General features: G+C 72.9%; 104 protein-coding genes, 1 pseudogene and 1 CRISPR repeat array (1 of these 106 cut by a window edge). Of the genes and pseudogenes, 54 read left to right on the forward strand and 51 right to left on the reverse strand.

What is annotated here, in order from left to right:
• Positions 1-16: 16 nt before the first annotated feature.
• Together C892_RS0110980 and C892_RS0110985 are read right to left on the reverse strand one after the other, a co-directional pair.
• Complete coding sequence (locus C892_RS0110980; protein WP_017557224.1) at positions 17-343, reverse strand: putative quinol monooxygenase; 327 nt, start codon at positions 341-343, stop codon at positions 17-19.
• A gap of 215 nt (positions 344-558) precedes the next feature.
• Positions 559-1,302 carry an IclR family transcriptional regulator gene (locus C892_RS0110985; protein WP_017537086.1) on the reverse strand — a complete coding sequence of 248 codons (744 nt, stop codon included), beginning with the start codon at positions 1,300-1,302 and terminating at the stop codon, positions 559-561.
• Between the two features lie 541 nt (positions 1,303-1,843).
• Here C892_RS0110985 and C892_RS0110990 point away from each other — a divergent pair.
• From C892_RS0110990 to C892_RS0111005, 4 genes are all read left to right on the forward strand, one after another.
• A complete protein-coding gene (locus C892_RS0110990; RefSeq protein WP_017557225.1) occupies positions 1,844-2,539 on the forward strand; it encodes a type 1 glutamine amidotransferase domain-containing protein in 696 nt (231 codons plus the stop codon).
• A gap of 3 nt (positions 2,540-2,542) precedes the next feature.
• Positions 2,543-3,157: a TetR/AcrR family transcriptional regulator gene (locus C892_RS28755; protein ID WP_017557226.1), complete on the forward strand. Its 615-nt coding sequence runs from the start codon at positions 2,543-2,545 to the stop codon at positions 3,155-3,157.
• Between the two features lie 55 nt (positions 3,158-3,212).
• Complete coding sequence (locus tag C892_RS0111000; RefSeq protein WP_026124295.1) at positions 3,213-4,226, forward strand: NADP-dependent oxidoreductase; 1,014 nt, start codon at positions 3,213-3,215, stop codon at positions 4,224-4,226.
• 121 nt (positions 4,227-4,347) lie between these two features.
• On the forward strand, positions 4,348-5,175 hold the full coding sequence (locus C892_RS0111005) for an aldo/keto reductase (RefSeq protein WP_017537082.1): 828 nt from the start codon (positions 4,348-4,350) through the stop codon (positions 5,173-5,175).
• Positions 5,176-5,334: 159 nt separating this feature from the next.
• Here the strand turns inward: C892_RS0111005 and C892_RS0111010 are convergent, their stop codons facing one another.
• The 9 genes from C892_RS0111010 to C892_RS0111050 all read right to left on the reverse strand — a co-directional run bounded on the left by C892_RS0111010 (position 5,335) and on the right by C892_RS0111050 (position 13,864).
• Positions 5,335-5,946, reverse strand: coding sequence for a PadR family transcriptional regulator (locus tag C892_RS0111010; RefSeq protein ID WP_017537081.1), 612 nt, complete (start codon positions 5,944-5,946; stop codon positions 5,335-5,337).
• Positions 5,947-6,032: 86 nt separating this feature from the next.
• On the reverse strand, positions 6,033-8,054 hold the full coding sequence (locus tag C892_RS0111015; RefSeq protein ID WP_017557227.1) for an NADPH-dependent 2,4-dienoyl-CoA reductase: 2,022 nt from the start codon (positions 8,052-8,054) through the stop codon (positions 6,033-6,035).
• Between the two features lie 203 nt (positions 8,055-8,257).
• Positions 8,258-9,781 (reverse strand): phenylacetate--CoA ligase family protein, encoded by a 1,524-nt coding sequence (locus tag C892_RS0111020; RefSeq protein ID WP_017557228.1) that lies wholly within the window; start codon positions 9,779-9,781, stop codon positions 8,258-8,260.
• Positions 9,778-9,957: a hypothetical protein gene (locus tag C892_RS0111025; RefSeq protein ID WP_017537078.1), complete on the reverse strand. Its 180-nt coding sequence runs from the start codon at positions 9,955-9,957 to the stop codon at positions 9,778-9,780. Before C892_RS0111025 ends, C892_RS0111020 begins: the two co-directional genes overlap by 4 nt.
• Positions 9,958-10,051: 94 nt before the next feature.
• Positions 10,052-10,714, reverse strand: coding sequence for a histidine phosphatase family protein (locus tag C892_RS0111030; protein ID WP_040685375.1), 663 nt, complete (start codon positions 10,712-10,714; stop codon positions 10,052-10,054).
• Positions 10,711-11,562, reverse strand: a complete 852-nt coding sequence (locus tag C892_RS0111035; RefSeq protein ID WP_017557230.1) for a hypothetical protein — start codon at positions 11,560-11,562, stop codon at positions 10,711-10,713. The genes C892_RS0111030 and C892_RS0111035 overlap by 4 nt, the downstream gene beginning before the upstream one ends.
• Positions 11,559-12,335, reverse strand: coding sequence for a hypothetical protein (locus C892_RS0111040; RefSeq protein ID WP_239647347.1), 777 nt, complete (start codon positions 12,333-12,335; stop codon positions 11,559-11,561). The genes C892_RS0111035 and C892_RS0111040 overlap by 4 nt, the downstream gene beginning before the upstream one ends.
• A 183-nt stretch (positions 12,336-12,518) precedes the next feature.
• Entirely contained in the window at positions 12,519-12,887 is a 369-nt protein-coding gene (locus C892_RS0111045) for a GntR family transcriptional regulator (RefSeq protein WP_394296673.1), read from the reverse strand.
• The gene (locus C892_RS0111050; protein ID WP_026124296.1) at positions 12,884-13,864 is read right to left on the reverse strand and encodes a hypothetical protein; all 981 of its coding nucleotides are present in this window, start codon (positions 13,862-13,864) and stop codon (positions 12,884-12,886) included. The genes C892_RS0111045 and C892_RS0111050 overlap by 4 nt, the downstream gene beginning before the upstream one ends.
• 662 nt (positions 13,865-14,526) lie before the next feature.
• Between C892_RS0111050 and C892_RS0111055 the strand changes: the two genes are divergently transcribed.
• The gene (locus C892_RS0111055) at positions 14,527-15,075 is read left to right on the forward strand and encodes a hypothetical protein (protein ID WP_017557232.1); all 549 of its coding nucleotides are present in this window, start codon (positions 14,527-14,529) and stop codon (positions 15,073-15,075) included.
• A gap of 464 nt (positions 15,076-15,539) precedes the next feature.
• On the forward strand, positions 15,540-16,253 hold the full coding sequence (locus tag C892_RS0111060; protein WP_017557233.1) for a TetR/AcrR family transcriptional regulator: 714 nt from the start codon (positions 15,540-15,542) through the stop codon (positions 16,251-16,253).
• Between the two features lie 72 nt (positions 16,254-16,325).
• Here the strand turns inward: C892_RS0111060 and C892_RS28760 are convergent, their stop codons facing one another.
• The 3 genes and pseudogenes from C892_RS28760 to C892_RS32735 all read right to left on the reverse strand — a co-directional run.
• The gene (locus C892_RS28760) at positions 16,326-16,973 is read right to left on the reverse strand and encodes a TetR/AcrR family transcriptional regulator (RefSeq protein WP_040685376.1); all 648 of its coding nucleotides are present in this window, start codon (positions 16,971-16,973) and stop codon (positions 16,326-16,328) included.
• Positions 16,974-17,098: 125 nt separating this feature from the next.
• Positions 17,099-17,761: a PEP-utilizing enzyme gene (locus C892_RS32725; protein WP_338040846.1), complete on the reverse strand. Its 663-nt coding sequence runs from the start codon at positions 17,759-17,761 to the stop codon at positions 17,099-17,101.
• 127 nt (positions 17,762-17,888) lie between these two features.
• Positions 17,889-18,424 (reverse strand): annotated as a pseudogene (locus C892_RS32735) (MFS transporter); the annotation flags it as partial.
• Between the two features lie 324 nt (positions 18,425-18,748).
• Here C892_RS32735 and C892_RS0111075 point away from each other — a divergent pair.
• Both C892_RS0111075 and C892_RS0111080 read left to right on the forward strand, forming a co-directional pair.
• Positions 18,749-19,747, forward strand: coding sequence for an LCP family protein (locus C892_RS0111075; RefSeq protein WP_040685377.1), 999 nt, complete (start codon positions 18,749-18,751; stop codon positions 19,745-19,747).
• 179 nt (positions 19,748-19,926) lie between these two features.
• Entirely contained in the window at positions 19,927-20,952 is a 1,026-nt protein-coding gene (locus tag C892_RS0111080; RefSeq protein WP_017557237.1) for an NADP-dependent oxidoreductase, read from the forward strand.
• 88 nt (positions 20,953-21,040) lie between these two features.
• Here C892_RS0111080 and C892_RS0111085 read toward each other — a convergent pair whose 3' ends face one another.
• Positions 21,041-21,685, reverse strand: coding sequence for a TetR/AcrR family transcriptional regulator (locus C892_RS0111085; protein ID WP_040685378.1), 645 nt, complete (start codon positions 21,683-21,685; stop codon positions 21,041-21,043).
• A 114-nt stretch (positions 21,686-21,799) separates the two neighbouring features.
• On the opposite strand from C892_RS0111085, the gene C892_RS0111090 reads away from it, so the two are divergent.
• The gene (locus tag C892_RS0111090; RefSeq protein ID WP_017557239.1) at positions 21,800-22,981 is read left to right on the forward strand and encodes a DUF418 domain-containing protein; all 1,182 of its coding nucleotides are present in this window, start codon (positions 21,800-21,802) and stop codon (positions 22,979-22,981) included.
• Between the two features lie 35 nt (positions 22,982-23,016).
• On the opposite strand, the gene C892_RS0111095 is transcribed toward C892_RS0111090, so the two are convergent.
• Positions 23,017-23,493 carry a MarR family winged helix-turn-helix transcriptional regulator gene (locus tag C892_RS0111095; RefSeq protein WP_239647348.1) on the reverse strand — a complete coding sequence of 159 codons (477 nt, stop codon included), beginning with the start codon at positions 23,491-23,493 and terminating at the stop codon, positions 23,017-23,019.
• A 115-nt stretch (positions 23,494-23,608) separates the two neighbouring features.
• On the opposite strand from C892_RS0111095, the gene C892_RS0111100 reads away from it, so the two are divergent.
• On the forward strand, positions 23,609-24,508 hold the full coding sequence (locus tag C892_RS0111100) for an arylamine N-acetyltransferase family protein (protein WP_017557241.1): 900 nt from the start codon (positions 23,609-23,611) through the stop codon (positions 24,506-24,508).
• Between the two features lie 34 nt (positions 24,509-24,542).
• Here C892_RS0111100 and dhaL read toward each other — a convergent pair whose 3' ends face one another.
• Both dhaL and dhaK read right to left on the reverse strand, forming a co-directional pair.
• A complete protein-coding gene (gene dhaL / locus C892_RS0111105) occupies positions 24,543-25,166 on the reverse strand; it encodes a dihydroxyacetone kinase subunit DhaL (RefSeq protein ID WP_017537035.1) in 624 nt (207 codons plus the stop codon).
• 34 nt (positions 25,167-25,200) lie between these two features.
• Complete coding sequence (gene dhaK / locus C892_RS0111110) at positions 25,201-26,199, reverse strand: dihydroxyacetone kinase subunit DhaK (protein WP_017557242.1); 999 nt, start codon at positions 26,197-26,199, stop codon at positions 25,201-25,203.
• Between the two features lie 81 nt (positions 26,200-26,280).
• On the opposite strand from dhaK, the gene dhaM reads away from it, so the two are divergent.
• Positions 26,281-26,679, forward strand: a complete 399-nt coding sequence (gene dhaM, locus C892_RS0111115) for a dihydroxyacetone kinase phosphoryl donor subunit DhaM (RefSeq protein WP_017557243.1) — start codon at positions 26,281-26,283, stop codon at positions 26,677-26,679.
• Between the two features lie 130 nt (positions 26,680-26,809).
• Here the strand turns inward: dhaM and C892_RS0111120 are convergent, their stop codons facing one another.
• Complete coding sequence (locus tag C892_RS0111120) at positions 26,810-28,417, reverse strand: BCCT family transporter (protein WP_026124297.1); 1,608 nt, start codon at positions 28,415-28,417, stop codon at positions 26,810-26,812.
• A 714-nt stretch (positions 28,418-29,131) separates the two neighbouring features.
• Here C892_RS0111120 and hrpA point away from each other — a divergent pair.
• A complete protein-coding gene (gene hrpA / locus C892_RS0111125; RefSeq protein WP_017557245.1) occupies positions 29,132-33,100 on the forward strand; it encodes an ATP-dependent RNA helicase HrpA in 3,969 nt (1,322 codons plus the stop codon).
• 72 nt (positions 33,101-33,172) lie between these two features.
• On the opposite strand, the gene C892_RS0111130 is transcribed toward hrpA, so the two are convergent.
• Both C892_RS0111130 and C892_RS0111135 read right to left on the reverse strand, forming a co-directional pair.
• The gene (locus tag C892_RS0111130; protein WP_017557246.1) at positions 33,173-33,364 is read right to left on the reverse strand and encodes a DUF397 domain-containing protein; all 192 of its coding nucleotides are present in this window, start codon (positions 33,362-33,364) and stop codon (positions 33,173-33,175) included.
• A 13-nt stretch (positions 33,365-33,377) separates the two neighbouring features.
• Entirely contained in the window at positions 33,378-34,220 is an 843-nt protein-coding gene (locus C892_RS0111135) for a helix-turn-helix domain-containing protein (protein ID WP_017557247.1), read from the reverse strand.
• A gap of 194 nt (positions 34,221-34,414) precedes the next feature.
• Between C892_RS0111135 and C892_RS28770 the strand changes: the two genes are divergently transcribed.
• Together C892_RS28770 and C892_RS0111145 are read left to right on the forward strand one after the other, a co-directional pair.
• A complete protein-coding gene (locus C892_RS28770) occupies positions 34,415-35,011 on the forward strand; it encodes a hypothetical protein (protein WP_239647349.1) in 597 nt (198 codons plus the stop codon).
• A 399-nt stretch (positions 35,012-35,410) separates the two neighbouring features.
• Positions 35,411-35,875, forward strand: coding sequence for a hypothetical protein (locus C892_RS0111145; protein ID WP_017557248.1), 465 nt, complete (start codon positions 35,411-35,413; stop codon positions 35,873-35,875).
• Positions 35,876-35,909: 34 nt separating this feature from the next.
• Here the strand turns inward: C892_RS0111145 and C892_RS0111150 are convergent, their stop codons facing one another.
• Positions 35,910-36,344, reverse strand: coding sequence for a VOC family protein (locus C892_RS0111150; RefSeq protein WP_017537023.1), 435 nt, complete (start codon positions 36,342-36,344; stop codon positions 35,910-35,912).
• Between the two features lie 104 nt (positions 36,345-36,448).
• Here C892_RS0111150 and C892_RS0111155 point away from each other — a divergent pair, with 104 nt between their 5' ends.
• Positions 36,449-37,042, forward strand: a complete 594-nt coding sequence (locus C892_RS0111155) for a TetR/AcrR family transcriptional regulator (protein ID WP_017557249.1) — start codon at positions 36,449-36,451, stop codon at positions 37,040-37,042.
• 175 nt (positions 37,043-37,217) lie between these two features.
• Here the strand turns inward: C892_RS0111155 and C892_RS0111160 are convergent, their stop codons facing one another.
• The 3 genes from C892_RS0111160 to C892_RS0111170 all read right to left on the reverse strand — a co-directional run bounded on the left by C892_RS0111160 (position 37,218) and on the right by C892_RS0111170 (position 40,412).
• Positions 37,218-37,796, reverse strand: a complete 579-nt coding sequence (locus tag C892_RS0111160) for a dihydrofolate reductase family protein (protein WP_017557250.1) — start codon at positions 37,794-37,796, stop codon at positions 37,218-37,220.
• Positions 37,797-38,003: 207 nt separating this feature from the next.
• Entirely contained in the window at positions 38,004-38,897 is an 894-nt protein-coding gene (locus C892_RS0111165; protein WP_017557251.1) for an NAD(P)-dependent oxidoreductase, read from the reverse strand.
• Between the two features lie 195 nt (positions 38,898-39,092).
• Positions 39,093-40,412, reverse strand: a complete 1,320-nt coding sequence (locus tag C892_RS0111170) for an AraC family transcriptional regulator (RefSeq protein ID WP_338040841.1) — start codon at positions 40,410-40,412, stop codon at positions 39,093-39,095.
• On the opposite strand from C892_RS0111170, the gene C892_RS0111175 reads away from it, so the two are divergent.
• From C892_RS0111175 to C892_RS0111220, 10 genes are all read left to right on the forward strand, one after another.
• Positions 40,327-40,887, forward strand: coding sequence for a quercetin 2,3-dioxygenase (locus tag C892_RS0111175; protein WP_017557253.1), 561 nt, complete (start codon positions 40,327-40,329; stop codon positions 40,885-40,887). The genes C892_RS0111170 and C892_RS0111175 overlap by 86 nt on opposite strands.
• Positions 40,888-41,104: 217 nt before the next feature.
• Entirely contained in the window at positions 41,105-42,079 is a 975-nt protein-coding gene (locus C892_RS0111180; protein WP_017557254.1) for an alpha/beta hydrolase, read from the forward strand.
• 322 nt (positions 42,080-42,401) lie between these two features.
• Positions 42,402-42,605: a response regulator transcription factor gene (locus C892_RS0111185; RefSeq protein WP_017557255.1), complete on the forward strand. Its 204-nt coding sequence runs from the start codon at positions 42,402-42,404 to the stop codon at positions 42,603-42,605.
• Between the two features lie 109 nt (positions 42,606-42,714).
• On the forward strand, positions 42,715-42,984 hold the full coding sequence (locus C892_RS0111190) for a metal-sensitive transcriptional regulator (RefSeq protein ID WP_017557256.1): 270 nt from the start codon (positions 42,715-42,717) through the stop codon (positions 42,982-42,984).
• A 175-nt stretch (positions 42,985-43,159) separates the two neighbouring features.
• Entirely contained in the window at positions 43,160-44,554 is a 1,395-nt protein-coding gene (locus C892_RS0111195) for an MBL fold metallo-hydrolase (RefSeq protein WP_017557257.1), read from the forward strand.
• A gap of 356 nt (positions 44,555-44,910) precedes the next feature.
• Positions 44,911-45,516, forward strand: a complete 606-nt coding sequence (locus C892_RS0111200) for a rhodanese-like domain-containing protein (protein WP_017557258.1) — start codon at positions 44,911-44,913, stop codon at positions 45,514-45,516.
• A 52-nt stretch (positions 45,517-45,568) separates the two neighbouring features.
• A complete protein-coding gene (locus C892_RS0111205; protein ID WP_083934358.1) occupies positions 45,569-46,354 on the forward strand; it encodes a sulfite exporter TauE/SafE family protein in 786 nt (261 codons plus the stop codon).
• 360 nt (positions 46,355-46,714) lie between these two features.
• On the forward strand, positions 46,715-47,698 hold the full coding sequence (locus tag C892_RS0111210) for an alpha/beta hydrolase (protein ID WP_026124299.1): 984 nt from the start codon (positions 46,715-46,717) through the stop codon (positions 47,696-47,698).
• Between the two features lie 82 nt (positions 47,699-47,780).
• Positions 47,781-48,521, forward strand: a complete 741-nt coding sequence (locus C892_RS0111215; RefSeq protein ID WP_017557261.1) for a siderophore-interacting protein — start codon at positions 47,781-47,783, stop codon at positions 48,519-48,521.
• A 163-nt stretch (positions 48,522-48,684) separates the two neighbouring features.
• Entirely contained in the window at positions 48,685-48,894 is a 210-nt protein-coding gene (locus C892_RS0111220; RefSeq protein ID WP_017557262.1) for a hypothetical protein, read from the forward strand.
• Positions 48,895-49,047: 153 nt separating this feature from the next.
• Here C892_RS0111220 and C892_RS28780 read toward each other — a convergent pair whose 3' ends face one another.
• The 5 genes from C892_RS28780 to C892_RS30540 form a co-directional block, all read right to left on the reverse strand.
• Positions 49,048-50,271 (reverse strand): TIGR02679 family protein, encoded by a 1,224-nt coding sequence (locus tag C892_RS28780; RefSeq protein WP_017557263.1) that lies wholly within the window; start codon positions 50,269-50,271, stop codon positions 49,048-49,050.
• Between the two features lie 26 nt (positions 50,272-50,297).
• Entirely contained in the window at positions 50,298-54,479 is a 4,182-nt protein-coding gene (locus C892_RS0111230; RefSeq protein ID WP_017557264.1) for a TIGR02680 family protein, read from the reverse strand.
• Entirely contained in the window at positions 54,479-55,693 is a 1,215-nt protein-coding gene (locus C892_RS0111235; RefSeq protein WP_017557265.1) for a TIGR02678 family protein, read from the reverse strand. Before C892_RS0111235 ends, C892_RS0111230 begins: the two co-directional genes overlap by 1 nt.
• Entirely contained in the window at positions 55,690-57,243 is a 1,554-nt protein-coding gene (locus tag C892_RS0111240; protein ID WP_017557266.1) for a TIGR02677 family protein, read from the reverse strand. Before C892_RS0111240 ends, C892_RS0111235 begins: the two co-directional genes overlap by 4 nt.
• Before the next feature lie 214 nt (positions 57,244-57,457).
• Positions 57,458-57,622 (reverse strand): SDR family oxidoreductase, encoded by a 165-nt coding sequence (locus C892_RS30540; protein ID WP_017557268.1) that lies wholly within the window; start codon positions 57,620-57,622, stop codon positions 57,458-57,460.
• Positions 57,623-57,668: 46 nt separating this feature from the next.
• Between C892_RS30540 and C892_RS0111255 the strand changes: the two genes are divergently transcribed.
• The 3 genes from C892_RS0111255 to C892_RS0111265 all read left to right on the forward strand — a co-directional run bounded on the left by C892_RS0111255 (position 57,669) and on the right by C892_RS0111265 (position 60,284).
• A complete protein-coding gene (locus C892_RS0111255; protein ID WP_017537004.1) occupies positions 57,669-58,238 on the forward strand; it encodes a TetR/AcrR family transcriptional regulator in 570 nt (189 codons plus the stop codon).
• Positions 58,239-58,595: 357 nt separating this feature from the next.
• Positions 58,596-59,837 carry an MFS transporter gene (locus C892_RS0111260; RefSeq protein WP_017557269.1) on the forward strand — a complete coding sequence of 414 codons (1,242 nt, stop codon included), beginning with the start codon at positions 58,596-58,598 and terminating at the stop codon, positions 59,835-59,837.
• Positions 59,838-59,867: 30 nt separating this feature from the next.
• Entirely contained in the window at positions 59,868-60,284 is a 417-nt protein-coding gene (locus C892_RS0111265) for a Dabb family protein (RefSeq protein ID WP_017557270.1), read from the forward strand.
• 647 nt (positions 60,285-60,931) lie between these two features.
• Here the strand turns inward: C892_RS0111265 and C892_RS0111270 are convergent.
• Together C892_RS0111270 and C892_RS0111275 are read right to left on the reverse strand one after the other, a co-directional pair.
• Positions 60,932-62,089: a M20 family metallopeptidase gene (locus C892_RS0111270; protein ID WP_017557271.1), complete on the reverse strand. Its 1,158-nt coding sequence runs from the start codon at positions 62,087-62,089 to the stop codon at positions 60,932-60,934.
• Between the two features lie 114 nt (positions 62,090-62,203).
• Complete coding sequence (locus C892_RS0111275) at positions 62,204-63,748, reverse strand: AbgT family transporter (protein WP_017557272.1); 1,545 nt, start codon at positions 63,746-63,748, stop codon at positions 62,204-62,206.
• Between the two features lie 188 nt (positions 63,749-63,936).
• Here C892_RS0111275 and C892_RS0111280 point away from each other — a divergent pair, with 188 nt between their 5' ends.
• A complete protein-coding gene (locus tag C892_RS0111280; protein ID WP_017557273.1) occupies positions 63,937-64,959 on the forward strand; it encodes an Lrp/AsnC family transcriptional regulator in 1,023 nt (340 codons plus the stop codon).
• 93 nt (positions 64,960-65,052) lie between these two features.
• Here C892_RS0111280 and C892_RS0111285 read toward each other — a convergent pair whose 3' ends face one another.
• Positions 65,053-65,796 (reverse strand): tetratricopeptide repeat protein, encoded by a 744-nt coding sequence (locus C892_RS0111285; RefSeq protein ID WP_017557274.1) that lies wholly within the window; start codon positions 65,794-65,796, stop codon positions 65,053-65,055.
• Between the two features lie 135 nt (positions 65,797-65,931).
• Here C892_RS0111285 and C892_RS0111290 point away from each other — a divergent pair, with 135 nt between their 5' ends.
• On the forward strand, positions 65,932-66,453 hold the full coding sequence (locus C892_RS0111290; RefSeq protein WP_017557275.1) for a hypothetical protein: 522 nt from the start codon (positions 65,932-65,934) through the stop codon (positions 66,451-66,453).
• Positions 66,454-66,460: 7 nt separating this feature from the next.
• Here C892_RS0111290 and C892_RS0111295 read toward each other — a convergent pair whose 3' ends face one another.
• Positions 66,461-67,126: a TetR/AcrR family transcriptional regulator gene (locus tag C892_RS0111295; RefSeq protein WP_040685369.1), complete on the reverse strand. Its 666-nt coding sequence runs from the start codon at positions 67,124-67,126 to the stop codon at positions 66,461-66,463.
• A gap of 87 nt (positions 67,127-67,213) precedes the next feature.
• On the opposite strand from C892_RS0111295, the gene C892_RS0111300 reads away from it, so the two are divergent.
• Positions 67,214-68,440 carry an MFS transporter gene (locus C892_RS0111300; protein ID WP_017557277.1) on the forward strand — a complete coding sequence of 409 codons (1,227 nt, stop codon included), beginning with the start codon at positions 67,214-67,216 and terminating at the stop codon, positions 68,438-68,440.
• A 10-nt stretch (positions 68,441-68,450) separates the two neighbouring features.
• The gene (locus C892_RS0111305) at positions 68,451-68,645 is read left to right on the forward strand and encodes a hypothetical protein (protein ID WP_017557278.1); all 195 of its coding nucleotides are present in this window, start codon (positions 68,451-68,453) and stop codon (positions 68,643-68,645) included.
• Between the two features lie 57 nt (positions 68,646-68,702).
• On the opposite strand, the gene C892_RS0111310 is transcribed toward C892_RS0111305, so the two are convergent.
• Entirely contained in the window at positions 68,703-69,737 is a 1,035-nt protein-coding gene (locus C892_RS0111310; protein ID WP_017557279.1) for a BtrH N-terminal domain-containing protein, read from the reverse strand.
• Between the two features lie 263 nt (positions 69,738-70,000).
• On the opposite strand from C892_RS0111310, the gene C892_RS0111315 reads away from it, so the two are divergent.
• From C892_RS0111315 to C892_RS0111330, 4 genes are all read left to right on the forward strand, one after another.
• Positions 70,001-70,654, forward strand: a complete 654-nt coding sequence (locus C892_RS0111315; RefSeq protein ID WP_017557280.1) for a LysE family translocator — start codon at positions 70,001-70,003, stop codon at positions 70,652-70,654.
• Between the two features lie 169 nt (positions 70,655-70,823).
• On the forward strand, positions 70,824-71,615 hold the full coding sequence (locus C892_RS0111320; protein ID WP_239647350.1) for an ABC transporter ATP-binding protein: 792 nt from the start codon (positions 70,824-70,826) through the stop codon (positions 71,613-71,615).
• Entirely contained in the window at positions 71,615-74,065 is a 2,451-nt protein-coding gene (locus C892_RS0111325; RefSeq protein WP_017557281.1) for an FtsX-like permease family protein, read from the forward strand. The genes C892_RS0111320 and C892_RS0111325 overlap by 1 nt, the downstream gene beginning before the upstream one ends.
• A 104-nt stretch (positions 74,066-74,169) precedes the next feature.
• On the forward strand, positions 74,170-74,913 hold the full coding sequence (locus C892_RS0111330) for a maleylpyruvate isomerase family mycothiol-dependent enzyme (RefSeq protein WP_017557282.1): 744 nt from the start codon (positions 74,170-74,172) through the stop codon (positions 74,911-74,913).
• 31 nt (positions 74,914-74,944) lie between these two features.
• Here C892_RS0111330 and C892_RS0111335 read toward each other — a convergent pair whose 3' ends face one another.
• Entirely contained in the window at positions 74,945-75,406 is a 462-nt protein-coding gene (locus C892_RS0111335; RefSeq protein ID WP_017557283.1) for a nuclear transport factor 2 family protein, read from the reverse strand.
• A gap of 86 nt (positions 75,407-75,492) precedes the next feature.
• On the opposite strand from C892_RS0111335, the gene C892_RS0111340 reads away from it, so the two are divergent.
• Complete coding sequence (locus C892_RS0111340; protein ID WP_017557284.1) at positions 75,493-76,116, forward strand: TetR/AcrR family transcriptional regulator; 624 nt, start codon at positions 75,493-75,495, stop codon at positions 76,114-76,116.
• A gap of 87 nt (positions 76,117-76,203) precedes the next feature.
• A complete protein-coding gene (locus C892_RS0111345) occupies positions 76,204-76,506 on the forward strand; it encodes a LapA family protein (RefSeq protein ID WP_017557285.1) in 303 nt (100 codons plus the stop codon).
• A 115-nt stretch (positions 76,507-76,621) separates the two neighbouring features.
• Here C892_RS0111345 and C892_RS0111350 read toward each other — a convergent pair whose 3' ends face one another.
• The 3 genes from C892_RS0111350 to C892_RS0111360 all read right to left on the reverse strand — a co-directional run bounded on the left by C892_RS0111350 (position 76,622) and on the right by C892_RS0111360 (position 79,909).
• The gene (locus tag C892_RS0111350) at positions 76,622-77,260 is read right to left on the reverse strand and encodes a DUF4352 domain-containing protein (RefSeq protein ID WP_239647351.1); all 639 of its coding nucleotides are present in this window, start codon (positions 77,258-77,260) and stop codon (positions 76,622-76,624) included.
• A 444-nt stretch (positions 77,261-77,704) separates the two neighbouring features.
• A complete protein-coding gene (locus C892_RS0111355; protein ID WP_017557287.1) occupies positions 77,705-78,382 on the reverse strand; it encodes a response regulator in 678 nt (225 codons plus the stop codon).
• Between the two features lie 39 nt (positions 78,383-78,421).
• Positions 78,422-79,909 (reverse strand): sensor histidine kinase, encoded by a 1,488-nt coding sequence (locus C892_RS0111360; protein WP_017557288.1) that lies wholly within the window; start codon positions 79,907-79,909, stop codon positions 78,422-78,424.
• A gap of 163 nt (positions 79,910-80,072) precedes the next feature.
• Here C892_RS0111360 and C892_RS0111365 point away from each other — a divergent pair, with 163 nt between their 5' ends.
• Positions 80,073-81,122, forward strand: coding sequence for a lactonase family protein (locus tag C892_RS0111365; protein WP_017536981.1), 1,050 nt, complete (start codon positions 80,073-80,075; stop codon positions 81,120-81,122).
• 124 nt (positions 81,123-81,246) lie between these two features.
• Positions 81,247-81,763: direct repeats of the CRISPR family, unit length 29 nt; unit sequence GTGAGCCCCGCAGGCGCGGGGATGGACCG.
• Positions 81,764-81,770: 7 nt separating this feature from the next.
• Here C892_RS0111365 and C892_RS31275 read toward each other — a convergent pair.
• Entirely contained in the window at positions 81,771-82,157 is a 387-nt protein-coding gene (locus C892_RS31275) for a hypothetical protein (RefSeq protein ID WP_152513379.1), read from the reverse strand.
• Positions 82,158-82,572: 415 nt separating this feature from the next.
• On the opposite strand from C892_RS31275, the gene C892_RS0111370 reads away from it, so the two are divergent.
• From C892_RS0111370 to C892_RS0111390, 5 genes are all read left to right on the forward strand, one after another.
• Positions 82,573-83,106, forward strand: a complete 534-nt coding sequence (locus tag C892_RS0111370; protein WP_017557289.1) for a biotin transporter BioY — start codon at positions 82,573-82,575, stop codon at positions 83,104-83,106.
• Between the two features lie 20 nt (positions 83,107-83,126).
• Positions 83,127-83,849, forward strand: coding sequence for an energy-coupling factor ABC transporter ATP-binding protein (locus tag C892_RS0111375; protein WP_017557290.1), 723 nt, complete (start codon positions 83,127-83,129; stop codon positions 83,847-83,849).
• Positions 83,846-84,445 (forward strand): energy-coupling factor transporter transmembrane component T family protein, encoded by a 600-nt coding sequence (locus C892_RS0111380; protein WP_017557291.1) that lies wholly within the window; start codon positions 83,846-83,848, stop codon positions 84,443-84,445. The genes C892_RS0111375 and C892_RS0111380 overlap by 4 nt, the downstream gene beginning before the upstream one ends.
• A gap of 226 nt (positions 84,446-84,671) precedes the next feature.
• Complete coding sequence (locus tag C892_RS0111385; RefSeq protein WP_239647352.1) at positions 84,672-85,565, forward strand: serine hydrolase; 894 nt, start codon at positions 84,672-84,674, stop codon at positions 85,563-85,565.
• Between the two features lie 43 nt (positions 85,566-85,608).
• Positions 85,609-86,643, forward strand: a complete 1,035-nt coding sequence (locus tag C892_RS0111390; RefSeq protein WP_017557293.1) for a threonine aldolase family protein — start codon at positions 85,609-85,611, stop codon at positions 86,641-86,643.
• Positions 86,644-87,444: 801 nt separating this feature from the next.
• Here the strand turns inward: C892_RS0111390 and C892_RS0111395 are convergent.
• The 3 genes from C892_RS0111395 to fabG are packed head-to-tail and all read right to left on the reverse strand — an operon-like array spanning position 87,445 to position 90,639.
• The gene (locus C892_RS0111395; RefSeq protein WP_017557294.1) at positions 87,445-88,638 is read right to left on the reverse strand and encodes an acyl-CoA dehydrogenase family protein; all 1,194 of its coding nucleotides are present in this window, start codon (positions 88,636-88,638) and stop codon (positions 87,445-87,447) included.
• Positions 88,635-89,840 carry an acyl-CoA dehydrogenase family protein gene (locus C892_RS0111400; protein WP_017557295.1) on the reverse strand — a complete coding sequence of 402 codons (1,206 nt, stop codon included), beginning with the start codon at positions 89,838-89,840 and terminating at the stop codon, positions 88,635-88,637. Before C892_RS0111400 ends, C892_RS0111395 begins: the two co-directional genes overlap by 4 nt.
• A gap of 37 nt (positions 89,841-89,877) precedes the next feature.
• Positions 89,878-90,639: a 3-oxoacyl-ACP reductase FabG gene (fabG, locus tag C892_RS0111405; protein WP_017557296.1), complete on the reverse strand. Its 762-nt coding sequence runs from the start codon at positions 90,637-90,639 to the stop codon at positions 89,878-89,880.
• A 327-nt stretch (positions 90,640-90,966) separates the two neighbouring features.
• On the opposite strand from fabG, the gene C892_RS0111410 reads away from it, so the two are divergent.
• The 4 genes from C892_RS0111410 to C892_RS0111425 all read left to right on the forward strand — a co-directional run bounded on the left by C892_RS0111410 (position 90,967) and on the right by C892_RS0111425 (position 94,897).
• Entirely contained in the window at positions 90,967-91,731 is a 765-nt protein-coding gene (locus C892_RS0111410) for an amidohydrolase family protein (RefSeq protein ID WP_017557297.1), read from the forward strand.
• 534 nt (positions 91,732-92,265) lie between these two features.
• Entirely contained in the window at positions 92,266-93,027 is a 762-nt protein-coding gene (locus C892_RS0111415; protein ID WP_017557298.1) for a glycerophosphodiester phosphodiesterase, read from the forward strand.
• 247 nt (positions 93,028-93,274) lie between these two features.
• The gene (locus tag C892_RS0111420) at positions 93,275-93,820 is read left to right on the forward strand and encodes an ATP-binding protein (protein ID WP_040685384.1); all 546 of its coding nucleotides are present in this window, start codon (positions 93,275-93,277) and stop codon (positions 93,818-93,820) included.
• A gap of 207 nt (positions 93,821-94,027) precedes the next feature.
• Positions 94,028-94,897 carry a Sco1979 family transcriptional regulator gene (locus tag C892_RS0111425; protein ID WP_017536969.1) on the forward strand — a complete coding sequence of 290 codons (870 nt, stop codon included), beginning with the start codon at positions 94,028-94,030 and terminating at the stop codon, positions 94,895-94,897.
• A gap of 320 nt (positions 94,898-95,217) precedes the next feature.
• On the opposite strand, the gene C892_RS0111430 is transcribed toward C892_RS0111425, so the two are convergent.
• The 6 genes from C892_RS0111430 to C892_RS0111455 all read right to left on the reverse strand — a co-directional run bounded on the left by C892_RS0111430 (position 95,218) and on the right by C892_RS0111455 (position 101,590).
• Positions 95,218-95,451, reverse strand: a complete 234-nt coding sequence (locus C892_RS0111430) for a DUF397 domain-containing protein (RefSeq protein ID WP_017536968.1) — start codon at positions 95,449-95,451, stop codon at positions 95,218-95,220.
• Positions 95,452-95,687: 236 nt separating this feature from the next.
• A complete protein-coding gene (locus C892_RS0111435; RefSeq protein WP_017557300.1) occupies positions 95,688-96,716 on the reverse strand; it encodes a metal ABC transporter substrate-binding protein in 1,029 nt (342 codons plus the stop codon).
• A gap of 77 nt (positions 96,717-96,793) precedes the next feature.
• Positions 96,794-97,462 carry a potassium channel family protein gene (locus tag C892_RS0111440; protein ID WP_017536966.1) on the reverse strand — a complete coding sequence of 223 codons (669 nt, stop codon included), beginning with the start codon at positions 97,460-97,462 and terminating at the stop codon, positions 96,794-96,796.
• Between the two features lie 20 nt (positions 97,463-97,482).
• Positions 97,483-98,883 (reverse strand): TrkH family potassium uptake protein, encoded by a 1,401-nt coding sequence (locus tag C892_RS0111445; protein WP_394296674.1) that lies wholly within the window; start codon positions 98,881-98,883, stop codon positions 97,483-97,485.
• A 160-nt stretch (positions 98,884-99,043) separates the two neighbouring features.
• Positions 99,044-100,306, reverse strand: a complete 1,263-nt coding sequence (gene nhaA / locus C892_RS0111450; RefSeq protein ID WP_026124300.1) for a Na+/H+ antiporter NhaA — start codon at positions 100,304-100,306, stop codon at positions 99,044-99,046.
• Positions 100,307-100,666: 360 nt separating this feature from the next.
• On the reverse strand, positions 100,667-101,590 hold the full coding sequence (locus tag C892_RS0111455) for a cation diffusion facilitator family transporter (protein WP_017536963.1): 924 nt from the start codon (positions 101,588-101,590) through the stop codon (positions 100,667-100,669).
• Positions 101,591-101,686: 96 nt separating this feature from the next.
• On the opposite strand from C892_RS0111455, the gene cmtR reads away from it, so the two are divergent.
• The 3 genes from cmtR to C892_RS31770 all read left to right on the forward strand — a co-directional run bounded on the left by cmtR (position 101,687) and on the right by C892_RS31770 (position 106,143).
• Entirely contained in the window at positions 101,687-102,034 is a 348-nt protein-coding gene (gene cmtR / locus C892_RS0111460; RefSeq protein ID WP_026124301.1) for a Cd(II)/Pb(II)-sensing metalloregulatory transcriptional regulator CmtR, read from the forward strand.
• Positions 102,035-102,493: 459 nt separating this feature from the next.
• Positions 102,494-105,760 (forward strand): efflux RND transporter permease subunit, encoded by a 3,267-nt coding sequence (locus C892_RS0111465; protein WP_017557304.1) that lies wholly within the window; start codon positions 102,494-102,496, stop codon positions 105,758-105,760.
• A gap of 206 nt (positions 105,761-105,966) precedes the next feature.
• Complete coding sequence (locus C892_RS31770) at positions 105,967-106,143, forward strand: hypothetical protein (RefSeq protein ID WP_017536961.1); 177 nt, start codon at positions 105,967-105,969, stop codon at positions 106,141-106,143.
• 324 nt (positions 106,144-106,467) lie between these two features.
• Here C892_RS31770 and C892_RS0111475 read toward each other — a convergent pair whose 3' ends face one another.
• Positions 106,468-106,980, reverse strand: a complete 513-nt coding sequence (locus C892_RS0111475; RefSeq protein ID WP_017557305.1) for an ATP-binding protein — start codon at positions 106,978-106,980, stop codon at positions 106,468-106,470.
• A gap of 579 nt (positions 106,981-107,559) precedes the next feature.
• Here C892_RS0111475 and C892_RS0111480 point away from each other — a divergent pair.
• From C892_RS0111480 to C892_RS0111490, 3 genes are all read left to right on the forward strand, one after another.
• Positions 107,560-109,659, forward strand: a complete 2,100-nt coding sequence (locus C892_RS0111480; RefSeq protein WP_017557306.1) for a PhoX family protein — start codon at positions 107,560-107,562, stop codon at positions 109,657-109,659.
• Positions 109,660-109,788: 129 nt separating this feature from the next.
• Positions 109,789-110,871 (forward strand): L-glyceraldehyde 3-phosphate reductase, encoded by a 1,083-nt coding sequence (gene mgrA / locus C892_RS0111485; protein WP_017536958.1) that lies wholly within the window; start codon positions 109,789-109,791, stop codon positions 110,869-110,871.
• Positions 110,872-110,983: 112 nt separating this feature from the next.
• A complete protein-coding gene (locus C892_RS0111490; protein ID WP_017557307.1) occupies positions 110,984-111,517 on the forward strand; it encodes a GNAT family N-acetyltransferase in 534 nt (177 codons plus the stop codon).
• Between the two features lie 112 nt (positions 111,518-111,629).
• Here C892_RS0111490 and C892_RS0111495 read toward each other — a convergent pair whose 3' ends face one another.
• Positions 111,630-113,077, reverse strand: the 3' portion of a protein-coding gene (locus C892_RS0111495; RefSeq protein WP_017557308.1) for a sodium/proline symporter. Its footprint extends 67 nt past the window's final position; 1,448 of the gene's 1,515 nt are visible here — the last part of the coding sequence; its start codon lies beyond the right edge, outside the window — the gene reads right to left on this strand; the stop codon is at positions 111,630-111,632.

Consider the following 113,077-nt stretch of genomic DNA (forward strand, 5'->3'; position numbering starts at 1 on the left):
CCTCAGGGAAGCCCGGTCACTCCTTGGGGGAGAGCTCGGCCATCTCGCCCCAGCCGTCCACGGGGGCGTCGACGTTGATGATGCTCGGCGTCGCCGCGATCGCCCCGGACATCGCCTCGAGTCCGGCCTTGAAGTGGTCGGACTCCACGTGCGCCTTGCCCGCCTCGGCGTCGGCGAAGCCTTCGAGCAGGACGTAGGTGTTCGGCTCCTCCAGGCTCCGCGACCACTCGAAGAAGACGTTGCCCGGCTCGGCGCGGGTGGCCTGGGTGAACGCGGCGACGCGCTCGGGCCACTCCTCGACGAGCTCAGGGCGGACGGGGAACTTCACCGCGATGAAGATCATGGCTGGCCTGCCTTTCCGATGCGGATGCGGACGGGTCGTCCACGGCTCCGGCGGCGGGGCGGAAGGGCCGACGGGGCGCGACCGCTCCGCGGCCCGCGACGGCGGGGCCGTCCCCGGCCTGCACGTGCCGTTCGCCGCCATGCTGCCCGCCCGGCCCGGCCGACGCGACCGCCGCCGCGCGGGATTCCGGCGGTGCCGGAAACTCCGCTCCCCGCTCAGACGGCGAAGCGTGCCGCCGCCCGGTGCAGGACCTCTTCGATACGCGGGCGCCGGTCCCGGTACTCGTGGGTGGGCAGGGACACCGAGAGCGCACGGGCCTCGGCGCCCTCGGTCGGTCCGCCCAGCGGGACGGCCAGGCAGGAGTAGGCGTCGTCGGCCTCGCCCACCGAGACCGCGAGACCGGTCCGCCGCACCCGGGCCAGTTCGGCCTCGAACGCGTCCCGGGCCGTGATGGTGTGCGCGGTCAGGCGCGCCATCCCGTGCCGGTCCAGGTAGCGGGTGCGCGCCGACCGGGGCAGGGACGCCAGCAGGGCCTTGCCGTGGGCGGTGGCGTGCGCCCGGCGCTCGCGCGCGACGACGAACGGGTCGGCGCCCTCCTCGGGCGGGGCGGTGCTGTCGACGACGGTGATCTCCCCGCCCTGGAAGACGGTGAAGTAGGCCTCGGCCCCGGTGGCCTTGCGCACGGCCGGGAGCAGGTCGCGCATGGCGGAGGCGGTGCGCACCTGGCTGCCGTAGGCGCGGTGCAGGTGCGGGACGCGCGGCCCGAGCGCGTACCCGCGCGGCGTGCGGACCACGTGTCCGCGCTCGGTCAGTGGGCCCAGCAGGTGGTACACGGTCGACAGCGAACAGCCCACTCTGCGGGCCAGCGCCTTGGCCGACACGGGACCGGAGCCCTCGGCGACGGCGTCGAGGAGGTCCAGCGCCCGTTCCACCGAGCGCGGCCCGTCCGATGCGGTCATACCGGCCTACCTTCTCAAGTCTCCTCTGCGCGTTCTCGCTGTGCGGTTCGTCCGGGGCCCGCGCGCCCGGTCCCGGCGTGGCCCGGGGACGGTGCGGACCCGGTACGGGGCTCCGCCCGTGACGGCCCGGCGCCCAGCGGGGGCGGCGCCGCAGGGAGCCGTGATGCGGATCCGGCAGTGCGGGGCGGCGCGGTTCGGTTCGGCCCCGCGCGGTCCGGTACGGGCCGAAGCGTCGGTACAGGCCCGTACAGGCCTGTGCAGGCCTGTGCAGGGCCCCGTCGGACGCGTGGCGCCTCCTCTTAAGCGTACGTCCCGTCGGCGCGTGAGGGCGGACACGCCCGATCCGAAGGGGCGAGTCCAGGGCCCGCACCCCAAGAGGTATCGAAAATCCGATGTCGGATAGAGGGATTCCTATTGGTCGCCCGTGCATCCGCAGGACTACGGTCGTACCCGCAACGCACTGACACTGTGTGCGCAAGGCGTCAGGCCGACGAATGACCGACGAACGGCCGGCGCCGCCGAACAAGGGGGGACGAGACCGATGGCCCGCATTCTCTTCGTCATGACCGGATCCGACCACTGGACGCTCACCGACGGCACCCGGCACCCGACCGGGTTCTGGGCCGAGGAGTTCCTCGCGCCCTACAAGGCCTTCACCGCCGCCGGACACGAGGTCACCGTGGCGACGCCCGGCAGGGTGGTGCCGCCCGTCGACAAGGGCAGCCTGGCCCCGGAGGCCAACGGCGGGCAGGAGGGCGCCGACGCGGCCGCCGCCGCGATCGAGGCCGCCCCCGAGCTCCGCTCCCCGGCCGCTCTGGAGCAGGTCGCCGCCTCCGACTACGACGCCGTGTTCTACCCCGGCGGCCACGGCCCCATGGAGGACCTGGCGGTCAGCGGCGACTCGGCCCGCGTCCTGACCGACGCCCTCGCCTCCGGCCGTCCGCTGGCCGTCGTCTGCCACGCCCCGGCCGCGCTCCTGGCCACCGAGGGCGCCGAGGGCGGCTCCCCGTTCGCCGGCTACCGCCTCACCGGCTTCACCAACGCGGAGGAGACCCAGGCGGGCCTCGCGGACAAGGCCCCCTGGCTGCTCCAGGACCGCCTGGTCGCACTCGGCGCGCGCTTCGAGGAGGGCGAGCCCTGGCAGCCCAACGTGGTCACCGACCGCAACCTCGTGACCGGTCAGAACCCGGCCTCGTCCGAGCCCCTGGCCCGCGAGGTCCTGGCCCGGCTGGGCTGACCCGTGAGCGCCGACCGCCGCGGCTCCCAGGACCGCCGCGACCGCCCGGGGCGCGGGGAAGGGGCCGACCGCCTGACGGAGGTGCTGGACGCCGCGTTCGCCTGCCTGGCGCGCTACGGCGCCCGGCGCACCACCATGGACGACATCGCCGCCGAGGTGGGCGTCTCGCGGTCGGCGCTCTACCAGTACGTCCGGAACAAGGACGACGCCTTCAGGCAGCTGGCCGAGCGCCTGCACGGGCGCGCCTCTGAACGCGCCCGCCGGGCGGCACGCGCGCGCGGCGGGGCGGCCGACCGCGTGGCCGGGGTGCTCGATGCCAAGCTCGACCTGGCCCTGGAACTGCGCGGGCACTCCCCGCACACGGTCGAGCTCATGGACGAGCACGCACGCGTGTTCGGCGACGTCTGCGCCCGCTTCACCGGCGACATCCGGGAGCTGCTCGTCGCGATCTTCACCGAGGCGGGAACCGCCGGCGGCGTCACGCCGGAGGACGCCGCCGACTCCTGCCTGGCCCTGGCCGTCGGACTGGAGCGGCACTCCGCCGCGCAGCGCCTCATCGGCCCCGCGGCCCGTGTCCTCGCCGAGGGCCTGGCGGCCCAGGGCGGGCAGGGCCGCTGAACCCGTCCCATCCCCAGAGTGAACATCCCCGCAGTGAACAGATACGGAGGAACCCATGCCGACCAAAGGCCGTGAAGTCCACCTCGTGAAGCGCCCGGTCGGGGAGCCCGTCCCGGGGGACTTCTCCCTCGTGGAGACCGAGGTGCCCGACCCGGGCCCCGGCCAGGTCCTCGTCCGCAACGACTGGTTCTCCGTCGACCCCTACATGCGCGGGCGGATGAACGACGTCAAGTCCTACGTCCCCCCGTTCGCCCTGAACGCCCCGATGGACGGCGCCGCCGTCGGGACCGTCGTGGCCTCCAACGCCCCGGAGGTCCCCGAGGGCACCGTCGTCCGCCACGGCCTGGGCTGGAGGGAGTACGCGGTCCTGGACGCCTCGGCGGCCGATTCCGTGGACACCTCCATCGCGCCCGCCCAGGCCTACCTGGGGGCGCTCGGCATGACCGGCCTGACCGCCTACGCGGGGCTGACCGAGGTCGCCCCGGTGCGCGAGGGCGACGTGGTCTTCGTCTCCGGCGCCGCCGGGGCGGTGGGCTCGGTCGCCGCGCGCATCGCCCGCCACCACGGGGCCTCCCGGGTCATCGGCTCGGCCGGGGGACCGGAGAAGGCGCGCCGCCTGACCGAGGAGTTCGGCTACGACGCCGCCGTGGACTACAAGCGCGGCGCCCTCGAAGAGGACCTGAAGGAGGCCGCCCCCAAGGGGATCGACGTCTACTTCGACAACGTCGGCGGCGACCACCTGCGCGCCGCCATCGCGCAGCTGCGCGTGGGCGGCCGGGTCGCGATGTGCGGGGCGATCTCCCAGTACAACGCGACCGAGCCGGTCCCCGGCCCGGACAACCTGGTGCTGGCCGTCGGCAAGCGACTGACCCTGCGGGGGTTCATCGTGACCGACCACATGGACCTGGGCCGGGAATACGCCGGCCTGGCCGCGCGCTGGCTGTCGGAGGGCACCCTGCCCCATGAGGAGACGGTGGTCGAGGGCATCGACAACGCCGTGGACGCCTTCATCGGGATGCTCAAGGGTGCCAACACCGGCAAGATGCTCATCCGTCTCGCCTCGGCCTGACCCGGGGCGGGCCAAGCAGGACAAGCAGGAGCGGAACGGGGTGCGTCCGTCCGGCCGCACCCCGGCCGCGAGATCAGCCGCAGAGTCAGAACAGCCACAGAGTCAGAGAGCAGGTCAGCGAATGATCGACGTGACGCTCAATACCGGCGCGGCCATGCCGCAGCTGGGCTTCGGCGTCTGGCAGGTGCCCGACGACGACGCCTACACCGCGGTGAAGGCGGCCCTTGAGGCGGGTTACCGGAGTATCGACACCGCGCGGATCTACGAGAACGAGGCCGGGACCGGGCGCGCGCTGCGCGACTCGCAGATCCCGCGCGACGAGCTGTTCGTGACCACCAAGCTGTGGAACTCCGACCAGGGCTTCGACGAGACGCTGCGCGCCTTCGACGCCAGCCTGGAGCGTCTGGGCCTGGACCACGTGGACCTGTACCTGATCCACTGGCCGGTCCCCGAGCAGGACAAGTACGTCGACTCCTGGAAGGCGATGGAGCGCCTGCACGCCGAGGGGCGGGCCAAGGCCATCGGCCTGTCCAACTTCACCGAGAAGACCCTGGGCCGCCTCCTGGCCTCGGCCGACGTGGTGCCGGCGGTCAACCAGATCGAGCTGCACCCGCACCTGGCCCAGGACCGCATGCGGGAGCTGGGCGCCGAGCACGGCATCGCGACCGAGGCCTGGAGCCCGCTGGGCCAGGGCAAGGAGCTGCTGGGCGAGCCGGTCCTCACCGAGATCGGCGCGGCGCACGGCAAGTCCCCGGCACAGGTGGTCCTGCGCTGGCACCTCCAGCGCGGCACCATCGTCATCCCCAAGTCGGTGACGCCGTCGCGCATCAAGGAGAACATCGACGTCTTCGACTTCGAGCTCTCCGACGAGGAGATGGGCCGGATCGGGACCCTGGACTCGGGCAGCCGCCTGGGCCCGGACCCCGACGAGATGAACTGGCTGGGCTGAGGCCCGGTCCGCCGGACCCCGTGTCCGGCTTCGTTCCCGGCCCGGTCCGGCGCTGAGGGGGCGCCGGACCGGGCCGGGCCCCGTCCCGTCACAGAGGGGCCGGTCGGGCGCGGGTCCCTCCGGCGGAAGTGCCGTCCGGCATTCAGGGGGCCGTCGGACTCACTCCTGTGTGCCCCGCCGTCCGTCCCGGGCGCCGCGCTCCCCGGATCCTTCGCGCCGGGACGCGCGCGCGTCGAGGATGGACAGGACCTCCTCGCCCCAGCGCAGGTTCTCCTCCTCGAAGTACCGCCCGCGCAGCAGGGTCAGGAACGGCCCCACGTGGTCGGTCTCGGCCAGGTACTCCTCCTCGGAGCGGCCGGCCAGCAGGCGCTCACGGATCCGCTCGTAGCGGGCCAGCTTGGCGCGTGCGCGCTCCATGCGCTCCATCACCGAGGTGCGCACCGCGTCGGGGTCGCCGGCGTCCACGGCCTGGAGCTTGACCAGCATCTCGTCGCGGATCGCCGTGGGCTTGGCCGGGCGCCGGGTGAACGCGTGCAGCACCTGGCGCCCCTCCTCGGTCAGCGAGAACACGCGCTTGTTGGGGCGCCGCTCCTGCTCGACCACGCGCGCCCGGATGAGCCCCTCGCCCTCCATCCGCTCCAGCTCCCGGTAGAGCTGCTGGGGGGTGGAGGTCCAGAAGTCGGCGGTCGCGGTGTCGAAGCGTTTGGCCAGGTCGTAGCCTGATGCCTCCCCTTCCAGGAGCGCCGCCATCACCGCGTTTCGCAGAGCCATTCGGTCAACCTACCAGCGGTTCCGCGGGCGGATCCGGGGCCGGAGCGGGCCCGGGGACGGGCCCCGGGACCCGCCGCGCGCCGGGCTCACAGCTCGGCCGCCAGCCGGGTGCCCTGGTCGATCGCGCGCTTGGCGTCCAGCTCGGCCGCCACGTCCGCGCCCCCGAGCAGCAGCGCCTCGGTGCCGGCCGCGCGCAGCTCCTCGTACAGGCCCCGCTCCGGCTCCTGGCCGGTGCACAGCACCACGGTGTCCACCTCCAGCACCTCGTCCCGCCCGTCCACGGTGATGTGCAGGCCGGCGTCGTCGATGTGCCGGTAGGACACCCCCGGCACCATCGCCACGCCCCGGGCGCGCAGCTCGGTGCGGTGGATCCACCCGGTGGTCGTGCCCAGCCCCTTGCCGACCTTGCTGGTCTTGCGCTGGAGCAGGTGCACGCGGCGCGGCGGTGCGGGCCGCTCGGCCTCGCGCAGCGCCCCCGGCCCGGCGTAGCCGGGGTCCACGCCCCAGCGGTCGAAGAACGCCGCCGGGTCCTGGGCCGCCCCGTCGCCCTCGTCGGTGAGGAACTCGGCGACGTCGAAGCCGATGCCGCCGGCGCCCATGACCGCCACCCGCTCGCCGACGCGGGCGGTGCCGCGCAGCACGTCCAGGTAGCCCACCACGCTCGGGTGGTCGACGCCGGGCAGCTCCGGCACCCGCGGCCGGACGCCGGTGGCCACCGCGACCGCGTCGAAGCCCTCGGCGGCCAGCCCCTCCGCCGTGGCGGGCGCGCCCAGCCGGACCTCGACCCCCAGCTCCTCCAGGCGCACCCGGAAGTAGCGCAGCGTCTCCTCGAACTCCTCCTTGCCCGGCACCCGGCGGGCGACGTCGAGCTGGCCGCCGATGCGGTCGGAGGCCTCGAAGAGCACCACCCGGTGCCCGCGCTCGGCGGCCGCCGTGGCGAAGGCCAGCCCGGCCGGCCCGGCGCCGGCCACCGCGACCCGCTTGGGCCGCACCGCCGGGGCGAGCACCAGCTCGGTCTCGTGGCAGGCCCGGGGGTTCACCAGGCAGGAGGTGATCTTCAGGCTGAAGGTGTGGTCCAGGCAGGCCTGGTTGCAGCCGATGCAGGTGTTGATCGCCTCGGACCGCCCCTGCCGCGCCTTGGCCGCGAACTCGGGGTCGGCCAGCAGCGGGCGGGCCAGCGAGACCATGTCGGCCTCGCCGTCGGCGAGGATGCGCTCGGCGGTCTCGGGGGTGTTGATCCGGTTGGCGGTGGCCAGCGGCACCCCGACGGTGCCCATCAGCTCCTTGGTGACCCAGCTGAAGGCGCCGCGCGGCACCGAGGCGGCGATGGTGGGGATGCGCGCCTCGTGCCAGCCCACGCCGGTGTTGACCATGTCGGCCCCGGCCGCCTCGACCTCCTTGGCCAGCGCCGTGACCTCGGGCAGCGTGGCGCCGCCGGGGACCAGGTCGAGCATGGAGAGCCGGTAGACGATCGCGGTGCCCGGGCCGACCCGCTCGCGCACCCGCCGCACGATCTCCACGGGGAAGCGCATGCGGTTCTCCAGCGACCCGCCCCAGCGGTCCTCACGCCGGTTGGTGGCGGCGCAGGTGAACTCGTTGATGAGGTAGCCCTCCGAGCCCATGATCTCCACGCCGTCGTACCCGGCGAGCCGGGCGAGCTCGGCGGCGCGGGCGAAGTCGTCGATGGTGCGCTCGACCTCCTCGTCGGTGAGCGCGCGCGGGGTGTAGGGGCTGATGGGGGCCTTGAGGGCGCTGGGGGCGACCAGGTCGGGGTGGTAGGCGTACCGGCCGAAGTGCAGGATCTGCATGGCGATCCGCCCGCCCTCGGCGTGCACCGCGTCGGTGACGGTGCGGTGCCGCTCGGCGTCCTCCTCCGTGGTCATCGTCGCCCCGCCCTCGTAGGGGCGCGCCTCGGCGTTGGGGGCGATGCCGCCGGTGACGATCAGGCCGACCCCGCCGCGGGCGCGCTCGGCGTAGAAGGCGGCCATGCGCTCGAAGCCGTCGGGGGCCTCCTCGAGGCCGACGTGCATCGACCCCATGACGAGCCGGTTGGGCAGCCGCAGCGGGCCCAGCTCGATGGGGGAGAAGAGGTGGGGGTAGTCGGGCATCGGCCGCCTCCTCGGTCCGGCTCCCGCGCGGGAGCGCTACTCGCAATGTTGCTATTCAGAAAATTGAATATACAGCAACACGCATGGAGGAGGGACGGGGGAGCCCGGTGCCCGTCCACGGGCACGGCCGCCTCACGGACCCGGGCGGCCGCCCGTCGCCGGTGTTCCGTGCCCGAGGGGTGCGCGGCGCCCTGCAGGCGCGTTCAGAGCTTCAGCTCGGGTTCGGGCAGCGAGCCCGGGGGACGGCACACGACCCGCAGCCGCACCGCGCCCCCGGCCTCCAGCTCGGCCAGCGCCGTGCCCTCGGCGCCGCGGAGGGCGTCAGCGACCTGCGCCGCCACCTCCTCCGCGCGCGCGGGATGGAAGTGCGGGCCGTAGCGGAGCTCGACCTCCACGCGCAGCTCCGGCGGGGAGGACGACCGGTCCAGCACGGTGCGGGCGTAGGGCAGGCCGCCCAGCGTCCGGTCGTACACGCGCCGCACGCCGGAGGCCCACTCCACGGCGCGCACGTCGGGCAGCCCGGCCAGCACCGCGTTGAGCACGGCCGGGAACAGCAGCCACTTCCGCCGTCCCCTCAGCTCCAGGGCGATGGCGTTGCCACGCTTGCCCAGGAACTCGAATGCGGGTGTCGGCCTGCACCCGTTCTTGCGCCGCAGCACCAGGTCGCCGGCGTCGTACCGGATCATCGGCTGCATCTGGACGAACGGGTGGAAGGCGGTCAGCACCAGCCGACCGGGCCCCTCGGCGACCGGCGTGTCCGACCCGGGCTCCAGGACCTCGCCGAAGACGTGCGGGTCGAGGTGGAACAGGTCGCACGCCGCGCAGCGCGACGCACCGCCGACGACCTCGGTCAGCGTGAAGCGGTCGGTCACCGGGCACCCCCAGGCCGAGGCGAGGAACCGCCGCCAGTGCGGGGCCGCCGCACCCCCGGCGACCGACACGCCGCGCAGGCCGAGCGCCCGCGGGTCGATGCCCTGCTCCATCAGGTGGCCGGTCAGCAGGAGCACATGGTTGACCAGGCCGCTCAGGAACTCCACGCGGGTGCGGAAGCCGGGCAGGTCGTAGCGCGTCGTGAGGGCGCGGACGGTCTCGCCCAGCAGAAGGTCGTCGGTGACGCCCGAGGACAGCGACAAACCCGGCGCCGGCAGCCGGAGCGGCGTGCCGTGGTAGGCGTTGGGCAGGTTCAGCGAGATGGGGCGCGGGCCGTCGTGCGCCAGGGGCGCCGTCAAGCGCTCGAAGTAGGCCGCCAAGAAGTCGGACTCCTCGACCGAGCGGCGCACCGGCAGAGGGGTCCCCGTGCTGCCCGAGGTGTGTCCGAGCGCGCCGAGCAGGACGTCGTCGGCCACGAACCGCGCAGGCGAGGCGGCCACCACGGCCCGGTACAGGACCGGCAGACCCCTCAGCAGTTCGGAGGCCGACCCCAGGCGCCCTTGGGGCAGCGACCAGGAGGCGTACTCAGGGTGCTCCCGGTACCAGGGCACGTGTGCGCGGGCGTGCGCGATGGTCCGGTGGGCCAGCGCCGCGTGCAGGGCGTCCAGGAAGCGCGCGGGGACCTCGCCCTCCAGCGACGCCAGGGAGAACAGGCGTGCCAGTCCTCCCGGGTCGACGTCCTCCATGTGCGCCAGGCGGTCGCGCACGAGGAGCGGGGCGTCGGCGTTCTCGGTGTTCTCTGTGTCCGGGGAGGGGCGGGGGCCGCTCGGGCCCCCGCCCCGGCTCCGCTCCGTCACCGGCGCTGCAGCCCTTCCGCCAGGGCCTTGGCGGACGACTCCGCCGACACCTCGGCGACGACCTCAGCGGTCACCTGGGCGGCCAGGGCCCGGGTCTGGTCGCTGTCCAACTGGGCCTTGCTCTCGCCGATCGCCCGCTCAGCGACCGAGACCAGGTCGTTCATCTCGCTCAGCATGTCCGGCTCACCAGTCCTTTCCCTGTCTCGACGACTCCCGTGGGCGGGAGTCCCGTCGGTTCTTCATCCGCCCCTGCGCGGGGGCGTCGCGGGGTCACCTGGTGCGCAGTCCCGGCGGCAGGTGGTCCCACAGGTTGAGGTGGACGAGGTGCCAGCGGTCGCGCCGCCACTCAAGGCCGCACAGTCCGGTGTTGTAGATCCGGAAGCACACCGCGTCGGTCCCCGCCGCCAGACGCAGGAGCGTCTTGATCAGTCCGCCGTGGCTGACGGCCAGCACCGCGCCCCTGTCCTCGTCCCGCGCGCGCTCGGCCGATCGCGCCAGTCCGGTCAGGGCCGACCGGGCCTGCTCCTTGAACCCCTCATAGGCCTCCCTGCGCTCCTCCTCGCTCGCCGGGCCGCCGGGCGTCCGCACGCGGGCCAGCCCCGCGGGAACCGGCTCCGGCGCCGGGGGCAGGTGCGCGGCCACATGGAAGGCGGCCTCGCGCAGGTCCTCGCGCGTCTCCAGGCCGGCCCCCAGCAGCGCGGCCGGATAGGCGGCGGTCTGGCGCGCCCGCAGCAGCGGGCTGGTGTACACGGCGGCGAGGCGCAGCCGGCGCGTGCCGTCGACCCGGGGGCCCGCGGCGAGCCAGCGCCCCAGCAGCAGGGACTGGCGGTGGCCCAGGACCGTCAGGGCGCTGTCGTCGTCGCACCCGGGGGTGAGCTGCCAGAGCGACTGCCCGTGCCGGGCGATCAGGATCCGCGCACCGCCGCCGCTCATGTCCACGCCATGCCGAGCGTCCGGGCCGCCCTCCTGTACTTGGAGTCGGCGACGTAGTCGACGCCGAAGCGCTCTTGGAGCAGGCCGGACAGCACGCGGATCAGCCGGGGCACCCTGGGGTCGCGCGCCATATCGGCGTCCAGGCGCGGATAGACCGGGAACTCCACCTCGGAGAAGGAGGCCTCGGTGGCCTCCGGGTCCGGGGCGCGCAGGTCCACCACGCGGGCGCGGTCCATCGTGCAGCGCAGGGCGTCGCGGCCGTCCACCCACACGAAGAAGGGGTGCCGGAACTGGCGCAGGCGGATCGCCGGGAACAGGTCGTCGCCGGTCAGCCCGGTGGCCTTGCGCAGGTGCACGCCCGGCTGGTCGATGTCCTCGCGCGCCAGGAGCCGCTGGACCACGGCCGCGGCCTCGGGCGAGTCCGGCTGCAGCTGGACCGTCCGCTTGTCCTGGCCTTCGAACGAGTAGCGGTGGTCGCGTCGGACGCCGTGCTCGTCGGCCCCGAACTTGAAGGCGCAGAAGGCGTGCGTCTTGATGTTGCACGTGGTGCGCAGCACCATGTCGCCGCGGAGCAGCCGGTGGTCGGCGGTGTCGTAGTAGACGCCGGTGTTCATCCGGGGCTCGGTGCGCGCGTAGCTCTTCTCGGCGATCTCGGCCCCCTCGACCAGGGAGCCGATGGCGGCCTTGGTGTCGTCCAGCCAGGCGTAGTAGTCGGTGTCGGAGACCGACTCGGGGAAGTCGAGCTTGACGCCGAGCTGGTTGAACACGGCGAAGCCCCCCTCGCGGGAGTACACCGGCTCGCCGTCGGGGACGCGCAGCTCCGGGGCGCCGTCCCCGCGCGCGCTCACCGCTCCTCCTTCCGGGTCCGCATGATCGCCTCGCACAGGGCCTCCAGCTTCTCGTCCAGCACCTGCGGCGCGAACATCGCGTTGCCCGTCGGGTCGTAGGTCGCGGTGTTGCTGAAGACGCTCGCGAAGTTCTTCTGCCGGGGTCCGCGCAGCACCAGGGTGCAGGTCATCGCCTCGCGCGGCAGGACCACGCGGTGGATGCGGTGGTAGCTGAGGCGGTAGGCGCCGCCGGCCTCCTCCTCCGACGGCTCGGTCTCGCGCAGCGGGGTGCGCCCCAGGGCCCGGTAGAAGTTGCCGACCGTGGTGTCGCCGCGCTTCTCGGGGATGTACTGGTACTCGCCGTACTCGGTGCCCGAGGCGTCGCGCACGAAGTTCTGGGAGACGAGCCGGCCGGTCAGCACGGACGACCAGAAGCTGAACCGGTGGTCGTGGATCTGCTCGTCGAGGGCCTCGGTGGTGCTGTACGGCGGGCGCCACAGGTGCAGGGTCAGCCGGTAGGAGCGGCGGTCGCCGGTGTCGGCGAGGACGATCTTGTCGAAGTGGTTGGTGTGGTGGTAGGAGCGCCCGGCGATGCGGGCCAGGAGCGGAGGCGAGTCCTGGACCTCGCGCAGCAGGCGGAGCACGTTCCTGGGAGCGGCCAGGTGCCGGATCAGGTCGAGGTTGGACAGGCGCACCGGCCCGGAGTCCTGTACGGGGAGTGTGCCGATGGCCTGGAGCGCGCGCTCGTATACCGGGGTGTCCCGCGTCATCGGTTGTGTGGTCGGAGAAGCCATGCCCCCTCCAAGAGGATGGTGGCGTGGTCGTCCCCGGCCGGGGGAAGGGGAGAGGCGGACGTCGGCCCGCCGCGGCTGCGGGCGTCCTCTCCCCGTTCCCTGTCGGCCTGGGAGCGAAGTGGACTTGACCCTAGGTCCGTCCGGGGCGCCGTTCTAGGGGCCACGGGATGTTCGGGAACAAGGTCACCCGAGGTGGGGACGCTGGTCGTCCCATCGGGCCAGGAGCAGGCCGATGAGGTCGTCGCGGCTCAGCCCGGCCGCGCGGGCGCGCCTCACGAGGTCGTCGGCGGCCGAGCTCAGCGGATCGGCGGGGGCGGGCGGGGTGACGAAGGTCCCCCGGGTGCCCCGCCCGTCCAGGACCCCTTCCCGTTCCAGCTCGCGGTAGGCGCGCGCCACCGTGTTGGCGGCCAGGCCCAGATCGGCGGCCAGGCGCCGGACCGGCGGGAGGCGGTGCCCGGGGGGCAGGGCGCCGGCGGCGATGAGCCCGCGGATCTGCTCGCGCACCTGCTCGTAGGGAGGGACGTGGGAGCGGGGATCGACGGTGATCATCATCGCGCGCCGCCGCCCGTGCCGCCCGTGCCGCCGGTGCCGCCGCCCGTGCTTCCGCTCGTCCCCCCGTCCGCAGGGGACGGGGCGGGGCCGGCAGGGAAGCCCTGCGGCCACAGCCGGTCGCGGTACCGCCGCCCCGGGCCGGCCAGGTCGATCGCGACGGCGGCCGCGATGTAGGCGAGGGCGGCGGCGAAGGTCCCGCCCATCAGCAGCACGGCGGCGGGGTTCTGGATGACCATGGCCCCGCTGACCGTTTCGGTCGCCAACACGCCGACGATGGCCGCGGCGAGGGCGCACAGGGCGGTGGAGGCGGCCAGCAGGGCGCGCAGCCGGTAGGCGCGCACGGCGTCGTCGGCGGCGAACTCGTAGGGGGCGGCGGCGGGGCGGGGCGCGGCGATGAACCGCCCGGCCAGCAGGGCGGTCCCGGCGGCGATGACGGGGCCCGCCGCGGCGAGGAGGACGAGCACGGGCCAGTCGGCCTCCGCCGTGTCGACGCGCCCGGTTCCGGCGAAGGCCAGGAGCACCCCGAGCGCCGCGACGGGGAGGAGCCCTGCGGCCGCTGCGCCCCAGCCCGCGGCCGGAGGGACGTAGTCGTCCACTGAGGGCAGGAACGGCCGGGCGACGCGGGGAGAGCCGTCCTGGCGGGAGGCCGTCGCGCGGACCACGGGGATGACGGCCCCCGCCGCCCGCCCGAGCAGGTAGGCGGCGACGATGGTGGCCGCCCAGGCGTTCTCGTGGCGCAGCTCGGGCACCGCGAGTCCGGTGCCGAGGGCGGCCAGGATGAGCACGGCGCAGGTGGCCGCCGCGGCGGACTCGTCGCCGTACAGGCGCCGGGCGAGCCACGGTCCGGCGTAGGAGGGGGGCAGCCCGGCCCGCGCGACGAAGCGCCGCACCGGCTTGACGGCCGGGGGTTTCAGGCTGGACGAGACGGACTGCGACACGCTGAGGAAGACGACGGCGAGGGCGATCCAGGTGGCCATGGAGGGACTCCTTGTATTGCTCTTGTGTCAATGTAGCAGTACAAGAGCGAGGGTGCACTCGGGGGCGTCGGAACGGTCCAGCACCACCGGGGGCACAGAGGGCCTGCCGACCAGGCGCTGCCGCACCCTTCGACCGTGTCCGCAGGAGTGGTGGAACCCCGGCGCCCCGCCGTCGACCCACCGGTCCGACCCCGCGTTGATCGTGGAGGCATCGGCCCTGAAAAGCCCGGCGATACCTCCACGATCAACGGCAGAGCGGCGCAGGGGGCGCCGGGGAGTGACACCACTCCGGCGGACGCGACCCGCCCTTCAGGCACGCGCGTGCCCACACCGGCTTCTTCCGCACGCGCACCGGCTCGGGGAGGGTCGGTCGATGCGCGTCGCGTCGGCGAGGATCGGGCCGACCCGCCGCGAGCGGTGCGGGTGCTCTCCGGCCAGGTCCTCGCCGGCCATAGGGGTCCCCTCTTCATGAGCGGCCCGGTCACGGGGCGGCTCCGACGTCGGCGGCCGGGCCCGGTGCCGGGCCCGCGCCCGAAGCACCGCTCGTGCGGCGGCGCCGTCAGGGACTCCCCTGCGGCCGCCGGTTTCGATCCTCGTTTAAAAGCCTTGATGCCGCCGACGCGCCTTCAGGACCATTTGTCTGCACGAAGTACCCGCCCCAGGTGAGCGACTGGGCAGTGTTCGGGAGATTCATGAAGGCGATGCGATCACGTTTTACGGCCAAAGCGGTCAGGCTGGCTTTTCTGGGGGTGCTGGCGGCCTCTCTCGGTCTGGCGGCGCCCTTGGAGCCCGCCCCCGCCTACGCCGACAGCTGCACCTACAAGGACGTCAGTTACTACCCGGGGTCGACGACGGGGGCCAACGTCCGCTACGGCGAGGTCGAGGTGCGCCTCAAGATCTGCGGCAGCAACACGGACGACTGGTCCGCGACCGAGAGCCACTGGAGAAATTCCACTGGAGCGGTCCTCGGATTCAAGTTCGACAGCGTCCGCGTCGTCGAAACCGGGACCGGCTACAGCCCTCCCGAGAAGGAATGGGAGCTCCGAATCACCGCTAAGTCCTGCCCTCCCGCCACGGGCTACTTCTGCTCCAGAAGCATGGGGTTCACGGCGCCGATCAAGGTCACCATGGCCGGCAACGGCAACTACCGCTGGAATCACCACACCACGGAGGCGAGCGGCTCGGGGACAGCGCTCTACCGGACTCCCTAGCACGGCCCGATCCGCCGGGGCCGTGGTGTCCGCGTCGGGCCGGAAGGCCCGCAGGGAAGCCACGCCCCGGTGGGGCAGCATCCCGTCGAGGGCGCTGCCGCCCGGGGGCGTCTTCCCCGCACCGTCAGTGCGGGGAAGACGCCCCCGATCACCGGAACCGGACCGAGGCGACGAGCACCGGCCCGGTGCACGCGGCCCGGCTCGTATCGGTGGAGGCGCCGCCCCACGGGCCGTGGACGGTCGCGGCCAGGCGGACCGCCCGAGCGGACCCGCGCGAAGTCGTGGGCCGTGGTCTCCGTGCACGTCGGCGGCGCGCTCGATCGTGTGCGGTCGGCGGCACGGTCGGTCGCGGTGCCCGGAATCGTGCGTCCGCCGTCGCCGTGCCCGGGGGCCGGACGCCTGGGCTCCCCGCCGGATGCTCCGCTCCTCGCCGCCGCCGAGGCGATCCCGGGCACAATGGGGGCATGTCCCGCACCGACCGGCCCGCCTCCGCGCGCGGGCGCCCCGTGCCGAGCTGGACCGAGACCGCGCTGCGCCGCCGCCCGGCCCAGCGCCGCAGCAGGGAGCGGGTCGAACGGCTGCTGTGCGCCTGCGCCGAGGTGCTGGAGGAGACCGGGCCGGCCGGGGTGACCACCACCGAGGTGGCGCGCCGCGCCGAGATCCCCATCGGCACCGTCTACCAGTTCTTCACCGACAAGGACGGCCTCATCCGCGCGCTGGCCGCGCGGAACATGGAGCTGTTCACCGAACGCCTCGCCGAGTGCCTGGACGACGCGGGCCGCGCGGGCGCCGCCGACTGGGCCTCCGTCGCCCTGACCGCCGTCGACACCTACGTCGAGATGCGCCGCACGGTCCCCGGCTTCGGCGTCCTCGACGCCGACCCGGACCCCGGCTACGACCCCCGGGTGTGCCCCGCCCGCCCCACCACCGGGCGGACGGGTCCCGGCGCCCGCGACGACCGGGTCTCCGACACCCTGCTGGCGCTGGGCCTGGCGGTCACCGGGACCGAGCCCGCCCCGCAGGTGGAGCGCCGTGTGCGGGTCGCGGTGGAGGCGGCCGACGCCGTGCTCTCCCTGGCCTTCCGCGCCGACCCGTCCGGTGACGAGACGATGATCGGCGAGTGCCGGGCCCTGCTGCGCTCCTACCTGGCCGAAGCCGACTCCGACGCGCCCGCTTGAGAACGCCGCACCCCGCGGCCGAACGGCGCCGACCGCGGAGTCGGCCCCGGAGCCGGCCGGGGCCGGCCGGGCTCATCCCCCGGGCGGAGTGGTGAGCAGGGGCAGGACCACCTCGTCCACGATCTCTTCGCCCACGTGGTCGGGGATCGGTGTCCCGAGGAACAGGAAGTGGTGCCGCATGACGGCCTGGCCCGCCTCAAGGCGCCGGGGGGTGAGGGCCTTGGAGGAGATCTCGCCCCGGTCCACCGCGCGCTCTGCGACCTGCCGGATCTGGGCCACCCCCGTGCCCCGCGACGCCGACCGGATCTGCCGGGCGGTCTCGTCGTCGTGCAGGACCTCGCCGAGCACCCCGCGCATCGCCTCCCCGGCGGGCCCTTCCAGCAGCCGCGCCGTGCTGCGGAAGAGCTCCAGCAGGTCGCCCCGGAGGCCCCCGGTGTCCGGCGGGTCCACGTACTGCGGCAGCACGTGGTACACCGCGTCCATGACCAGGCGGCCCCGGTTGGGCCAGCGCCGGTACAGCGAGGCCTTCCCGGTCCGGGCCCGCTCGGCGACGCCCTCCATGGTCAGCCGCGCATAGCCGACCTCTTCCAGCTCGGCCAGGACCGCCTCGAAGATCGCCGCGTTGAGCGCCTCACCGCGCCGGCGCGGGCGCTTGCGCGGGTCCTGCCCGGACGCGCTCTGCGGCGTGTGCTCGGGTGCTTCGGCGCCTTGGGTGCCCACGGGATCGGGCCGCCTTTCGGATCGCTGGTCGGTCCCCGGAGACGGCGGAACGGCCGCCTCCGCGGATGCGGTTCGGGTTCGGTACGGCTGCGGCGCAGGGGCCGGGACGGTGCCGCCCGGCGGCCTCACGCACCGGCGGCCCCTGGGGATTCTACGGACGTCTCCGGGCCGTCCGCGGTGACGCGCCCGGTGTCGCCGTCGACCCGCACCGGCGCCCCGTCGGCCAGCGCGGTGGTGCCGTGGCCGGTTCCCATGACGGCCGGGATGCCGTATTCGCGGGCCACGATCGCCGCGTGAGAGCCCGCTCCTCCGGAGTCCACCACCACGGCCGCCTCGCGCTGGAACAGCGGTGTCCAGGACGGGGTTGGTGTAGGGGCACACCAGCACGTCCCCGGCCCGCATGCGCCCGAACTCCGAGGGCTCGCGGACGACGCGGGCGGTCCCGGCGGCCGTGCCCCCGCCGGCGGGGGAGCCGGTCGTGAGCACCGGTCCGCCCCCGTCCCCGGTGCCCGCGCCCCGGCTCCCGGAGGCGGCCCGGCTCCCGGAGGCGGCCCGGTCCGGCAGTTCGAGCATGGGGACACGGGCCAGGGACTCCCGCTTGGCGGCCCGGCGGCGGACGGTCGCCCGCAGCCGGGCCGCCTCCCCGCGCGGCAGACCGGGGAGTGCGGTGATCCGCTCGAGTTCGTCCGACCGCAGGTGGAAGACCTCGTCCCGGGACTCCGGCACCCCTTCGTCCACGAGGCGCCGCCCCGTCTCCAGGAGCGCGCTCCGCAGGATCGGCAGCGCACGGGTGAAGTGGAAGTGGGTGTCCTCGCGGAAGGCGATCCCGGCGCGGAAACGCTCGACCAGCCGGGTCGCCAGGCGCCGGGCGCCGGGGCGGGGCAGGCGCAGCGTGGCGGTCACCGCGATCAGCGCCGCCACGCCCAGCGGCAGGGAGAGGTGGAAGATCCATCGCCACCCCAGTGCATCGGTGACCGCCCCGCCCAGCAGCGGGCCGCCCACCGCGGCCAGGGCGAACACCGCCCCGAACAGCCCCAGGCAGCGGCCGCGCCCGTGGGGGCTGACCAGCTCGCCCAGGGCCGACTGGACGCCGACCATCACCCCGCCCCGCCGGCGCCCTGCACGATGCGGGCGGCGATCAGCGCCTCCATGGAGTCGGCCTGCCCGGCCGCCAGGGCGCCCGCGGTGAACAGCGCGATGGCCGCCTGGAGCGGGCGGGTGCGGCCGAACCGGTCGCCGAGCCTGCCGGCGAGCGGCATCACCGCCGTGGCCGCCACCAGGTAGGCGGTGAGCACGGCGGGCATCAGGGCGAGGCCGCCCAGATCGCCCGCGACGGCCGGCAGTGCGGGCACGACGGCGGTCTGGTCGACCGCGCCGAGCAGCATCCCCAGCGCCAGGCCGGGCAGGGCCCGGCGCACGTGCGGGGGCGCGGGGGTGCGGGTCCGGACCATCGGGCGGCCTGCTCGCCACGGGCGGGCGGACGTTCAATGAACGATCCGTTCCCAAAATAGCCCTCCACGACAGAGAACGCAACGTTCCCAAAGTGGTGGCCATGCACGGCCGCACCTCCGGTGCGGTGGGGCGGGGCGCGGCGAAAGCTCTGCCGTAGCTCTGCCGTGCCGGGGATGTCGGCGCGGTTACGGCGGGTGTGACCACATATAGTTGCGATTCGCACCTGCAATGACACAGAGCGTGGTGTGCCGGGAGGGGTGCTGGGACCGGCCCGGAGGGGAAGGCCGTTCTTGACGGAGAAGGGGACCGACCGGGGAGCCGAGATGGCGAGACCGGGAACCAGGCGCCGACGACTGCTCGTCCCCGCGCTCCTGGGCTGCCTGGCGGTCGCCGTCGCGCTGGCGATCGCCGTGGTCTGGAGGACCGACGTCTACGACCGCAACATCGGTCGCATCACCGACGCCGTCCCCGACGAGGGCGGCCGTCCGGTCGACGACCCGGGGGAGAACTGGCTCCTCATCGGATCGGACATGCGCGGGGAGTCCACGGCCGACAAGTGGCGCGAAGGCGAGGCCGACGCCGATGTGATCATGCTGCTGCACGTGCCCGAAGGGGAGGCCCGCGCCTACGTGGTCGCGATCTCCCGGGACTCCTGGGTGGACATCCCCGGGCACGGCCGGGGCAAGCTCGCCGACGCCTACTCCGAGGGCGGCCCCAAGCTGCTCACCCAGACCGTGGAGGAGCTGGGCGGCGTGCGGGTGGACCACTTCGCCGCGGTGGACTTCGCCGGATTCGAGGCGATGACCGACGCCCTGGGAGGCGTGGTGATCGACCTGCCCTACGAGGTGTACGACCCCACCAACGGCTGGTACTGGGAGGCCGGGGAGAACCGCATGGACGGCGAGGAGGCGCTGCGCTTCGTCCGCGAGCGCAAGGGCCTCTCCGGCAGCGACCTGGACCGCATCGAGCGCCAGCAGGTGTTCCTGCGGGCCATGGCCGAGAAGGCGGTCAGCGAGGAGGTGCGCGGGGACCCGCGCCGCCTGGACGCCTTCCTGGTCGCCGCCAGCGAGTCGGTCGCGGTGGACGAGGACACCACCATGGCCATGATGCGGGGCCTGATGATGCGCCTGGTGGGCATCGGCCCCGAGGGCACCGTCTTCATGATGCTGCCCGCGTCCTCCACCGGCTGGGAGGGCGAGCAGAACGTGGTCTACCTGGACGGGGAGATCGTCTCGGGCGTCTTCGAGCGGGTGCGCGACGGGGGGCTCATGGAGTACATCACCGAGCACGGGCTGGAGCACGAGGCCCGGAGCATCGACTAGCGCCTTCGCCGACCGCGCGCGGAGAGCGGGGCGCCCGACCGGTCGGTGTGGCCGACGGATCAGGGGGACGACTCATCGGTCACATCCGGCCCTGAACAGGAAGAGCACGGGTCCCACACCGGTTGCCCCTGCCCGGAACGGTTTACGCACCACCACCGACACCACCACTGAGGAGAGCCATGTCCGCCACCGACCAGCCGACCGCGACCGCCCGCGAGTGGCAGCTCATCGCCCGCCCGAAGGGCTGGCCCGTGCCCGACGACTTCCGGTTCGTCGCGCGGGACCTGCCTCCGCTCGGGCCGGGGGAGGTGCGGGTGCGCAACACCTACGTCTCGGTCGACCCGTACATGCGGGGGCGGATGGACGACACGCCCTCCTACGTTCCGCCCTTCCAGCTCTTCGAGCCGCTGGAGGGCGGTGCGGTCGGGCGCGTGGAGGCCTCGCGCTCCGCGGACCTGGCCGAGGGCGACCTGGTGCTGCACGGCATGGGGTGGCGCGACGTCGCCCAGGGGGCGGCGGCCGCCTTCCGGCGCCTCGACCCGGTGCCCGGGGTGCCCGAGTCGGCCTACCTGCACGTGCTGGGCATGACCGGCCTGACCGCCTACGTGGGGCTGCTGGACGTGGCGGGGATGCGCCCGGGCGACACGGTGTTCATCTCCGGGGCGGCCGGGGCCGTGGGCAGCGTGGCCGGGCAGATCGCACGCCTGAAGGGGGCCGCCCGCGTGGTGGGCTCGGCCGGCAGCGACGCCAAGGTCGACCTGCTGACCTCCAAGTACGGCTACGACGCCGCGTTCAACTACAAGAGCGGCGACGTCCGGTCGCTGCTGCGCGACGCCGCTCCGGACGGGATCGACGTCTACTTCGACAACGTGGGCGGCGACCACCTGGAGGCGGCGCTGGAGGCGTTCAACCGCGACGGGCGCACGGCGGTGTGCGGCATGATCTCGGCCTACAACAGCGAGGAGCCCCAGGCGGCGCCGCGCAACCTGTCCGAGGTGGTCAAGAAGGGGCTGACGCTCAAGGGCTTCACGGTCGGGTTCTACACGGACCGGATGAAGGACTTCGTCGCCGAGGCCGGGCAGTGGCTGTCCGAGGGGAGCCTCGTCTACGACGAGACGGTGGTGGAGGGCGTGGACAACACGCTCCAGGCCTTCCTCGACATGATGCAGGGCGCGAACACCGGAAAGATGCTGGTCCGCGTCTGAGGCGGCACCGCCTGCGCCGCCCCTCTCCTCCTGGACGGCGAGGGGCGGCGCCTTCGTGTCAAGGCAGCGCGGCGGACGCCCGCGGTCCTCAGGGGGTCCCGGGGGCGATCCCTACGGCCGGGAGGATCGCCTGGTCCACGATCTGTTCCAGGTACTCGTCGCTCGGGGGGCGCATCGAGTCGATCATGTACTTGAAGAGCAGCGCCTCGCCCAGGTCGACCACCACGGGGGTCACACGCTCGCGGGGGATGATCCCCCGGTCCGCGTAGTGCAGCAGCGCCGTCTTGGTGAACCGGCCCCCGCGAGGGTCGAACACCTCGCGGTACAGGCGCTTGTGGAGGTCGGGGCGGCGCCATGAGGCCTCCAGCGTCGTGGACATGGCCTGTGCGTACAGGGGGCGGCCGAGGAAGGAGTCGCGCATCAGCCGCAGGGCCGCGACCAGGTCGCCGCGCAGGTCGTCCGCGCCCGGCGCCGGCTCCTCCACCGGGTAGGTGGCGCGCAGCGCCTCGAGGATGATGTCCTCGGGCGTGTCCCAGCGGCGGTAGAGCGAGGTCTTCGCGGTCCCCGCGCGGCGGGCGATGCCCTCCATGGTCGCCCCGTCGAACCCCCGCTGCGCCGCCTCTTCGACGGCGGCGTCGTGGATCGCGCGGACCAGTTCCTCCCCGCGCCTGCGCGTGCCCTTGGGGCGGGCGCCCTCCCCGGCCGCGTGTTCCGCCTGCGGTTCCTCGTCCATCCCGTACTCCACCCGGTTCGACCGTGCCGTTCCACTTAGAAAACGCTTGCGTAGCTTATTGGGGTCGTGTTAGATACGGCTACGTATCTAATAGCCTGTGACGGGGGACCCCTCATGTCCACACCATCCTCCCCGCCGCCCGGAGCGGCCCCGGCCGCCCGGCGTTCCCTCGCGCCCGACCTCGCGCGCGGGTTCATGCTGCTCATCATCGCCACCGTGCACGTCCACATGTTCCGCATCGCGATCGGCGGCGGCGCCGGCTACTCCCTGGACGGCCCCCTGGACACCGCCGCCACCGCGGTCATCGCGCTGTTCGCGGAGAACCGCGGCTATCCGATGTTCGCCGCGCTCTTCGGGTACGGCCTGGCGCAGATCCACCGCCGCCGTACCGCCGAGGGGCGCGAATGGCCCTGGGTGCGCCGGCTGCTGCGCCGCCGGGGGCGCTGGCTGGTCGCCATCGGCCTGGCCCACGCCGTCCTGATCTTCTTCGGCGACATCATCGCCGTCTATGGCCTGATCGCCCTGGCGTTCGCCGGGGTGATGCGCTGGACCGACCGCCGCCTGCTCGCCCATGCCCTGGCCTGGGGTTCGGCGGGCACGCTCGCCTACTCGGCCGTCAACACCGCGATGATGAGCGCGGGGGCCGAGGCCGCGCAGGTCACCTCCCCGCTGGAGGACCTGGCCGCCCGCGTGTTCATGCTGCCGTTCTTCCTGCCGCTGCTGATCGTCATCTCGGTCTTCCCTTTCATGGCCGGGGTCTGGGCCGCCCGGCGCCGCCTGCTCGACGAGCCCGGCCGCAACCGCGCCCTCCTGGTGCGCCTGGCCGCGATCGGCATCCCGGCGGCCGTGCTCGGCGGCGTGCCGCACATGCTCGCCAACATCGAGGTGTGGCAGCCCTCCGCCCCCGCGGCCACCGCGGTGTTCTGGCTGCACATGCTGGTGGGCTACGCCGGCGGCTTCGGGTACGCGGCGCTCATCGCCCTGATCGCGCTGCGCCTGGGGGACCGGCGCGGCCCGGTCGTCTCCGCGCTCGCCGCAACCGGCAAGCGGTCGATGACCTGCTACCTCCTCCAGTCGGTGGCCTGGCTGGTGCTCATGCCCGCCTACACGCTCGACCTCGCCGCCGACCTGGGCGACGCCGAGGCGGTCGGCATCGGTGCGGCGGTGTGGCTGGCCACGGTGATCCTGGCCGACCTGATGCGGCGTGCCGGCGACAAGCAGGGGCCGGCCGAGTGGTTCCTGCGCCGCATGACCTACGGGCGCCCAGAACGGGAGAAGGTCGCGACCCCGGCCTGAGACGCGCCCCCGGTGGCCCGCCCCCTCCGGGCGGGTCACCCCTCGCCGCTCCGGGGGTCCTCTGTGCGGGCCTCGCGGAGGTTGGCCGTCATCGCGTCGAGCATGCGTGTGAAGGCGTGCCGCTCCTCCTCGTCGAACCCGCGCAGGGCGCGGTCGGCCAGGGCGTTCATCTCGCCGTTGAGGGCCTCGCGCAGGGAGCGTCCTTTCTCGGTGAGCCGGACGCTCACCAAGCGCGCGTCGCTCGGGTGCGGGTGCCGTTCGATGAGCCCCGAGGCCTCCAGGCGTCCGGTCGTGCGGGTGACCGTCGGGGTGGACAGTCCCAGCCGCCGGGCGATCTCGCCGGGGGAGAGGCCGTCCTCCTGCCAGAGGCACATGAGCACGAACTGCTGGCCCTCCCGCACGCCGTGGCGCTCGAAGGCCGTCCCGGCCGCCTGGAGCATCGCGTTCTTGGCGCTCCAGAAGGAGGGGACGAAGTCGTCCTCCCAAGGGCGCAGCCATTCCTGCATAGACATCGTCCCTTGCCGCTCCTCGCTCCGGGCGCCCGTGCGCCTCCCGCACCCTTGCCGACAATTCGTTAGCTGGCTAATGTTCTCGTGGATCGTTGCCCGGCTAATGATAGGAGCCGCCATGCCGCCGCGCACCCGCCCCGACCCCTTCGCCGACGACGCCGCGCGCGGCTGGGACTCCTCCGCGCTCGACCTCGACGCCTACCTGGACGCCCTGGGAATCTCCGGGCCCCTGGGCCCCGACGCGGCCTCGGCCGCCGCCCTGCACCGGGCGCACGCCGCCGCGCTGCCCTTCGCCAACACCGACGTCCTCCTCGGCCGCACCGTCTCCCTGGACCTGGCCGACATCCAGGAGAAGCTGGTCCGCCGCTCCCGCGGGGGCTACTGCTACGAGCACAACCTCCTACTCGCCGCGGCCCTGGAGCGCATCGGCATCCGGGCGACCGGCCATCTCGGGCGCATCCGGGTGGGAGGGCGCTTCACCCCGGCCACCCACATGCTCCTCGGCCTGGACGTCCAGGGGGAGCGACTGATCGCCGACGTCGGTTTCGGCGGAGGGGGACTGCGCGAACCCATGCCGCGGGCTGCGGGCAGCGAATCCGTGCAGGGGGAGTGGACATACCGGATCGACGCCGAGGAGAGCCCTGGGGAGCACTCCCAGGAGAACGGCACCCGGGTCCTGAGCTCCCGTACCGGAGACGGCTGGACCGACCTCTACTCCTTCACCGACCAGCCCGCCTACCGGAACGACTACGAGATCTTCAACCACTACCTGTGCACCCACCCGCGCTCGCCCTTCAAGGCGCGCCTGTTCGCCCTGCGGGCGGTCGGGAAGGTGCGGCACCGCCTCATGAACACCGAGCTCTCGGCGGAGTACCCCGACGGCACCGGGGAGGCCCGCGAACTCAGCCGGGACGAGGTCCCCGAGGCCCTCAGGGACGTGTTCGGCGTCCGGCTCGATACCGACGACGCACATGCCGTCGGGGACGCGGCGGTGCGCCTGGCCCAGGGCTCGCCCTAGGCCCGCGCCGGCGCACCGCCTGTGGCGCCGTTCCTCAGGCCCGGCAGGCGTCGGCCAGGGCCCGCATGAGCAGGGCGGAGCTGGCCGCCCCCGGGTCCTCATGGCCGATGCTGCGCTCCCCGAGGTAGGAGGCCCGGCCCTTGCGGGCCTGGAGCGGGACCGTCGCCCGTGCCCCCTGCTCGGCGGCCCCGGCCGCCGCCTCCGCCGCCTCGCTCAGCGGCGCCCCCTGGCCGGCCGCCTTCTCCAGCGCCTCGACCGCGGGGGAGAGCGCGTCCACCAGGGTCTTGTCGCCCGGCTTGGCCGCACCCATCTTCTGCACCGCCTCCAGGCCCGCCCGCAGGGCGGCGGCGAGGTCGGCGAGCCCGGCCTCACCGCCCTCCAGGCGCTTGCCCGCGGTGCGCAGCAGCGTCCCGTACAGCGGCCCCGACGCCCCGCCGACCCGCGAGATCATCGTCATCCCGGTCTTGACCAGCACCGGTCCCGGGCCGTCGGCCTCCAGGTCGGCCACGGCCCGGCGGGCCGCGGTCAGCCCCCGGTCCATGTTGGTGCCGTGGTCGCCGTCGCCGATGGCGGCGTCGAGCCTGCTCAGCTCCTCGGCCCCGGCCGAGACGGCGTCGGCCGCCGCCTCAACCCATGCCTTGGCCAGTGCGGTGTCCATGGCGTGCACGCTCCTCGCTCCTCCTCGTCCCCGCTCACACGCCCCAGCGCAGGGCGGGGGTGTTCACCGCCGCGTCCCACAGCGGCAGGAAGCCCTCCTCGACCCGGCACACCGTGATCGAGCAGCCCTCCATGTCGAGACTGGTGACGTAGTCGCCGACGAGGTTGCGGGCGATGGTGATCCCCTTGTCGGCGAACACCCGGGCCAGCTCCCCGTAGACCAGGTACAGCTCGCTGAGGGGGGTGCCGCCCATGCCGTTGACCATCACGATGGTCTCGTCGCCCGACTCCAGGGGCCGGTCCTGCAGGATCGCCTCGACCATGTCCCCGACGATCTCGCGCGCGCTGCGCAGCTTCTCCCTGCGCCGCCCGGGCTCGCCGTGGATGCCCACACCGACCTCGATCTCCCCTTCCGGGAGGTCGAACCCGGGGCGCCCGGCAGTGGGGACCGTGCAGGCCGTCAGCGCCACGGCGAAGGAGCGCGACGCCGCGTTCACACGGCGGCCGATCTCGGCGACCTCCTCGATCCCGTCCCCGCGCGCCGCGGCCGCACCGGCGATCTTCTCCACGAACACCGTGGCCCCCGTGCCGCGCCGCCCCGCGGTGAACGTGGAGTCCTCCACCGCCACGTCGTCGTTGACCAGGACCTGCTCCACCCGCAGCCCCTCGTCGTCGGCCAGCTCGGCGGCCATCTGGGCGTTCATCACGTCACCGGTGTAGTTCTTGACGACCAGCACCGTGCCCCGGCCGGAGTCGGCGGCCTTGACCCCGGCCAGGAAGCCGTCGGGCACCGGGGAGGTGAAGACCTCGCCCGGGCAGGCCGCGTCCAGCATCCCCTCCCCGACGAAGCCGCTGTGCAGGGGCTCGTGGCCGGAGCCGCCGCCGGAGACCAGTCCGACCTTCCCCTCCACGGGGCCCGAGGCCCGCGCGACCACACCGTTCTCGGTGTCGACGCTCAGCTCGGGGTGGGCCGCGGCCAGGCCGGCCAGTGCGTCGGACAGGTAGCTTTCCGGAGTGTTCAGGAACTTCTTCACGGTGCGGCTCCCTTGTGTTCGCCGAGGGGTGGCGGTGTCGATCCTGAAGCGCGGACGCTCGGTCCAGTACCCTAATCCTCCATGGGCGCAAAGGTCGGCATCGTCCTCGTGTCGCACAGCGGGAGACTGGCCGAGGGAGTGAAGGAACTGCTGGAGCAGCTCGGGGCGCGGCCGGAATCGGTCGCCGCCGCGGGAGGCGACCCCGACGGGGGTATCGGCACCTCCTATGAACGGATCATGGAGGCCGTCTCCGAGGTCGACCAGGGGGCGGGCGTGGTGGTCCTGCCCGACATCGGCAGTGCGGTGATGACCGCCCGCCTGGTGCTGGAGGACGAGCCGCGCGACGACGCCGCCGTCGTCGACGCCCCGTTCGTCGAGGGGGCCGTGGCCGCCGGGGTGCTCGCCTCCACGGGGGCGGGCCTGGACGCGGTCGTCTCGGCCGCGCGCGAGGCCTACACCGCGCGCAAGATCCAGGACTAGCAAGCCCGAGCGAAACCCGCATCGATCTCGGGGAAGTCGGCCTTGTACCGGCCGGTACAAGGCCGACTTCCCCGAGATCGACGAGATCGGTCGGAGCCGGGCCCGCAGCCCGTCCACGGCTCTGCCGTCCCTACTGTTTCCGGTTCCGCCGCCGGATGCGGCGCCCGCGCGCCGCGATGTCGGCGGTGCGCTGGGCGACCTGCCCCGCACCGGCGGAGGTGTCGGAGTGCATCGCGCGCCACAGGGCGATCATCATCAGGAACCCGATCAGGAAGAACGGCAGTCCGACCACGGTGATGACCTGCTGCAGCGCGTCGAGTCCGCCCTTGCCCGTGGCCGCCAGGAGCGTCGCGGCCACCACGCCCTCGGTCACGCCCCAGAACACCCGCTGCCGGGTGGGCGACTGGTCCGCCCGTCCGGTGCACAGCATGTCCACCACCAGGGACGCCGAGTCCGAGGAGGTGGTGAAGAAGATGACCACGACCAGGATCGCCAGGCCCGAGACGAGCTCGGTGGCCGGGAAGTGCTGCAGGAAGGCGAACAGCGCCCCGGGGATGTCGCCCTGGTCGACGACCTCGTTCACCAGCCCGCCGCCCTGGTTCATCTGGATGTCGATGGCCGAGAGGCCGAACACCGAGAACCAGATGATGCTGAACGCGGTGGGCAGCCCCAGCACGCCGATGATGAATTCGCGGACGCTGCGGCCCTTGGAGATCCGGGCGATGAAGATGCCGACGAACGGCGACCAGGTGATGGTCCAGGCCCAGTAGAAGGTGGTCCAGCTCTTCTGCCACCCGGTGTTGTTGAAGGTGTCGTTCCAGAACGACAGCGGCACCAGCCAGCTCAGGTAGGTGCCGGTCGTCTCGATGATTCCGCGGGAGAGGAAGATCGTCGAGCCGAAGAGGAAGACGAACAGCAGCAGCCCGATCGCCATCGCGATGTTGAGCGTGGACAGCCGCTTGACGCCCTTGTCCAGGCCCATGGCCACGGACGTGACGGCGATGGCGGTGACGACCGTGATGAGGATGATCTGGGCCGGGCGCCCCTCGGGGACGCCGAACAGCGTGTTCAGGCCGCTGTTGATCTGCATGGTGCCCAGGCCGATGGAGACGGCGACGCCGAAGAGCGTGCCCAGCACGGCGACGACGTCGATGATGCGGCCGATCGGCCCGTAGATCCGGTCGCCGAGGAAGGGCTGGAAGATCGAGCTGACCCGGAAGGGCAGGCCGCGCCGGTAGACGAAGTAGGCGAAGGCCAGCGCCGGCAGGGTGAAGATCGTCCAGGTGTGCAGGCCGAAGTGGTACAGGGTGAAGCCCATGGCCTCCTGGGCGGCCTGGACGGACTCGGGGGGCACGTCCCCGCGCGGCGGGTTGGCGAAGTGGCTGATCGGCTCGGCCACGCCCCAGAACATCAGGATGGTGCCGATCCCCGCCGCGAAGAGCATCGCGAACCAGGTCCAGTTGCTGTACTCCGGTTCGGAGTCGGGGCCGCCCAGCTTCAGGCGCCCGTAGCGGCTGACCGCGACGACGATGAGGAACACGAGGAAGGCGGTGACGCCGAAGATGTAGAGCCACCCGAGGTGGGTGAGGACCCAGTCGGACGCGGCGCCGAACAGGGCGTCCACCGTCCCGGTGAAGGCGATCGTGCCGATCACGAAAACGGCGGCGAGCGCCGCCGAGCTCCAGAAGATGACCGGGTCGGTCCGCAGACCCAACCGTTCGCTCAACCTGTCCAGCATGCATCGCCCCTAAAAAAGCCTGCACCCGTATTCCGCCCCTGTGGGCCCTGACTGCCGAACGCCCCTTGCGGGGCGCCGCGGCGATACCGTACGGGCGGTTCGGGGACTGTACACGCCGCCGGGGTTGCGCGCGAATTCGGACATGCCGGGGTGGCCGGTTCTATCCCGAGTTTTAGCCGGCGCCTATCCGGGAACGTCAGGCGTCCCATGATCCGGGGAAAAGCGCATTCGCGCTTCCCCGGTACCGTAAAGAGCCGGTAGAGGGAAGTCCCGGAGGAGGAGTTGAAGCGGTACGCCGTGCGCACTGCGCGGAGGACGCGCTGGGAGCGCGATCGCGCCCTCGAAGGCACTCCCTCACCCCCTTAGCGCTCCTCCCGTTGATCTCGGGGAAGTCGGCCTTATGAGTGCCCTGGTGAGGCCGACTTCCCCGAGATCAACAACAGGAGCGGGCCTGGGGCGTCGGAGGGGAATGCCCGGGACCGCATCGGTGTTCCCCCTTTCGGCCGTGCTCGACGCGGCCCGACCGGACACGGCCCCATCGGCCGCGGGCGGGGCCGAGCCGCACCGGCCGGTCCGACCGCTCATCCGTACTGCCGGGCCCGTGCCCGCGGGGCACGGGGCGCCCCTGAGCGGCCTTGAGCGGCCCGTCCGCCTCGGCCGAACGCCCCCGGCCGCGAAAAGTCTTTGCCGCAGCCTTCTATCCTTGAGTCCGATATGTTGACCTCGCCCTCGGACACGCCGACGTCCACGGACCCGGAGCGCACCTCCCTCCGCGGCCGGCTCACCGGCCTTACCTTCGCCGACCGCCACCGGCTGCGCCGCCGCATCGACGGCCTGCAGAAGATCCGCGACCGCCGCAAGCGCGAGACCGTGGCCGGCAAGATCGCCGACGACATCGACCTGGCCGAACTGCGCGTCGAGCAGCGCCGCTCCGCCCTGCCCGAGCCGAGCTACCCCGAAGAGCTGCCGGTCAGCCGCAAGAAGGACGACATCGCCGAGGCGATCCGGGACAACCAGGTGGTGATCGTCGCCGGTGAGACCGGCTCGGGCAAGACCACCCAGCTGCCCAAGATCTGCATGGAACTGGGCCGCGGCGTGCACGGCACCATCGGCCACACCCAGCCGCGCCGGATCGCCGCGCGCACCGTGGCCGAGCGGATCGCCGAGGAGGTCGGCACCGACATCGGCAAGGCGGTCGGCTACAAGGTCCGCTTCACCGACCACTCCTCCGACGACACCCTCGTCAAGGTGATGACCGACGGCATCCTGCTGGCCGAGATCCAGCAGGACCGCATGCTGCGCGCCTACGACACGATCATCATCGACGAGGCGCACGAGCGCAGCCTCAACATCGACTTCCTGCTGGGCTACCTCAAACGCCTGCTGCCCAAGCGCCCGGAGCTGAAGGTGGTCATCACCTCGGCCACCATCGACCCGGAGCGGTTCTCCCGGCACTTCGGCGACGCCCCCATCGTGGAGGTGTCCGGGCGCACCTACCCCGTGGAGGTGCGCTACCGGCCGGTCGAGGACGAGGACGCCCCGGGCGAGAGCGACGAGCGCGACCAGGTCCAGGCCATCTGCGACGCCGTGGACGAACTGCGCCGCGAGGGGCCGGGCGACATCCTCGTCTTCCTCTCAGGCGAGCGGGAGATCCGGGACACGGCCGACGCCCTGGAGAAGCAGAGGCTCCCTGAGACCGAGGTCCTCCCGCTCTTCGCGCGCTTGTCGGCGGCCGAGCAGCACCGGGTCTTCCAGGGCCACCGCGGGCGGCGCATCGTCCTGGCGACCAACGTGGCCGAGACGTCGCTGACGGTCCCGGGCATCCGCTACGTCATCGACCCGGGAACCGCCCGCATCTCCCGGTACAGCCACCGCACCAAGGTGCAGCGGCTGCCCATCGAGCCCGTCTCCCAGGCCTCGGCCAACCAGCGCAAGGGCCGCTGCGGCCGTGTCGCCGAGGGCGTCTGCATCCGGCTCTACTCCGAAGAGGACTTCCTGTCCCGCCCGGAGTTCACCGACCCGGAGATCCTGCGCACCAACCTGGCCTCGGTCATCCTCCAGATGGAGGCGCTGGGGCTGGGCGACATCGCGGCGTTCCCCTTCGTCGAGGGGCCCGACCACCGCCAGGTCAAGGACGGCGTGCACCTGCTCCAGGAGCTGGGGGCGCTCGATCCCCAGGCCGAGGACCAGCGCAGGCGCCTGACCGAGCTGGGGCGCAGGCTCTCGCAGCTGCCGGTCGACCCGCGCCTGGGGCGCATGGTGCTGGAGGCCGAGCGGCGCGGGTGCGTGCGCGAGGTGATGATCATCGCCGCAGCGCTGTCCATCCAGGACCCGCGCGAGCGGCCCGTCGAGCACCAGCAGGCGGCCCAGGAGAAGCACGCGCGCTTCAGCGACAAGGAATCGGACTTCCTCGCCTTCCTGAACCTGTGGAAGTACCTGCGTGAGCAGCAGCGCGCGCTGTCGGGCAACCAGTTCCGCAAACTGTGCCGCAGCGAGTTCCTGAACTACCTGCGCGTGCGCGAGTGGCAGGACATCTACAGCCAGCTCAAGCAGGTCGTCAAGGGAATGGGGGTCACGCTCAACTCGGCCGACCCCGACCCGCAGCAGGTGCACGTCTCCCTGCTGTCCGGGCTGCTGTCCCACGTCGGCCTCAGGGACCCGGAGAAGAAGGAGTACCTGGGCGGACGCGGAGCGCGCTTCGGGATCTTTCCCGGCTCCTCGCTGTTCAAGAAGCAGCCGCGGTACGTCATGGCGGCCGAGCTGGTGGAGACCTCGCGCCTGTGGGGTCGCATGTGCGCGCGCATCGAGCCCGAGTGGGCCGAGGAGCTGGCCGGGCACATCGTCAAGCGCACCTACAGCGAGCCGCACTGGGAGAAGAAGCGCGGCGCCGTCATGGCCTACGAGCGGGTGACCCTGTACGGGGTGCCGCTCGTCGCCGAGCGCAAGACCGGGTACGCCAAGGTCGACCCGGAGGTGTCGCGGGAGCTGTTCATCCGCCATGCACTGGTGGAGGGCGACTGGGACACCAACCACAAGTTCTTCCACTCCAACCGGAAGCTCCTCGAAGAGGTCGAGGACCTGGAGCACCGCGCGCGCCGGCGCGACATCCTCGTCGACGATGAGGCGCTGTTCGCCTTCTACGACGAGCGCGTGGGCGCGGAGGCGGTGTCGGCGGCCCACTTCGACACCTGGTGGAAGAAGGCCCGCCGCACGGACCCGAACCTGCTCGACTTCGAGAAGTCGATGCTCATCAACGACGGCGCGGACGAGGTCAGCGAGGAGGACTACCCCGACACCTGGACGCACGGGTCGTTCGCGTTCCCGCTGAGCTACCAGTTCGAGCCGGGGAGCGACGCCGACGGCGTCACGGTGCACATCCCGCTGGAGGTGCTGAACCAGGTCGGGGACGAGGGCTTCGACCGCCAGATCCCGGGGCTGCGCCGGGACCTGGTGACGGCGCTGATCCGGTCGCTGCCCAAGCCCCTGCGGCGCAACTTCGTCCCGGTGCCCGACCACGCCGAGCAGGTGATGGGGCGGCTGCCCAGGAGCGACGAGACGCCGCTGGTGGAGCTGCTGGCGCACGAGCTGGGGCGGATGAGCGGGGAACGCATCTCCCCGGAGGACTTCGACCTGGAGAAGGTGCCGGACCACCTGCGCATCACGTACCGCGCGGTGGACAAGTCCGGGCGCAAGCTCGCCGAGGGCAAGGACCTGTCGGCGCTGCGGGGGAAGCTGAAGCCCAAGCTGCAGAAGGCGATCTCGGCGGAGGCCAAGGGGATCGAGCGATCGGGGCTCAAGGAGTGGGACTTCGGGCCGCTCCAGCAGGTGTTCGAACGCAAGTCGGCCGGGCCGGTGGTCAAGGGGTACCCGGCACTGGTGGACGAGGGCGAGACCGCCGGCGTGAAGATCTTCGACACCCGGGCCGAGCAGCGGGCCGCCATGTGGAAGGGACTTCGGAGGCTGGTCCTCCTTAACGTGCCCTCCCCGGCGGCGGTGATCCGGCGGGGGCTGGACAACCAGCAGAAGCTGGCGCTGGGGCACAACCCGCACGGGGGCGTCGACAAGCTGCTGGACGACTGCATGCAGGCGTCGGTGGACGCGCTGATGGCCCAGTGGGGGGCGAGGCACACGCCGGCCGGGGAGCGCTGGATCGGCGTGTGGGACCCGGACGCGTTCAAGGACCTGCGCGAGTTCGTGCGGGCCGAGCTGGGGGACGTGCTGGACGAGGTCGTTCGGGGCACGGCCCAGGTGCTGGCGGCGTCGCACCGGCTGCAGAAGAAGATGAAGGGCTCGACCAGCATGGCGGTGCTGCCGTCGCTGAACGACGCGCAGGGGCAGCTGGCGGGGCTGATCAGGCCGGGCTTCGTGACCGAGGCGGGGCGCGCGCGCCTGCCGCAGCTGGTGAAGTACCTCAAGGGGATCGAGTACCGGCTGGAGAAGCTGCCGGAGAACCCGAGGCGCGACCAGGTGAACATGGCCAAGGCCGAGCAGATGCGCCAGGCCGTGGAGAAGGGCGTCGCGGTCCTTCCCGAGGGGCGAGAAGAGGACCCGGACGTGCGCGAGCTGCGGTGGATGCTGGAGGAGTTCCGGGTGAGCCTGTTCGCGCAGCAGCTGGGGACGGCCTACCCGGTCTCGGAGAAGCGCATCCAGAAGGCCGTAGAGGCGGTCAAGAGCGCGGAGTGAGCGCGCTGGCGTAGGGCACCGGTGGAGGACACCGAGATACGGCCCCCGGCGATGCCGGGGGCCGCGGTCGTGTCAGAGGCGGTCCTGCTTGATGCCGAGGAGGAAGGCGCGCCACTCGGCGACGGTGAACATCAGATGGCCACGCTCACGATGCTTGCTGTCGCGGACCGCGCTGGCTTGAGGGAGGTCGGCGACCTCGACGCAGTTCTGCTGCTGGGTATAGCTCGACGTGCGCCAACGCGCCCCGTCGGTGGTCGGGTACATCTCGGTGGTCTCTCTACTGGGTCAGCATTCTCTTGAGGTAGGGAATCGTTCGCTCCTCGTCCAGAGCAGACGTGCGGACGTGATCCCAAAGCTTGCGGTAGACCTGGACCTCTTCCGGGCGTTCAAGGTAGATCCCGTCCGTGTACGTCTCCAGGTAGACGATGGGCGTGGCAGGCTCTGCGAATTCCAACAGCACGAAGGGCCCGGTCGCCCCGGCGTGGACTCCTGCGCTCGTCGGTACCACCTGAATGGTGACGTGGTCGTAGTTGTCAGCGAGGTCGATCAGGTGCTCCACCTGCTCCCGCAGGACATCCGGTGCACCTTGGAGGCGCTGGAGCGCATGCTCTTCGATGACGGCCCACAGGTCCGGAGGGTCTTTCCGGCCCAGGAGCTGCTGTCGCTGCATCCGCGCGTCGACGGCGCGCTGTATGTCGTCTGAATTGCGCCAGAGCCGGGCCCGCTGGACGATTCGAGCGTAGCCGGGGGTCTGGAGGAGGCCGGGGACGCCGAACGACTCGTAGTTGGCGATGCTGTTCGCCTCGGATTCGAGCTCCACGTATGAGCCGGTCAGGATGTCGTCGTACCGCGTCCACCAACCCTTTTGCTGGGCTTGGCGCACAAGGTTGAGGACGGCCTCGAACTCTGGGGTGTCCGCGCCTACGCCGTACTCGTGCATGAGCGCCTTGATCTCGACGACGCTCGGCTTCTTGCGTTCGCCGGTCTCGATATGTCCCAGCTTGGCTCTCGACCACTCCAGCCGCTTCGCGGTCTCGTCGAGGCTGAGGCCGGCGTCCTTGCGCATGCGCCGGAGGATGGCAGAGAGCTGGCGCCGCCTGATGGTCGGACTCGCCGCCACGCGCGCCCTCCTTCTGCTCCTGGTCTGCTTGTTCGTGGTGCCGATGGTAACTCCCGGGGCGAGAAAACGGACATTTAGCAATCTACAGTTGGCGAGACAGTATCTAGCATTGAAATCCTAGACTTCTAGGATCCGTCATGGCAGAGTTACTGCATGAGCCGCCGACCGATGCGGCCTACTTGTTGAGGTGACTCATGCCTGTCCAGCTCTTCTCATCGCTGTTCGCGCTGGTCGCTCTGGTGTGCACCGCACCCGTGCGGGCCCTGCGCCCCTCGCGGCCCTGCCAGGTCGCGCGTCTGGAAGCGGCCGTCGCCCAGGCCCGGCGCTACACCCCGCCCCCGCGTGTGCCGACCCCGCTGTCGCCGGTGCACCGGCCCCGGCACGCGCGCCCGCGCCCCTACACCGCCCCGCTCGCGGTGCCCGACTACGCCCGATTCTGCGAGGCCGCCGTGCGCCACCGCGCCCTGTGGCGCCTGACCTACGAGCCCGCCGACCGCGCCCCCTACCAGGCCCACCACCGTGCCGAAGAGGACACCACCCTGGCCGCCACCGACATCGAGGCCCTGGACTTCGCCCTGAGCGAGTTCACCCCGCCCGGCCACGCCCGCAGCTACTTGCGCCCGCCCGCCATAGGCCCCAAGGCCGCGCCCGACCGCGCAACCGCCGTGACTGGTGCCGCTCCCGCGGTCCCGGCCCTGCCCACCGGCAGGCCCCGCCCGCCCGGCGACCTGCTCGCCCCGGCCCCCGCCCTGCCCGCCGGCCCCGCCGCCCGCCCGGGAGGGGCCCGGTGACCGCGCAGCCGCCCGACACCCCCGACCCCGACCCCGACCCGGAGAGCGGTTCCGAGGGGCACCGCACCCTGTCGAGGCTCAGCCCGGACCAGATCCGCATCGAGGAGAACGGCGACCGGATCACCCTCACGCTCTCCCCGACCACCGAGAGCGTGCTCGACCGCAGCGCGCCGGACCGCGACGTCCAGCACGACTACATCCAGCACCTGGCCTGCGCGGCCCGCATCGCCCGGACCCTCATGCGCCGAGCGAGCCCGTGCCCCCGCCCGACCCCGACAGACACCTGCAGACCCCACCCGCCACAGCCCAGAGCGGGGCCCTCCCCAAAGGAGGGCCCCGCAGCATGCGGTGACCGCCCTTATCCTGAGCGCCGGAGCAGCCCCCACTCCGAAAGGAACCATGCGCCGTCGATCGACCGCCGCCAAGGCACTTACGGGAATTGCCGCACTCGTCGCCCTGGCGGCCGTGACGGTGCTCGTGCTCAGACCCGTCGTCCCCGCGGACGAGAGCCACGACGATGACGGTTTCGGGTACGTTCAGCTCCTCAGCATCTCTTCGTCCCCGGCCCCGGACGGCGTAGAGGTGTCATGGAGCGTGGAGTTCATCAACAAGACCGGTGGGGAGCTGCACCTGGAGGCGTATTCGAACTGCGGCCCCCGTGTCCTGCTGCCCTGGAATGACGCCGCCTCCGAATCTGAACCGACGTCCGTCACCGTGCCCGCCGGACAGGCGACCAGCTGGGGTGACTCCTGCACGGTCGAACAGATCCGCGACCGCTTCTTCTACGAGCTTGACCTCCGGGAGCGGGACGGGAACGACCCGAAGATGAACCTCGTGTTCACGGGCCTCGCCCCGTACCTCTGAATCGCCGAACCGGGAATCCGAGGGCCCCGCCTCTTCAGGGGGCGTGGCCGGGGGCGTACTGCTCGGCGAACTCCTCGTTCGCCGGGACGACGGTGATGACGTCGATCATGACGCCGTCCGGCGCGGCCACGATGAAGTGGCGCTGCCCGAACTCCTCCGTGCGCAGGGGGAGCAGTTCGGTCAGGCCCTCCTCGCCGACCAGCCTGCGGTGCTCGGCGTCCACGTCGTCGACCTCGAAATTGAGCAGCAGACCGCCCTGGACCGGCGCCCGGTGCCCCTCGGGCAGGGTCGGGTGGGCGTGGTCGAGGAGGGCGAGTTCGTAGTGCGGGGCGTCCGGGCGGTGGAGGCTGACGTACCAGTCGGCCTCGAAGGTGACCGCGAAACCGAAGAGCCGGGTGTAGAAGCGGCGCGCCTCGGCCACGTCGCGGCTGGCGATCACCGGGTAGAAGCCTTTGAGCTCGCTCTGCATGCGCTCGGTCCCCTCGTCCGTGGAGAATGGATTCACATACCCGGGGTATGTGAAATGGAACGCTAGCATACCCGAGGTATGTGAAAGAGGGGAGTGGGGCGGAGATGGCCGGCATGCGGGCCGAGCAGCGGGCGGCGACGCGCGGGGCGCTGTTGGCGGAAGGGCGTCGGAGGTTCGCCGAGGAGGGGTACCAGGCCGTGGTGCTGGCCGAGGTCGCCCAGGCGGTGGGCGTCACGAAGGGGGCGGCCTACCACCACTTCACCAGCAAGGCGGGGCTCTTCCGCGCGGTGGTCGCCGACGTGCAGCGCGAACTCGGGGAGCGGGTCGCCGAGGCCGCCGACCGGCAGGACGACCCCTGGGAGCGACTGCGGGCCGGATGCCGGGCCTTCCTCGCCGCGGGGAGCGACCCGACGGTGCGCCGCATCGTCCTCACCGACGCCCCGGCCGTGCTCGGCTGGGACGAATGGCGGGCCATGGACGAGGACTCGTCGGCCCGGCACCTGGCCGAGGCGCTCACCGACCTCGTGGCGGCCGGCACCATCCCCGAGCAGCCCGTGGAACCGCTCGCCCGGCTCCTCTCCGGGGCGATGAACGAGGCGGCCCTATGGCTGGCCCGCTCGGAGGACCCGGACGCCCTGGAGCAGACGGAGCGCGCGCTCGACCGCTTGCTGGTGGGACTGCGGACCCGGAAGGAATAGGTGCCCGGACAGCCGCCCGGACTCGGTGGTCGTCCGGGCACCAGGCGACTCCTCCGGGTTCTGTCGGCTCGACCCTGCTCGGGTGCCCACTCCGGCCGGTGCCGGGTCGGGACCGGTCCGGCACCGGACCAGCGCCCGTTCCTCCGGCATTAGGAGGCCCGAACAGGGGCCGTGCTCAGGCGTGAAGCGCAGGCCGGTAGACGAGTTCCTGTGTGCGGCCGTCGAGCGTCCGGTGGTCGAGCAACTCCAGGTCGAAGTCGGCCGCGCCCTGGAAGACCGGGTCCACCCCGGTCTTCCCGGTGATCACCGGGAAGACCGTCACCTGGACGCGGTCGACCAGGCCGGCGGCCATCAGCGCCCGGTTCATCGACAGGCTGCCGTGCGAGCGCAGGGGGACCTCGGACTCCTCCTTGAGCCGCGCGACGACGTCGACGGCGTCGCCGCTCATGACGGTCGCGTCCGGCCAGTCGAGCGGCCCTTCCAACGTGGTCGAGACGACCGTCGCCGGCAGGTTCCGCATCCGGGTGACCCACGGGTCGTACACCTCGGACTCCTCGGTGCTCTCGGCCACCATCTGCGTGAACAACCGATACGTGTTGGCCCCGAAGACCATCCGCTGCTCCCCGCTGTACAAGGCGAGCCGGTGGTCGAGCAGTTCGGGCCCCTGCTTGCCCCAGTAACCGGTCCAGTCTCCGCCTGCGCCGCCGAAGCCGTCGAGGCTGGTGAAGACGTCGAAGGTGTAGGTAGCGGCCATGGTGCCCTCCTTGGCTGTGGTCGACCGGCTCTCGACGGGTCAGACCTGGATCCGCGGCGGGAATCATCGCTGCCGGCTCCTTGGAGTCCGCACGGAGGCCCGTATGCGCCCCTCCTTTGTCCAAGCCGCCTCCGTCACCTTCAGGGCGGGCGGGGCCCGCAGGGGCGGGTCCGGTGGTGCCGTGGCCCGCCCTCTGAGACGGGGGTGTCACGAACCGTCGCCGAGCACGGGGAACAGCCCGGAGAAGCCCTCATCTCCGTGGCCGTCGGCGATCCGCCGGTCCATGAGGTGCTTGACCTCCCGCATCCGGGTCGTGTCGACGCCGAGGGAGCGCCGGTGGTCGATCAGGTCGTCCATCAGGGCGGCCTGGACCGACAGCGGTCCCATGTCCGGAGGGAATGCGCCGTCGCGCACGGCCTTGCCGATGCCCCTCAGCAGTGCCGGGTAGTCGTCGGCCACCGAATCCGCGACCCGGTCGGCGAACTCGGCGGGGTCGGCGCCCTCCGCCCGGACCAGCCGAAGGGTGTGCAGGAAACCGATCAGCAGCTCGTAGGCCGTCGCCACCTGCGCCATGAACTCCACCGAGGCCAGGCCGGCGTCGGCGCCGTAGTAGGTGCCGGTGCCCAGCTCGCGCAGCGTCGCCTCGTGGGCGTCGAACGCCGCCCGGGAGCCGCTGAAGGAGAAGTGCGCGTGGGGTGTCCCCAGGTCCGGCGGGTCGGCCATGATGCCGCCGTCGATGTACTCGGCGCCGTGCTCGCCCGCCCAACGCGCAGCCTCGCGGGCCTGGGCGGGCGAGCCGCTGGTGAGGTTCACCAGCACCTTTCCCGCAGCCGCCCCGCCCACGTCGGCCAGCACCTCCTCGGCCGCCTCGTGGTCGAGGAGGCAGGCCACCACGAGCGGACTGGCCGCGGCGGCCTCGGCCGCGGTGGCGGCCGTCGCGGCGCCGGCCTCGGCCAGAGGGACGGCCTTCGCGGCGGTGCGGTTCCAGACCGTCACCGGGTGCCCGCGGTCGAGGAAGGTCCGGGCGATGGCCGAGCCCATCGCACCGAGCCCCAGCACGGTGATCGGGGTGGCGGAGTCGTCGGAGGGCGTCGTGGCCATGGGGGCCTCCTGGTCGCGTCAGGGTGGTCGGGCAAGACGGCCTTCCGCGTCCGCCCCCTGCCGCGGGGGCAGGGCCGGAGGGGGCTCGGCGCGTCCGGCCGCCCTGCGGATCCGAACCTAGAAGTTCCAGTTAACGTGAAGTCAAGAAGGCGTCCCGGAGCCGAGCGCGCGCACAGCGCAGCAGCGGGGCAGAGGTCAGGCGACGCCGTCCGCCCCGCACGCCGGACCGGTCGTCCCCCGGGGCCGCGGTGCCCCGGACGTCCCTTCCTCCGCCCCCGTCGTCTCGCGGCGGAAGGCGCTCGGGGACAGGCCGGTGTGCCGGCGGAAGAACGCGCTGAAGGCGGTGGCCTCGGGGAACCCCAGGAGCGCACCGATCTCGGCGGACGGCGCGGTGGTGTGCACCAGCATGCGCTTGGCCTCCAGCAGCACCCGGTCGTCCAGGAACCTCTTCGCGCCCACCCCGGCGGCCTCCCGCGTCGCCCTCGTCAACGTGCGCAGGCTGTAGCCCAGTCGGCGTGCGTAGTCCTCGACCCGGTGCGTGTGCGCGAACCCTTCCTCGACCGCATCGCGGAACCGGAGGAAGGCCTCGCTCCGGGCTGTGGGCGAGTGCGGCGTCTCCTCCTCCAGGTGCGCCAAGCGGACCATCAGCGCCGACGTCAGGTGGCGCATGACCTCGATGTGGTCGTCGAGCGGGAGGTCGCCCAGGCGCCGGTACTCCTGCTCCAGCGCCTCCAGCAGGCACTCCAGCTGCGAACGGTCGGTGCCGGCGGGGGTGACCGGGCGGCAGACCGGGTTCCGGTTCCCGGCGGCCACGGCGCCCCGGGTGTTCACGAACCCCGTCGGGAACAGCACCACCGTCCCCTGCGCCTGCTCCGTGGGCGCGTGGAACCGCACCACCTGGCCGGGGCGCACCCACAGCCAGGTGCCGGGCCCCGCGTCGCAGTCGCGGAAGTCCACCGAGCAGTGCAGGCGCCCCGACCGGACCACCAGGAGCTCATGGAAAGCCGGTCGGCGAGGCCGGTGCAGACCGGCTGCACCGTCGCCTCCGGCGCGCTCCGCCATGTGGGGGAGACCGACCACCTCCACCCCGGGAGGCACCCCCGGTGCCGGGCGGTAGGGGACCGGCGGGATCACCGCGTGAGCCCCGCGCGGCGAATCCTGTCCGTTTCTCTTCATTCTGTGACCTGAGTTTAGGGGCCTCCGCCCGCCATGCCTCCTTGGCGTTGGGGGAGTCCGGGGACACCGCTCCCTCGTCTCCTGTCCGAAAGGCGACGGTCGGACGGCACCCCGTTCCACCGCGTACGAGCAAGCCCGCGCAGGCCTGTCGGCGACGTCGTGGTCGTCCGAGGCCGGACGCGGCTCCCAGCCCGTCATGGCCTGCCCGCCGCACGATCCCTGCCCCTGAAGCCCTGTCCCCTTGGAGGGCCGTGTGACCATCGAATTCGCCACCCCGTACCGTTCCCGCTCCCACATCCCGCCCGACCCCGGTGTCCCGTACTTCATCGAGAAGGGCATGGGGGACCGGGCGCACCTGTTCGCCGACCTGATCACCGTCTACGCCGGAGGCGAGCAGACCGAGAACACCTTCAACTTCTTCACCGTCGAAGGCCCCAAGGGCGACACCATTCCGGCCCACTCCCATCCCGAGACCTACGAGGTGTTCTACGTCGTCGAGGGGGCGGTGCGGCTCTTCGTAGAGGACCTGAACGGACGGCAGCACGAGAAGGTGCTCACTCCGGGCGACTTCGGATTCGTGCCCAAGGACTACCCGCACGCCTACCGCATCGAACGCCACCACAGCCGCATCGTGGGCGTGGCCGCCGGGCCGGGTGGCACGTTCGAGCGCTTCTTCGAGAACCTCGGCGAGCCCACCGACGAGCTCGTCATGCCGACCGAGCCGGTCGTTCCCGAGGCACATACGTTCGCAGGTGTGCCAGAGCGCTTCGACGTCGGCTTCCTACCGGGCCATCAGTGGCGAACGGGGAGCTGAGCCGTCGTGCCGTTCGTCCAGGCCCCTCCGGCGGGCGTACCGGTCGACGCCCTCTCTGATGGGTCATTGAGGGATGAGCCATGAGGGCGTTCGCCCGCACCACCGGTCCCGGCTCCGCCGGACACCTCGTCCCAAGCCGGTCCTGCACACCCCCGACCACCGAGAACACGTGGCGCCCGCTGAGCCAGGCGCCGACCGCTGAGCGGAGGACACATCAATGAGCCCGGCAACACCCCCGACGCACTCGACCCGCCTCCCGGCCCCGGACGACCCGGGCACTCTCCCGCTGCCCCCGGCCGCCTTCCCCGACCCCGGCGTGGAGCTCATCCGAGGCGCCTTCTACGCCCAGCGCCCGGGGTCGCGTCCCCTGTCCATGGACCTCTGGCTGCCGCGTGACCGCGGCGCGCCGGTACCCGTGGTCGTCTTCGTCCACGGGGGAGGGTGGCGCATCGGCAGGCGTGATGACCTGGGCCCGCGCTTCCGGGCGTGGCGGCCCGGCCCCTTCGCCCGGATCGCCCGGCAGGGGATCGCGGTGGCGTGCCCGGACTACCGGTTGAGCGCGGAGGCGACGGCGCCCGCGCAGCTCGAAGACCTCACCGACGCCCTCGCCTGGCTGGGAGACCGCGCCGCCGAGATCGGCGTCGACCCCGGCCGCACGGTGATGTGGGGCGAGTCGGCCGGGGGCCACCTCGCCGCCCTGACGGCCCTGACAGCGCCAACGGCGCCCACTGAGCCGGCGGCACCGGCGGCGGGCACGGAGACCGGTGCCGTTTCCGGGAGTGTCACCGTCCGGGGGTGCGCGGCCTGGTACGCCCCCTCCGACCTCACCAACTTCGGCACCGACCACCCGAAGGAGGGCTTCGACCCCCGCGACCCGGACAGCTCCGAGGCGCGTCTCTTGGGTGTCCCTCCCGCCGAGGACCCGGAGCACGCCCTGGCCTACAGCCCCGTCGGCAGAGTCGCCCCGGGGGCGCCCCCGTTCCTGCTGATGCACGGCGACGAGGACCGCACCGTCGCCCTGCACCAGTCCGTCCGCCTCGCCGAAGCCCTCCACGCGGCCGGGGCCCAGGCCGATCTCCGAACGGTCCCGGGCGGCGACCACCAGTGGCGGGCCCTGCCGGAGGGGGACGTGCTCTCCTGCTTCACCACCACCGTGGACTTCTTCCACGACCGCCTCGGCACCCCCGCCTGAAAAGGAGGTCGGCTCCCCGGCCGTTGCCCGCACGAGGGCACTGTCCCGCACACGAGGTCCTCGAATGTCGACCACGGTCGGATGCCCCGGCCCCTGCTCGTCCGGTTGGATCGTGTCACAGGCATGGGCGGGGCGGGTCCCCGCGGCGAGGGCCGGCGGACCCATTTTCGCGTCGACTTCTCTGACACCACCGCCTCCGCCGACACCGCCGACGGCGCCGCCTCCGCCGACACCGCCGACGGCGCCGCCTCCGCCGACACCGCCGACGGCGCCGACACCGCCGACGGCGCCGACGGCGCGGTCGGCCCCGGGGCTCGGGGAAGTGACCCCGCGCGAGGCCGAGATCATGGCGGCGATCGCGGACGGCAAGACCAACGGCGAGATCGCCGGGCACTTCGTGCTGTCCGAGGCGACCGTGAAGACCTACGTCGGCCGGATCCTGCGCAAGCTGGGGCTGCGGGACCGGGTGCAGATCGTCATCCGCGCCTACGAGGTGGGCCTCGCGTCGTCGGCCAATCCCCGTTGACCCTGTCCCGGCTTCCACGTGGGCGGGGTCTCCCGGCCGCCGCTTTCATACGGGTAGGGGTATGGGGTACCTTGACGGTGACGGCAGGCGGACGAAAGGCGGTGGACGGATGGAGATGTCCCCGGAGCTGGTGGGCGACGCGCTCACCCGGCTGAGGCGGGCCCAGGGGCAGCTCGCAGGCGTGATCTCGATGATGGAGGACGGCGCCGACTGCAAGGCGGCGCTGACCCAGCTGGCCGCCGTCTCCCGGGCGCTGGACCGCGCCGGGTTCAAGATCGTCGCCAGCGGCATGCGGCACTGCCGGCAGGCCCGAGAGGACGGCGAGGAGCCGCCGATGACCGAGGAGGAGCTGGAGAAGCTGTTCCTCGCCCTCGCCTGACGGGCGGCGGGCGCGGCGCGTTCGCGCGCCGTCTCTTTTTGCCCGGTCCATACCCCCCGGGGTGTGTGACTAAAAGGAATGCGTTTTAACTGAAAGTAGTCGCCGGGCCCCGGTGCCGCCCCGAGCCGATCCCCGGCCCGCCCCACCGACCGACTTCACCGATACGGAGGCCGACATGACGGCGCAGGCCAACGACGTCCACGTCATCAGCACCTCGTCCCTGGGGGACCGCAGCTACCTCGCGACCGACGGCGAGGCCGCCCTCGTGGTCGACCCCCAGCGCGACGTCGACCGCATCCTCGCCCTGGCCGGCCGCCTGGGCGTGCGCATCACCCACGTCCTGGAGACCCACATCCACAACGACTACGTCTCCGGCGGGCTGGAGCTCTCCCGGCTGACCGGTGCCGCGTACGGGGTCGCCGCCGCCGACGAGGTCCCCTTCGAACGCGTCCCGCTGGCCGACGGCGACGTCGTGGAGGTCTCGTCGTCCATGCGGGTGAAGGTCCTGGCCACCCCCGGGCACACCTTCCACCACCTCTCCTACGCCCTCGACGGCCCGGACGGCCCCGAAGGCGTGTTCACCGGCGGGTCCCTGCTGTTCGGCACCACCGGCCGCACCGACCTGCTCGGCCACCACCACGCCGAGGACCTGGCCCGCCACCAGCACGCCTCCGCGCGCCGCCTCGCCGAGCTGCTGCCCGACGGCGTGCGGGTGTGGCCCACTCACGGCTTCGGCAGCTTCTGCTCGGCCACCCAGGCCTCCGGCGACGACTCCACCCTCGGCCGGGAGAAGCAGATCAACCCCGCCCTACGCCTGGCCGCCGACGAATTCGTCCACGAGACGCTGGCCGGGCTCGACGCCTACCCCGCCTACTACGCCCACATGGGCGTGGCCAACCTCGCCGGGCCCGAGCCGGTCGACCTGCGCACGCCGGTCCAGGCCGACCCGCAGGAGCTGCGCGACCGCCTGGAGCGCGGCGAGTGGGTGGTGGACCTGCGCAACCGCAAGGCCTACGTCGGCTCCCACCTGGCCGGGACCGTGAGCCTGGGGTTGGACGGGCCGATGGCCACCTGGCTCGGATGGATGATCGAGTGGGGCGCCCCCGTCACCCTGCTCGGCGAGACGCCCGACCAGGTCGCGCAGGCCCGGCGCGAACTGGTGCGGATCGGCATCGACCGCATCGCCGCCGCTGCCGCGGGTACGCCCGAGGAGCTTGCGGCCTCGCCCGACCAGCTCCGCTCCCTGCCGACGGCCACCTTCGACGGCCTGGCCTCGGCCATGGACGGCGCGGTCCCCGACGGTCTTCCCGCCCCCGACGTCGTGCTCGACGTGCGCCTGAAGAACGAATGGGACGCCTCGCACGTGCGCGGTGCCGTGCACATCCCGCTGCCCGAGCTGGCGGGACGCATGGACGACGTCCCGCACGGCGCGGTGTGGGTGCACTGCGGCAGCGGATACCGCGCCACGGCGGCGGCGTCGCTCCTGGCGCGCGCCGGGCGCCGGGTCGTGCTCGTGGACGACGCCTTCGACCGGGCCGAGTCCGAGGGCGTTCCGATGGCGGTGGCGTGAAGGTCCTGTCCCGTAGGCCCCTGAGGCCCCTCGCGATGGCGGCCGTCGGAGGCGCTGGAGCGGCGGACGGTCCGACGCTCAGGGAGCGCGACGCAGCCGTCACCTCGACCGCCCTGGCGGGGCGGTCCGCCGCACCGCATCGGCCGCCCGTCCTGTGCGCGTGCGCTGTGCCGAGATACCCGGCCCGCGCCGCGTGCCCTCCAAGTGGATCGAGAGTGGCGGAATCACCACTATCGGCGGCGTGGAGTGGTGAATTCACCACTCTCGATCGCCGGTCCCCGTCCGGCCGCCATCACTGTCCCCGACCCGCTCCCTGCCCCCCCACCCCGAATCCTGAGCACCGAGATCGAGGAACCATGAACGAGTCCATTCCCTCCGCCCACTCCGCCGCCCTCACCGTCGACGAGCTGCGAGCGCTGAGAGAGAACGACCCCCGCGTGCGCCTGATCGATGTGCGGACTCCGGGCGAGTTCGCCTCAGTGCACATCCCCGGCTCCTACAACGTTCCCCTGAACCTGCTGCAGGAGCACCGCAACGAGCTCACGGCCGACCACTCCGACCCGGTCGTGCTGGTCTGCCGTTCCGGCATGCGTGCCGACGAGGCGCGCAAGCTGGTCGACGCGGCCGGTCTGACCGGCATCAGCGTGCTCCAGGGCGGTGTCACCGCCTGGGAGACGGCGGGCGCGCCGGTCGAGAAGGGGCGCGGCACCTGGTCCATGGAGCGGCAGGTCCGCTTCACGGCCGGGGCGATCGTCCTGGTGTCGGTCCTCGCCGGCCTCGCCTTCCCTCCGCTGACCTGGATCGCCGCGATCATCGGAGCGGGGCTGGTGTTCGCGGCGGTCACCGACACCTGCGGGATGGCCCGCGTCTTGGCGCTGATGCCGTGGAACCGCGCCGTGTCCTGCGATTCGGGGACGATGCTCACGGCGCTGACCGGCCCGGCCGCCGGGGGCTCCCGGTGAGCGCCGTCTGCCGCGTCCGCGCCCGCGTACCCGAGAGCGCGCGGGGGCGGCCGTGTTAGCGGCGCTCCTGTCCGGACTGGCCATCGGCGCCCTCATGGGGGTCCTCGGGGCGGGCGGGTCGATCCTCGCCGTTCCCGCCCTGGTGTTCGGTGTCGGCCTGTCGGTCCACGCCGCCATCCCCGCATCGCTCGCCGTGGTCGGGGCCTCGTCGGTGGCCGGGGTCCTGCCGCGTCTGCGGCAGGGCGTCATCCGCTGGCGCGTCGCCCTGGCGTTCGCCGTCCCGGGGATCCCGGCGGCGTTCGCGGGGACGGCGATCGGGCAGCGGCTCCCGGAGCAGTGGCTGATGCTCGGCTTCGCGGCCGTGATGGTCGCGGTCGCCGTGCGCATGCTCGTCGCGTCGCCGGGCGGGGGCGGGGCGTGCCGCACCCGCTCGGGCGGGGTGGACTGGCGCTCCTGCCTGCCCAAGGCGGCCGCCGCCGGGGCCGCGGTCGGCCTGCTCACCGGGCTGTTCGGGGTGGGCGGCGGGTTCGTCGTGGTGCCCGCGCTGGCCCTGCTCCTGGGGCTGGACGCGGCCGAGGCCGTGGCGACCTCGCTGCTGGTGGTGGCGCTCAACTCCGCGTCCGGGCTGGTCGCGCACTGGGGTTCGGCGCCCCTGGAGGGGGCGGGCACGGTGGCCGTGTTCGCGGCCGCGGCGGTGGTGTCGTCCCTGGTGATGGGGCGTTTGGCCCGCCGGATCCCCGCCGAGCGGCTGAAGCGGGCCTTCGCCGTCCTCGTCCTGGCCGTCGCGGCGGCCGTGGCGGGCGCGGTCCTGCTGCGGCCCGAACTCCTGGCAGGGTGACCGAGCGGTCGGCGCCCGCCGCGTCCGGTACGGGGCAGTGGCGCCCGCCTCCCCTCGGCCAGGTCCGACAGGTCGTCGGCCTGCGCCGCCCGCTCTGTGCGGATCAGCGGCCACAGATCCTCACGGCCGCTCACGAGCGGGCTCCAGTGGGCAGCACGGTGCTGGTGCCGTGGCTGGTGACGGCTTCCGAGGCTCCTCGGCCCGGTGCGCGACCGACCCTGCGAGCGCGGGGCCGGTGAAATCATGACCGCGGCACCTGGCAACTGTGCTCAGGCAGGCCGTGCTCGGACAGGCCTCTTCCTTCCCACCGGGGGAGGGGGCTTACGATCCAGGTGCTTCGAGCAGCCCGAGGAGGACCTCATGCCCGATCGCCCTGTGCCGCCGCCCGTGCCGTTCGACGCCGAGGTGGTGCCGGCTCTGCGCGCCGCGCGCGCTGTGGGCCCGCCCCTCGAAAACCTGGACCAGATCGCCGCCATCCGCGCCGCCTACGCCGAGGTCGGTGCGGTGGCCGACGAGGAACTGCGGCGCGGCGGCGCCATCGACGTCGAGGAGCGCACGGTCCCCGGGGCGGACGGGGGTCCCGACATCTCTCTGCTGATCTGCCGTCCGGCCGTCGTGGACGGCCCGGTCCCCGCGCTGTACTACTCGCACGGCGGGGGGATGGTCATCGGCGACAACCGGCTCGGCATGCCGGAAGTGGTCTCCTGGGCCGCGGAGGAGGGGTTCGCGGTCGTCTCGGTCGAGTACCGGCTGGCTCCTGAGCATCCGCACCCGGCACCCGTCGAGGACTGCTACGCCGGGCTGCTCTGGACGGCGGAGAACGCCGACGCCATTGGCGTCGACCCTGACCGGATCGTCGTCGGCGGGGGGAGCGCCGGCGGCGGCCTGGCCGCCGCGCTGGCCCTGATGGCCCGCGACCGCAAGGGCCCGGACCTCAAGGGGCAGATGCTCCTGTGCCCCATGCTCGACGACCGCAACGACAGCGTCTCCATGCGGCAGATGGACGGACTCGGCATGTGGGACCGCCCGGCCAACCACGTCGGCTGGACGGCCCTGCTCGGCGAGGCGGCCGGCGGTCCGGACGTCTCTCCGTACGCCGCCCCCGCCCGGGCCGGGGACCTGTCCGGCCTCCCGCAGGCCTTCATCGACGTCGGCTCGGCGGAGGGCTTCCGCGACGAGGCCGCCGCCTATGCCTCCGCCCTCTGGGCGGCGGGCGGGCAGGCGGAACTGCACGTGTGGGCGGGCGGCTTCCACGGCTACGACTGGACGGCCCCCGGCGCGGCCGTGTCCCGTGCGGCGCGCGACGCCCGGCTCAGCTGGCTGAGGCGGGTCCTGGGGCGGTAGACCTCGGCGCGATGGCAAGTTAGATTAGGCTCACCTAATATCGACCGCCGTCGTCGTCGACGCCTCCCGGAGAGGGGACCGAATGAGCCGGTTCGAACGCGCCGTTCTGCGGGTGCTGAGGGCCCCCGACCACTGGATCACGGTGCAGGGCGCCGCCGACGTGACGCCCAACTACCGCAGGGTCCGCTTCCACGGCCCCGACCTGCTCGCCGAACACGCCACCCCTCCGGGTTTCTGGCTGCGGCTCTGGTTCCCCAGCGGGGGCGAGGAGTACCAGCGCGGATATACCGTCACCGACGTGGACCGGGAGAACGGGGAGTTCTCCGTCGAGTTCGTCCTGCACGACGGGGGGAGCCTGGCCTCCGACTGGGCGCGCGCGGCGGAAAAGGGGGACCGCCTCAAGGCGACCGTCTACCCGGGCAAGTCCTTCTCGGTCCCGGACCCGGCTCCCGCCGGGTACCTGCTCGTCGGGGACCCCGCATCGCTCCCCGCGATCAACGACATCCTGCGCGCACTGCCTGAGCGGACCCGCGCGCGCGTGCTCCTCCAGCGCCGGCATGTCGAGGATATGGACCTGCCCACCGCAGTGCGCGAGGGCGACGAACTCACCTGGGTCGTGGAGGAGGACGGGCTGCCGAAGGCGGTCGAGGCGCTGAAGGGCGAACTCGACGGGTGGAGGGCGTGGGTGGCCACGGACGTCGGCACCACCAAGCGCGTGCGCACTCTCCTGCGCGACACCTGCGGCCTCCCCAAGGAGGCGGTCACGGCCCGGGGCTACTGGATCAAGGGCCGCTCCATGGGCGGAGCCCCGAAGCGCGACTGAGGGGGCCCAGTCGCATCCGCTGCCGTGGTGTCACGTCCCGTGCCCCCGGTGCCCCCTTGTCGTCGTTGATCTCGGGGAAGTCGGCCTTAAGAAGGCCTTCTTAAGGCCGACTTCCCCGAGATCAACGGGGGTCGGGCCGGATGCGGCCGCCGGGAGGTGGGTAGTGCGCGCCGTCGCCCTCCTCCTCGTCGGGGCCGTCGTCATCGACCCGGGCACGGTGTCGCTCCTCCTGCTCCTCGGCATGATCACCGGCGGGGTGGGGCTCGACGTCGCGACGCTCGTCTTCTTGCTGGTCGCGACCACCGCGGCCTACGTGCTCTACGCGACCTGGGTCCTCAAGCGCCGCGCCCCGTCCCGTTCCGACCGGAAATGACCGGGGCCGGGGTATTTCCGGGTGTCCCGGCCCCGCTCGTTCCGTCCCGCCCCTCCCGCCGGGCGTCGGCTCGATGCCTCGGAGGCAGGGCGGAATCCTGGCCTCGGGAAAGCAGAGCCGCGGAGAGGAGGAAGAGCGCGGTGCGGCATTCCGCTACGCGCCGTCCGCCAGGTCCCTGAGCAGGAGCGGGATCATCCTCTCTTCCATGACCGCGCGCTCGGCCTCCCGCATGCGCTCGGCGAGTGCGGGCTCCCACGGGCTCTCGGCCGGTGCGCCGCGCAAGGGTTCGGAGTCGCCGCGTTCCAGCGCGCGCGTGTACTCGGCGGCCGACATCCGCCATGGATCGGCGCCGTAGCGGTCGACGGCGTCGGACGTCGTCCGCAGGCCGGTCCAGTCGAAATCGCCGCGCCACCGGATGGCGGCGCCCCTGTCGGCGAGCATCCGCAGCAGCCGTCGGCAGGCGGCGGACGGGACCCCTTCTGTGCACACCAGCGGTGCTCCCGGGGGTGCGGAGACGGCCGCCCGCAGTACCGACGGGTTCTCACATACGAAGACCGCATCGGCCGCGGGAACGATCGGCATCGTGACGATCTGGTGCAGCGTGGCCCGGAAGGGGGTGTGCCGCTCGGCGGCCTGCGTCAGCCAGTCGGAGAGCGGGGGCGCGTCCCGCGCGCGTAGGCCCAGGACCAGCACGTGGCTGGAGAGGTCGTCGGTGATGCCCCCCGCCGACTCCCACAGGGCGCGCTCGTCCTCGCCGTCCTGCGCAGGCTCCGAATCGCTCCGATGGGCCAGAGCGCGCAGGACGAGGCCCGCGAGCGGTGTGCCGGACAGCGCCTTGGTGTCCCCCGTCGCCCGTTCGGCGAGCACCGGCAGCGGCGTCCCGGAGGCGGGCAGCAGGTCGAGTACGGCGACGGCGGCCGCGAGCAGCTCCCCGTCCCCTTTCCGGATCAGGCGGGTGAGAGTGCCGTCCGCCAGGACGGCCCTGGCCCAGTCCTGGAACCAGGCCTCTCCGGAGTGCCGCCCCGCCTCCAGCGCCTCTTCGGCGGCGCGCCGCGCCGCCTCCTCGGACGCGGCGGCCTCGGACCGCGGTGTGATGGGGCCGGCCAGTGCCTCCACGGCCGACCGCAGGTCGGTCGCGATCCCCGCGGCGGCGAGGGCATCGGCGAGCCGGGACAGCGGCACCGCGACCGATCCGGAACCCCCGGCCCGTGCCGACCCGAGTAGGGCGCGCACCGCGCGCAGCTCGGCCGGGGACGGCTGCGGGAGCCGTACCGACCCGGTCAGCGGCCGCCCGAGCTCGATCCGGCGGGCCAACCGCTCGACCAGCCGCTCCAGTGACGGGTCCCCCAGTGTGCGGCGCAGCCGCTCGGCGTCCACGGATGCTCCCGCTGCTCCCGCGCCGCTCAGAACAGGCTCCCGGTCGCCGCCTCCGCAGCCTCCGCCGCCGGCGCGCCCGCGGTGCCGCCGCTGCCCGGCCGCGGCTCGCGGGCGCTGTCCGGGCGGTCGGCCCGGGCCGCTCCGAAGCCGTCCCACTCCCAGGTGGACACATGCACGGCCGCGACCCCTTCGCGCCGCACCAGGTGGTGGGCGGCCAGCCCCGGAACGGTGCCGTAGAACCCCCACTCCCGCTCCGAGGTCATCGCCACGTCCAGGTCGAAGGTGGCCAGCAGCCCCAGGCACTTGGCGCGGGCGTCGTCGTCGACGCCGGCGAACGCCTCGTCCAGCGCCACGAGCCGCGGCGCGTGCCGGTGCGCCGAACGGTAGTGGGCCGAGGCCGCAGCGAACAGCGGCAGCGACACCGTCAGCACCCGTTCGCCGCCGGACGCCGGGCCGACGGCGCTGCGCCATCGGCCGTCCTGGAAGCGCTCGATGACGAAGCGGTGCCACGACCGGTAGTCCAGTGCCCGGCGCAGGTGCTCCTGCCAGGTTCCGCCGTGCTCGTCCGCGGAGCGGGTCCGCTCGATCTCGCGCTGCAGGAACTCGCCGACGGCCGCCCGGTCGTCGGGCGACCACAGGTCGGCGTTCTGCCGCAGCAGCCGCGCCCGGGCCTGGGCCAGCCCCGCGGGCCCGTCCGGGCTGGGCTCCCAGCGCAGCCGCAGCTTCATGCCGGTGGACGTGGGGCGCTCCTCCAACTCGGCGTTCATGGAGGCCACCTGCTCCTCGGCGTCGGCGATGAGCTGCTGCAGGTGGCCGGCGACATCGCTGACCAGATGCTCCTCCAGCAGGTCCCGCTCCTTGGCGGTGAGCAGCTCCTCCCGGTGGGAGATCTCGCCCTCCAGCAGCTCCTCCAGCTCGGCGGGGGCGCGTTCGCGCCCCTGGAACTGCACCGTGACCACGAACCAGTCGTCGAGCCCGGCCAGGGCGTGGTGGCCCTGGCGGGACAGGGCCTCGGCCAGCTCGGAGTAGGAGCGGGTGATGCTGTCCTGGGCCCGGCGCCAGTCCTCGTCGCCGCTGTCGACGTCGCGCAGCGCCGCCTCGGTCTCGCGGGCGAGCCGGACGGCGGGCGCCGCCGCCCACGGTCCCTCCTCGGGAGGGGGAGTGACATCGCAGGCCAACCGGAGGAGCCCGGTGGCGACGAAGCGGCGAAACCCGGCGATCGCGTCGTCGCGGCGCCTCTCCTCCTGGTCCAGATTCGCGGTGAGCTCCTCCGCCCGCCCTTCGGCCTTGGCCCGGGCCTGCTCGGCCCGCCGCTGCTCCTTGTCCAGTTCGCCGATCGCGGCGTCGAGCTCGGCGACGCGCCGCTGTGCGGCGTCGAGCCGGTCCCGCAGCTCGGTGACCGAGGCGCCGATCGCCTCCTGGAGGGCCTCCAGCCGCCCCTGTTCCTCGGCCGCGCGGACCTGGGCCGCGCTCGCCTGGCCGTCGGCCTCCTGGGCGGATTCGGCCGCCGCGGTGAACTCCTCGGTCCAGGTCCGCAGGTCGGCGAGGCGGTCGGCGTGCCTGCGGGCGGCCGACAGCAGCGCCCCGACTCGGCGCCGGTACTCCTCCAGCGCGTCGCGCACGGCCGTCAGCCCCTCCAGGTCGGCGGGCAGACCGGCGTCCCGGGCGGCGATATCGCGTCCGAGGGAGGCTTCCGTGTGCTCGTGCTTGGCCCGGTCGAGCTCCCCGACCGCCCGTTCCACCCGCTCCTGGGCCGTCCGCAGATGCCGGGACGCGCCGGCCACGGCGCTGTGCGCGTCCCGCAGCCCCTGGTCGGAGGGTTCGCGGGCGAGCTCGTCGGCGAGGTCGCGGCCGCGCGCGCGGACCGCGTCCGCGGCGGACCGTGCTTCGGCGAGCCGCCCCTGGGCCTCCCCCGTGAGCCGCGCCAGCTCGGCCAGACGGAGGCGGCGCGCCTCCTCCCGAGCCCCTGCGCCCACGTAGCGCGCCGTGTCCTTGGACCACGCCCCGCTCAGCGGACCGACGCTCCACCGTCCGGCGGGATCCACCCACGCGCGGGCGTCCTGTTCCCCGAGGCCGATCCCTGACAGCACGTCCGCCACCGCCTCCGGGGAGAGCGCTCGGGCCTGTGCGTCGTCGGGGTCGATGGCAGGGCGGAGCGCGCCGGTGAGCGGGCGCCCGGCCGGGCGCCCGGCGGTGAGCAGGACGTCGTGGGTGCGCCCGTCGAGCACGGCGCCGCCCGGGGTGATCCAGGCGTCGAGGAGGCCGGATGCCTCCAGGGCCGCCTCCAGTCCGGCCCGCTCCTCGGCGTCAAGGCCCGGAAGGAAGTCGACGGCCTGCCAGAGCGCGGCCCCGGGGCCGGTGCGGACGTCCGCACCGCGGGTGTGCGGGGACGGCGGGCGCTCGGTCGCGCCCGCTTCGAGCAGCTCCCGCTCGGCGGCCAGCTCGCCCAGCTCCGCCTCGGCCGCGCTGGCGCGTGCCTCGGCCTGTGCCTCCGCGGATGCAAGGGAGCGGTGCACGGCCCCGGACGCCTCCCGGACGGCCGTCCGCATGGGGTGCGGCCCGTCGAGCGTCTCGGCCCACTCCTCGACCCCCGTCTCCTCCGGGGCGGGCAGGCTCAGCTCGGTCAGCGACCGCTGGTAGGAGCGCCACTGCCCGATGTGCTCGCGGACGGCCTCGGCCAGGGAGTCCTGCGCCTCGTCCAAGCCGTCGCCGGCGGCGTCCCGGTCCGCCTCGCGCCCGGCCAGCGTGCGGCGCGCCTGGACCACCTCGCCCTCCGCACGGGCCGCCTCCTCCGCCAGCCCTTGCACGTGTGCGGCGGCCTCGGCCCGGATGTCGGCGATGCGCGCCGCCTCGCGCTCGGCGGTGTCCAGTACGGCGTCCGGGTCCGCGGCCGGCGCGGCGTCCGGCGGCGCGTCGGGGGCGGCGTCCTCGGCGGGCCCGAAGGCGATCTGCGCGTGGAGGCCGCCGATTCCGGCCCGCTCGGCGGCGCCGTCGGCGGGGCGGCGCGCCTTCGCGACCCCGGCCGCGCTCTCCTGCGCGGACGCGGCGGCCGTGTCGCGGCGCCGCGTGCGCTCGTCGAGGACCTGCGCGGCCCGGTCCGCTGCGGAGCGGGCGCGCCGGGCGGCATCGGCGGCCTCCGCGGCGCGCCGCTCGGCGTCGGCCAGGTCCTTCAGCCGGGGGTCGGTGCGCAGCTCGTCGAGCAGGGCGCCCTGCTGCGCGCGGTCGGTACCGGCCTGCTCCAGCCGTTCGGCGGCCTCGCGCTCCTCCTGGTCGGCGCGCTCCACCTCGTCGCGGACCGCGGCGAGGGCGCGCTGCAGGTCCTCGTATCCGTGCTGTGCGCTGCGCAGCTCGGCGGCCTGGCGCCGCGCCGCCACCGAGGCGTACCGGCGGTACCGCTTGAGGAAGCCGACCACTCCGCGGTGCGTGTCGCGGAGCCCGTCCAGCTCGGTCCGCTGCTGCTCCAGGTCGTGGAAGGCGGTGGCGATGTCGCTGAGCACGGCCTGGTCGAGCGGGGTGAGCGCTTCGGTGAGCGCCTGGGACAGCCGCTTCTCGTCGGGCCGCTTGGACAGCTGTGGCTGGCGGAGCTGGATGAGCAGGTTGACCATCGCCGCATAGCGCTCTTCACCGAGGTGGAACAGATGCTCGTCGAGCATCCGCCGGTACTGCTCGGCGCGCTCGACTACACGCCCGTGACCCTCGACCGCCGCCTCCAAGCGGTCCTTGGACAGCGCGGCGCCGGCGGGCCCGATGAGGAACAGGTCACGGCCGATGCGTTGGGAGGTGGTGAAGAACCACTTGCCGGCCATCCCCCGGCCGGCCACGGCCTTCAGGCCGGCGCCGACGGTGAGGAACTCGGGGTCGCCGTTCTCACCGACCCTGCCGAACTCCAGCCAGGCGTACCCGAGCCGCTCGTCGTAGCGGCCCCCCATGAGCAGGTTCCACTCCATGCGCTTGCCGCGGTCGCCGTCGGGCTCGACGCGGCTCGCGCTCAGGTCGGCGTCCAGCAGGAACGGGACCGTCAGGGCCAGCACCTTGGACTTGCCGGTGCCGTTGTTGCCGCGGAACAGCACACGCCCGTCCCGGAACCAGAACTCCTGAGAGTCGTAATAGAACAGATCGATGATCCCCGTGCGCAGGGGCTGCCAACGCTCTGTGCGGGGGACCGGGAGCTCCGGTGTCCCGGTGGCCGTCCCGCCGGTCTCCTCCATCACGAGTCCTTCTTTCCGACGATGGTGGGGGGCGCGTACCCGAACCGGGCCAGTGCGGGCAGCGGGCGGATCTCGTCCCCGTCGAGCCGGACCAGCCCCAAGGCCGCGAGCCGGTGCAGGGCGTAGGAGGCCAGCGCCCGTTCGGCACCGGGCTCCTTGGCGTTCTTGCGCCAGTGGTGCTTGTGCTCGACGGCGAGCTCGGCCATCCGGCGCTCGGCGTCCGCGACCGTCGCCGCCCGCTCCCCGTCATGGAGGCGCTCGGACAGGTACTCGGCGAGCAGGAGCGTGGCGTGGCCCTCGGTGCCCTCCTCGGGCATCCCGTAGTCGGTCGCCTCCCGTGTGGGGTCGATGAGCGCGATGCCCTCGGCGCGGACCTCGGCCAGCAGCCCGGTGCCCTCGGTCAGCCGCTTGAGCAGCAGGCCGCGCTGGACGTCCAGGTACGACCGCTCGTCCGGTGCCAGGTCGGCGTAGTAGAGGACGGGATCGTCCAGCAGGCGCCGGGTGAGCGTATGGCGCAGGGTCCGATTGCGCCCCTCCTCGGTGTCGGGGACGGGGTCGGCGGTGATCGCCGCCAGCCGCCCCTCGTGGTCCTCCACCGCCACCAGGGACGGCCCCCGGCGGGTCGCCAGGAGCACCGAGAGGACGTGCCGGTCGACGTCGTACAGGACGTCGCCGCTGCGGTCGATGAACGCCTGCTCGTCCCCGGCCACGCGGGCGAGGACGCCCAGCCACAGCAGCAGGCGTGCGACGGCGGCCAGGTCGGTCCGCTCCTCGCGGTCCTCCATGGTGAACGTGATCCCGGCCTGGGAGAGCTCCTCGTCCGCGGCCAGTGCCGCGACCCGCTCGACCAGCCAGCCCAGTGTGACCTGGCTCTCCGCCCGCTCCAGTGCGGCGAAGGCCAGGCAGGCCAGCACATAGCGGCGGCGGCTGAACGGCCTGCGGATCTGCTTGCCTCCGCTGGGCACCATCGCGGCCCGGGTTCCGTCGGACAGGTCACCGGGGACCTTCCGCAGCCGGGCGACCCCCGCGTCGGTGTACAGCGACCAGCCCGCCTCCCGGGCGAACCACTGCACCAAGTAGGCGGAGTGCGTGCGGACCAGGGCGTACTCGGTGTCGTGCGGGGTGAGCAGGGGGCGCCGCAGCAGCGCGCGGACGGCGCGGCGCCGCTCCTCGTCCCGCTGGGCGTCCAGGACGTCGGTCAGCGCGCCGCTCACCGGTCGGTCTCCGGCGCGGACCCGTCGGACTGCAGGTCGGTGACGGTGATCTCGTGGTCGGGTCCGCGAAGGACGCCGTCCTCGACCTCCACCACGGCCACCCCGCCGACCGGTCGCAGTTCAACGGACAGTGCCCCGTCGGAGGTGCGCGTGCGGACCACCCCGTCCGGGCCGGGCGGCCCCGCGGCCAGAGCGTCCCCCAGCAGGCGCAGGAACAGCGCGAACTCCTCGCGGTCCAGGGCCGCAAGGTCGCTGAGGCGGGTGGCGCGGCCGGTCGCGAGGCGCTTGCGGGCGAGTTCGGTCTGCTCGCGCTCGGCGGCGATCTCGCGGGCCAGCCGCTCCTTCTCTGCGCTCCGGTCGTGGACCTTGCGCGGGGCGCCGCGCCGGGTGTACCGGCCGGTCGAGCGCAAACGCGCGGAGACCTCAACCCGGGGGGCGTCGAGCCAGCTCGTGGCCGCGGGCACGTCGGCGGGGGCGGTGCCCGCCTCGGCGGTCAGGTGCCGGGAGGTGGACAGCCCGAACGCCGCCCGCCACAGCCGGTGGGCCTCGTCGTCGCCGGGGACCTGCGCGAACCACCGGGCCAGGGTGCGGAAGTCGGCGGACCGGTCGCTGCGCCCCGCCCGGCGCTCCTGCAGCACGCTGACGACGGTCAGCAGGTCGGGGATGGCCTTGCGGGCGCGGGTGCGCAGGAGGTCGGCCTGGCACGGGTGGGCGCGTCCGCCGACGAACCACGACCAGAGGCCGGACCACCGGGCCTCCCAGGAGGCGAGGCGTTCGGAAACGGCGGCACCGAGCGGGGCCGGCTGCGCGGTCGCGGCGCCCGCGTCGGGGACCGCGTCGGCCGCCTCCCGCTCGGCGGCCAGAGCGAGCAGGCGGGCGGTGCGTTCGGGCGGCAGTGCGCGCAGGGTCGTGGCGATGTCGTGCTGCTTGACCACCAGTTCGGAGACGAAGCGCTCCAGGTAGGTGATCAGCCGGTCCTTGTAAGCGAGGAACGCCGCTTCGTCCACGTCGTGGAGGTCGATGGTGCGCTGCAGGCCGCTCATGAACGCGCTCGCGTTGGCCGCGAGGCTGTCCAGACGGTTGGCCAGTTCCAGCAGCAGGTTGTGGACGATGGCGGGGTCCGGGTTCTCCGGGAGCTCGGTCAGCGCGCGCAGCCGCACGCGGATGTCCTCCAAGGCGACGGCCTGGAGCTCCCCGCGGCGTCCGATCTCCTCCTCGTAGACCTCAAGGGCCTTCTCGGCGGCCTCGCCCTCACGGCTGAGCTGGTAGAGGTAGCGGGCGCGGTAGAAGTCCTCGACGGTGGTGACCCGGCCGGTGTCGGGGTCGGCGCGCAGGTTCCCCCAGTCGGCGAGGCTGGTGAGGGCCTTGTCCACGGTCTCCTGGTCCGTCTCGGAGCCGCCGTCGCGGCGCAGTGCGTCGGCGACGTCCTCCGGGCGCAGGTGGACCAGGAAGCGCCGCTTGTTCTCGACGAACGTGCGCATGACCCGCCGGTACAGCTCGGCCAGGGGAGCGTCGAGGTGGGCGAACGGCCTGGCGGACGAGGGGGTCATCGACCTCCTTCGGCGGGGGAGGGAGCTCCAGGATGCGGCGCCCGGTGCCGACCAGGGAGAGACCCGGGGGGAGGGCGAGCCGGATGCGCGGTTCCAGGGTAGGGGAGAAGGGGACGGGACGGCGGCCTACGAGTGAGGCGGGGCTGCGGAGTTCGGCTCTGCACCGCGCCGGTGCGCCCCCGCTCCTCTCTTCGTGCAGGTCGGCGCCTGGCGCTCACATGGACGTGCATCCGCCGTCGGCGACGGACTCCGAGCCGGTCGAGCAGCTCGATTCGTCGGAGGCCGGGAACAGGACGAGATTCGCCGGCTCCTCCGGGCGGCCGGTGCGGCGCAGGGGCTGGATCCTGGCCACGTCGTCGACGCCCGCGCCTTCGGTCATCGGGAGAGAGCTTGACGGGATGAAGTGTGAGTGGTTTATTACTCACATGACGACGCCAGAGTCCCGCCGACAGCTGTCCACCGCCGACGAGCGCAGGAGGACGGTCCTGCGGACCGCGATCAGCGCCTTCGCCGAAGGGGGCTACTTCGGCACCACGACCACGGCCGTGGCCCAGCGGGCGGGCATCTCGCAGGCCTACGTCTACCGGCTGTTCCCCGGCAAGGAGGCGCTGTTCACGGCGGTGGTGGAGCACTGCTTCGCCCTGATCCGCGAAAGTCTGGGCGACGGTGCCGCCGCGGCCGACGGCAGCTCGCCGGAGGCGGTCCTGGACGCGATGGGCGAGGCCTACGCCCGGCTCATCGCCGACCGCGACCTGCTGATGCTCCAGTTGCACGCGCAGTGCGCGGCGGCCTCGGAGCCCGCGATCGGGGAGGTGGTGCGGGCGGGGTACGCCCGGCTGGTCGAGTACGTCCGCGGGGTCTCCGGCGCGGCGGAGGCCGACGTCCAACGGTTCTTCGCCACGGGCATGCTGTGCCACCTCGTGGTCGCCCTCGATGCCGGCCGCATCGACGCCCCGTGGGCGCGGACGCTGTCCGACGGGCTCCGCCATTTCTGACGCCCCGCACGGCGGGACGGAGGCGGGGGCAGGGCCCGCGACCCGTGCCGGTCTCGGGGCGGTCGGCTTCACGGGGACGGCCGGGCGCGTGCCCGGGCCCCTGGGCGGGGGCGCCGTCCGTGCCGTGGCGCCGAGCGCCCCGTCGCCCGTACCGCAGCCCCGATGGCCGTTTCTTCGGCCCAAAGAGTGAGTGGTCGACCACTCATACTGCACCTTGAGGAGGCCGTTGTGACCGCCCCGCCGGACCCTGCCGACGCGTCCGCCTCCCCGACCCTCGCGTCGGCCCTCAGGGCCGCGCTCGGGAACCGGCCCGCCGGCCGGTCTCCCGGCCCGACCTCCGAGAGAGGAGCACCTCCCATGCCGCTCGCGTCGACCCGGCCCGCCCGGCCGCGCCAGGAGCCGTCGCGCCCGGCGCGCGCCGCGGTGCTGGCCGCGGCGATGATGACGATCATGGCGGCGGCGATCATCTCGCCCAGCCTGCCCGCGATGCGCGAGGTGTTCGCCGACACCCCCGGAGCGGACCTCCTCGTCCGCTCCGCGCTGACCGTCACCTCCCTCGCCATCGCCGCCAGCGCCCCCCTGTCCGGACTGGTCGCCGACCGCGTGGGGCGCCGCCCGCTGCTCGTCTCCGGCCTGGTGCTCGCCGCGGTCAGCGGCACCGCCGGACTCCTGGTCACCGATCTGTACGTGCTGCTGGCCACCAGGGCGCTGCTCGGCGTCGCGGTGGGCGGGATCATGACGGCCGTCGGTGCCCTGATCACCGACTGGTTCGACGGGCCACGGCGCGCGTCCTTCCTCGGGCTGCAGCAGGCGTTCGCCAGTCTGGGCGGCGTCGCGTTCCTGCCCCTGGCCGGGGTACTGGCCGCGGTCGACTGGCGGGCGCCGTTCTGGATCTACGCCGTCTCGGCGGGCGTCGCCGCGTTCGCCATCGGCGCTCTGCGCGCGGAGCCGCGCATCCGGCGCACCGGGCACGCGGAGCACGCCGCAGCGTCCCGCCGCCCGCCCCGTCCGCCCGTCCGGACGACGACCGGCCGCATCCTCGGCGTCTACGTGCTGGCACTGGTCGCCACCCTGGTGTTCTACATGGCGCCCACCCAACTGCCCTTCCTGCTCAGCGGTCACGGAACGGGGCCCGCCCTCACCGGCGCGGTGATCGCCGGAAGCACCCTCACCAGCGCGGTCGGCGCGCTGGCGTTCCCGGCCCTGCGCTGCCGCCTGACGCCCTCCGCGATCACCGCGATCAGCGTCGCCCTGCTCGGCGCGGGCTGGCTGCTGGTCGGCACGGCCGGCACCGTCGGACCGATCGCGGCCGGGCTGCTCGTCGGCGGCGTCGGCGTCGGGTTCATCGTCCCCAACCTCAATCTGCGGCTCAGCGAGCTCGCCCGCCCCGACCGGCGCGGCCGGGTCCTCAGCGGCCTGGTCACGGCGGTCTTCCTCGGGCAGTTCCTTTCGCCGCTCGCCGTCCACCCCCTCGTCCACGCCACCGGCCTCGCCGCCGCGTTCACCTGGACCGGTATCGCGATGGCGGCAGGCGCCGCCCTCGCCGTCATCGGGCCATGGGCGGCCCGCGCGGGCCGGGACCACGGCGCCTCGCACTGAGGTCCGCCACCCCACCGAAAGGAAAGAACGATGATCCAGCACGGCATCCGCTTCACCTTCAAGCCCGGCGTCACACCGGAGCAGCGCGAGGAGGCCCTGGAGAGCCTGCGCGAGCAGGGGCGCGCCATCCCGGCCGTGACCTCCTTCGTCGTCGGCCGCGACTACGGCGGCGAGTACGAGTGGGGGGCCGCCTTCGCGATCGAAGACCTCGACGGCTACTGGGAGTACCTCATCCACCCCGCCCACCTGCACACCGACCGGGTCGGGCTGCCGCTGGTCGACAGGTTCGCCTCGTTCGACATCACCGACGACCCCTCCCCGGACTTCGGGGAGAGGATCGCCGTCCTGCACCAGCGCCGGTTCGACAGCCTGCCCGACATCACCAAGCTGGTCTCCGACCTGGGCGAGTACGTCGGCAGCGCCGCACCGGGCCCGCACGGCGACTGACCGCGGCCCCGGCACGGGGACGAAGGGAGAGGGAGGCACAGGTGCCCGGGACCGCCGCTCCGCGTGAGGGCGGTCCCGGGCCGCGGCGCCCCCGACCCCAGAGGAGGAAGGCCGGTCCGCCGCTCAAGGGCGTGGGCCTTCCCGGGAAGGCCGTGCGAACCCCGTGCGCGACGCGCGACGAGGGGGTGCGCGCCCGGCCACGGGGCCGCCGCGCCGCCCTCGGGCGCGACGAGGGGGAAAGCCTAGGAGTAAACCGGCCCAATTGCGGACCTAGTCGTGCGAACCAGGCCGGTTTCGGCCATGCCTGGCCCGGCCTCGGTGCAGGGCGGTATAGGGCGGTATAGGGCCGCGACGGCGGGGGTGACCGGCCCGCCGCCCCGGCGTTCTCCCGCCGTCCTCCAGGGATCCGGAAGGAGGAGAAAGGGGAAAGCGCCCCGGGACGGGACCCGCACGGGTCGGGCGGAGCGCTTCCCCCGGCTTCACGGCCCGCGGTCCTCAGGCCGCTGGGGCACGGACATCGCAGACCGTGCGGGTCGGCCATGGAGGCGGGGCGGGCACAGCGGTCCGTGCGGGGCGTGCAGGCCGCATGAACCGCGCAAGCCGCGCAAGCCGCGCAGACTGCACAGGTGGCCCCGGGGCCGGTCCTCTCACCCCTCGGACAGGCGTGTCAGCAGCCCGGCCAGCAGGGCCACCTGGTGCGGGGTGCGGCCGATGCTCACGTGCTCGTCGCGGGAGTGGGGGCCCGCGCCGGCCGCGCCCAGGCCGTCCAGGACCGGGCGGCCCAGGGCGGCGACCAGGTTGCCGTCGCTGGCCCCGCCCACCGAGATCTGCCCCAGGTCCTCGCCGAGCCCGGCCGCCACCTCGCGGGCCAGCCCGAAGGCGCGGTCGGTGGCCGGCCCGGGGTTCATCGGCGGACGGTTCCACCCGCCCGACACCTCCACCTTCACCCGGCCGTCCGAGGGCGCCAGCGCCGCCAGCCCGGCGTCGACGCGCGCGGGCTCCTCCGGGTCCTGAATACGCACGTCCACCTGGCACGAGGCCTTGCCCGCCACGACGTTGCGGGCCGTTCCGCCACTGAAGACCCCCACGTTGACCGTGGTTCCGCGCTCGGGGGCGGCCAGGGCCGCCATCCTGGGCACGAGCTCGGCCAGGGCGTGCACGGCGCTCGCCCCCGCCTGCGGGTCCAGCCCCGCATGCGATTCGATCCCGGTCGCGGTCACGTCGAACAGGCCCATGCCCTTGCGGCCCGTCTTGACCATGCCCTCCCTGCTGGGCTCCAGCACCAGCGTCACGTCCGCGGCCCGGCCCGCGTGTTCGATGTGCGGGTTGGAAGCCGGACTGCCGATCTCCTCGTCGCCATTGAAGAGGAAACGGATCGACGGCAGGGGCAGCCCTGCATCACGGAGGCTCTTGACCGCCCAGACGCCCTGCACGATGCCGGCCTTCATGTCGAAGCACCCCGGGCCGCTGAACCGGTCGCCGTCGATGCCGACCGGCCATTCCTCCAGGGTCCCCTCCGGCCACACGGTGTCGTAGTGGCACAGCAGCAGCACCTCGCCGCCGCCGTCACCCGGGTACAGCATCTCCAGCACGTCGCCGTGGACGCCGCCGTCCCTCCGGACGCGTTCGGCCGGGGCGCCCAGACGCTCCACCGCCCACGCCTCGATGTCCTCCAGCCCGGCGTCCAGCAGGCGCTTGTCGCTGCTGGGCGTCTCCTTCTCCACCAGGCGGCGCAGGTCGTCGAGGATCTGGGGCAGGTCGCGCCGGGCCGCCTCGGCCAGCCCGGGCAGGGACGCATCGCTCACGTCGTCACCTTCTCGTCGGTCGGAACCAGGGACAGGGAACACGGGGGGTGTGCGGGGCGGGGCCGTGGGCCGCCTGAAGGGGCGGACCGGCGGCCCCGCGGGCGGCCTCGGTCCTCATCGGACCGGAGCGCCAGGGCCGAGCGGAAGGCCCAGGCCCCACCAGGCCAGGAGGATCAGCGTCCACCCCGCGAGCATGGCCACCGAGAGCGGCAGCGTCATCGACAGCAGGGTGCCGATGCCCGCGTCGCGCCGGTAGCGCTGCAGGAAGCCCAGCGCCATCGCGAAGTAGGGGCTCATCGGGCTGATCACGTTGGTGGGGGAGTCGGCGACGCGGAACACCGCCTGGGTGGTCTCCGGCGGGATGCTCAGCAGCATGAACATCGGCACGAACACCGGCGCCACGAGCGCCCACTGCGCCGACCCGCTGGTGATCATGATGTTCATGACGGTGCACACCAGGACCATCCCGACCAGCATCACCGGGGTGGGCACGCCCGCCGCGTCCAGCAGCTCGGCGCCGCGCACCGCCAGCACCTCGCCCAGGCCGGTCCATGTGAAGTAGGCCAGGAACTGGGAGGCGGCGAAGAACAGCACCAGGACCGGCGCCAGGTCCCGCACGCCGGTGGCCATCGCCTCGGGGATGTCGCGGGCCCGGGGCATGCTGCCGGTGGTGCGGCCGAAAACCGCGCCCATGACCAGGAACAGCAGGCCCATGATGAAGGCGATGCCGGTGATCAGGGGCGAGCCGAGCACACCGCCGTCCTCGCCGCGGAACGGCGAGCCGGAGGGGATCAGCACGGCCGCGATGAGCGCCGCCGCCCCGGCGAACACCAGCCCGGCGTTGCGCAGGCCGCGCCGCTCGTCGGCGGTCAGGCGCATCTCGCCCAGCTCGGCGTCGGCGTCTTCGCCGTCGACCTGCATCCGGGCGGTGGCCGGGGCCAGGACGAACTCGGCGACCGCGGTGATGACCAGTGCCAGCAGCACCGCGCTGACCGCGGTGAAGAAGTAGTTGGCCACCGGGGTGACCACGTACTCCGGGTCGATGATCTGCGCGGCACCGGTGGTGAGCCCCGCGAACAGGGCGTCGCCGGGTGTCAGGGCCACCGAAGCGTTGTAGCCGGCCGAGATCGAGCCGAAGGCCACCACCAGGCCGAGGACGGGGCTGCGCCCCGCCGCCTTGAAGATCATGGCGCCCAGGGGGACGAGCACCACGTAGGCGGCATCGGAGGCCACGCTCGCGCTGACGCCGACCGCGGCCAGCGCGAAGGTCAGCAGCTTGCCCGGCACGCGGGTGACGCTGCCGCGCAGCGCGGCGTTGAGCATGCCGGCGCGCTCGGCCACCGCCACGCCGAGCATCACGACCACGATGAGCGCCATGGGCGGGAAGGCGGCGAAGTTGTCGACCGCGTCGCCGAAGATCACCTGCACGCCCTCGGAGCTGAGCAGGCTCTCGACCGCGATGCGCTCCCCGTCGGCGGGCGAGACGGCGCCGACGCCGAGGGCGTCGAGGACCGCGCTGAGCACCACGACCAGGGCGCCCATCAGGATGAACAGCCAGAACGGGTGCGGCAGCCGGTTGCCCGCGCGCTCGATGAACTGGAGGAACCGCATGAGCCCGGCCATGGTGCGGCCGGTGCTGCGGAGGTCGGCAGTGGCCACCGTCGACTCCTCGGGGATCGGAAGGGCAGGGGAGGGGCGTGTCGCCATGAGCTGCGTCACGTCGCCCTATGATGAGCAAGAGTCCCTCACGGTGGTCAGTCTTGTCAATATCGAGCATGAAAATGGGCGATTAAGTCAGCAGAGGGGGATGCTGTAGTCGCTATCATCCACATGTGGGTGCACAGGAGATGGATGAACTCGACCTCGACCTGGTGGCGGCCCTGCAGTACGCCCCCCGCGCGCCCAGCAGCGCGCTCGCCGAGGTCCTCGACAGCTCCCCGAGCACGGTGGGCCGGCGCCTGCAGCGGCTCCAGTCCTCGGGCCGGCTCAGGGTGGTCGGACAGCTCGACTGGTCGTTGGTCTCCGATGCCCACCCGCGCCACATGTGGCTCCACGCCGAGTCGGGCAGGGCGGTGGAGGTCGCCCGCCGCCTCGCGCGCATGCCCGAGACGCAGCTGGTGGCGCTCAGCAGCGGACGCGCCGACATCTACTGCGTGGTGCATCCGGCGGAGCGCGCACGCGCCGCGGAGCTGCTGACCACCGAGATCCCATCGGTGGAAGGGGTGCGGGGGACCCAGTCCGACCTCGTCCTGCGCCCCGTGACCCGCGCCGACGCCTGGACACTGGACCGCCTGCCGGTCGGTCGCCTTGAGGCGCTTCGCCCCTACCGGACGCACGTGCCCGAGCCGGACGAGGGGGCCGTCGCCTCAGGACCCTTGTCGGACGACGAGATCGCGGTGGTGGGCGTCCTCCACGCCGACGCGCGTGTGGGGTCGGGGGACATGGCCCGGGAACTGGGGGTCAGCCAGTCGACCGCGTACCGGCTGGTGCAGTCGCTGCTGGAGCGCGGCGTCGTGCGCCCGCGGGTGGAGGTCGAGCCGGAGCGCCTGGGGATGCACCTGGAGGTGATCCTGTCCCTGACGGTGCGTCCGGGGGCGATCGCTCACGTCGCCGAGAAGCTGTCGGCTCACCCGTCGGCGCGCTATGTGTCGGTGGTCGCGGGGGAGGTGTCCCTGATCCACCACGGCGCCTTCCGGGACGAACGCGAGCTGGGACGGTTCATCACCGAGGACCTGGCGGCGCTGCCGGGGATCGCCGACGTCAGGTCCTCGGTCCTGCTGGAGGTCTTGCGCCGGTACTGGATCGACCGGGACAAGGGCCTCCTGGGAGAGGCCAGGCTGCCGTTCACGAGCAGGGGTGGAGGCCGGTAGCGAGCGCGCCTGAAGCGCGCGAAGCGCGCGCCACCGCACGGATACGAAGGGGCAGGGGGCCGGCCGCGGTCCCGCCCCGCCCGCCCCGCCCGCTCAGCCCGCCTGGAGCAGGCGGGCGCGCTGGAGCGTCCCGACGATCTTCGTCTGGGTCGGGTCGTAGGGGTGGGCGAGGTGGCCCGCCCTGATGGCCGACCTCTCGGCCTCCACGGCGGCTCCGGCCTTCCTCTCCTTGCCGGCGGCGATGTGCAGCAGCAGCTGGGCGTGGGTGTGCTGGTACTTCGACATGCGGGGGTCGTCGGGGTGGGCGACCTGCAGCGCGCGCTCGGCGAACTCCAACGCCTCGTCGAGGCGGTCCGGGCCGTCGGCGCCCTGCCCGAGGAACTCGGCCACCTGGAGCAGGCGAACCGGAAGGTGCGGGCTGCCGGCGTCGGTCATCTCCAACGCCTCGCGGGCCAGGCGCAGGCTCTCGCGCAGCTCGGTGGGGTCCTTGCCGGGGTCCTTGAGGGCGGAGGCCGCCCATTGGGCCCCCAGGGTCCCTGCCAGCTGCTGGCGGTACATCGCGGCGTGGGGGTCCTCGCTCCCGCCCAGTCGGATCGCCTCGCGCAGGTGCTCCAGGCCGCCGTCGATGTCGGCCTGGGCGCCGCTGTCGAGGTAGCGCATGGCCAGCGCCAGGCCCAGGAGGTAGTGCGGCCACGCGTCGCGGCTCTCGGGCTCCAGCAGCGCGCGGGCCCGGTTCACGGCCTTCTCGATGCCCTCACTGCCGGTGCCGGCGGTCGTGTGCTCAGAGAAGAGGACGTCCCTGAGGAGTTCGGAGCGGGTACGGGCGAGATCGGACATGAGAGGTTCCTGGGGTCGTCCGGGCACAGGAGGCCGATGGTAGCCACCTGCGGTGCGGAAGGCACCTGTATAAGGTGATTCGTGCTCTGATCGGCTCCGACCGCACACCCCCTCGACCCCCCGAACGGAGAGCGCGTGTCCGCACCCCAGCAGCCCGTCCTCATGCAAGCCGTGGCCTCGTGGTCGCGGATGGAGGCCCTGATCGGCACGCCCCTGGGCGAGCAGGCCTGGCGTGAGCACTGGGCGGTGGTGGCGCGGCTGCGCAGGTCGTACGTGCTCTTCTGCCTGGGGCTGGGGCTGTTCTCCGGAGGGGCCGCCGCCGTCACGGTGACGCTGCTCGGACTCGTGTGGCAGAAAGGGGAGGGCTTCCCCTTCACCGTCCTGCCCTTCGTGCTCACGCCGGTGGTCCTCGGGCCCGTGTGGAAGCGCCGGACCGCCCTGACCGTGGCCCCGTTCCTGGGGCAGCGCCGCCACGTGTGGCCCCGGTGGCTGTTCTCGCTGGTCTTCCCCGTCGTGCTGATCCTCGGGGTGTTCGTGCCCTGGAGCCCTGCCTGGACGGTGGTCGCGGCGCTGCTGTGCGCGGGCCCGTGGTGGCTCAGCGCGGGGCTGGAGATCCGCCGCCCCCTGCCGGACTACCCCGAGGCCTGGCGCGCCTGACCGTCCGTCAGGACCCCTCCGGCCGGCCGTCCCCGCCGGGGCCGTCCCCGCCGGGCCCACCGCCGCCGTCGGGTCCCCCGTCGCTCCAGTCCGCCGTCGCCTTGCGGACCACCTCGACGATGGTGTCCCGGACGGCGGTGTCCAGGTCCTCCCCGGAGGTCGGCTCCTCGGACACGTCCGAGATCAGGCGGTTCAGCTGCGGCAGGGTGGACGGCCAGGCCGCCAGGCCGATCAGGACCATCATCAGCGACGTCGTCCGCCGGTCGGCCCGCGTGCCCAGCAGGCCCGCCAAGGCCCCCACCTTCTCGGTGTAGAGCGCCCGGCGGTTCTCCCGTCCGGGGAGTTCGGCCTCCTCCCCGTAGTGCAGCGACTCCCACATGAGCAGGCGCAGCAGCTGCGGGTTCTTGCGGTGGAACTCGTAGAGCCGCCCCGCGTACTCGGCGATGTCGCCCGAGGGCAGGCCGATGCCGTTCGTGTGCTCGGCGAGGGCGTCGACCATCACCGCCTCGAACAGGGCCTCCTTGTTGCCGAAGTGCCCGTAGATGCGCTCCTTGTTGACGCCCGCGCGCTTGGCGATGCGTTCGACGCGCGCACCCCCGATCCCGTGCTCGGCGAACTCGTCGCGGGCGGCGGAGAGGAGCTTGGCGCGGGTGGCGGCGGCGTCGCGGGGCATGGCGGACAGGGTACCGCCCACCGACCGGTCTGTCGGGAGCCGTGAAGAAGTTGCCAACCAAAAGGTTGGTTGAATAAGGTCCCGGCCATGACCCCACCCACCTCCGCGGTCCCCCCGTCCCCGCCCGCCGCCGGTCCCGCCGGCGCCGCTCCGGCCTGGGCGCGCACGGGCCCCGCCATCGCCCTGCTCGCGGCCGCCGCGATCCCGATGGTCGGCCAGATGTACTCCGTCCTCGCCCTGCTCGGGCCGATGGCCGAGGACCTGGGATCCACCCCGCACGCCCTCACCTGGGTCTCCACGGCCTTCGCCCTCGCCTACGCCGTCGGCTTCCTCTTCGCGGGCCCCCTGTGCGCGCGCTTCGGCCCCCGCGCCACCATCACCTGGGGCCTGGTCGCCACGGCCGCCACCACCGCGCTCGTGGCCGCCGCGCAGTCCCCCGAGTCGGCCATCGCCCTGCGCGCGCTGCAAGGGCTGACCACCGCCACGCTCGCCCCGGCCGCGTTCGCCTACGTCGCCGAGCACATCCGCCCGGAGCACCGCCCGGCCGCGATGACGGCGGTCAGCGGGGCCGCCCTGGCCTCCGCCCCCGTCATGCAGATCGCCGCGCAGGGCATCACCCTCGTCGCGGGCTGGCAGGCGGTCTTCCTGGTCAGCGCCGCCGCCCTGCTGGCCGCCGCCCCCGTCGCGCGCGCCGTCCTCCTTCCGTCCCGGAACGACGGACGGCGCGGCCTGCTCGGGGCCTTCGCCGCCATGCCCGGCCTGTTCTTCGAGCCCCGGCCGGCGGCGCTCTTCGCCGCCACCGCCACGCTGCTCGGCGGGTTCGTCGCGGTCTACACGGCCGTCACCGTCGCAGGACCGCCGGAGATCGCGGGCGACGACGGCGCCCTGCTCGTCCTGCGCGCCTCCGCGCTGCCCGCGATGGTGGCCGTCCCCTTCCTCGCGGGCGTCCTGGGGCGATGGAGCGCCGGGACGCGTGCCGTCGCCGGTCTCGCCCTCGCGGCGCTCTCGGTCCTGGCCACCGCTCTCATGGGAGGCAGCACCATCGGCCTCGGCGCCGTCCTGCTGGTCTTCACCGCCGCCATCCTGGTCGCGGCGCCCGCGCTGGTGCAGAGCATCGGCGAACACGCGGGGCCGGAGCGCCAGGGGGTGGGGACGGCGCTCTACGCCTTCTCCATGTTCGTCGGTGCGGGCATCGGCCCCCAGCTGGCCGCCGGTGCCGCGGGGCTCGGGTTCGCCGGGATCGTCGTCGTGGTCGCAGGGGTGCTCCTCCTGGGAGCGCTCCTCGCGGCGGCCGCACGGCGCCCGTCGGCCTAGGGTGTCCGCCATGCTCGAGGAATCCACGAACGAGGACCGATTCCGCGCCGAGGCCGCGTCGAGGAACCTGCCCGCCGACGAGACGGAGGCGTGGATCCGAGACGTCAAGGAGCTGGACGGCGGGGTGATCCACTGGGTGATCCGCCGTCGGGACCTTGCGGTCCTGCGTTACGACCGCGTGCACCGCTCCACCGACACGGCATGACCGGCCCCCGAGATCCGGAGCGGTGTTCGGTTCCCGGAGAGGCCCGGAACGCCGCACCTAGACGGCAGGCCTCGGGTCCTCGTCTCCCAGAAGGCTCAGGGCCTGCATCGCCTCACGCTCGATGCGTGCGAGATCGCCCAGAACCGTCCCCGCCTGGTCCAGGTACCGCGTTTCACCCGTTCGACCGGCCTTCGCGATGAGATCCGCGGCTTCCGTCCATAGTGGGGCCGCCTCGCCGTAGAGGCGGTGGCCGGTGCGCAGGCGGGGACTGTCGACCAGCCCGGTGCACTCGCCGAGGAAGTCCCGATAGAGGTTGCGGAACAGGGCCCCGCCGGTACCGGCCTTCTCCATCAGCAGGGCGGCCTGTGGCAGGTCGACCTTCGGATCCTCGGCCCTCCGGATCCATCCCCTGACCAGCCTGCCGGCCTTGTCGATTCCGCGGTGGCCCAGGTTGGCGATAGGCGGGTCGAGGAAGGCACGGGCGCACGCGGTGACGGCGGGAACGATCCGCTCCCGGAGCGGGGACGGATCCCCCGCCCTGTCGGGTACGGCGGCGACCGAGAAGGACCGGTTCCTGGCGGTCATCGGACCGCGCGCGGCCCTGGCCTGAGCGAGTGAGGACCGGCTCGTGGAGACCGTCCCGCCCTGCTGGTCGGTATCGATCAGGTACGCGTCGTGCTCGTCGTAGCCGTACATGGCAACGACATGGCCCCCGAAGTGCACCTTCGAGCCGAAGTAGTCGAGGTGGTAACTATCGAGCTGCAAGCCGACAGGGCTCCCGGCGTCGATGAGGGAGGCCGCGTTCTCCCACGCCTTGCGCGCGGAGGTCGTCTCGCGGACCGAGAGTTCCAGCCCGAGTGTCGTGGCCAGGTTCTTGGTGAGCTCGAAAGGCTTGACCCGTCCCCCGAGGAAGGGGAAGGGCATCTGCTTGCTGTCCCAGTAGACGAAGGAGAGTCCGGCCCCTAGGCCGAAGAGCATGGGCTCGGACAGATCGATCCCCCGGTGCCGAAGGAGCACGCCGAGCGCCGTCGTCTCGCAGTGCTGCATCCCGCGCGCCTCCGCTCCGTCCACGATCGCCTTGCCGAGCTCCATGGCGGCCCCTCTCCGTTCCCGAACCGAGGCGAACGGCCGGCCCCCATTATGGTCGCGCGGCCGTGCGGGCAGTGGGGCGGCTCCGGCCGGTTCTCGTCGATCTCGGGGAAGTCGGCCTTGTACCGGCCGGTACAAGGCCGACTTCCCCGAGATCAACAACGCGGGTTCGGGCCGGTGGGGCGCCTTTCAGGCGGATGTCGTCCCGTATCCCCACGTGACGCCCCTACTCCCAGCGCACAGGAATCGCGTGGCAGAATCCCGGCATGGATCCCGCCATGGTCGCCGCCTTCTCCCTCGCCGTCCTCCTTCTCAGCATCGTGCCGGGGCCCGACATGCTCTACATCATGGCCAACGCCGCCGCCGGCGGCCGCAAGGTCGGGGTGGTCGCGGCCCTGGGGATGTGCACGGGGCTGTTCGGCCATACTCTGGCCGCCGCCTTCGGCCTCGGGGCGCTCATCAGCGCCGCACCCCACCTCCTCGACGCCGTGCGCCTGCTGGGCGCCGCCTTCCTCGCCTACCTCGCGTTCACCGCGCTCCGCGACAGCCGCCGCCGCAAGAACGAAGCCCCTGACGCCACCGGCGCGGCCCCGGTCCCGGCCGCGCGCTCACTCCGCCGGGTCTACGCGATGGCGACGCTGACCAACCTGGCCAACCCCAAGGTCGTCCTGTTCTACCTGGCGTTCCTCCCGCAGTTCGTGACGACGGGCCCGGGGGCCCTCCCGGTGACCGCCCAGCTCCTGCTCCTGGGGTGCCTGTTCGTCGTCATCGGGCTGCTGGTGGACGGGACCGTCGGCATCATGGCCGGCATGCTCTCCGAGCGCCTGCTGCGCCGCGGGCCCGTGCGCCGGTGGATCGACCGGGCGTGCGCGGCCGTCTTCGGTGCCCTCGCCGCCCGCCTGGTCCTGGACGTGCGCTGAGGCCGCGGGGCCGATCGGCCGTCGGCCCCGCAACGACGCCCCGCACCGTGCCGGGCGGTGGAACCCTGACGAAAGCAAGGGGTCCCTCCCTGCCGATCGGCGCTGTCGACGCTGGTCACCCGCTTCATAACGTGCCGTCCACGGCCGGACACGACACGGAAGCGGAGACATGCGTCCAGCGACACGGAGCACGAAGGCCACACAGGCCACCGGGACCACACCGCCCCGCACGGGGTACGAACACGCCCTCCAAGCGACCGGACTGGTGAAGCGGTACGGGCAGGGGCCCACGGCCGTCACCGCCGTGGCAGGGGTCGACCTCGCCTTCTCCCGCGGGGAGTTCACCGCCGTCATGGGCCCTTCGGGCTCGGGCAAGTCCACACTCATGCACCTGCTCGCGGGGCTCGACACCCCGACGGGCGGGACCGTCGCCGTGGAAGGGCACGACCTTGCGGCGCTCAGCGACCGCGAACTGACCGCCCTGCGGCGTGAACGCATCGGCTTCGTCTTCCAAGCCTTCAACCTCCTGCCCGCACTCACCGCCGAGCAGAACATCCTCCTGCCCCTCAAGCTCTCGGGGCAGCGACCCGACCCTGCGCTCTACGACGAGATCGTCTCCTCGCTGCGCCTCGGGGACCGCCTCGACCATCGGCCCGGCCACCTGTCCGGAGGCCAGCAGCAGCGGGTCGCTGTCGCCCGCGCGCTCCTCACCCGGCCTGCCGTCATCTTCGCCGACGAGCCCACGGGGGCCCTCGACGTCGCCACAGGCCGGGAACTCCTCGACCACCTCCGGGCCGCCTGCGACCGGCTGGGCCGGACCATCGTCATGGTGACCCACGACCCCGTCGCCGCCACCTACGCCGACCGGGCCGTCCTGATGTCCGACGGCGCGCTGAACGGAACGGTGGACCGCCCCACCGCCGAGGGCGTCATGGCGGCCATGGCCGGGGCGGGGGACTGATGCTCCTTCAGGCCTGGGCGCACGTGCGCGCCCGTCCCGTCCGCCTGGCCGCCGTCCTGCTCGCCGTCGCGCTCGGCACCGCCTTCCTCGCCGCGACGGCCGTGTTCACCGCGACCACGAACGCCGGACTGCGCGCGGTCGCCGCCGCTCCGCTGTCCGCCGCCGACGTGGTCGTCGACCGCGACCCCGACGCTGCGGCCCCCGGCCCCGACTGGGCCGACGGCATCGCCGAACGGTCCGGAATCGCGGCCGTCGCCCCCGTCCACGCCCGCACCGTCCAGCTCCTCACCGAGGAACGGCGCGGTACGGCCAACGTCTCCGGCATCGCCGAACGGCCCGACCTGCGCTGGTTCGAGCCGGCCGAGGGGCGGTGGCCCGAAGCGCCCGGCGAGGTCATGGCCGACCCCGCCACGGTCCGCGACGCCGGACTGGGCGTGGGCGACCGGGTCCGGCTCCTCGACGCCGACGGGGCCGAGGCCGAGGCGACCCTGGTGGGCGTCGCCGACCTCGACTTCCGGCCGCTGACCGGCGTGCAGTACCGGCTCTACGCCCCGGAAGGCTTCTTCGCCGGCGACACCCCGGACACCGCGCTGGCGCTGACCGCCCCGGGCACGAGTCCCGAGGAGGCGGTCGCGCGGTTGAACGCCGAGCTGCCGGCGGGCCTGGAGGCCTCCACCGCCGAGGGGCAGGCGGAGGAGGCCGCCGACCGCTTCGCGGGCGGCTCGCGGCAGATCGAGGTGGTGCTGCTGGCGTTCGCCCTGGTCGCCTTGCTCGCGTCGGGCATGGTCATCGCCAACACCTTCACCGTCCTACTGGCGCAGCGCCGCCGCGACACGGCCCTGCTGCGCCTGGTGGGGGCCGATCGCGGCCAGGTACGGGCGCTGGTCGCTGCGGAGGCGGCGATCACCGGGGCGGCGGGCGCGCTGGCGGGCACCGCCGGAGGGACGGCCCTCGGGTACGCGGGCGCCGCGGCGATGGGGCTGGCGGGGGACGGCTTCAGAGTGAGCCTGTGGGCTCTGCTGGGGGCCTTCCTCGTGGGAACGGGCACCGCGGTCGGCGCCGCATGGCTTCCGGCGCGCCGGGCGGCGGCGACGGCCCCCGTGGAGGCGCTGCGCTCGGCGGCGCTGAGCGGATCGGTCCGCTTCGGCGCGGTGCACGCGGCGGGAACGCTCGCGGCCGTGGCAGGGGCGGTGGGGATGGCGGTCGGGACGGCCGCCTCGTCCCCGGTCGTCACGGTGGTCGCAGGGTGCGCCGCTGCGCTCGGACTGCTGGTGGCGCTCAGGTACCCCATCGCCCGGTGCCTCCAAGGCGTGCAGGTCCTGATGCGCGGAATGGGCGGGGTGGCGTCCCTGGCCGGGGCGAACCTGGCGCGCAACACGGGGCGTGCGGCCACGGCGACCCTCGCCCTCGTCCTAGGGCTCGGACTCATCACGGCCCTCTCCACGGCGGCGGCGACGGGACGGGCGACGATCGACGCGGATCTGCGCGACCGCTACCCGGTGGACGTGAGCGCGCGCGTGCCGGACGGACCGGTCTCGCCCGACACCGTCCGGTCGATCGAATCGCTCGATTCCCTGAGGGCGGCGGAGCCCGTGCGCACGGCCGACGTGCGGATGGGGGCGCTGGGAGAGACGACGTTGGTCGGGGTCTCGCAGGCTTTGGCCTCGGAGGCCGGCGTCGGACGGTTGGACGGCGGCGCCGACCCCACCCTGCTCATCACCGACGATCAGATGAGCACACTCGGCGCGAGAGCAGGCGACAGGGTCCGCCTGACCCTGGAGTCCTCAGGCGGGAGCACCGAGCGCGACTTCACGGTCCGCACGTCGGAGCTCGCCTCGGCGTCGGGCACACCGGCACCGGTGGTCCGTGACGACGTCCTGGACGCACTGGGAGTGGAGACCGTCCGCTCGATGGTGTGGGGCGTGGCCGAGGACGGCGCCGACCGCGACATGATCGCGGACGGGATGGCCCGCATCGCGGCCGACGACCCGCAGATCCTCGTCGGCGGCGCGCTGAGCGAGCGCGGCGACATCACCGAAGTGCTCGACATGCTCGTCGGCCTGTCGCTGGCGATGCTCCTGGTGACCGTGGTGATCGCGGCGGTGGGCGTCGCCAACACCCTGGGCCTGTCGGTCCTGGAGCGCACGCGGGAGTCGGCGCTCCTGAGGGCGCTGGGCCTGACCAGGGCGGGACTGCGGGGGACGCTGGCGGCCGAGGCGGTGGTGATCGGGCTGCTCGGCGCGGTGCTGGGGATCCTCATCGGTGTGCCGTTCGGGATCGCGGGGGTCGGCGCGATCGTCGGGGCGACCGCGCCCCTCGTGGTCGACGTCCCCTGGGGTTCGCTCGCCTTGGTCGCGGCCGCGTCTTCGGTGATCGGGGTGGCGGCCTCGGTGGTACCGGCCCGCCGGGCGGCCCGGGTGGCACCGGCCGAAGGGCTGACCGACGACTGACCGGCTCCCGGGCGGGTGTGCGGCGGACCCTTCTGCGATCATGGATCCAAATATCGGAAAAGGAATTCCGCGATAAGAGAATCCGTGTCCCGTGGAAGGTCGCCGTGCCCGCCCATCCCCGCGAACCCCTCGAACTCCCTCCCGCCCCGGACGGCCTCCGGCTGCTGCGGGACGCCACCGCGCGGCTGCTGGCCACGTGCGAACGGCTGACGGACGCGGACGTCCCCGCGCCCACGCCCCTGCCCGGGTGGACGCGCGGGCACGTGCTCAACCACCTCGCCCGCCAGGCGCCGGCGCTCGGGCGGCTGCTGGAGTGGGCGCGCACGGGTGTGGAGAACCGTCAGTACCCCAGCCGCGAGGCGCGCGACACCGAGATCGAGCAGGGGGCGGACCGGTCGGCCGCGGACCTGGTCGCGGACATCGTCCGTACGGCAGGCGACCTGGAGCAGAGCATGCTCGCCCTGCCGGACGCGGCGTGGGGGCGGCGCATCCGGCCTTTCACGGGTGAGGAGTGCACGCCACGGAGGATCCTCGTCATCCGCCTCAGGGAGCTGGAAGTCCACCACGCGGACCTGGACATGGGATACGAACTCTCCGCCGCTCCGGAGGAGGCGACCCGCATCGTTCTAGAAGACGTGGTCCGCTACTTCTCCGCCCATGAGGACGTTCCGCCTATGGAGCTGCGCGACCTTCACGGGGCGCCCGTAGGGGTATTGGGCGGCCGAGGGGCGATGAGCCGCACGGTCGCAGGCGCTCCCGGAGACCTCCTCGGCTGGCTCGCCGGGCGCACAAAGGGGGAGTGGCTCTCGTGCCCTCAAGGACTCCCCGACCTGCCGGCGTGGGTCTGACCAGGGCTCGTCCGAGGTTCGGTTGGTCGGCCTACCGGAGGGGGATCTCGATGCCGTACTCCGCCTCGGGGCGGGGGCCGATGATGCGCCGGTCGGACTCGGCGATGGGGACGTCGTTGATGCTGGCCTCGCGGCGCAGCATCAAGCCCTGCGCGTCGAACTCCCACTGCTCGTTGCCGTGGCTGCGCCACCACTGGCCGGCAGAGTCGCGGGACTCGTACTGGAACCGGACCGCGATCCGGTTCCCGTGGAAGGCCCAGAGGCTCTTGCGCAGCGCGTAGTCCAGTTCACGCTCCCACTTGCGCGTCAGGAAGGCGATGATCTCGTCGCGCCCCTGGAGGAACGTGTCGCGGTTCCGCCAGACCGAGTCGGGGGTGTAGGCGAGCGCCACGCGGTGGGGGTCGCGGGTGTTCCAGGCGTCTTCGGCGGCCTGCACCTTCTGTAGGGCCGTCTCCAGGGTGAAGGGCGGGACCGGGGGTCGGGACTCGGGCACGGGGCCTCCTGTGGTCGAGAACGATCGTTCTCCAGTGGTGTGGACTAACGTAGAGAACGATCGTTCTCTACGTCAAGGAGGCGCCGATGCCCGCCCCGATCAGCGAGGAGCAGAACCGGCTGGACCGCGAAGCGCTGCTCGACGCCGCGGAAGGGCTGTTCTACGAGCACGGCATACGGGCGGTCGGCATGGACGCGGTCCGCGCGCTCTCCGGGCTGCCGCTCAAGCGGATCTACCGCTTCTACCCGTCGAAGGAGGAGCTGGTCGTGGCGGTGCTCCGGCGCCGCGACGAGCGGTGGAGGGGGCGGCTCGCGGCGCACGTCGAAGCGGTGCCCGATCCGCGCGAGAGGGTGGGGGCGGTGTTCGACTGGCTCGCCGAGTGGTTCGCCGAACCGGGCTTCCGCGGATGCGCCTGGATCAACGCCCATGGAGAGATGGGGACCGGCTCGGAGGAGGTCCAGGCCGAAGTGCGCGCACACAAGCGGGCGTTCAGGGAGCAGATCGGAGCGTGGGTCCGGGGTGCGTGCTCCGCGGAGTCCACAGGGGGAACGGGGGATGACGGCCCCGAAGGGGGCTATGAGGGGGTCACCGACGCCGTCTTCCTTCTGGCAGAGGGGGCGATCGTGACGGCAGGCATCACCGGGGAGCCGGCGGCGGCCTTCCAGGGGCGCAGAGCGGCCGTAAGGCTCGTGGGTGCACCGTCGGTGTAGGTGGTGAAGTGTTGGCCGTCCCTTGCCTTGGAGACAGGGGATTTCCGGGCAGGTGTCGAACGACCGGAGGTAGCGAGGCCGAGCCGGATGACGGACGGGGGCACCATGGTCGAAGGCGGCCTGCCGGGCAGTTCGGCGGCGGGGGAGGGGCCGAGGGAGCGGAAGAGCGTGCTCCGGTCGGTCCCGCCGAGGGTGTGGGTCGGTCTGGTCCTGCTGGTGGTGGCGCTGCTGTTCGTGTTCCAGAACCGGGACACCACCCAGATTCAGGTCCTGCTCATCTCGGTGGTCGCACCGCTGTGGGCGACCTTGGCCGGAGCTGTGGTGGTGGGGGCGGTGATCGGTTTCCTCCTCAGGCCGACGGGGCGCAAGAAGGCGGACAAGCGGCGGTGAACGAGAGACGCCCCGCGCCGACCGGGGCCGGGCGCGGGGCGGACGAGCAGGATCGCCGTGGGCGGCGGAAGGCCTGCGCCCGTCGGGACGGAAGCCGCCGGGCGCAGGCTCGCCCCTAGGCCCCGGACACGTCCACCACGGCCGAGGAGTCGAGGCTGATGAAGTCCTGAAGCTCCAGCGTGTCGAGCTCCACGCCCTCGGGGACGTCGAAGATCAGCTGGCCCTCGACCGAGTTCCCGGGGTTGACCTCGTTGAGGAAGCTCTCTGCGCCCCCGGTGATCTCCGCGGCCGTGTCCGTGCTGTACTCCTTGCCGTCCGCGTCGATCAGCTTCTGCGAGCTCGATTCGAAGAAGCCGGGCTCGTCACCGATGTTCTCGACGGTGACGTCCACGACCACGTACTGGCCGTCGGGCGTCTCCGTCAGCATGCCGGATTCGTCGGAGACCTCGGTGACGCCGGTCTCCACGCCGGTGACGGTGAACGCGAAGGCGCCGGACTCCACGGTGTCCCCGATCGCGGCGGTCTCGGAGCCGCCGCCCTCGGAGTTCCCGCCGTCCCCGCCGTCGGACGACGAGCCTCCGCCGCCGTCCGAGTCGCTGGAGACGATCGCGGCCATGCATCCCCCGATGACCAGGATGAAGACGAGGACCACCGCCAGCCCGCAACCGAGCCCGATCTTGGCACCGGTGGACATGCCGCGCTTCGGCGGCTGGCTGGGCGGCGGAGGTGGGGGAGTGTTGTTGCCGTAGGCCATGGGGGTTTCTTTCTGATTGGCGCAAACTGCCGTTGAGAATGTAGCGGCATCCGTGAATGCAGAAGGCGCGTTTGTGCGAATACGGCCGTCTCTGGCCATCAGGTAAACCGAAGGTAAAGCGGGGGCGTCCGCCGGCGGTGTGGTCGGGAAATGGGAGAGGGAATGATAAGATAATCACCTGCGGTGGCTCGGGGTGACGAAATCGCCACCCTTGATGATCGGAGCCGTGGAGTCGCCTCGCGCGGGCGAAGCACCGGTCTAGGCGTGCCAGTGCGGGGAGACCCCGTGGGAGCAGCGATATTCGCGACGCTGTCCGCCACTGGAACGTAAGCAAACCCCCCTTTTGTCGGATACGTGGGTTTCTGGACCGGTGTGTCCACCATCGTCATCAGGGGGCGGTGAAATGTGTAACCGCATTCCACTCGACGAATCGGTCCCCGATTCCTAATCGGAGCCTTCGCGCCGCTCGGTTCCCTGCACCAGCCCGGCCTCGTGGGCCATGACGGCCGCCTCGACCCTGTTGCGTGCGCCCACCCTGGTCAGAATCGTGCTCACATGCCCCTTGACCGTGCCCTCGACCAGGAACAGCCTCCGCGCGATCTCACCGTTCGACATCCCCGCCGCCAGCAGCGCCAGGACCTCGCGCTCACGCCCCGTCAGCTGTGACAGCTTGTCCCGCGCTTTGAGGCGGTCCACAGAACGGTCGTGGTCGAGCCGTTGGAGTACCCGCCGCGCGACCTTCGGGGACAGGAACGCACCGCCCTCGGCGACCGCTCGAACGCCCAGCAACAGCTCCCTCGGGTCGCCCGTCTTCAGCAGGAAGCCGTCCGCGCCCTCCGACAGCGCCCGGGCCACGTACTCCTCCTCGCCGAAGGTCGTCAGGACGACCACACCCACCGCAGGCGCCGCGCGCTTGATCTCGGCCGCCGCGTCCAGACCGTTCATCCCCGGCATGCGGATGTCGAGGAGTACCACGTCGGGCCGGCGCGACAGGGTGAGGTCCACCCCTTCGCGCCCGTCCGCCGCCTCGGCCACCACCTCGACGTCGGCATCCGCATCGAGAATCGACCGCACGCCTGCGCGGATCATCGCCTCGTCGTCCACCAGCAGAACTCGGATCACGTTCGGCCTCTCCCACGCCCGTCCCCGCCCCGATCCATGTCACCGGCCCGCCGTCTCTGCCGAGACCAGCACATCGCCATCGAAGCACAGGCGGTACGGGTCCCCGCTTCCGCCGATCCCTCCGCCGTCAGAGCGGTAGTAGAGGCACTCCAGCCCGTCCGGCCCCTCGGGGCGCTCACCGCTCGCCATGGGCCCTTCGTAGAGGTCCCTCGAAGGAAGGAGCCCGTCCAACTCAGCGCGTTCCTGTCCCGGCTCCAGGCGCTCGAAGGCGGACGTGTCCAGAGTCGCGGTGGCTGCCTGAAAGGCGGTGTAGGCGAGCGACACCGTGTAGGCGGCGACCACCATCCCGACGGGCAGACCGACCGCCGCCGCGATGGCCCACCCGGCCCGACGCCTTGAACGCTGGAGCTGCGCGTCAGCGGAGCCTGTGCCGCCCACCTTCTCCTCCGGCGGTTCGTCTCCCAGAGGGCCCGGGCCCGCCAGTCCTCCCTCAGGTTGAAGCGGAATGCGTGCCGTCACCGACCAACCGGGACCCTCTGCACCCTCTGTGCCCTCGGCGCCCTCCGCCCGGGGGCCGGCCGCAAGGACTCCGCCCACAGAACGCATGCGCTCCTTCAGGCCGACGAGCCCGGTCCCTCCCCCCGGGACCGCGGCGGCGGACACCTGCTCTTCCGCACCGGAATCGATCACCTGGACCGTCACCTCGTCCGCCCCCCGTTGCACCGACACACGGACGTTCGCGCCCGGCGCGTGTTTGGCCGCGTTGGTCAGCCCCTCCTGCACGACCCGGTGGACGGCGCGCTCGACCAGCACCGGTACATCGCACACGCCGCCCCCGTCCTCAAGAGCCACGTCCATCCCGGACTCCCGCGCGCGCTCCACGAGGACGGCAAGGGCGGACTCGCCGTCGCCCGTCGGGTGGAGCGCCGGCGCCTCAGGGGCGGTGTCGGTGCGCAGTACGCCGACCGCCTCAACAAGGCGGTCGGCGGCCCTGCCGGCCGCCTCCCGAAGCTCGGAGGCCTGAGCCCTTCGGGCGTCGGAGAGGTCGGACGCCATCTCCAAGCCGCCGGCCCGAAGGGCGAGCAGGCTCAGCTCGTGGCCCACCGCGTCGTGCAGGTCCTGGGCGATGCGCGACCGCTCCCGCATACGCGCGCGCTCGGCCACCAGTCGGGCCTCGTGCTCCAGCCGCCGGGCCCTTTCCCAGCCGGCCTGCTCCAAGGCGGCGGTGCTGCGCAGGTACAGGCCCACCAGCCAGGGCAACAGCACCGTGAACACTGCGAGGCCGCTCCCGGTGACCCACATCCCGACCGGCTCCCCGGCGATGCCGAACCGCAGCGCCCACGCCGCGATGCCGACGCAGTACACCGCCGCCGCCGGGCGCGGGTCGGCGGAAAGGCGCCCGGTCAGCAGCGCCGCGACCGGGAGGACGAGCAGCGATGGCGGCCACCACCACGTGGCCAGCCCGGCCAAGACGACGCAGGCCAGGGCCGCCTGGCCGGGGGAGGGGCGACGACGCAGAACGTGCATGGCCAGGACGCTAGCCAGAGGTGGTCACCGGCGTCATCTGTCGAAAGTCAGGGTCGGCCTGCGGACCCGGCCCGCATTCCCGGCCCGACCCGTCGGGGCGGCGCAGGCGTCGTGCGATCCTCGGTCGTGCACGTGACGAGGACGGGACGGAAAGGCGCTGCGGATGAGCGAGAGGCTGCTGTGGGTCGGGACCTACACCCGTGACTCGGAGCCGGTGGGGCGTGGGGTCGGCGTCTACCTCGCGTGGCTGGACACCCGGACCGGCCGCCTCGGGGGCGGCAGCGCGGCGGTGGAGGCGTCGGGGCCGTCGTTCCTGGCGATGCACCCGGACGGCGCCAAGGTGTACGCGGTCTCTGAGCGTGCGGAGGGGGCGTTGTCCTGGTTCGCGGCCGGTGAGGGGTGGGCCTCGGTGACGCTGGGGGAGACCCCGACCGGCGGGGGCTCGCCGTGCCACGTGATGGTGCACCCGGCAGGGCGGCACATCATCACGTCGAACTACGCCGACGGAACGGTGAGCGTCCACCCGATCGACGGCGACTCCACACCGGGGGCCGCCATCGCCCGCCTTGTGGGGGAGGGCTCGGGGCCGGTGGAGGGCCGGCAGACAGGGCCGCACGCGCACAGCACCGCCATGGGGCCGGAGGGGCGGTACCTGCTCATCGCCGACCTCGGCGCCGACGTGATCCGGGTGCACCCGTTCGACCCGGATACGGCCGATCCGGTCGGTGGGGAACGGGACCCGATCCGCCTTGAGCCGGGAACCGGCCCCCGACACATGGCGGTGAGCCCGGCGGGGTTCGTGTACGTGGCGGGGGAGCTCGACGCGCGGGTGCACATCGTCCGCTGGGGGGCGACGGCCGAAGTACTGGGAGCGGTGGACGCGTCCCAGGCGAAGGGGGAGGAGGCGGTCTACCCGAGCGAGATCGCCCTGTCGGCCTCGGGAGAGCGGCTGTACGTGGCCAACCGGGGGGCGGACACGGTCACGACCTTCGCGGTGGAGGAGGGAGGGGCGTCCCTCCGCTTCTTGGAGGAGGTGGAGACGGGCGGTGAGTGGCCGCGCCATTTCGCCATCGTCGACTCCCACATCGTGGTCGCCAACCAGAACAGCGGCACGATCACGAGCCTCCCGATCGACGGCTCGGGGGTGGCGCAGGCCCCGATCGACCGCCTGTCCATCCCGGACCCGGCCTGCATCCTCCCGGCGGGAGAGTGAGCGAAGGCGACCAACTTCCATCGGCCTGAGACTTGGGAGGGGAATTGAGGACAGGACCTGTCCCAAGAGGGAGCGACTTCGATTGCTTTTCGGTAACGTCCGCCATCAACCCAGCTCACAAAGGGTGAGCCCCGCAGGCGCGGGGATGGACCGGTGTCGCTGCGCTGGGCGATCTGCACGATCTTGTGAGCCCCGCAGGCGCGGGGATGGACCGGGGGCGGGGAACCAGCTAACGGCCAGTCGGTAGTGAGCCCCGCAGGCGCGGGGATGGACCGGCAGCCTCACCCGCCGCCGGGGCCGCCGTGGAGTGAGCCCCGCAGGCGCGGGGATGGACCGGGGCAGGAGCCGCTGCACATCGAGGTGCAGACGTGAGCCCCGCAGGCGCGGGGATGGACCGCATGCAGACCTGATCTGTCGTCTCTACGGGCTGTGAGCCCCGCAGGCGCGGGGATGGACCGTTCCTCGGCCCCTTAGAGGCCCGTGACCTCGGGTGAGCCCCGCAGGCGCGGGGATGGACCGGAGTTCATGATGAGTGACCCCTACGAGGAGTGGTGAGCCCCGCAGGCGCGGGGATGGACCGAGGTCTGGCGCCGGATCCAGGACACCGCCTCCGTGAGCCCCGCAGGCGCGGGGATGGATTGTGCCGTGTCAGGTTGGAGAGGCGCCGGTGTAGATCCGCACGTACTCGGCAGAGGTGGGAGGCGGATGTTCCCAGTAGATCCGCACCCAGCGGCGCGCAGCCCAGAACGTAGGGATGGACAGGAATGCCGCCCAGGCGGTGTTCTGGGCACGGGCTCCCGCGCACCCCTCGGGCTGAGAGCGCCAGTCACGATCACTGAACAGCGAGGCCACAGGTGACTCGCAGGGCGCTTCGGCTTTGAACTGCGAGTCGAGATCCCGACCCGGTGACCACACAAGCAGGACCAGCATAGGGATACTGGCCAGGGCCATCAGGAGGAATGCGCGCACCCGAAGGCGCAGGCGATGTCGAAACTCGGCACGGAGCGTATCGGGATCGTCGGATTCGGTGGGCATGGCACCAGACCGTACCGCGCGAAAAGGCACGAAAGACGGGTCAGGGCAGGGATCCCGCACTGCGCCCGCGGCTTGCGCGGCCCTGGGAAGCCTGGGCCCTGTGCGCTTCGCGGCCCGGCGGCGCTGTCTCATCAGTGCCCAGGCGCCGGTCTGTGAGCCCCGCAGGGCGGGGACGGATCGGACCAGAGAGGCCCTCGACAAACACGCCGCAGTGAACTCTGTGGGGCGGCACAAGAGGGACTCAGGGCGACAAAACAGACAATGGATCACGCCCCATCAACCCCGGACCGAGGACGGATCCATGGCTGAACCCCCTGCGCACACCCCTGCCCACCGTGGCCCCCGGCGGCGTGGGCTGACCGCTCGTGATCTGGCGCTCGTCGCGGTCTTCGCCGCCCTGCTTGCCGTGCTCAGCATGCCCTTCGCCATCCCCGTCGGCCCCGTGCCCATCACCCTGCAGACCCTCGCCGTCATGCTCGCGCCCGCACTCCTCGGCGCCAAGCGCGGAACGCTCTCCGTCCTCACCTTCCTCGCCCTCACCCTCGCCGGACTGCCGCTGCTCCCCGGCGGGCGCGGTGGCGTCGAACCCTTCCTCGGCCCCAGCGGCGGCTACCTCCTCGGCTGGGTCCTCGGCGCCTTGGTCATCGGCGTGCTCACTCAGTCCCTCATGCGCCGCTACCGCTTCTGGCCCGGCTTCCTGATCAACATCACCGGCGGCATCGGGGTCATCTACCTCGTCGGCGTCCCCTGGAGCGCCCTCTACCTCGGCGACCCCCTCATCGCCGGGATCATCGGTGCCGCTGTCTTCCTCCCCGGCGACCTTGCCAAGGCCGCGCTCGCCGCCGCGGTCGCCTCCACCGTGCACCGCGCCTACCCCGTCCCGCCGGCCGGGCGTCGCACCACCCGCCCGGCCGACGCCCGCACCACCGAGTCCACGACCGCGGGATGAGCCCCGCACCGGCATCCACGATGATCCGACTCCGCGACGTCACCCACGCCTACGAGGGCCGCACGGTCCTGGACGGCATCACCCTCGACCTAGCCGAACACCGCGTCGGGATCATCGGCGCCAACGGTTCGGGCAAGTCCACCCTCGCCCGCACCCTCAACGGCCTCGTCGTCCCCGACTCCGGCAGCGTGCTCGTCGACGACCGCGGCACCCGCCGTGACCCGCACGCCGCACGCCGCCGGGTCGGGTTCGTCTTCTCGGACGCCTCGGCCCAGATCCTCATGCCCACCGTCGCAGAGGACGTCGCGCTCGGCCTGCGCCACTTCGGCCTGGGCCCAGAGGAGACCCGGCGCCGGGTGGACGCAGTCCTGCGCCGCCACGGCCTGATCGACCACCGCGACCACCCCGCGCACCTGCTCTCCGGAGGCCAGAAGCAGATGCTTGCGCTCGCCTCGGTCCTGGTCACCGAACCCGACGTGCTCGTGTGCGACGAACCCACTACGCTCCTCGACATGCACAACGCGCGCGTCATCGGCCGGACCCTGCGCGCGCTTCCGCAGCCGCTCGTCCTGCTCACCCACCAGCTCGACATGCTCGACGGTTTCGACCGCGTACTGGTCATGGACGGCGGCCGGGTCGTGTTCGACGGCGCTCCCGAGGCGGCCATCGGCCACTACACCGCCCTCATGGACGCCCGACAAGAAGGGGCGGACCGAGCGCGCGCTGAGGGCGGTGCGGTGTGAACGCCCTCGGGCTGTACGTCCCCGGCCGGTCGCGGCTGCACCTCCTCCCGGCCGGGGCCAAGCTCCTCGGCCTCCTCGCCCTGGTCTCCCTCCTCATCGCACTCGACGACCACCGCGCGGGCCTCGCCGCCTGCCTCGGATGCCTGGCCGCCTATCCCGCCTCCGGCCTCGGACTGCGCCGCGCTCTGCGCATGCTCCTGCCGCTGCTGCCCTTCCTGGTCGCCATCGCGCTCTTCCAGGCACTGGCCGGCGACCTCTGGGCGGCCCTGCGCGCCTGCCTCCTGCTGATCGCCGCCGTGCTCGCCTCCGGACTGGTCACCTTCACCACGCGCGTCAGTGCGATGCTCGACCTCTTCGAGCGCCTCGCCCGCCCCTTCTCCCGGGTCGGTGTCCGCCCCGACCGGGTCGCCCTCGTGCTCGCCCTCACGATCCGGTCGGTGCCCATGGTCGCCGCGGCCTGGCAGACGTCGAAGGACGCCTGTGCCGCGCGGGGGCTCCGGCCGTGGCCGCACCTCATCGTGGTCCCGGTGATCGTCGGCATGATCCGTACCGCGGAGGCCACGGGCGAGGCGATGACGGCCCGCGGCGTGGACTGATCCCTTCGCGGAGGTCTCGAGGACACCTGATTGCCGGAGGGGTGCCCCGGCCTTTCCCCAGGGTTATCCCAATCGATATGAGCGGGTATGAATCATCAACAGTCGGATGTGCCAGCATTGACCCCGCATCGCTATGGATTATGCGGATTCACGGCGCATTGCCCGCCTATTACCCGGTCGCGCAGCGGTACTGAAATGGGCCGCGGCCGCGGCCTCGGCTGTGCTGGTGGCGCCCCTGGCCGCAGCCCTCGACCCGCCTCCCGCGCGCGCGTCCGTCGCGCCGGCGGTCGACGAGCCCTCCCCGTTCGTTCCGCCGTGGATGGTTCCTGACGGCGAGGCCTTCTCGTTGTCGGACGCAATGGTCCACGACCTCACCGACGACCTCGACGCCTACCGGGCCGGAATCAAGGGCGACTTCGCCGCCGCCGCGGTCGAGCTGGAGACCGGTGCCGTGTACGGCTACCGCTCCGACCAGGCCTTCACGACGGGCAGCGTCGTGAAGCTCGACATCCTCGCCGTCCTTCTCCTCCAAGCCCAGGACGAGGAGCGCGAACTCAGCGATTCCGAGCGCGCGCTGGCCGAGGAGATGATCCGCCACAGCGACAACGAGGCCGCCGACGACCTCTTCCACCGCATCGGCTTCGTCCCCGGCTTCGACGAGGGACGCGACCGCTTGGCGCTCGTCGACACCGAACCCCACCCCGGCGGCCGCTGGGGCGCCACCTCCACCACCGCGCGCGAGCGCATCACCCTGCTGCGCGCCGTCTACGCGGGTGACGGTCCCCTGGACGCCGACTCCCGGGCGACCGTCCGGGAGCTGCTCTCCGGCGTCGCCCCGGAGCAGGCGTGGGGCGTGTCCGCTGCCGGTAGGGACGGCGAGGCCGAGGTCAAGAACGGGTGGGTGCCACTTGAGTCGGAAGGCGGCCTGTGGGCGGTGAACAGCAGCGGACGGATCGTCGCCGAGGACGGGCGGGTGTACCTGGTCGCGGTGCTCTCCGCCGGCCATCCCGGATACGGGCAGGGGGTGGAGTGCACCGAGCACGTGGCGGTCTCCGTGGTCGACGCCATGAGCGAGGACATCTCCGGCCAGGCCCCACGGGGGCCGGTGGGCGTCGGCTGACTAGGGTGATCCAGTGACCACCGCGAAGGAACGGGAGACACCCATGCCCGCCAACGCGCCCGAGATCGACCTGCGCTCGGACACGATGACCCGCCCTACCCCCGAGATGCGTCGCGCCATGGCCGAGGCCGAGGTCGGCGACGACGTGTTCGAGGAGGATCCGACCGTCCGGGCCCTAGAGGAGCGCACCGCAGAGCTCTTGGGCAAGGAGGCGGCGCTCTACACGCCATCGGCCCACATGGCGAACCAGATCGCCGCCTATCTGGCCGCACGGAGCGGCGAGGAGATCTGGGCGCACGAGCTGGCGCACATCCTCGGCAATGAGCAGGGCGGGACGTCGGTGCTGTCCCGCCTGCTGCCCCGGACCTTCAGCGGTCCGGAGAGCGCGCCCGAACAGGGGTGGCTGGACAAGCTGATCCAGGGGACGGACGACGTCCACCGTGCTCAGCCGGCGCTGATCTCCCTGGAGAACACCTTCACCGGGCGCGTCATGCCGTTGGAGGGCCAGAGGAGGGTGGCCGCCTTCGCGCGGGAGCACGGGCTGAAGGTCCACCTGGACGGCTCTCGCCTGTGGAACGCCGCGACCGCGCTGGGCGTGAGCCTCGCCGAGGCGGCCGAGGGAGCGGACACGGTGACTGTCTGCTTCTCGAAGGGGCTGGGTGCCCCGGTGGGCGCGGCCCTGGCGGCGGATCGCGACACCGTCCGCCGCGCGCGCAGGGCCAGAAAGCTGCTCGGCGGGGGCATGCGGCAGGCGGGCATCATCGCGGCCGGTGCGCTGTACGCGCTCGACCACCACCTGGAGCGCCTGGCCGACGACCACGCGCGGGCACAGCGCTTGGCGGAGGCGCTGAGCGCGGCCCCGGGGCTGTCGGCGGAGGCGCTGACGAACATGGTCATCGCGAAGACCGAGCCGGGACAGGCGCCGAAGCTGGTGGAGGCGGCGGGAGCGCAGGGCGTGGCGTGCATCGCCATCGCCCCGGACACGGTCCGCATGGTCGTTCACTTGGACATCGCCGAATCCGACATCGGAGAGGCGGGGGCAAGGATCACGAAGGCGGCCGAGTCACTGAAGGCCTGACGATGACCAACGCTGGGGCGCCGTACGAAGGCCCCCAGCGCTTACCATGCCTCGGCTGGATCGGCTCCTGTCAGGGGCCATCCCTACGCATGCGAGGCGTTCCCCGCGCCACATCCCCATGGGTCGGCGAGATGCGTCCATCCCCGCGTCCGCGGGGCTTTCACCTCCTTGTCGAGGTAGCGCCAGTCGTATCCCGGGCCATCTCCGCGTCCGCGGGGTTTTCGCCATGGAAGCCCACCACTCGGTCGTGTCCGATGGCGTGGTGGCGCTCTCCGGGCCCCAGCCGCCCCCGGGAGCACTGCCCGCCGCCCGCATCGACACCCCCGTTGATCTCGGGGAAGTCGGGGTAATACCGGCGAGTATTACCCCGACTTCCCCGAGATCAACCGCAAGAAGTGAGGGGGCGCGCACCCGGGGCGGGGCCGCCGGTCACGCTGCAGCGGTCGCACCGCTCACAAGGACGCGGCCGAAGGTTTCACCACTCCAACGGACACGACCCACTAAGAGGCCCGCAAGGCCGGGCCATCCCCGCGTCTGCGGGGCTTTCGCGATTGCGGCCCGTCCCGGCCCCGGCCGGTGCGGGCCATCCCCGCGTCTGCGGGGCTTTCCCTTATTGACCTGCGTGGATGTGCGACGTTACCGAAAAGCGATTCTTCGCGCACTCGCCAGGGACAGGTCCTGTCCTCATTCGACACGACCCGGAAAGCAGCCAGGGGTGCCGGGGCCAGGGAACGACTTCCCATGGCGCGGCACCCCCGCTGCTCTCGCTGCTCTCGCCGCCCCTGGCAACGGGACTACTCCCTACGCCGACGGCAGCTCCACCAGGCCCGCCAGCAGGGCGCGGTGGCGGTCAGCCGTGCCGAGGGCGATGGCCGCGCTCTTGGCGCGCTTCAGGTACAGGTGGGCCGGGTGCTCCCAGGTGAAGCCGATGCCGCCGTGCAGCTGCACCGCCTCCTCCGCCGCCTTCACGGCCACGCCCGACACGAACGCCTGGGCCATCGACGCGTTGATCCGCGCCTCCTCGGTGTCCTCGCCCGCCGTGTCGGCCGCCGCCCGGACCACCGCCCGCGCCTGGGCGATCGACACCCACAGGTCCGCCAGACGGTGCTTCAGCGCCTGGAAGGATCCCACCGGGCGCCCGAACTGGGTCCGGGTCTTCAGGTAGGCCACCGTCGCCTCCAGCGCCCACTCCGCCGTCCCCAGCTGTTCGGCCGCCAGCAGTGCCGCGCCCGTCCGCAGGGCGCGGGCCACCGCCCGCTCCGCCGCCTCGCCCGAGGCCAGCAGCCGGCCCGGCGCGCCGTCCAGCTCCACGTCCGCGAGCGGGCGCGTCAGGTCCAGGGTGGTCAGCCCCTTCACCTCCGCGTCCCCGGCCTCCACCAGGTACAGCTCCGACCCGCCCGGCCCCAGCGCCGGCACCAGCAGCAGGTCGGCCGGGAGCGCGTCCACCACGCCCCCCACCGTCCCGGTGAGCCGCCCGCCCTGCGCGCGAACGGCCGCCGGGAACGCCGCCCCGACCGGGGGAGCCGTGGCCAGCGGCACCGCCAGCGCGCCCCAGGCGTCGCCGGTGGCCAGCGAGCGCAGCGCCTCGGGCCCTGCGTCGGTGTCGGCCTCGACCCCGGCGCTGCCCTTCTCCGCCAGGGCGACGGCCTCCTGCAGCGCCGCCGTCGCCAGCACCGCGCTGCCCAGGAACGGCACCGGCGCGACCGCCCGCCCCAGCTCCTCGGCGACCACCGAGGCCTCACGCCAGGACGCCCCGGCCCCGCCGAGCGCCTCCGGCAGCGGCAGCCCGACCGCGCCCAGCCCCGCGAGCTCCTTGGCCAGCGCGCCGTCGGCGACCCCGTCCGTCTCGACCCGCGCCAGGACCGCCTCGGCCGGGCACTTGTCCGCCAGGAGCGCCCGCACGCTGGCGCGCAGCTCCTCCTCGACCTCGCCGTAGAGCAGGTCCACCGCGGCTTCGCCCGTCTCCGTGCTTCCGGTGCTGCTTCCGGTGCTCATTTCGGCAGGTCCTTCCACGCGACGTCCTTGTCCACCCGGGGCTCGGCGGGCAGCCCGAGAATGCGCTCGGCGATGATGTTGCGCAGGATCTCCGTGGTCCCGCCCTCGATGGAGTTGCCCTTGCTGCGCAGGTAGTGGAAGCCTGCCCCGCGCTTGGTGAAGGCCACCCCCTCAGGGCGGCGGAAGGTCCAGTCGTCGTAGAGCAGCCCCTCCTGCCCCAGCAGCTCCAGCTCCAGGCCGGAGATCTCCTGGTTCAGGCGGGAGAAGGCGTACTTGGCGGCCGACCCCTCCGGCCCCGGCTGCCCCACGGCGAGCTGCTGGCGCAGCCGCTCCTTGGTCATCCGCGCCGCCTCGGCCTCGACCCACAGCCGCATGAGGGCGTCGTGCGCGCCGGAGGTGCGCAGCTCGGGCCGGTTCCGCCACAGGTCGGCGACGATCCCGATCAGCCCGCCCTCGCGCGGGTCCGGCTGGCCGCCGATGGCCACCCGCTCGTTCATCAGGGTGGTCTGGGCGACCTTCCACCCCTGGCCGACCTCACCCAGCCGGAGGGAGTCCGGCAGGCGCACGTCGGTCAGGTACACCTCGTTGAACTCGGCCTCGCCGGTGATCTGCCGCAGCGGGCGCACCTCGACGCCCTCGGCCTGCATGTCGCAGATGAAGTAGGTCATCCCGGCGTGCTTGGGGACGTCCGGGTCGGTGCGGGTGACGAGGATGGCCCACCGCGCCTGGTGGGCCAGGGAGGTCCACACCTTCTGGCCGTTGACCGTCCACGCGTCGCCGTCCCGCACCGCCCGGGTGCCCAGCGCCGCCAGGTCCGACCCGGCCCCCGGCTCGCTGAACAGCTGGCACCACACCTCTTCGCCGGTGTACAGCGGCTTGAGGAAGCGCTCGCGCTGCTCGGGCGTGCCGAAGGCCAGGATGGTCGGCGCCGCCATCCCCAGGCCGATCACCAGTCCTTCGCGGCCCTCAGGGGCGGCCCCCAGGCGGGCGAACTCGTCGTCGACGACGGACTGCAGCGCGCGCGGCGCGCCCAGGCCGCCCGCGCCCTCGGGGAAGTGAACCCAGGCGAGACCGGCGTCGAAGCGCGCGGCCAGGAACTCCTTCTGCCCGGTGGTCGCTGGGTCGTGCTCGGCGACGAATCCGGCGACCCGCCGCCGCAGTTCGGCGGCGTCCAGCGCCGCCCCTTCGGTGACCGTTGACATGAAACCTCCGTGGGACCGCTGGGGTGGGGACGGCGCGTCAGTCCAGGGGACCGCCGGACACGTAGATGACCTGGCCGGAGACGAACCCGGCCTCCTCGCCGGTCAGGAACGCGATGGTGTTGGCGATGTCCTCGGGGCGGCCGGTGCGGCGCACCGGGATGGAGTCGGCCGCCGCCTTCTTGAAGTCGTCGAAGTCCACCCCGACGCGCGCGGCGGTGGACGCCGTCATGTCGGTCTCGATGAACCCGGGCGCCACCGCGTTGGCGGTCACGCCGAACTTGCCCAGCTCGATGGAGAGGGTCTTGGTGAAGCCCTGCATGCCGGCCTTGGCGGCGGAGTAGTTGACCTGACCCCGGTTGCCCTGGGCCGAGCTGCTGGAGAGGTTGACGATGCGCCCGAAGCCCTCCTTGGTCATGTGGGCCTGGACGGCGCGGGTCACCAGGAACGCGCCGCGCAGGTGCACGTTCATGACGGTGTCCCAGTCGTCCTCGCTCATCTTGAAGATGAGGTTGTCGCGGATGACGCCGGCGTTGTTGACCAGGATGGTCGGCGGGCCCAGGCGCTCGGCGACCTCGGCCACCGCCCGCTCGACCTGCTCGGCGTCGGAGACGTCGGCGCCGACGGCCACCGCCTCGCCGCCGTCGGCGGTGATGGCGTCGGCGGTGCGCTTGGCGTCGGCCTCGTTCAGGTCCAGGACGCCGACGGCGCGCCCCTCGGCGGCCAGGCGGCGCGCGGTGGCGGCGCCGATGCCGCGGGCGGCGCCGGTGACCAGGGCGACGCGACGGGGGGTCTCGGCCATGGGAACCTCCTAGTGGGGACTGGTGTCGAGTGGTCCAGGACACATCCGAGGCGATCCTATCCGGGCCGACCGACCGAGTGGTATGTGGGGGCCCCGGTGGTTGCGTGACCGAGATCGCGCCGCCGCGCCGACCGGGCGCGAATCGGCGTCGGTGCCGCGGATCCCACCTGCGCATTCGGCGGGCGCGGCGGCACGTCCGCGCCGCTCCGGCGGCACCCGGCGCACCGCGGGCGCTACGGTGGAAGCGGCGGACCCGCGCGCCGACGGGCCGCGCCAGGGCGGTCAGCCACCCCGTGCCGCCCGCACCGCATCCCCGGCTGAAAGGCGATGGCGTTGTTCGACGCCCACCTGCACATCATCGACCCCCGCTTCCCGACGGCGGCCAACGACGGGTTCACCCCTGAGCCGTTCACCGTCCAGGACTACAGGGAGCGCACCGCGCCGCTGGGCGTCACCGGCGGTGCCGTGGTAGCCGGGTCCTACCAGGGCACCGTGCAGGACCACCTGCTGGCCGCCCTGCGGGAGCTGGGGCCCACGTTCGTCGGTGTCGCCCAGCTGCCGCCGGACACCTCCGACTCCCAGCTGCGCGACCTGCACGCGGCCGGGGTGCGGGCCCTGCGCTTCAACCTGCACCGGGGCATGACCCGGGACCTGGACGCCCAGGTCCAGCTGGGCCTGCGCGCGGCCGACCTGCTGGGCTGGCCCGCCGAGTTCTACGTCGACTCCCGCCGGCTGCCGGAGATCTCCTCGCTGATCTCCCCGCTGCCCCGGGTGGCCGTGGACCACCTGGGCCTGTCCGCCGAGGGGCTGCCGGCCCTGCTCGACCTGGTGGCCTCCGGGGCGCGGGTCAAGGCGACCGGGTTCGGCCGGGTCGACATGGACGTGGCCGAGGCCCTGCGCGCCATCGCCGGGGTCAACCCGGGCGCGCTGATGTTCGGCACCGACCTGCCCTCGACACGGGCCGACCGCCCCTTCCGCGACTCCGACGCCGACCTGGTCGCCGACGCGCTCGGCGAGGACCTGGCCGAGCGCGCCTTCACGACCAACGCCCGCGAGTTCTACGGGATCGCTTCCCGCGCGCATGTGGCCTGAGCCCTGAGCCGGGGAGGGGCTTCAGAGCCCGCTGAACGCGCTGCACGGGCCGTGCGCGGCCCGTGTGACCTTCGCGGGGGCTCTGAGGGGTCCGGGCGATGGCGGCCTTCTCAGTGCGATGCGGGGGCCGTCGGCCGTCGCCGCGGCGCCGGATGCGTTCCGGCGGGTCGGGACGGCAGGTTCACCCCCCGGTGGCCGGATGCGGCGGACGCCCCCTTCTCGGCACGCCGCTTCATCACGCAGCGTGATGTTCCCGCTCCCTGGCACCGGTACCCGCCTGCCCGGGGGTCGCTCCCGTGTCGCCCGGGGGAAACTCCGGGTTCGCCCCCAATTACTTTCGGTAGCAGTATGATGGCGGCCGCTCGCTCGCGCCCCTCACGCGGAGGGGTGTTCCCCACCGTCGCCGTGGGGGTGGCACCACCCGGCGGGTAGGGGCCACTGGCGACTACGTGCGGTGACGAAATTCGGCTGAGAATCCAGGTATCGTAACGCTACGAGTTCGGATTCGCGGAGAAGGTCGGGGGTGGGTGGACGGTGATCGTCGTCGCACACCGCGGCGCCTCCGCGTACGCGCCGGAGAACACGCTCGCCGCTCTGGAGGCCGCGCCGCGTCTGGGGGCGCACATGTGCGAGATCGACGTCCGGCGCACCGCCGACGACGAGCTCGTCGTCGTCCACGACCCCACGCTGGCCCGGACCACCGACGCCGTGCTGCGCTTCCCGGACCGGCGCCCCTGGCGGATCCAGGACTTCACCCTGGCCGAGATCCGCACCCTCGACGCCGGGTTCTGGTTCGCCGACCGCTACGCCGGCCAGCGCGTCCCCACCCTGCGCGAGGCCCTCGACGTCCTGCGCCAGACCGGCTGCGGTGCCCTGGTCGAGCTGAAGGTCCAGCGCCGCGACCCGCTCCTGTGCGCCCGCATCCTCGACTTCCTCGCGCACGACCCCTACTGGCGCAGCGCGCGCCGGGACGGCACCCTCATGGTGCAGAGCTTCGACTGGGTGGTGCTGCGCGTCCTCGCCGAGGCCCTGCCCGGCCTGTGCACGGCGGCGCTGGGGCGCCCCTACGGGCGGCTCGGGCTGCGCCGCCTGGCCCGCTACGCCCGCCAGGTGCACCCCCACCACCTGCGGGTCACCGCCCCCTATGTGCGCCAGGTGCACGGCCAGGGGCTGGGCATGTTCGGCTGGACCGCCAACCACCCCGGCGCCATCCGCCGCCTGGTGCGCGACGGGGTGGACGGCATCATCACCGACTATCCCGACCGGGTGTCGGGGCAGGATCTGCTGGCGGCCTGAGGCCCCGGCCCGTTCTGCGGTCCCCTCCGCCCCCTCCGACCTGGACCGGAAGAGGCGTCGGAGAAAGTTCGGGTCTGAACTATCGGAATCCCCTGTCCCCGCGGGGCCGGTGTCCTAGGATGCGTGCATGAGGAAGATGCACGTGCATTTGGGCCGTGCGCGGAGCGCCTCGGCCGCCGGTGTCCGGTGTGTTCGGCCGGGACCGGCCATGGAGCTCGGGACTCGACACGACTGCGAGGGGATCGCGGTGAGCGGACCGTCACGGCAAGGGGCAGGACCGGGCGGCACGGAGACGGCGCCGGCGGGCAGGGAGCTCGGGGCCGCCGACTGGTGGGTCGGGGCGCTCCGCTCGGGCGAGCCGGCGGCGAGCATCGCGGTGGAGGCCGCCCGCGGCCGCGCGGACGTCGCCTTCGACCTGCCGGCCGCCCCCGGGGCGCCCGGGGCCGCACGCGAACTCGGCGCCCGCGTCCTGGGGGTGTGGGGCATGGACGGGTTCGTCGGCGACGCCGAGCTGGTCCTGTCCGAACTGGTCACCAACGCCGTCCGGCACGGACTGCCCGCCCAGACCGCTTCGTACGGATACGGGAACGTTATCCGCGTCCGCCTCCTGCGCCGTGCGGGGCAGGCGGTGTGCGCCGTCCAGGACCCCTCCGTCCGGGTCCCGTCCCCCCGGGAGCCGGACCTCCTTCTGGAGACGGGGAGGGGATTGCACCTGGTCGGGTGCTTTTCCCAGGAGTGGGGCGTGGTCCTGGCCCCGCCGCGCGGCAAGTACGTCTGGGCGCTGTTCGCCTGAGCCGTCCCTCCTCCCTACCCCCGCCCCGACCCGCGGTGATGCCCGCCACACTCGGAATCTGTGGGCGGATCCGCCCCGCGCCGACCGAACACCTGCGTGCGGCGGCGCTATCGTGGGGGGATGGACGAGTGAGTTCCACGGCGCCCGGCCGCCCCGCGGCCGCGGGAAGGGCGGCGCCGGACGGCCAGGTCTGGGGAGGCAGCGGTCATGAGCGGCATCGCGCGCATCAAGCAGGGCGCCGGTCCGACCGTGCGCCGTATGCTGCTCGGATCGGAACTGCGCAAGTACCGCGAGAAGGCCGGGGTCTCGCGCGGCGAGGCGGGCCACCACATCCGCGGCTCCGAGTCCAAGATCAGCCGCATGGAGCTGGGGCGCGTGGGCTTCAAGGCCCGCGACGTCGAGGACCTGCTCGTGCTCTACGGGGTCGAGGACCGCGACCTCATCCGCACCATGGGCCAGATGGCCCGCGACACCAACAAGCCGGGCTGGTGGCAGCAGTACGGTGAGGCGCTGCCCAACTGGTTCCAGGTCTACGTGGGCCTGGAGGAGGCGGCCAGCCGCATCCGCGTGTACGAGGCGCAGTTCATCCACGGCCTGCTGCAGACCGAGGAGTACGCCCGCGCGGTGATCAACGGCGGCGTCGGCCTGCCCGACCAGGCCACCGAGGACCGGGTGAAGGTGCGCATGCGGCGCCAGCGCCGGCTCGACGAGCCCAACGTGAAGCTGTGGGCCATCCTCGACGAGGCCGCCGTGCGGCGCCCCGTCGGAGGCCCCGAGCTGATGCGCCGCCAGATGCAGCGGCTGGTGGAGGCGTGCGACCACCCCCACATCACGCTGCAGATCGTCCCGTTCAGCGCCGGCGTGCACGCGGCCGAGGCGGGATCCTTCTCGATCCTGCGCTACCCGGACTTCGAGCTGTCCGACATCGTCTACGTCGAGCACCTGACCGGCTCCCTCTGCCTCGACAAGAGGATGGAGGTCGACGCCTACACCATGGCCATGGAGAAGCTGAGCGTCATCGCCTGCCCTCCCACGGAGACGCAGGAGATCCTCAAGGACATGGTCGACGAGTTCTGATCCTCCTCGCGGCTTCTGGAGTACGGACCCGAGGGGCGCCTGTGACCGGTGTGCTCTGATGTGCTCTGTGAACCGGGCGCCCGGAAGGCGCGGCGCCTGAGACGCGAACGCGGCCGGACCCTGGCGATGACGGCGGTGCCCGCCGCCCGGACCCACGGGCGGCGGGCACCGAAGTGCAGAGCGCCCCGTCCCGGTGTGCGTCGGGACGGGGCCGAGGGGTCGGGGAGCTCCGTCCCCCGAATCCTGTCTCTGGTCGTCCGGAGCTCCCTCAGCGGCCTGCGGGGAGAGGCCGCATTCGGTCTCGGGCCCTTCAGGGCCGTTCAGCTCAGGAAGTTGTCGAAGTCTCCGTCCTTCGCGCCCAGGATCAGGGCGTCGATCTCGGCCTGGGTGTAGAGCAGGGCCGGCCCGCCCGGGAACCGGGAGTTGCGCACCGCGATCGAGCCGTCGGGGAGCTTGGCCATCTCCACGCACGAGCCGCGGGAGTTGCTGCGCTGGCTCTTCTGCCAGGCGGCGCTCGTGAGCTCGGTTGCGGGGATGCCGTTGTACGCGCTCATGATGCTGCGTTCCTCCTTCAACCTTGTGTGTGCGCGGCGCTGTGCAAGTGTCGATGCACGTGCATTAGCACCGTACTTTGATCAGGATAGCGCACGTGCATCTCCTGTGTGGGGCGCTTTCTCCGGATGTAGGCGGCTTGTAAGCAGCTGCAATCACGACGAGCGGGATTGCATGAAATCGGGCCCCGCCGCGGATCGCGGCGGGGCCCGGGGCGAGGCGGGTCGGGCGGTTCGGGTCAGGAGCAGCCCAGACCCTCGCTCAGCGTCTCCAGGTTGGCGCGCATGACCGAGGGGTAGTCGTCGCCGGGGGAGTCCTCGGTGATGCCCTCGAGCGGGTCGAGCACCGCGGTGCCGGCCCCGGCCTCGTCGGCGATGGTCTCCGCGACCGCCGGGCTGACCAGGGTCTCGGTGAACACGGTCGACACGTCGTGCTCCTCGACCAGTTCGGCGACCTCGGCGATGCGGGCGGGGGAGGGCTCGGTCTCGGGCGACAGGCCCGAGATGCCGATCTGCTCCAGGTCGTGTTCGGCCGCCAGGTAGCCGAAGGCGGTGTGGTTGACGACCATCTCGCGGCCGTCGCACTCGGCCAGGCCCTCGTCGTACTCGGTGCCGATGGCCTCCAGCTCGCCGCGGACCCGCTCGGCGTTGGCGCGGTAGTCCTCGGCGCCGTCCGGGTCGGCCTCGGCCAGCCGGTCGGCGAGCCCGTCGGCGGTGTCGGCCATCCGCCCGGTGTCCAGCCACATGTGCGGGTCGTGGTCGCCGTGGTCGTGGCCGTCGCCCTCGGCGTGCTCCCCCTCCCCGGCGTGCTCCTCTTCGCCGTCCTCGTGCGCGTGGCCCTCCTCGGCGTGGTCGTGGCCCTCGTGCCCCTCCTCGTCGGCCTCGGCCGGGCGCAGCTCGACCAGGTCGGCCACGTCGAGCGCGTTGCCGTCGGAGACCTCGGCGACGGCGTCGTCCACGGCCGGCTGCAGGCCGTCGATGTAGAAGACCACGTCGGCGTCGGAGACCTCGCCGGTCTGCCGTCCGGTCAGCTCCAGATCGTGCGGCTCGGAGCCGGGCTCGGTGAGGTTGGAGACCGAGGTCCGGTCCCCGCCGACCTCCTCGGCCAGCCACTGCAGCGGGTAGACGCCGGTCACGACCGTGACCTCGGCCCCTCCTCCTCCTCCTCCGCCGCCCCCGCCGCCCGCGTCCGTGCCCCCGCAGCCGGCGAGTGCGACCGAGGCGGCCGCTCCGGCCGCCACCACCTTGACCGTCGTCCTGGTTCCCATGGGACGATGATCGGGAAAATGAAAATGGTTGTCAATTTTGGGTGGTTCGTCCGGTCCGCACCCGGACCCGCGGCGGCTCAGTTGATCTCGGCGAAGCGCTCCACGTCGTCGGTCTTGCCTGCGACCACGATCACATCGCCCTTCTGCGGCACGGTGTTCTCGGTGGCGTAGGTGAACTGCTCGCCGTGGTGCTTGATGCTGACCACCGTGATCCCGTACTTGGCGCGGATCCCGGTGTCGCCCAGGCGCCGGCCGATGACCTCGCGCGGGGCCCGGGTCTTGCCCAGCGCGAACCCCTCCTCGATCTCCACGTAGTCGAGCATCCGGCCGGAGACCAGGTGTGCGACGCGCTCGCCCATGTCGTGCTCGGGCAGTACCACGTGGTGTACGCCCACCTGCTGCAGGATGCGCCCGTGCCGGCGGCTGACCGCCTTGGCCCAGATGTGCGGCACGCCCATGTCCACCAGCAGGGAGGCGGCCAGAATGCTCTCCTCCAGGTGGGTGCCGATCGCCACCACGGCGCGGGAGAACTCGTGCGCCCCGATCTGGCGCAGGGCCTCCTCGTCGGTGGCGTCGGCGACCACGGTGTGGGTCAGCGACTCGGCGTAGGCCTGGACCAGCCGGGGGCTGGAGTCCATGCCCAGGACCTCCCAGTTGTGCGCCACCAGTTCCAGGGCCAGGGAACTGCCGAACCGCCCCAGTCCGATGACGAGGACGCGCTTGTCGTTGGTCTTGGTGCGCGGCACTGCCGTTTCTCCTTGCTCGTCTAACCGATGATGGGGCGCGACTCGGGCAGGTCGTAGCGCTTGGTCCGCTCGCGCAGGGCCAGGGCCGCGGCGAAGGTCACCGGCCCGATCCGGCCGGCGACCATCAGCACGACCAGCAGGATATGGGCCGCGGGCGGCAGGTCCGGGGTGATCCCGGTGGAGAGCCCCACCACGGCCGAGGCCGAGATCACCTCGAACAGGATGCGCACCAGGTCGTAGGAGGTGGCCGCGAGCAGCGCCACCGTGGACAGCACCACCACCGTCATGGACAGGAACAGCAGGCTCAGCGACTGGCGGATGACGCCGGGGGAGAGCTTGCGGCCGAAGACGTGCACCTGCGGGTTGCCGCGGATCTCGGCCCAGACCACCAGGAAGATCACGGCCAGCGTGGCGACCTTGATCCCGCCGGCGGTCCCGGCGCTGCCCCCGCCCACGAACATCAGCATCATCACGACCATTAGCGTGGCCTGGTTCATCTCGCCCACGTCGATCACGTTGAACCCGCCGCTGCGCGGCATGACGCCGTGGAAGGTGCCGTCCAGGATCCGCTGCCACCAGCTCATCTGCCCCAGGGTGGCGGGGTTGTTCCACTCCAGCAGGGTCACCGCGACCGCGCCCATCAGGAACAGCAGCGAGGTGGTGACCACGGTGAGCTTGGTGTGCAGGGTCCACTTGCGCGGGCGCCGCAGGTGCCGGCGGAGCTCCAGGAGCACCGGGAAGCCGAGCCCGCCCAGCACGGTGCCCAGCGCGGCGGGCAGGACCACCAGCGGGTCGGCGGCGAAGCGGGTCAGGCTGTCGGTGAACAGCGACAGGCCCGCGTTGTTGAACGAGGACACCGAGTGGAACACGCCCCGGTACAGCGCCAGGTGCGGCGCCATGCCGTGCTCCAGCCAGAACCGCGGCACCAGCACGGCGGCCACGGCGGCCTCGCACAGCAGGCTGGCCAGCACGATCCGGCCCACCACCCCGCGCACGTCGCCCACCTGCAGGGCGCGGGTTTCGGCCTGCACGCTCAGCTGCATGCGCAGCCCGAACCGGTGGATCACCACCACGCCCAGCACCGAGGCCAGCGTCATGATCCCGATCCCGCCGATCTGGATCAGCACGAGGACCACGAGCTGGCCGAACACGGACAGCTCGGCGCCCAGGTCGATCACGCTCAGCCCGCACACCGCCAGGGCTGTGGTGGAGGTGAACAGCGCGTCGACGAAGCCCAGGCCCGAGCCCCGCGCGTGCGCGGCCGGCAGCATCAGCAGGCCGGCGCCGAGCAGGTCCACCGCCACGAAGCACAGCACGAAGATGCTGGCCGGGCGCTTCCACAGGCTGCGCAGCGGGTCGTCGCGCTTGGCGCTCACGCGCCTCTCGTCGGCGAACCCCGACGCGAACGCTTTGCGTGGCATGCTCGCTTCGCAGCTCCGTCCTGGTGACGCGTTGCCGTCGGCCCGCAGCGGAGCCCGTCCGTTCCGACGGTCAGTGTCCTATGAAACCGCGTCCGGGGTGGAAGCGGGCCCTTCGCCCCCGCGTGTCGGGCCGCCCGGCGCCCGTCCCACTCCCCGGCCGTCATTCTCCCGGAAGGGCCGCCCGCCCCTCGCCCCCGGCGGTGCGCGTCCCCAGGCGGCGGTAGTGCGCACTGCGGACGGCCAGCACGCAGGTGGACAGCACGGTGGCGATGAGCGAGGCGATGATGACGCCGGACTTGGCGTCCTCCATCATGTGCGGGTCGCCGGGGAAGGACAGCTCGGTGATGAGCAGGGACACGGTGAACCCGATCCCGGCGAGCATCGCCATGCCCGCGATGTCGATCCAGCTCAGCGACGGGTTGAGCTCGGCGGAGGTGAGCTTGGTGGTCACCCACGACCCGCCGAGGATGCCGATCAGCTTGCCGCCGACCAGGCCGATGATCACGCCGAGCGCCGCGGTGTCGGCGAAGATGGTGCCGAACCCGGTGAAGACCACCCCGGCCGACATCAGCGCGAACACCGGCAGCACGATCCCGTTGGCCCACGGCCGGATCAGGTGCTCGGCCCGGTGCGAGGGGGACTCGGTCTCGCCCCGCTGCGCCACGGTCCGCATCAGCATGCCCATGGCCACCCCGGCGATCGTGGCGTGCACGCCGCTGGCGTGGACCAGCATCCAGATCGCGGCGGCCAGAGGCAGGTAGAGGGTCCAGTTGGGCAGCCGGGAGGTGTTCAGCCGGGCGGCGAGGCCGACGCCGCGCTGGAGGTAGGCGAACACCGCCAGCAGCGCGATGGCGCCCAGCAGCGGGCCGAAGGAGACGTGGTCGGTGTAGAAGATCGCGATGACCACGATCGCGCCGAGGTCGTCGACGATGGCCAGGGTGAGCAGGAAGGTGCGCAGCGCCGGGGGCAGGTAGCGGCCGATCACCGCCAGCACCGCCACGGCGAAGGCGATGTCGGTGGCCATCGGGATGCCCCAGCCGTGCAGCGCCTCGGGGCGGCCCAGGTTGATCGCGGTGTAGAGCAGCGCGGGCACGACCATGCCGCAGAGCGCGGCCACGATGGGCAGCACCGCACGGCGGGGGTTGCGCAGCTCGCCGTGGACGAACTCCTGCTTGAGCTCGTTGCCGACGATGAAGAAGAACACCGCCAGCAGGGCGTCGGAGGCCCAGGCCTCCACCGACAGCTCCAGGTGCAGGCCGGAGGGGCCGAAGGTGAAGTCCCGGATGGCCTCGTAGGCGCCGCCCGCGGGGGAGTTGGCCCACACCAGCGCGACCACCGCACCGATGATCAGCAGGAACCCCGCGACCACGTCCTCGCGCAGTAGGTCGGCGGCCCCTCTGAGGCCGCGGCGTTGTGAAGCCATGCTTGGCGCTCCCCCCGAACCGGCTCGGCTGTCGTTCTGCGGCGGGTGCCGGCACTCGTCCCGGAACCGGTCGCGTGGACCGGCGGCCGTGCGGGGGGCTGCCTCGGCCGCGGGCGACTGCCGCGCCCCAGGGTCCGCGGGGCGCGTGCGCCGCGCAGAAGCCGGGCCGCATGGGGCCTGCCGTGGACGGGGCACCGTCGACCCGACCCCGTCGAGGATACTCATCGGATCCGGCGGAGCCGACCACCGGACCTGCGCAGGGGCTCCCGGGAGTGTCGGGGGCCCCGGAGGCGGCCCGTGAGCGGTGCCGACACGCGGGGGAGCCCGGCCGTGGACGCGCCCGCGCCCGCCGTGAGCGCCCTACGGGTGGCGGGCGCCCTCGTGGTCGGCGTGGCCGGCCGGTTCCAGCTGGAGTGTGGAGTGCTCCACATCGAAGTGGCCGTCCAGGCAGGCGTGCAGCTCGTCCAGCATGCGCCCGGCGTCGGCCAGGTGCCCGTCGGCGACCACCACGTGCGCCGAGAGCACCGGCACCCCGGAGGTGATGGTCCAGGCGTGCAGGTCGTGCACGTCGATGACGCCGGGCTGGCGGAGCATGTGCGCGCGCACGTCCTGCAGGTCCACCCCGCGGGGCGTCGCCTCCAGCAGCACGTGCACCGACTCGCGCAGCAGCGACCAGGCGCGCGGCACGATGATCGCGGCGATGATCAGTGAGATCACCGTGTCCACCGCCGACCAGCCGGTGGCCCAGATGACCGCGCCGCCCACGATCACGCCGACCGAGGCCATGGCGTCGCCCATCACCTCCAGGTAGGCGCCGCGCACGTTGAGGCTCTCCCGCTGCCCCGAGCGCAGCACCAGCAGCGCCGCGATGTTGACCACCAGCCCGAACGCGGCCACGGCCATCACCCCGGGGCCGGAGACGTCGCGCGGCTCGGTGATGCGCTCGATGGCCTCGTAGGCGATGAACGCGCACAGCACGAACAGCAGGATCGCGTTGAGCGCGGCGGCCAGGACCTCGGCGCGCTGCAGCCCGAAGGTGCGCCGGGTGTCCGGCGGGCGGGCGGCGATCCAGACCGCGAACAGCGCCAGCATCACCCCGGCCGAGTCGGTGACGGTGTGCCCGGCGTCGGCGAGCAGCGCGAGGCTGCCCGAGAGGGCGGCACCGGCCACCTGCACCACGGCGACCGCGAGCATCAGCCCCAGCACCAGGGCGAGGCGTCCGCGGTGCGCACCGCCGGCGGTGGCGTGCCCGTGCCCGTGTCCGTGCCCGTGTCCGGCTCCCATGGCGCCTCCTGGCGGTGCGGGGCGGCGGTGCGCCGCCGACGGTTCAGCCCTCACTGTTTATACAGCCCCGGCTGTCTATACAGCAAATGCTGTAAAATGGTTTTCATGTTGACCTCCGAGCAGCGCCTCTCCGCGATCCACCGCCTCGGCCGCGCACTGGCCGATCCGACGCGCTGCCGCCTGCTCCTCGCCCTGCTGGAGGGGCCCGGGCACCCCGCCGGGCTGGCCGACACGCTGGGTCTTACCCGGCAGAACGTGTCGAACCACCTCGCCTGCCTGCGCGAATGCGGCCTGGTGCAGGGGCGTCAGAACGGCCGCCAGGTCTCCTACGAGCTGGTCGACACCTCCCTCGCGCACGCCCTGGAGGACCTGCTCGACGTGGTGTGGGGTGTGGCGCAGGAGCACACCCCGCCGGGGGAGTCCACCCCCGTCCCGGCCGGCTGACCGCCGGCGCCCGCACCCCGCCCGCCCCCGCCCCCGCCCGCGCCCCTGCCCGGGACCGGCGTACGGTGCGTGCGGCACGCGCGCCTGCGCCCCCGGTCGTACCCTCCTCCTCCCTGAGGAGGAGGCCGGGTAGCGCCATCCCTGACACGGGGCTGACACACCCCTGAGAGACCCCTGAATCCCGGCCCGGACGGCCCGTCCTGAGGTGAGACGCGAAGTATCGTGTGTTTCGCGTGCCCGGCGCACCCGGCGGCCCCGTTCCCGCCCCGCGGGTGAGTCCACACCACCGCCCGGCAGCGGACCGCGCAGAGCGGCGCGGACCGGCCCGGCGGTGCCGAACGCAGTGCCGTACTTCCTTCGAGGAGCACCGACTCTCATGTCCCCACCTGCCGAGACCGCTCTTGGCGACCCTGCGATCCCCCGCCCGCCCATGGGCGCGCGTGTGAGCGGAGGCCCGCAATGAACCGACTCATCACGACGTCCCTGGGCAACCGGGCCCTGATCCTGCTGGTGACGCTGTCGGCCGTGGTCTTCGGCGTGCTCGCCGCGGGCTCGGCCAAGCGCGAGCTCATGCCGTCCATGGACGTGCCCATGGTGACGGTGGGCGCCCAGTACCAGGGCGCCTCCCCCGAGGTGGTGGAGAACGAGGTCACGCTTCCGCTCGAGCAGGCGGTCAAGGGCGTGTCCGGCATCACCTCCTACAACTCCACCTCCGCCAACGGCAGCGCGCAGGTGGTCGCCGAGTTCGACTACGACGACAGCACCGACGACGTGGTGCGCGACGTGCAGAAGGCCGTGGACCAGGTCCAGGGCCAGCTGCCCGACGACGTCGAGCCCAGCGTGCAGTCCTTCGGCATCAACGACATGCCGGTGGTCATGCTGGCCGTCGGCGCCGGCGACGACGACGCCCAGGCGCTGGCCGAGCCGCTGCAGGAGACCGTCGCCCCCGAGATCGAGTCGATCGACGGGGTGCGCGGCGCGATGGTCACCGGCGTCAAGGAGACCAGCGTCGCCGTCACCCCCGACGAGGACGACCTGGAGGACGAGGGGCTCAGCGACGCCGACGTCACCGCGGCCCTGCAGTCCAGCGGCGTGCTCTCGCCCGGCGGCGACATCACCGAGGACGACCGCACCCTGACCGTCACCACCGGTTCGCGCCTGGAGTCCCTGGAGGACATCGAGGACGTGTGGGTCACGCCCGGGGCCGGAGGCGGCGGGGCGGCCGCCCAAGGGCCCGGGGCGGGCGCCGGTGCCGCGGGCGGCGCGGGCGCGGCCGGGGCGGCGCAGTCCGCCCCCGAGCCGGTGCGCCTGGGCGAGGTCGCCGATGTGGAGCTGCGGACCGAGGACAACGGCTCCATCACCCGCACCGACGGCAAGCCCAGCCTGGGCGTGATGGTGCTCAAGACCCCCGAGGGCAACACCGTCGAGATCTCCGAGGCCGTCCAGGAGCGCGTGTCCGACTTCGAGCGGACGCTGGGCGACGGCGCCGAGGTGAGCGTCGTCTTCGACCAGGCGCCCTACATCGACGAGTCCATCGTTGCGATGTTCGAGGAGGGCGTGCTCGGCCTGGTCTTCGCCATCGCGATCATCCTGGCGTTCCTGCTCTCGGTGCGCTCGACGCTGGTGGCTGCGGTGTCCATCCCCGTCTCGCTGCTGGTGGCGATGGTCGGCATGGAGGTCTTCGGCTACAGCCTGAACATCCTGACCCTGGGCGCCATCACCGTCTCCATCGGCCGCGTGGTCGACGACTCCATCGTGGTGCTGGAGAACATCCGCCGCCACATGGGCTACGGCAAGGAGAAGATGGAGGCGGTCGCCACCGGCACCCGCGAGGTGGCCACGGCGATCACCTCCTCCACGCTGACCACCATCGCCGTGTTCCTGCCGATCGGCTTCGTCGGCGGCATGGTCGGCGAGCTCTTCCGGCCCTTCGCGGTCACCGTGAGCATCGCGCTGGCCGCCTCCCTGCTGGTGGCGCTGACCATCATCCCGGTGCTGGCCTACTGGTTCATGAAGCCGCGGCCGGTCCCGCCTGAGGAGGCCGAGCGGATCCGGGCCGAGGAGCGCGCCAAGGAGCTGCGCTCCCCGCTGCAGCGCGCCTACCTGCCGGTCATCCGCTGGACCACCCGCCACCGGGTGCTGTCCCTGACCGCCTGCATCGCGCTGCTGATCGGCACCTTCGCGCTGGCCTTCAGCCCCGCGCTCAAGACCAACTTCCTGGGCGACGACGGGCAGAACACCTACCAGGCCACCCAGGAGCTGCCGCCCGGCACCTCCGCGGACAAGGCCGACGCCGAGGCCCAGAAGGTCGAGGAGCAGCTGGAGGGCCTGGCCTGGGTGGAGTCCTACCAGGCCTCGGTCGGCGGCGGCGACCCGATGGCGGCGATGATGGGCGGCGGCGCTGGGAGCACCAGCTACACCATCACCACCGACCCCGACGGCGACCAGGCCGCCTACCAGGAGAAGCTGCGCCAGGCCTTCGCCGACGTGGACACCGACAACGAGGTCGTGCTCGCCGACTCCGGCGGCATGGGTTCGGCGCTGGAGGTCCAGGTCACCGCGGACGACACCGAGACGCTGGAGGAGGCGGCCGACGAGGTCGAGGAGGCGGTGCGCGACATCGACGGCGCCGCCGACGTGGAGAACAGCATCGCCGCCGCGCTCCCCATGCTCCAGGTGGAGGTCGACGGTGAGAAAGCCGCCGAGGAGGGGCTGAGCCAGGCCCAGGTCGGCCAGGCCGTCTCCGAGGCCTTCCAGGGCGAGACCGTGGGCAGCGCCAGCATCGACGACCGCCGCCACGACGTGGTGGTGCACGTCAAGGGCGCGCCCGGATCGGTGGAGGACCTGGAGGACCTGGAGATCGCCGCGCCCGCGGGCGGCACGGTCGACCTCGAGGACGTCGCCGACGTCGAGGAGGTCGTGCAGGCCCCCGAGCTCAACCGCACCGACGGCGTCACCAGCGCCACGGTGTCGGCCTCGCCGACCGCCGACGACCTGGGCCGGGTCAGCGCCGAGCTGGCGCAGGCCCTGGACACCCTGGACCTGCCCGAGGGCGCCCAGGCCGAGATCGGCGGCGTCAGCGCCGACCAGAACGAGGCCTTCGCCCAGCTGGGCGTGGCCATGCTGGCCGCGGTCGTGATCGTCTACCTGATCATGGTGGCGACCTTCAAGAGCCTGATGCAGCCCTTCATCCTGCTGGTGTCGATCCCGTTCGCCGCCACGGGCTCGCTGGGCCTGCTGATGCTCACCGGCCAGCCGCTGGGCCTGCCGGCGATGATCGGGCTGCTGATGCTGATCGGCGTGGTGGTCACCAACGCCATCGTGCTCATCGACCTGATCAACCAGTACCGGGCGCAGGGCATGGAGCTGCGCGAGGCGGTTGTGGAGGGCTCCCGGCACCGGCTGCGCCCGATCCTGATGACGGCGCTGGCCACCATGGGGGCGCTGACCCCGATGGCGCTGGGCATCACCGGCGGCGGGGCGTTCATCTCCCAGCCGCTGGCCCTGGTGGTGATCGGCGGCCTGTTCACCTCGACGCTGCTCACCCTGGTCCTGGTGCCGGTGCTCTACACCATGGCCGAGGGCCGCAAGGAGCGCCGCGCCAAGCGCCGGGCCGCCAAGCGCGAGGCCGAGCTGGAGCGGGTGCGCGCCGAGCGGCGCGAGGCGGGCGCCGGGGACGGCGCCGACCGCGGCGCCGCGTCCGAGGAGCGGGCCGAGGTGGAGTGAGCCGGACCGGAACCCGCGCACGCGGGGAACCGGATCCCGGCCGGGGGCGGCGGGCGGCGGGTGCCGTCCGCCGCCCCCGTGCACGTCCGTGCGCTGGGACGGCGCCGTGCGAGCGCCCCCACCTGGCCTGATCGGCTTCGCACGGCGCACGGTGACACCGCCGCGCCGTTTTGCGATCCGCTGTTATCCCAGGCAAGCTGCCCCTTATGGATAGCAGGGACAGGGACCTCGACGACCTCGTCCGCCAGGAGCTGGGGGAGGAACCGTCGCAGGAGGCCAAGGACTACGCCCGCGAGCTGTACGAGAAGTACCGGATGAAGGTGTTCGGCTCGGACGCCGGCGACAAGGACGCGCAGACCGACGGGGCCGAAGGGGGCGAGTAGTGCTCGGGCCCGGGCCCAGCGAAGCACGGAAGGCACGCACCGAAGACGGACGGGGTCTCCCCCGCGGGGGAGACCCTTCGTCGTGTCCGGGGCCCTGCGCGTCCGCCGGCCGGGAGGGGCGGTCGCGCCGGCCCGGCAGGCCTCTCCCACTGCCGGGGTCCCCGGCCTGAGACGCGGGCGTCCCCTCGGACACGCCCCGTGCGCCGGTCCGGGCCGGACCGGCGCGGAGGGCCGGTCGGCGGGTCCTCTCCTCCGGCTCCTCCAGAGGCGGCCGACCGCCTCCGGCCGATGGGGCGTCCAGGAGGCGCGCCTCCACCGCGGCGCTCAGGCCGTGCGGCGGGCGGTCTCCGTCTCCGGGTCGTTCTCGACGTCCTCCGGTTCGGGCGCGGGACCGGTCTCCTCGGCCGCCTCCCAGACCATTTCGTACCAGACGGTCCGGCCGAGGCCGCCTGAGCGGTGCTCGGTGCCCCACTTGGCGGCCAGCACCTCCACCATGTCCAGCCCCCGGCCGTGCTCGGCGGTGTCGTAGGGGCCGCGGTGCTGGGCCCGGGGGTGCTCGGGGCTGCCCAGGTCGCGCACCTCCACCCGGGTCCACCCCGGTGCGGTGTGCACGCTGACCTCGAACTTGCCCCCGGCGGTGCCGGATGCGCTGTGCGTGATGGCGTTGGTCGCCAGTTCGCTGGTGAGCAGCGTCGCGGTGGCGACCTCGGGGCTGTGCGCCAGCGCCCGCTCGACGAAGCGGCGCGCGTGCTTGATCTGGTGGGCCAGGCCGGGGAACCTGCGGCGGGCCGGTGGCCCCGGCGCGTCGGGCGGTACGGGGTGTTCTGTCATGGTCATCGCCGGACGATCGATGGACGGATGGATCGTGCCCGGGCGCGGGGCGCGTCCGAGCGGGTCCTCGCCGGGCGGCGTCCGATGCCCGCGCGGGTCACGGCGCTGGAGGAATCGGTCGAGGACCGCTCGCTGGGGGACGGTGTGGACGTGTCGGGCGGCCGGCATCGGAGGGGGAGGACACCGGACGCGTTCAGGGGAGACGAATCCACGGACAGGATACGCCCGCTGACTTCCGGTGAGTCGCACGGGGGGTGGTGTGGGGCACAGGGCCCCCGAGCCGCAGGGGACGCGGAGCCTGCGGCGGGACGGACGCGGGGTCGGCACCGGCCGGACACACCGCTGCCGGCGGGGGAACAGGTCTGTCACGAAGGGCCGTGTTTCGGCTACGGTGCGTCTGAGATGTGGTCCCGGACACACGGGGAGGGCGATGCGTGCCGGGGTTTTGGCGGTGCATTCACCGCGGATTCACCGCGGCGAGCGGCGTCTTCGCCAGTGTCGGGGACGTCCGGGCACCGCCGGTCCGGCTCCCACGGCCGACGGGGCCCGCGGGCATCACCCCGTTGACCTTCAGGAGGACGTTCCGTGCCCGATTCCGCGCCCCGACGCACGCTGCCGCTGATCGGCCAGGCGGGCGGCGGGAGATCCAGGGCCACCTGCCGCCTGCGCTGCGGCGACGCCTGCTTCCACGAAGCCCCCAACAAGAGCGCCAACCCGTATTTCGGTGACATCTTCAGCGGCATGGTCTCGCGCCGCAACGCCCTGCGCGCCGGCGCGGTGGGCGCCGGGGCCGCGGCAGGGTTCGCCGCCCTGGGCGGCCTGGCCGCACCGGCCTCGGCCAAGCCGGGCAGGGGCGACCCGCGCCTGACCTTCAAGGGACTGAAGAGCACCCCGGGGACCCGCCCCGACGCCGTCGAGGTGCCCTGGGGGTACCGCCACCGCGTCGTGATCAGCTGGGGCGACCCCGTCCTGCCGGACGCGCCGGAGTTCGACTTCGACGGCCAGACCCCCGAGGCGCAGGCCAAGCAGTTCGGCTACAACTGCGACTACGTCGGCTTCGTCCCGCTGGACCGGGGACACGGCCACGGAAAGGGCAAGGGGAAGGGCCACGGCAACGGCAAGGGGTACGGGCACCGTCCCCGGCGCGGACTGCTGTGGGTCAACCACGAGTACACCAACGAGAACCTGATGTTCCGTGAGTTCTCCAACGACACGGCCACCGAAGAGCAGATGCGGATCGCCATGGCCGCGCACGGCGGCTCGGTCGTGGAGATCGTGCGGATGGGCGCCGGCGGCGCCTGGAAGGTCGCCAAGGGCCGCCGCCGGTTCAACCGGCGCATCACGGCCGAGACCCCCTTCGAGGTGACCGGACCGGCCGCCGGTAGCGAGCTGCTGCGCACCGAGGCCGACCCCTCGGGCACCGAGGTGCTGGGCATGCTCAACAACTGCTCCGGCGGGACCACCCCCTGGGGCACCTTCCTCACCTGTGAGGAGAACTTCCACCAGTACTTCGTCAACGCCGACGGCGCGCCGGAGGAGGCCCGGGAGAAGCTGGCGCGCTACGGCATGACCGGGGGCGAGTCGGGCCGCCGCTGGAACCGCGTCGACGAGCGGTTCGACCTGTCCAAGCACCCCAACGAGGCCAACCGCTTCGGCTGGGTGGTCGAGGTCGACCCGACGGACCCCTCGGCCAAGCCCCGCAAGCGCACCATGCTGGGCCGCTTCAAGCACGAGGGGGCCAACCCGCGCATCACCGAGGACGGCCGCGTGGCGGTGTACCTGGGCGACGACGAGCGCTTCGACTACATCTACAAGTTCGTCAGTGCGAAGAGGTTCAAGAAGGGCTCGGCCCGACACAACGCCACCCTGTTGGACACCGGGACGCTGTATGCGGCGCGCCTGACCGGCAACAGCCCGGCCGAGGAGATCGACGGCTCCGGCGAGCTGCCCTCCGACGGCGCCTTCGACGGCGTCGGCGAGTGGATCGCCCTGTGCAGCGACTCCGAGAGCTACGTCGAGGGCATGAGCGTGGCCGAGGTGCTGGTCTACACCCGCATCGCCGCCGACAAGGCGGGCGCCACCAAGATGGACCGTCCCGAGGACTTCGAGCCCAACCCGGTCACCGGCAAGGTGTACTGCGCACTGACCAACAACAGCGCGCGCGAGCCGGGCCAGGCCGACGAGCCCAACCCGCGCGGTCCCAACAAGCACGGCCACATCCTGGAGATCACCGAGGCCGGTGACGACGCGGGAGCCACCGAGTTCACCTGGGACGTGCCCATCGTCTGCGGGGACCCGGACGACCCGAGCACCTACTTCGCCGGGTTCGACAAGTCCAAGGTCGCGCGGATCTCCTCGCCGGACAACCTGACCTTCGACGACAAGGGCAACCTGTGGATCTCCACCGACGGCCAGAAGAAGCTGGAGATCAACGACGCGCTGCACGCGGTGCCGATGCGCGGGAAGTACAAGGGCGAGCTGAAGACCTTCGCCACCGTGCCGGTGGGGGCCGAGTGCTGCGGCCCGCTCATCACCGAGGACCAGAAGACGGCGTTCATCGCGCCGCAGCACCCCGGTGAGGACGGCACGGCGGAGGAGCCCCAGAGCACCTGGCCCAACGGGGACGTCCCGCGTCCGTCGGTGGTGGCCATCTGGCACGGCTGGGGCAAGGACATCGGCAGCTGACCCGGGCGGCCGCCGACCGGGCACCGGTCGGCGGCCGGTCCGCCGGGCCCCGGGGGCGTCGTGCCTCGCCGGGGCCCTCCCGTGCGCTCGGTGCGCGTCCCCCTGTTCCGAGATGGAATGATGGGACCCATGGTGCGAGAAGCAGACATTCCCCGGCTGGACGTGCCGAGCGCGGGGGTCCACCGCGCCGACCCCGAGCGCTACGACGGGCGCATGCCCTACCGGCGCAGCGGGCGCAGCGGCCTCGACCTCCCCGCGATCTCCCTGGGGCTGTGGCACAACTTCGGCGACGACCGGGCGCTGGAGACCCAGCGGGCCGTGCTGAGGCGGGCCTTCGACCTCGGCGTGACCCACTTCGACCTGGCCAACAACTACGGCCCGCCGCCCGGCTCGGCCGAGCTCAACTTCGGCCGCATCCTGCGCGAGGACTTCCGCGCCTACCGCGACGAGATCGTCGTGTCCACCAAGGCCGGCTACGAGATGTGGCCCGGCCCCTACGGCAGCGGCGGCGGGTCGCGCAAGTACCTGCTGGCCAGCCTCGACCAGTCGCTGGCCCGGATGGGCCTGGACCACGTCGACGTCTTCTACAGCCACCGGTTCGATCCCGACACGCCGCTCGAGGAGACGATGGGCGCCCTCGACGCCGCCGTGCGCTCGGGCAAGGCGCTCTACGCCGGGATCTCCTCCTACTCCCCGGAGCGCACCGCCGAGGCGGCGGCGATCATGCGGGAGCTGGGCACGCCGCTGCTCATCCACCAGCCCTCCTACTCGATGGTCAACCGCTGGATCGAGGACACCGGGCTGCTGGACACCCTGGAGGCCGAGGGCATGGGCTGCATCGTGTTCTCGCCCCTGGCTCAGGGCATGCTCACCGGCAAGTACCTGGACGGCGTCCCCGAGGGCTCCCGGGCGGCCTCGGGCAAGAAGTCGTTCCGCCCTGAATGGCTCAACGACGAGAGCCTGGAGACGGTCCGCGCGCTCAACGGCATCGCCGCCGAGCGCGGCCAGTCGCTGGCCCAGCTCGCCCTGCAGTGGGCGATGCGGGACCCCCGCGTCACCTCCGTGCTCATCGGCGCGAGCAGCGTCGGGCAGCTGGAGGACAGCCTGGAGGCGGTGCGCGGCCCGGAGCTGACCGCCGAGGAGCTGGACGCGATCGACACCCACGCCAAGGAGCTGGGGGTCAACATCTGGAAGCGCTCCAGCGACGGCTGACCGGGCCGCGCGGCACGGCCCGGGCCGGGGACGGCCGTCCCCGGCCCGGCCGCAGGCGGCGGGTGGGGCGGTGCAGGGGCCGGGAGACGAGGGAGAGGGGCGCAGGACGCCGATGGGCCGCACGACGATCGCGGTGCGCAGCGCCGAGACGGGGGACGCCGAGGCGATGGCGGAGGTGTTCCGCGCGGCCGGGGCGGCCGGATGGAGCCACTTCCTGCCGGAGGAGGAGCTGCGGAGCGAGCCCTTGCGCACCGCGGTGTTCGCGGCGGGGATCAGCGCGCCCGAGACGCGGGTCCTGGTCGCCGAGGAGGCCCCCGGCGCCGGGGGAGGGGCGGGCGGGATCGCCGGATTCACGCTGTGGCGGCCGCCGATGGGCCCGGCCGCATCGGCCGACGAGGCCGAGCTGCACTTGTTCTACGTGCACCCCGACCACTGGGGCGACGGCACCGCGCGCCTGCTGATGGACGAGGCGGTGCGGTCGATGCGCGCGCAGGGGCGCCGCCGGGCGCACCTGTGGACGGCCGAGCCCAACCACCGCCCGCGCGCCTTCTACGCCCGGGAGGGGTGGACGCCCGACGGCGGCCGCCGCTCCAAGACGCGCAACGGGGTCACCTTCACCGAGCTGCGCTACGGCAAGGAGCTGTGACGGCCGCATCCCGACGGCACGGGCGGGTCGGGACGGGCGCACCGCGCCCGCCCCGACCGCGGCCGGGGCCCGGCCGGCGTCGGCCGGGCCGGGCCGGGGCGGGCCGGGGCGGTCAGCCCTGGACGCCGGCCCTCTCGGACGGGTCGCCCTTGAGCAGCCCCATCATCCGGTCGGCCCCTTCGGGCTTGCGGGTGAGGGCGCTGACGGCCCAGACCGCCAGGGTCGAGGCGATGGCGCCGGGGACCAGCTCGTAGAGGACGTCGGAGAGGGTGTAGTACCAGACGATGGTGACCAGGGCCCCGGTGACGATGCCGGCGGCGGCCCCGGCGGCGGTGGTGCCGCGCCAGAACAGCGCCATGAGCAGCGGCGGGCCGAAGGCCGCGCCGAGCCCGGCCCAGGCGAACAGCACCAGCCAGAACACCAGGTCCTCCATGCCGGGGATGTACAGCATCCCCACCGCCAGCAGGCACAGGGCCAGGACCACCACGCGGCTGACCATGACCAGGCGGCGGGGGTTGAGGTCCTCGGCGTCCCGCTTGAGGATCCGCTGGTAGATGTCGCGGACCACGCCGGAGGTGGCCACCAGCAGCTGGGAGTCGGCCGAGGACATGATGGCGGCGAACACCGCCGCGACGAGCAGGCCCGCGACCACGCCCGGCAGGTACTCGCCGGCCAGGAACGGGAAGAGCTGCTCGCTGTCGGCGGAGGGGAGCGCGTCGACGCCGCCGTACACGGCTCGGCCGGACAGGCCGATGAACACCGCGCCCCAGCCCATCAGCACGTTCCACACCGTGCCCCACAGGGCCGCCGGGCGCAGGCTGCGCGGGTCGTCGATGGACATGTAGCGCACGATGATGTGCGGCTGGCCGGGCGATCCCAGGCCGATCCCCACCGCGGCGATGATGCCGCCGAAGCCGATGGCGTAGGGGTCGAGCAGGGCGGGGTCCAGCGCGCGCAGGGTGTCGAACATCGGCCCCCAGCCCAGCGAGGCCACCACCACGACGGGCAGCACCACCAGCCCGACGATCATGAAGACCGCCTGGACGGCGTCGCTGAGCGCGACCGCGACGTACCCGCCCAGCAGGGTGTAGGCCAGCACGACGCCCGCCGTGATCCACACTCCGGTGGTGTCGGCGACCCCGAACGTCCCGGCGAAGGCCTTGCCCCCGGCGGCGAACTGGGAGGAGACGTAGGCGGTCATGAACAGCACGATGACCACGACCACCAGGACGCGCAGGCCCTGCCCGCCGCCGAGCCGGCTGGCGAAGAAGTCGGGCAGGGTGATGTCCTTCATCTTGCCGGTGAACCGGCGCAGGCGCGGTGCGGCGAACAGGAAGAGGAACAGCTCGACCGTGGTGTAGCCGACCACCGACCATACGGCCGCGGCGCCGTCGACGAAGGCCAGGCCGGTCACGCCCAGCACCAGCCAGCCGCTGCGGCCCGAGGTCACCGCGCTCATGGCGACGACGAAGTGCTTCATCGCGCGGCCGCCGAGGAAGAAGTCGGTCATCGAGCTGGACCGGGCGCCCGCGGCGTACAGGGCGATGCCGACCAGCAGGA

The organism is Nocardiopsis baichengensis YIM 90130 (assembly GCF_000341205.1).
In the GTDB taxonomy this organism is placed as follows: Bacteria; Actinomycetota; Actinomycetes; order Streptosporangiales; family Streptosporangiaceae; genus Nocardiopsis_A; species Nocardiopsis_A halophila.

Coding starts and splice junctions, on each gene's coding strand:
- C892_RS0111230 (WP_017557264.1), bottom strand. CDS start 54,479: ATGGAGGAGACCGGCGGGACGGCCACCGGGACACCGGAGCTCCCGGTC.
- C892_RS0111010 (WP_017537081.1), bottom strand. CDS start 5,946: ATGGCTCTGCGAAACGCGGTGATGGCGGCGCTCCTGGAAGGGGAGGCA.
- C892_RS0111425 (WP_017536969.1), top strand. CDS start 94,028: ATGAGCGGCATCGCGCGCATCAAGCAGGGCGCCGGTCCGACCGTGCGC.
- C892_RS0111260 (WP_017557269.1), top strand. CDS start 58,596: ATGCCGCTCGCGTCGACCCGGCCCGCCCGGCCGCGCCAGGAGCCGTCG.
- C892_RS0111365 (WP_017536981.1), top strand. CDS start 80,073: ATGAGCGAGAGGCTGCTGTGGGTCGGGACCTACACCCGTGACTCGGAG.
- dhaM (WP_017557243.1), top strand. CDS start 26,281: ATGGGCGCAAAGGTCGGCATCGTCCTCGTGTCGCACAGCGGGAGACTG.
- C892_RS0111160 (WP_017557250.1), bottom strand. CDS start 37,796: ATGGCCGCTACCTACACCTTCGACGTCTTCACCAGCCTCGACGGCTTC.
- hrpA (WP_017557245.1), top strand. CDS start 29,132: ATGTTGACCTCGCCCTCGGACACGCCGACGTCCACGGACCCGGAGCGC.
- C892_RS0111080 (WP_017557237.1), top strand. CDS start 19,927: ATGTCCGCCACCGACCAGCCGACCGCGACCGCCCGCGAGTGGCAGCTC.
- C892_RS0111320 (WP_239647350.1), top strand. CDS start 70,824: ATGCGTCCAGCGACACGGAGCACGAAGGCCACACAGGCCACCGGGACC.
- C892_RS0111375 (WP_017557290.1), top strand. CDS start 83,127: ATGATCCGACTCCGCGACGTCACCCACGCCTACGAGGGCCGCACGGTC.
- C892_RS0111360 (WP_017557288.1), bottom strand. CDS start 79,909: ATGCACGTTCTGCGTCGTCGCCCCTCCCCCGGCCAGGCGGCCCTGGCC.
- C892_RS0111265 (WP_017557270.1), top strand. CDS start 59,868: ATGATCCAGCACGGCATCCGCTTCACCTTCAAGCCCGGCGTCACACCG.
- C892_RS0111100 (WP_017557241.1), top strand. CDS start 23,609: ATGCCGCCGCGCACCCGCCCCGACCCCTTCGCCGACGACGCCGCGCGC.
- C892_RS0111040 (WP_239647347.1), bottom strand. CDS start 12,335: ATGGCTTCTCCGACCACACAACCGATGACGCGGGACACCCCGGTATAC.
- C892_RS0111045 (WP_394296673.1), bottom strand. CDS start 12,887: ATGATGATCACCGTCGATCCCCGCTCCCACGTCCCTCCCTACGAGCAG.
- C892_RS0111200 (WP_017557258.1), top strand. CDS start 44,911: ATGAACGAGTCCATTCCCTCCGCCCACTCCGCCGCCCTCACCGTCGAC.
- dhaL (WP_017537035.1), bottom strand. CDS start 25,166: ATGGACACCGCACTGGCCAAGGCATGGGTTGAGGCGGCGGCCGACGCC.
- C892_RS0110985 (WP_017537086.1), bottom strand. CDS start 1,302: ATGACCGCATCGGACGGGCCGCGCTCGGTGGAACGGGCGCTGGACCTC.
- C892_RS0111015 (WP_017557227.1), bottom strand. CDS start 8,054: ATGCCCGACTACCCCCACCTCTTCTCCCCCATCGAGCTGGGCCCGCTG.
- C892_RS0111435 (WP_017557300.1), bottom strand. CDS start 96,716: ATGGGAACCAGGACGACGGTCAAGGTGGTGGCGGCCGGAGCGGCCGCC.
- C892_RS0111170 (WP_338040841.1), bottom strand. CDS start 40,412: ATGCCCTTCTCGATGAAGTACGGGACACCGGGGTCGGGCGGGATGTGG.
- C892_RS0110980 (WP_017557224.1), bottom strand. CDS start 343: ATGATCTTCATCGCGGTGAAGTTCCCCGTCCGCCCTGAGCTCGTCGAG.
- C892_RS0111000 (WP_026124295.1), top strand. CDS start 3,213: ATGCCGACCAAAGGCCGTGAAGTCCACCTCGTGAAGCGCCCGGTCGGG.
- C892_RS0111475 (WP_017557305.1), bottom strand. CDS start 106,980: ATGACCATGACAGAACACCCCGTACCGCCCGACGCGCCGGGGCCACCG.
- C892_RS0111465 (WP_017557304.1), top strand. CDS start 102,494: ATGAACCGACTCATCACGACGTCCCTGGGCAACCGGGCCCTGATCCTG.
- C892_RS0111430 (WP_017536968.1), bottom strand. CDS start 95,451: ATGAGCGCGTACAACGGCATCCCCGCAACCGAGCTCACGAGCGCCGCC.
- C892_RS0111305 (WP_017557278.1), top strand. CDS start 68,451: ATGCTCGAGGAATCCACGAACGAGGACCGATTCCGCGCCGAGGCCGCG.
- C892_RS0111300 (WP_017557277.1), top strand. CDS start 67,214: ATGACCCCACCCACCTCCGCGGTCCCCCCGTCCCCGCCCGCCGCCGGT.
- C892_RS0111240 (WP_017557266.1), bottom strand. CDS start 57,243: ATGACCCCCTCGTCCGCCAGGCCGTTCGCCCACCTCGACGCTCCCCTG.
- C892_RS0111455 (WP_017536963.1), bottom strand. CDS start 101,590: ATGGGAGCCGGACACGGGCACGGACACGGGCACGGGCACGCCACCGCC.
- C892_RS0111155 (WP_017557249.1), top strand. CDS start 36,449: ATGGCCGGCATGCGGGCCGAGCAGCGGGCGGCGACGCGCGGGGCGCTG.
- C892_RS0111350 (WP_239647351.1), bottom strand. CDS start 77,260: ATGGCCTACGGCAACAACACTCCCCCACCTCCGCCGCCCAGCCAGCCG.
- C892_RS0111130 (WP_017557246.1), bottom strand. CDS start 33,364: ATGTACCCGACCACCGACGGGGCGCGTTGGCGCACGTCGAGCTATACC.
- C892_RS0111255 (WP_017537004.1), top strand. CDS start 57,669: ATGACGACGCCAGAGTCCCGCCGACAGCTGTCCACCGCCGACGAGCGC.
- C892_RS0111075 (WP_040685377.1), top strand. CDS start 18,749: ATGGCGAGACCGGGAACCAGGCGCCGACGACTGCTCGTCCCCGCGCTC.
- C892_RS0111390 (WP_017557293.1), top strand. CDS start 85,609: ATGCCCGCCAACGCGCCCGAGATCGACCTGCGCTCGGACACGATGACC.
- C892_RS31275 (WP_152513379.1), bottom strand. CDS start 82,157: ATGCCCACCGAATCCGACGATCCCGATACGCTCCGTGCCGAGTTTCGA.
- C892_RS0111280 (WP_017557273.1), top strand. CDS start 63,937: ATGGATGAACTCGACCTCGACCTGGTGGCGGCCCTGCAGTACGCCCCC.
- C892_RS0111410 (WP_017557297.1), top strand. CDS start 90,967: ATGGCGTTGTTCGACGCCCACCTGCACATCATCGACCCCCGCTTCCCG.
- C892_RS0111095 (WP_239647348.1), bottom strand. CDS start 23,493: ATGTCTATGCAGGAATGGCTGCGCCCTTGGGAGGACGACTTCGTCCCC.
- C892_RS0111025 (WP_017537078.1), bottom strand. CDS start 9,957: ATGCTGAGCGAGATGAACGACCTGGTCTCGGTCGCTGAGCGGGCGATC.
- C892_RS0111085 (WP_040685378.1), bottom strand. CDS start 21,685: ATGGACGAGGAACCGCAGGCGGAACACGCGGCCGGGGAGGGCGCCCGC.
- C892_RS0111060 (WP_017557233.1), top strand. CDS start 15,540: ATGTCCCGCACCGACCGGCCCGCCTCCGCGCGCGGGCGCCCCGTGCCG.
- C892_RS0111050 (WP_026124296.1), bottom strand. CDS start 13,864: ATGGCCACCTGGATCGCCCTCGCCGTCGTCTTCCTCAGCGTGTCGCAG.
- mgrA (WP_017536958.1), top strand. CDS start 109,789: ATGGTGCGAGAAGCAGACATTCCCCGGCTGGACGTGCCGAGCGCGGGG.
- C892_RS0111295 (WP_040685369.1), bottom strand. CDS start 67,126: ATGCCCCGCGACGCCGCCGCCACCCGCGCCAAGCTCCTCTCCGCCGCC.
- cmtR (WP_026124301.1), top strand. CDS start 101,687: ATGGTTTTCATGTTGACCTCCGAGCAGCGCCTCTCCGCGATCCACCGC.
- C892_RS0111180 (WP_017557254.1), top strand. CDS start 41,105: ATGAGCCCGGCAACACCCCCGACGCACTCGACCCGCCTCCCGGCCCCG.
- C892_RS0111190 (WP_017557256.1), top strand. CDS start 42,715: ATGGAGATGTCCCCGGAGCTGGTGGGCGACGCGCTCACCCGGCTGAGG.
- C892_RS0111145 (WP_017557248.1), top strand. CDS start 35,411: ATGCGCCGTCGATCGACCGCCGCCAAGGCACTTACGGGAATTGCCGCA.
- C892_RS0111445 (WP_394296674.1), bottom strand. CDS start 98,883: ATGCCACGCAAAGCGTTCGCGTCGGGGTTCGCCGACGAGAGGCGCGTG.
- C892_RS31770 (WP_017536961.1), top strand. CDS start 105,967: ATGGATAGCAGGGACAGGGACCTCGACGACCTCGTCCGCCAGGAGCTG.
- C892_RS0111165 (WP_017557251.1), bottom strand. CDS start 38,897: ATGGCCACGACGCCCTCCGACGACTCCGCCACCCCGATCACCGTGCTG.
- C892_RS0111285 (WP_017557274.1), bottom strand. CDS start 65,796: ATGTCCGATCTCGCCCGTACCCGCTCCGAACTCCTCAGGGACGTCCTC.
- C892_RS0111005 (WP_017537082.1), top strand. CDS start 4,348: ATGATCGACGTGACGCTCAATACCGGCGCGGCCATGCCGCAGCTGGGC.
- C892_RS0110990 (WP_017557225.1), top strand. CDS start 1,844: ATGGCCCGCATTCTCTTCGTCATGACCGGATCCGACCACTGGACGCTC.
- C892_RS0111325 (WP_017557281.1), top strand. CDS start 71,615: ATGCTCCTTCAGGCCTGGGCGCACGTGCGCGCCCGTCCCGTCCGCCTG.
- nhaA (WP_026124300.1), bottom strand. CDS start 100,306: ATGGCTTCACAACGCCGCGGCCTCAGAGGGGCCGCCGACCTACTGCGC.
- C892_RS0111400 (WP_017557295.1), bottom strand. CDS start 89,840: ATGTCAACGGTCACCGAAGGGGCGGCGCTGGACGCCGCCGAACTGCGG.
- C892_RS0111395 (WP_017557294.1), bottom strand. CDS start 88,638: ATGAGCACCGGAAGCAGCACCGGAAGCACGGAGACGGGCGAAGCCGCG.
- C892_RS0111150 (WP_017537023.1), bottom strand. CDS start 36,344: ATGCAGAGCGAGCTCAAAGGCTTCTACCCGGTGATCGCCAGCCGCGAC.
- C892_RS0111345 (WP_017557285.1), top strand. CDS start 76,204: ATGACGGACGGGGGCACCATGGTCGAAGGCGGCCTGCCGGGCAGTTCG.
- C892_RS0111215 (WP_017557261.1), top strand. CDS start 47,781: ATGAGCCGGTTCGAACGCGCCGTTCTGCGGGTGCTGAGGGCCCCCGAC.
- C892_RS0111030 (WP_040685375.1), bottom strand. CDS start 10,714: ATGAGCGGCGGCGGTGCGCGGATCCTGATCGCCCGGCACGGGCAGTCG.
- C892_RS30540 (WP_017557268.1), bottom strand. CDS start 57,622: ATGACCGAAGGCGCGGGCGTCGACGACGTGGCCAGGATCCAGCCCCTG.
- C892_RS28770 (WP_239647349.1), top strand. CDS start 34,415: ATGCCTGTCCAGCTCTTCTCATCGCTGTTCGCGCTGGTCGCTCTGGTG.
- C892_RS0111195 (WP_017557257.1), top strand. CDS start 43,160: ATGACGGCGCAGGCCAACGACGTCCACGTCATCAGCACCTCGTCCCTG.
- C892_RS0111090 (WP_017557239.1), top strand. CDS start 21,800: ATGTCCACACCATCCTCCCCGCCGCCCGGAGCGGCCCCGGCCGCCCGG.
- C892_RS0111340 (WP_017557284.1), top strand. CDS start 75,493: ATGCCCGCCCCGATCAGCGAGGAGCAGAACCGGCTGGACCGCGAAGCG.
- C892_RS0111315 (WP_017557280.1), top strand. CDS start 70,001: ATGGATCCCGCCATGGTCGCCGCCTTCTCCCTCGCCGTCCTCCTTCTC.
- C892_RS0111120 (WP_026124297.1), bottom strand. CDS start 28,417: ATGCTGGACAGGTTGAGCGAACGGTTGGGTCTGCGGACCGACCCGGTC.
- C892_RS0111210 (WP_026124299.1), top strand. CDS start 46,715: ATGCCCGATCGCCCTGTGCCGCCGCCCGTGCCGTTCGACGCCGAGGTG.
- C892_RS0111370 (WP_017557289.1), top strand. CDS start 82,573: ATGCCCTTCGCCATCCCCGTCGGCCCCGTGCCCATCACCCTGCAGACC.
- C892_RS0111490 (WP_017557307.1), top strand. CDS start 110,984: ATGGGCCGCACGACGATCGCGGTGCGCAGCGCCGAGACGGGGGACGCC.
- C892_RS0111310 (WP_017557279.1), bottom strand. CDS start 69,737: ATGGAGCTCGGCAAGGCGATCGTGGACGGAGCGGAGGCGCGCGGGATG.
- fabG (WP_017557296.1), bottom strand. CDS start 90,639: ATGGCCGAGACCCCCCGTCGCGTCGCCCTGGTCACCGGCGCCGCCCGC.